This window comes from Vibrio amylolyticus (genome assembly GCF_023145695.1).
In the GTDB taxonomy this organism is placed as follows: Bacteria; Pseudomonadota; Gammaproteobacteria; order Enterobacterales; family Vibrionaceae; genus Vibrio; species Vibrio amylolyticus.
In genome coordinates this window covers 115,343-200,737 of sequence record NZ_JAJHVV010000011.1, presented here as the reverse complement: position 1 = coordinate 200,737, position 85,395 = coordinate 115,343, and the positions used below count along the sequence as shown (strand labels likewise).

The 85,395-nt window shown below is 41.1% G+C and carries 81 protein-coding genes and 2 pseudogenes (1 of these 83 running past the window's edge); 52 read left to right on the top strand and 31 right to left on the bottom strand.

From position 1 onward, the window contains the following. The 6 genes from KP803_RS17480 to KP803_RS17455 all read left to right on the top strand — a co-directional run. The coding region (locus KP803_RS17480) for a hypothetical protein (RefSeq protein ID WP_248010149.1) at positions 1-399 on the top strand (399 nt) is incomplete at its 5' end. 124 nt (positions 400-523) lie between these two features. Continuing rightward, on the top strand, positions 524-1,012 hold the full coding sequence (locus KP803_RS17475; RefSeq protein WP_248010148.1) for a tetratricopeptide repeat protein: 489 nt from the start codon (positions 524-526) through the stop codon (positions 1,010-1,012). 345 nt (positions 1,013-1,357) lie between these two features. Beyond that, complete coding sequence (locus KP803_RS17470; protein ID WP_248010147.1) at positions 1,358-1,822, top strand: ASCH domain-containing protein; 465 nt, start codon at positions 1,358-1,360, stop codon at positions 1,820-1,822. Between the two features lie 72 nt (positions 1,823-1,894). Further along, positions 1,895-2,620 (top strand): alpha/beta fold hydrolase, encoded by a 726-nt coding sequence (locus KP803_RS17465; protein ID WP_248010146.1) that lies wholly within the window; start codon positions 1,895-1,897, stop codon positions 2,618-2,620. A 137-nt stretch (positions 2,621-2,757) separates the two neighbouring features. After that, complete coding sequence (locus tag KP803_RS17460; RefSeq protein WP_248010145.1) at positions 2,758-3,183, top strand: bifunctional diaminohydroxyphosphoribosylaminopyrimidine deaminase/5-amino-6-(5-phosphoribosylamino)uracil reductase RibD; 426 nt, start codon at positions 2,758-2,760, stop codon at positions 3,181-3,183. Between the two features lie 97 nt (positions 3,184-3,280). Next, positions 3,281-3,658: a hypothetical protein gene (locus tag KP803_RS17455; protein WP_248010144.1), complete on the top strand. Its 378-nt coding sequence runs from the start codon at positions 3,281-3,283 to the stop codon at positions 3,656-3,658. A 165-nt stretch (positions 3,659-3,823) separates the two neighbouring features. Here the strand turns inward: KP803_RS17455 and KP803_RS17450 are convergent, their stop codons facing one another. The 3 genes from KP803_RS17450 to KP803_RS17440 all read right to left on the bottom strand — a co-directional run bounded on the left by KP803_RS17450 (position 3,824) and on the right by KP803_RS17440 (position 5,803). Continuing rightward, positions 3,824-4,576 (bottom strand): SDR family oxidoreductase, encoded by a 753-nt coding sequence (locus KP803_RS17450; protein ID WP_248010143.1) that lies wholly within the window; start codon positions 4,574-4,576, stop codon positions 3,824-3,826. A gap of 161 nt (positions 4,577-4,737) precedes the next feature. Further along, positions 4,738-5,352, bottom strand: a complete 615-nt coding sequence (locus KP803_RS17445) for a LysE family translocator (RefSeq protein WP_248010142.1) — start codon at positions 5,350-5,352, stop codon at positions 4,738-4,740. Positions 5,353-5,419: 67 nt separating this feature from the next. Continuing rightward, entirely contained in the window at positions 5,420-5,803 is a 384-nt protein-coding gene (locus KP803_RS17440) for a GFA family protein (protein WP_248010141.1), read from the bottom strand. Positions 5,804-6,252: 449 nt separating this feature from the next. Between KP803_RS17440 and lpdA the strand changes: the two genes are divergently transcribed. Continuing rightward, positions 6,253-7,659 carry a dihydrolipoyl dehydrogenase gene (gene lpdA, locus KP803_RS17435; RefSeq protein WP_248010140.1) on the top strand — a complete coding sequence of 469 codons (1,407 nt, stop codon included), beginning with the start codon at positions 6,253-6,255 and terminating at the stop codon, positions 7,657-7,659. 62 nt (positions 7,660-7,721) lie between these two features. Here lpdA and KP803_RS17430 read toward each other — a convergent pair whose 3' ends face one another. Together KP803_RS17430 and KP803_RS17425 are read right to left on the bottom strand one after the other, a co-directional pair. Beyond that, the gene (locus KP803_RS17430) at positions 7,722-8,498 is read right to left on the bottom strand and encodes a hypothetical protein (RefSeq protein ID WP_248010139.1); all 777 of its coding nucleotides are present in this window, start codon (positions 8,496-8,498) and stop codon (positions 7,722-7,724) included. A 315-nt stretch (positions 8,499-8,813) separates the two neighbouring features. After that, positions 8,814-9,524: pseudogene (locus tag KP803_RS17425) on the bottom strand (endonuclease); the annotation flags it as partial. Positions 9,525-9,767: 243 nt separating this feature from the next. Here KP803_RS17425 and KP803_RS17420 point away from each other — a divergent pair. From KP803_RS17420 to KP803_RS17405, 4 genes are all read left to right on the top strand, one after another. Continuing rightward, positions 9,768-11,060 carry an alpha/beta fold hydrolase gene (locus tag KP803_RS17420; protein ID WP_248010138.1) on the top strand — a complete coding sequence of 431 codons (1,293 nt, stop codon included), beginning with the start codon at positions 9,768-9,770 and terminating at the stop codon, positions 11,058-11,060. A 91-nt stretch (positions 11,061-11,151) separates the two neighbouring features. Beyond that, positions 11,152-11,409, top strand: a complete 258-nt coding sequence (locus tag KP803_RS17415) for an HP1242/YdcH family protein (protein ID WP_248010137.1) — start codon at positions 11,152-11,154, stop codon at positions 11,407-11,409. A 414-nt stretch (positions 11,410-11,823) separates the two neighbouring features. Beyond that, positions 11,824-12,129, top strand: a complete 306-nt coding sequence (locus KP803_RS17410; protein ID WP_248010136.1) for a c-type cytochrome — start codon at positions 11,824-11,826, stop codon at positions 12,127-12,129. A 44-nt stretch (positions 12,130-12,173) separates the two neighbouring features. Next, positions 12,174-12,629, top strand: a complete 456-nt coding sequence (locus KP803_RS17405; protein WP_248010135.1) for a GNAT family N-acetyltransferase — start codon at positions 12,174-12,176, stop codon at positions 12,627-12,629. 76 nt (positions 12,630-12,705) lie between these two features. Here KP803_RS17405 and KP803_RS17400 read toward each other — a convergent pair whose 3' ends face one another. Both KP803_RS17400 and KP803_RS17395 read right to left on the bottom strand, forming a co-directional pair. Beyond that, on the bottom strand, positions 12,706-13,479 hold the full coding sequence (locus tag KP803_RS17400; RefSeq protein WP_248010134.1) for a siderophore-interacting protein: 774 nt from the start codon (positions 13,477-13,479) through the stop codon (positions 12,706-12,708). 246 nt (positions 13,480-13,725) lie between these two features. After that, complete coding sequence (locus tag KP803_RS17395) at positions 13,726-15,129, bottom strand: methyl-accepting chemotaxis protein (RefSeq protein WP_248010133.1); 1,404 nt, start codon at positions 15,127-15,129, stop codon at positions 13,726-13,728. Between the two features lie 103 nt (positions 15,130-15,232). Here KP803_RS17395 and yccX point away from each other — a divergent pair, with 103 nt between their 5' ends. Further along, complete coding sequence (yccX, locus tag KP803_RS17390) at positions 15,233-15,505, top strand: acylphosphatase (RefSeq protein ID WP_248010132.1); 273 nt, start codon at positions 15,233-15,235, stop codon at positions 15,503-15,505. A 34-nt stretch (positions 15,506-15,539) separates the two neighbouring features. Here the strand turns inward: yccX and KP803_RS17385 are convergent, their stop codons facing one another. From KP803_RS17385 to KP803_RS17360, 6 genes are all read right to left on the bottom strand, one after another. After that, on the bottom strand, positions 15,540-15,869 hold the full coding sequence (locus KP803_RS17385) for a TusE/DsrC/DsvC family sulfur relay protein (RefSeq protein WP_248010131.1): 330 nt from the start codon (positions 15,867-15,869) through the stop codon (positions 15,540-15,542). 171 nt (positions 15,870-16,040) lie between these two features. Continuing rightward, positions 16,041-16,703, bottom strand: coding sequence for a Bax inhibitor-1/YccA family protein (locus KP803_RS17380; RefSeq protein WP_248010130.1), 663 nt, complete (start codon positions 16,701-16,703; stop codon positions 16,041-16,043). Between the two features lie 218 nt (positions 16,704-16,921). Next, positions 16,922-17,680: an amino acid ABC transporter ATP-binding protein gene (locus KP803_RS17375; protein ID WP_248010129.1), complete on the bottom strand. Its 759-nt coding sequence runs from the start codon at positions 17,678-17,680 to the stop codon at positions 16,922-16,924. A gap of 21 nt (positions 17,681-17,701) precedes the next feature. Further along, the gene (locus tag KP803_RS17370; RefSeq protein ID WP_248010128.1) at positions 17,702-18,799 is read right to left on the bottom strand and encodes an amino acid ABC transporter permease; all 1,098 of its coding nucleotides are present in this window, start codon (positions 18,797-18,799) and stop codon (positions 17,702-17,704) included. A gap of 1 nt (position 18,800) precedes the next feature. Then, a complete protein-coding gene (locus KP803_RS17365) occupies positions 18,801-19,997 on the bottom strand; it encodes an amino acid ABC transporter permease (protein WP_248010127.1) in 1,197 nt (398 codons plus the stop codon). A gap of 165 nt (positions 19,998-20,162) precedes the next feature. Next, complete coding sequence (locus tag KP803_RS17360; protein WP_248010126.1) at positions 20,163-21,191, bottom strand: amino acid ABC transporter substrate-binding protein; 1,029 nt, start codon at positions 21,189-21,191, stop codon at positions 20,163-20,165. Positions 21,192-21,645: 454 nt separating this feature from the next. Between KP803_RS17360 and KP803_RS17355 the strand changes: the two genes are divergently transcribed. After that, complete coding sequence (locus KP803_RS17355; RefSeq protein WP_248010125.1) at positions 21,646-22,584, top strand: precorrin-2 dehydrogenase/sirohydrochlorin ferrochelatase family protein; 939 nt, start codon at positions 21,646-21,648, stop codon at positions 22,582-22,584. A gap of 135 nt (positions 22,585-22,719) precedes the next feature. Here the strand turns inward: KP803_RS17355 and KP803_RS17350 are convergent, their stop codons facing one another. Both KP803_RS17350 and KP803_RS17345 read right to left on the bottom strand, forming a co-directional pair. Next, the gene (locus KP803_RS17350; protein ID WP_248010124.1) at positions 22,720-23,205 is read right to left on the bottom strand and encodes a YajQ family cyclic di-GMP-binding protein; all 486 of its coding nucleotides are present in this window, start codon (positions 23,203-23,205) and stop codon (positions 22,720-22,722) included. A gap of 23 nt (positions 23,206-23,228) precedes the next feature. Further along, a complete protein-coding gene (locus KP803_RS17345) occupies positions 23,229-24,278 on the bottom strand; it encodes a 3-deoxy-7-phosphoheptulonate synthase (RefSeq protein WP_248010123.1) in 1,050 nt (349 codons plus the stop codon). 297 nt (positions 24,279-24,575) lie between these two features. Between KP803_RS17345 and KP803_RS17340 the strand changes: the two genes are divergently transcribed. After that, entirely contained in the window at positions 24,576-25,463 is an 888-nt protein-coding gene (locus tag KP803_RS17340; RefSeq protein ID WP_248010122.1) for a putative PEP-binding protein, read from the top strand. A gap of 206 nt (positions 25,464-25,669) precedes the next feature. Continuing rightward, positions 25,670-26,179, top strand: a complete 510-nt coding sequence (locus KP803_RS17335) for a DUF4442 domain-containing protein (RefSeq protein WP_248010121.1) — start codon at positions 25,670-25,672, stop codon at positions 26,177-26,179. Here the strand turns inward: KP803_RS17335 and KP803_RS17330 are convergent. Beyond that, a complete protein-coding gene (locus tag KP803_RS17330; protein WP_248010120.1) occupies positions 26,176-27,561 on the bottom strand; it encodes a hypothetical protein in 1,386 nt (461 codons plus the stop codon). The two genes, KP803_RS17335 and KP803_RS17330, sit on opposite strands and share 4 nt — an antisense overlap. Positions 27,562-27,662: 101 nt before the next feature. On the opposite strand from KP803_RS17330, the gene KP803_RS17325 reads away from it, so the two are divergent. Continuing rightward, a complete protein-coding gene (locus tag KP803_RS17325; RefSeq protein WP_248010119.1) occupies positions 27,663-28,505 on the top strand; it encodes a CvfB family protein in 843 nt (280 codons plus the stop codon). Between the two features lie 274 nt (positions 28,506-28,779). Here KP803_RS17325 and rsmF read toward each other — a convergent pair whose 3' ends face one another. The 4 genes from rsmF to KP803_RS17305 form a co-directional block, all read right to left on the bottom strand. Continuing rightward, positions 28,780-30,204, bottom strand: a complete 1,425-nt coding sequence (gene rsmF / locus KP803_RS17320; protein ID WP_248010118.1) for a 16S rRNA (cytosine(1407)-C(5))-methyltransferase RsmF — start codon at positions 30,202-30,204, stop codon at positions 28,780-28,782. Between the two features lie 109 nt (positions 30,205-30,313). Beyond that, positions 30,314-32,944 carry a PqiB family protein gene (locus KP803_RS17315; RefSeq protein WP_248010117.1) on the bottom strand — a complete coding sequence of 877 codons (2,631 nt, stop codon included), beginning with the start codon at positions 32,942-32,944 and terminating at the stop codon, positions 30,314-30,316. After that, complete coding sequence (locus KP803_RS17310) at positions 32,937-34,184, bottom strand: paraquat-inducible protein A (RefSeq protein ID WP_248010116.1); 1,248 nt, start codon at positions 34,182-34,184, stop codon at positions 32,937-32,939. The genes KP803_RS17315 and KP803_RS17310 overlap by 8 nt, the downstream gene beginning before the upstream one ends. Positions 34,185-34,335: 151 nt before the next feature. Then, complete coding sequence (locus KP803_RS17305) at positions 34,336-36,135, bottom strand: ABC transporter ATP-binding protein (RefSeq protein WP_248010115.1); 1,800 nt, start codon at positions 36,133-36,135, stop codon at positions 34,336-34,338. An 83-nt stretch (positions 36,136-36,218) separates the two neighbouring features. Between KP803_RS17305 and KP803_RS17300 the strand changes: the two genes are divergently transcribed. The 14 genes from KP803_RS17300 to rmf all read left to right on the top strand — a co-directional run bounded on the left by KP803_RS17300 (position 36,219) and on the right by rmf (position 57,077). Next, positions 36,219-36,692: a GAF domain-containing protein gene (locus KP803_RS17300; protein WP_248010114.1), complete on the top strand. Its 474-nt coding sequence runs from the start codon at positions 36,219-36,221 to the stop codon at positions 36,690-36,692. A gap of 98 nt (positions 36,693-36,790) precedes the next feature. Continuing rightward, positions 36,791-37,423, top strand: a complete 633-nt coding sequence (proQ, locus tag KP803_RS17295) for an RNA chaperone ProQ (RefSeq protein WP_248010113.1) — start codon at positions 36,791-36,793, stop codon at positions 37,421-37,423. A gap of 17 nt (positions 37,424-37,440) precedes the next feature. Continuing rightward, positions 37,441-39,435, top strand: a complete 1,995-nt coding sequence (prc, locus tag KP803_RS17290; RefSeq protein ID WP_248010112.1) for a carboxy terminal-processing peptidase — start codon at positions 37,441-37,443, stop codon at positions 39,433-39,435. 143 nt (positions 39,436-39,578) lie between these two features. Further along, positions 39,579-40,241 carry a hypothetical protein gene (locus tag KP803_RS17285; RefSeq protein ID WP_248010156.1) on the top strand — a complete coding sequence of 221 codons (663 nt, stop codon included), beginning with the start codon at positions 39,579-39,581 and terminating at the stop codon, positions 40,239-40,241. Between the two features lie 213 nt (positions 40,242-40,454). Further along, positions 40,455-43,061 (top strand): aminopeptidase N, encoded by a 2,607-nt coding sequence (gene pepN / locus KP803_RS17280; RefSeq protein ID WP_248010111.1) that lies wholly within the window; start codon positions 40,455-40,457, stop codon positions 43,059-43,061. A gap of 151 nt (positions 43,062-43,212) precedes the next feature. Beyond that, positions 43,213-43,431 carry a DUF2835 domain-containing protein gene (locus KP803_RS17275; protein ID WP_248010155.1) on the top strand — a complete coding sequence of 73 codons (219 nt, stop codon included), beginning with the start codon at positions 43,213-43,215 and terminating at the stop codon, positions 43,429-43,431. A 189-nt stretch (positions 43,432-43,620) separates the two neighbouring features. Beyond that, positions 43,621-48,462: an NAD-glutamate dehydrogenase gene (locus KP803_RS17270; RefSeq protein ID WP_248010110.1), complete on the top strand. Its 4,842-nt coding sequence runs from the start codon at positions 43,621-43,623 to the stop codon at positions 48,460-48,462. 49 nt (positions 48,463-48,511) lie between these two features. Next, positions 48,512-49,522, top strand: a complete 1,011-nt coding sequence (gene pyrD, locus KP803_RS17265; RefSeq protein ID WP_248010109.1) for a quinone-dependent dihydroorotate dehydrogenase — start codon at positions 48,512-48,514, stop codon at positions 49,520-49,522. Positions 49,523-49,738: 216 nt separating this feature from the next. Continuing rightward, positions 49,739-50,281: a cell division protein ZapC gene (locus KP803_RS17260; RefSeq protein WP_248010108.1), complete on the top strand. Its 543-nt coding sequence runs from the start codon at positions 49,739-49,741 to the stop codon at positions 50,279-50,281. Between the two features lie 491 nt (positions 50,282-50,772). Beyond that, a complete protein-coding gene (gene rlmKL, locus KP803_RS17255; RefSeq protein ID WP_248010107.1) occupies positions 50,773-52,899 on the top strand; it encodes a bifunctional 23S rRNA (guanine(2069)-N(7))-methyltransferase RlmK/23S rRNA (guanine(2445)-N(2))-methyltransferase RlmL in 2,127 nt (708 codons plus the stop codon). A 12-nt stretch (positions 52,900-52,911) separates the two neighbouring features. After that, the gene (locus KP803_RS17250) at positions 52,912-53,151 is read left to right on the top strand and encodes a glutaredoxin family protein (RefSeq protein WP_248010106.1); all 240 of its coding nucleotides are present in this window, start codon (positions 52,912-52,914) and stop codon (positions 53,149-53,151) included. Further along, positions 53,132-55,048: an ABC transporter ATP-binding protein gene (locus KP803_RS17245; protein WP_248010105.1), complete on the top strand. Its 1,917-nt coding sequence runs from the start codon at positions 53,132-53,134 to the stop codon at positions 55,046-55,048. The genes KP803_RS17250 and KP803_RS17245 overlap by 20 nt, the downstream gene beginning before the upstream one ends. A gap of 2 nt (positions 55,049-55,050) precedes the next feature. Next, a complete protein-coding gene (locus tag KP803_RS17240) occupies positions 55,051-56,706 on the top strand; it encodes a DUF3466 family protein (protein WP_427916965.1) in 1,656 nt (551 codons plus the stop codon). 197 nt (positions 56,707-56,903) lie between these two features. After that, positions 56,904-57,077 carry a ribosome modulation factor gene (rmf, locus tag KP803_RS17235; protein ID WP_248010103.1) on the top strand — a complete coding sequence of 58 codons (174 nt, stop codon included), beginning with the start codon at positions 56,904-56,906 and terminating at the stop codon, positions 57,075-57,077. A 131-nt stretch (positions 57,078-57,208) separates the two neighbouring features. Here rmf and fabA read toward each other — a convergent pair whose 3' ends face one another. Further along, entirely contained in the window at positions 57,209-57,727 is a 519-nt protein-coding gene (gene fabA, locus KP803_RS17230; RefSeq protein WP_248010102.1) for a bifunctional 3-hydroxydecanoyl-ACP dehydratase/trans-2-decenoyl-ACP isomerase, read from the bottom strand. Between the two features lie 66 nt (positions 57,728-57,793). Continuing rightward, complete coding sequence (locus KP803_RS17225) at positions 57,794-59,446, bottom strand: AAA family ATPase (RefSeq protein WP_248010101.1); 1,653 nt, start codon at positions 59,444-59,446, stop codon at positions 57,794-57,796. Positions 59,447-59,605: 159 nt separating this feature from the next. On the opposite strand from KP803_RS17225, the gene matP reads away from it, so the two are divergent. From matP to KP803_RS17205, 4 genes are all read left to right on the top strand, one after another. Continuing rightward, a complete protein-coding gene (gene matP / locus KP803_RS17220) occupies positions 59,606-60,055 on the top strand; it encodes a macrodomain Ter protein MatP (RefSeq protein WP_248010100.1) in 450 nt (149 codons plus the stop codon). A gap of 22 nt (positions 60,056-60,077) precedes the next feature. Next, complete coding sequence (locus tag KP803_RS17215; RefSeq protein ID WP_248010099.1) at positions 60,078-60,389, top strand: DUF3634 family protein; 312 nt, start codon at positions 60,078-60,080, stop codon at positions 60,387-60,389. Positions 60,390-60,584: 195 nt separating this feature from the next. Beyond that, positions 60,585-60,917, top strand: coding sequence for a hypothetical protein (locus tag KP803_RS17210; RefSeq protein WP_248010098.1), 333 nt, complete (start codon positions 60,585-60,587; stop codon positions 60,915-60,917). A gap of 155 nt (positions 60,918-61,072) precedes the next feature. Then, on the top strand, positions 61,073-61,456 hold the full coding sequence (locus tag KP803_RS17205; RefSeq protein ID WP_248010097.1) for a hypothetical protein: 384 nt from the start codon (positions 61,073-61,075) through the stop codon (positions 61,454-61,456). A 35-nt stretch (positions 61,457-61,491) separates the two neighbouring features. Here KP803_RS17205 and KP803_RS17200 read toward each other — a convergent pair whose 3' ends face one another. Continuing rightward, a complete protein-coding gene (locus KP803_RS17200; RefSeq protein ID WP_248010096.1) occupies positions 61,492-61,962 on the bottom strand; it encodes an RES family NAD+ phosphorylase in 471 nt (156 codons plus the stop codon). After that, on the bottom strand, positions 61,962-62,405 hold the full coding sequence (parS, locus tag KP803_RS17195) for a type II RES/Xre toxin-antitoxin system antitoxin (protein ID WP_248010095.1): 444 nt from the start codon (positions 62,403-62,405) through the stop codon (positions 61,962-61,964). Before parS ends, KP803_RS17200 begins: the two co-directional genes overlap by 1 nt. Before the next feature lie 342 nt (positions 62,406-62,747). Between parS and KP803_RS17190 the strand changes: the two genes are divergently transcribed. From KP803_RS17190 to KP803_RS17180, 3 genes are read left to right on the top strand one after another with little or no spacing between them, the layout of a single operon-like run. Continuing rightward, positions 62,748-63,344 (top strand): outer membrane beta-barrel protein, encoded by a 597-nt coding sequence (locus KP803_RS17190; protein WP_282437319.1) that lies wholly within the window; start codon positions 62,748-62,750, stop codon positions 63,342-63,344. A 47-nt stretch (positions 63,345-63,391) separates the two neighbouring features. Next, positions 63,392-63,577, top strand: coding sequence for a hypothetical protein (locus KP803_RS17185; protein ID WP_248010093.1), 186 nt, complete (start codon positions 63,392-63,394; stop codon positions 63,575-63,577). A gap of 54 nt (positions 63,578-63,631) precedes the next feature. Continuing rightward, complete coding sequence (locus tag KP803_RS17180) at positions 63,632-64,114, top strand: hypothetical protein (protein WP_248010092.1); 483 nt, start codon at positions 63,632-63,634, stop codon at positions 64,112-64,114. A gap of 489 nt (positions 64,115-64,603) precedes the next feature. Here the strand turns inward: KP803_RS17180 and KP803_RS17175 are convergent, their stop codons facing one another. The 3 genes from KP803_RS17175 to KP803_RS17165 all read right to left on the bottom strand — a co-directional run bounded on the left by KP803_RS17175 (position 64,604) and on the right by KP803_RS17165 (position 67,992). After that, entirely contained in the window at positions 64,604-66,325 is a 1,722-nt protein-coding gene (locus KP803_RS17175) for a response regulator (protein ID WP_248010091.1), read from the bottom strand. Positions 66,326-66,350: 25 nt separating this feature from the next. After that, the gene (locus KP803_RS17170) at positions 66,351-67,538 is read right to left on the bottom strand and encodes an FIST signal transduction protein (protein WP_248010090.1); all 1,188 of its coding nucleotides are present in this window, start codon (positions 67,536-67,538) and stop codon (positions 66,351-66,353) included. Positions 67,539-67,620: 82 nt separating this feature from the next. Then, positions 67,621-67,992 (bottom strand): hypothetical protein, encoded by a 372-nt coding sequence (locus KP803_RS17165; protein ID WP_248010089.1) that lies wholly within the window; start codon positions 67,990-67,992, stop codon positions 67,621-67,623. 274 nt (positions 67,993-68,266) lie between these two features. On the opposite strand from KP803_RS17165, the gene ccoN reads away from it, so the two are divergent. The 10 genes and pseudogenes from ccoN to uspE all read left to right on the top strand — a co-directional run bounded on the left by ccoN (position 68,267) and on the right by uspE (position 77,365). Beyond that, the gene (gene ccoN / locus KP803_RS17160; RefSeq protein WP_248010088.1) at positions 68,267-69,694 is read left to right on the top strand and encodes a cytochrome-c oxidase, cbb3-type subunit I; all 1,428 of its coding nucleotides are present in this window, start codon (positions 68,267-68,269) and stop codon (positions 69,692-69,694) included. 12 nt (positions 69,695-69,706) lie between these two features. Next, a complete protein-coding gene (gene ccoO, locus KP803_RS17155; protein ID WP_248010087.1) occupies positions 69,707-70,327 on the top strand; it encodes a cytochrome-c oxidase, cbb3-type subunit II in 621 nt (206 codons plus the stop codon). 9 nt (positions 70,328-70,336) lie between these two features. Next, on the top strand, positions 70,337-70,510 hold the full coding sequence (locus tag KP803_RS17150) for a cbb3-type cytochrome oxidase subunit 3 (RefSeq protein ID WP_248010086.1): 174 nt from the start codon (positions 70,337-70,339) through the stop codon (positions 70,508-70,510). Further along, the gene (ccoP, locus tag KP803_RS17145; protein ID WP_248010085.1) at positions 70,510-71,490 is read left to right on the top strand and encodes a cytochrome-c oxidase, cbb3-type subunit III; all 981 of its coding nucleotides are present in this window, start codon (positions 70,510-70,512) and stop codon (positions 71,488-71,490) included. Before KP803_RS17150 ends, ccoP begins: the two co-directional genes overlap by 1 nt. Positions 71,491-71,603: 113 nt before the next feature. Beyond that, on the top strand, positions 71,604-72,083 hold the full coding sequence (locus tag KP803_RS17140) for a FixH family protein (protein ID WP_248010084.1): 480 nt from the start codon (positions 71,604-71,606) through the stop codon (positions 72,081-72,083). A gap of 5 nt (positions 72,084-72,088) precedes the next feature. After that, a pseudogene (locus KP803_RS17135) lies at positions 72,089-74,452 on the top strand (heavy metal translocating P-type ATPase); the annotation flags it as partial. Positions 74,453-74,550: 98 nt separating this feature from the next. Beyond that, positions 74,551-74,775: a cbb3-type cytochrome oxidase assembly protein CcoS gene (gene ccoS, locus KP803_RS17130; protein WP_248010083.1), complete on the top strand. Its 225-nt coding sequence runs from the start codon at positions 74,551-74,553 to the stop codon at positions 74,773-74,775. Continuing rightward, positions 74,775-75,449, top strand: a complete 675-nt coding sequence (locus tag KP803_RS17125; RefSeq protein ID WP_248010082.1) for a sulfite exporter TauE/SafE family protein — start codon at positions 74,775-74,777, stop codon at positions 75,447-75,449. The genes ccoS and KP803_RS17125 overlap by 1 nt, the downstream gene beginning before the upstream one ends. A gap of 88 nt (positions 75,450-75,537) precedes the next feature. Then, positions 75,538-76,287, top strand: a complete 750-nt coding sequence (gene fnr / locus KP803_RS17120) for a fumarate/nitrate reduction transcriptional regulator Fnr (RefSeq protein ID WP_248010081.1) — start codon at positions 75,538-75,540, stop codon at positions 76,285-76,287. Positions 76,288-76,417: 130 nt separating this feature from the next. Continuing rightward, positions 76,418-77,365 (top strand): universal stress protein UspE, encoded by a 948-nt coding sequence (gene uspE, locus KP803_RS17115; RefSeq protein WP_248010080.1) that lies wholly within the window; start codon positions 76,418-76,420, stop codon positions 77,363-77,365. Positions 77,366-77,457: 92 nt separating this feature from the next. On the opposite strand, the gene ttcA is transcribed toward uspE, so the two are convergent. The 4 genes from ttcA to KP803_RS17095 all read right to left on the bottom strand — a co-directional run bounded on the left by ttcA (position 77,458) and on the right by KP803_RS17095 (position 80,885). After that, on the bottom strand, positions 77,458-78,351 hold the full coding sequence (gene ttcA / locus KP803_RS17110; RefSeq protein WP_248010079.1) for a tRNA 2-thiocytidine(32) synthetase TtcA: 894 nt from the start codon (positions 78,349-78,351) through the stop codon (positions 77,458-77,460). A gap of 224 nt (positions 78,352-78,575) precedes the next feature. Further along, complete coding sequence (locus KP803_RS17105; RefSeq protein ID WP_248010078.1) at positions 78,576-79,232, bottom strand: DUF2987 domain-containing protein; 657 nt, start codon at positions 79,230-79,232, stop codon at positions 78,576-78,578. An 11-nt stretch (positions 79,233-79,243) separates the two neighbouring features. Then, positions 79,244-80,059: a glucosaminidase domain-containing protein gene (locus KP803_RS17100; protein WP_248010077.1), complete on the bottom strand. Its 816-nt coding sequence runs from the start codon at positions 80,057-80,059 to the stop codon at positions 79,244-79,246. Continuing rightward, positions 80,052-80,885, bottom strand: coding sequence for a DUF2189 domain-containing protein (locus KP803_RS17095; RefSeq protein WP_248010076.1), 834 nt, complete (start codon positions 80,883-80,885; stop codon positions 80,052-80,054). The genes KP803_RS17100 and KP803_RS17095 overlap by 8 nt, the downstream gene beginning before the upstream one ends. A 318-nt stretch (positions 80,886-81,203) precedes the next feature. Between KP803_RS17095 and potA the strand changes: the two genes are divergently transcribed. From potA to KP803_RS17070, 5 genes are all read left to right on the top strand, one after another. After that, positions 81,204-82,319, top strand: coding sequence for a spermidine/putrescine ABC transporter ATP-binding protein PotA (potA, locus tag KP803_RS17090; RefSeq protein WP_248010075.1), 1,116 nt, complete (start codon positions 81,204-81,206; stop codon positions 82,317-82,319). Beyond that, complete coding sequence (gene potB / locus KP803_RS17085) at positions 82,303-83,160, top strand: spermidine/putrescine ABC transporter permease PotB (RefSeq protein WP_248010074.1); 858 nt, start codon at positions 82,303-82,305, stop codon at positions 83,158-83,160. Before potA ends, potB begins: the two co-directional genes overlap by 17 nt. After that, a complete protein-coding gene (potC, locus tag KP803_RS17080) occupies positions 83,160-83,945 on the top strand; it encodes a spermidine/putrescine ABC transporter permease PotC (protein ID WP_248010073.1) in 786 nt (261 codons plus the stop codon). The genes potB and potC overlap by 1 nt, the downstream gene beginning before the upstream one ends. A 125-nt stretch (positions 83,946-84,070) precedes the next feature. Then, positions 84,071-85,108: an extracellular solute-binding protein gene (locus KP803_RS17075; RefSeq protein WP_248010072.1), complete on the top strand. Its 1,038-nt coding sequence runs from the start codon at positions 84,071-84,073 to the stop codon at positions 85,106-85,108. Positions 85,109-85,231: 123 nt separating this feature from the next. Beyond that, a protein-coding gene (locus tag KP803_RS17070; protein ID WP_248010071.1) for a GGDEF domain-containing protein crosses the window boundary here: on the top strand, positions 85,232-85,395 show its 5' end (the start). It continues 586 nt past the right edge of the window; only the first 164 of its 750 coding nucleotides appear in the window; it begins with the start codon at positions 85,232-85,234; its stop codon lies beyond the right edge, outside the window.

Genomic DNA, 85,395 nt, shown 5'->3' with positions numbered 1-85,395 from the left:
CGTTATGTACAAGGAGGTAACATGATAAAGCAACCACCATATGACGTAACTATGGGTGAGGTGGGAGAAGTTGCTCCTCCTTATGTTAGATATATATCTATATCCTCGTTAAAATTAGGCGGAAATTTAGAACAGTTAAAGGCTTTAGGATATAAGAGTGAAATACCTATCTCAGCTAATTCTCCAGAAGAGGAAAAAGAACTGGTTTTAAAGCTAATGTTGAAGCTAAATAAACAAGGCTTTGCGTTTTCGTATGATTTCAAAGTTGCTGTTTCTCCAAGTTCATTCATGATGGAGCTGTTGGAAAATGATGTTCTGACTACATCATTTAACGAAATTAGTTGGTCAGGAAAGGATCGTTGGAAATTAACGAAATTTGAGTATCAGCCAAGTACATAACAAGGCGCTTAAGCGGACACTACACGCTTGGCATTTTTGCTTCGCAAAAGTATATGCCAAGGTTCGTGCAGCTTAGCTAAGCGTTATGCCAACTAATTCGGACTTGGTCGAGGTTGAATGAAAAATGAAGAAATATGCTTATATCGTATTGTTTTACTTTTGTAGTTTGTCTTTGGCTGAAGCTAAACCTTCTACAGAACAGTTGTATCAGCAAGCAATCGAAATAATAATGTCAGATGAAGAGCAAGCATTAGCATTGTTTCATCAGGCTGCCGAGGAAGGTAATGCCTTATCTCAATTTCAAATTGGCAGAATCAATGATTGGAATAAAGAGAACTATGTTACAGCTCATAAATACTATGAGTTATCTGCTCATCAGGGTGTAGCTATAGCTCAGTTACATTTGGGAGCGCTTTATAAAGATGGTAAGGGTGTTCCTCAAAATTTTTCTAAAGCATATTTTTGGGGGTACATGTCCAAACTAAATGATGGTCCTTCTGTAGGAGCACGGATGTTGTCAGTGTTAAGTACTAAATTAACCTCCCAAGAAATGCTAAACCTTCAAAAAGACGCTCGTAAATGTCTGCGTTCCAAATACAAGACATGTTCGTAGGCATAACAAGCAATTCAAGCAGATTCTGTAGTTGACCCGATCTAGTGGACACCTTAAATTGACATTGGAGGTGGTTATGCCAGCTTATATATCAGGTAAAAAGACGCAACAATATACAACTGAATTTAAGGTCACAGCATGATGTCCATTTTATCGGGTGAAGATCATCATCAACGCCAATGGTTTGAATAGTGGACATAGTAACCTCCAGTTTCTAAGCGTATTCATAGTTAACTATGGCACGCTACAGTTTGGGTAGAGGGAGTCCATATCATTCGTTAAGTTTTGTGGGAGCGTCGCTCACACACCTTAATCCCGCATTGCGAAAATAGTTAAGAGGGTTTCATGGAAGAACAGTCTCAAATCTACTTGAATAGGTATCTCAGTTCACTGTCTGAAACTGAGCGTAAAAAGTATCAATCCTTTAGTTCAGACTATTTCTGTGCTGATGAGAAAAACGCTAATTTATGTGCAGAATTAATCCGAATTGGTCAAAAGACAGCAACTTGTAGTTTAAATATTTGGTATGAATCTGGTGAAGAACCCATGCCAACTGTTGGCCATTTACAAGTGGTTGTTGATTGGAATGGAAAACCAATTTGTATCATTGAAATAGAATCAGTTGAAACGTGTAAATATAACGAAGTTACGGCTGAGTTCGCTCATGCAGAAGGCGAGGGTGACTGTTCATTAAAATGGTGGCGTGAAGCTCATTGGCGTTTCTTTGCTGCTGAATGTGAAGAGTTAAACATTAAGCCCAGCGAGGACATGGTTCTTGTATTGGAACGATTTCATGTCGTTTATCAATAGGCTGTTTAATAATCGCATTAACACAATTCTTTACACACGGCGTTGTAAATTTGTCTTTAGGAGGTTTCGGCTATGGCCGCTGAAATAATACTATTAAGGGGATTATTTCGAGGAAGCTACCACTGGGCAGACTTCCCTGAGCGTTTGCAACGTTTTTTTTCTGACTCCGTGGTTCGTTGCATTGATATCCCTGGCAATGGTTATTTGTCTTCTGAAGTATCTCCCAAGACCATTTCAGGGATGGTTGAGAGCGTTAGGCTACAGCGTAAGAGCAAAGGTAAAACACATATTTTGGCTGTTTCCATGGGGGGGATGATAGGCCTCAAATGGGCTGAGCTTTACCCAGAAGAGATTGAGTCTGTCATTTGCGTAAATACGAGCGCTAAGGGTTTTAGTCCTTTTTACGAAAGATTATTACCGCGAAATTATTTTAGGATCGTAAGGGCTCTTTTTTCATCGCCGTTTAATCGAGAGACCATCATTTATCAAATGGTATCTAACCAGGCCTTTAACAGGGGGACTGTCAATGAGTGGGCAAACTACAGTCAGAATTATCCAATGAGTCATTCAAACTTTTGGCGGCAGTTAATCGCAGCGAGTAGGTTTGTCATCTCACGTCCCAAATGCGATTTACACTTTGTGACTTCTTTAAATGACAGGCTAGTTAATTTTGAAGCAACTAAAGCTATGGCTAATTCGTGGGGTATTCCAGTCGTCGTAAATGAAATAGACGGTCATGATATCGCGCTAGACAACCCAGAATGGCTTTTAAAGATAGTGGGTTCCATTTGGCTTTAGTGTTTTAAGGTGCAATAGTTAAGTTAAGTTAAGTTAAGTTAAGTTAAGTTAAGTTAAGTTAAGTTAAGTTAAGTTAGGTCGTTGCGTTGCTCACTATTTAACGAGGCGTTGGTATATCAAAGAAAGGGAGTGACATATTGTCAGATAAATACATGCTACGAGCATTAGAACTCTCTAAAAAGGCTTTGCCCAATTGCACTCCTAACCCACCTGTTGGCTGTGTACTGGTAAAGAATGGCGTTATTGTCTCTGAAGGCTTCACTCAAGCAATAGGTGGGAATCACGCTGAGGTTCAAGCTATAAACGCATATTCAGGGCTAATGAAAGGTGTTACCGCTTATGTCACTTTGGAGCCATGCTCTTTCGCTGGAAGAACACCAGCCTGTACTACTAAACTAATTCAGTCTGGTATTAAGCGCGTGGTTGTTTCAATTTTAGATCCTGACCCTAGAAATAATGGCAAAGGTATCAAAGCCTTAGAACAAGCAGGCATAGAAGTCAGTATTGGTTTATGCTGCGATAATGTAAGTCCATTTTTGGTCCCATATTTAGGCCATGCATAACGGTATATGACAAATTGTTCATCTGATTGCAAACGCTCGCACTTTTTATTGGTTTGCTATTTTGGTTAAGGTGGTTAAATTAAGTTAGGAGTAGGCAATGGCTCAAGGAAATAATAGGAAAGCACTGAATAAGAGAGCTCGCAAAGGGAACAAAGGCTTTCCTGTTGCAACGATTGCTTTCTACGGGGCTGATAATAAAACGGCTACAAAACTTGTTTGCGCGATAATTCCTTATGAGGATGTAAGCCCTGAACCGATGAGAAAATGGTTTAGTGCAACTGACATACGTAAATCTGAACTCATTTTAAAAGAGGTGTTGGTATTTATGAATGAAAATGATGCACAAACGGTGAGCATGGTAGATGACATTATCGGCTGCCCTCACGAGGAAGGGATCGACTACCCAGAAGGTGAGCACTGTCCGCATTGTTTGTATTGGAAGGGAAGAGAACGTTTTACCGATAGTTTGTTGTAAAGAATCCAACGCGCTAGTCACTTTCGTTCATAACTAAGCAACTTGTGGAAGGGTGAACGGCTAAGGCATAACTATGGTGTCTTCCACTCTTAAGAGTGAACTTTTTGGTTTTTCGCTCTATGTAAGTCGTTTATTAATGCCTTACTGTTGAGCCGATAATAAATATCAAAGCCCCCCAGCTAAATCCAAGTAGTTTCCTGTAGAAAATGATGCTTTTTCAGAAGATAACCAATAGATAGCTTCAGCGACTTCTTGGGGTTCGCCACCTCTTTTAAGAGGAATAATGCTCTTGAGTCGTTCAACTCTATTCGCCTCACCACCATCAGCGTGCATCTCTGTATAAATGAGCCCAGGGCGTACGCAATTCACTCTTATTCCTTCTGCAGCAACCTCAAGAGATAACCCTTTAGTGAGCGTATCGACTGCGCCTTTTGATGCAGCATAATCAATGTATTCGTTTGGAGAGCCTGATCGAGCAGCCCCAGAGGATACGTTAACGATGGCACCACCTTTTCCCCCAAGGCGAGTAGACATACGTTTAATGGCTTCACGACAGCATAGAAAATAACTGGTCACGTTGTTGGTAAGAATCGTATTGATTCTGTCGGCGGACATATCCACGAGTCGAGATTGAGGGCGAAGGATGCCCGCATTGTTAACAAGTACAGACAAACGGCCTAGTTCTTTGTCGATGGTTGCAAAAAGGCGAGCGACGTCTTCTTCTCGAGATACATCTGCTTGAACGGTGATGCATTTCCCACCCGCCGATTGTATTTGTCTTGCGACACTCTCTGCTGCTAAGGAATTCGACTTGTAATTAATACATACGGTATAACCTTTTGAAGCATAGAGTAAAGCGGTGGCTGCACCGATTCCGCGCCCCCCTCCGGTGACTAGAACAACTTTAGATTCGTGCATGTATCATCCTTATGATTGTTAGTTTTCAGGTAGGTATAGCAGCTTACTAGACTCGAAAGGTTACCGCCATAAAGTTGCGCCGTATAAGGTAACTCATTGCGGCTATTCGCTTTATCTGTGATTAAAAAACTGCCCAGTAACATGGTAGCATCACAAATACGCTAGTTTTTTGCGATTAATACAGCACCGCAGGTAACTAGAAAACCACTTGAGAGCTTATTTAATCGCTTTCTAGCTTTCGCTCCTTTAAATACGAGGCTAGCCCGAGAGGCTGCGCACGCATAAAAGACCAAAACCGTGCCGACCGAGAGGGTTGAAATCGTAATAATGCTGACAACGCCCATTATTGTTAATGAAGTTAAGTCAACAAAGGCAGGGAAGAACCCCATGTAAAACAAGATGGCTTTAGGGTTTGAAAGGGTCATTAATGCGCCAATAGCAATACTTGAAGAGGCCTTATTTGACTTAGGTTGATTTGCCAATGAGCTGGATACGTCAGAAGTCCAAGTCATGTAAGCAAGCCAAAAAAGGTAAATAATGCCGATATACTTGATGATGGTGGCGAACTCTCCCATAACACTCGCCACGGCCGTTAACCCCGAAATGGCAAGGAATATGAATAGATAGTCCGCAGCTAAAACCCCGATAACGACTAATAGCCCTTGAGCACAGCCGAGCGACATTGAGCGAGAAACCACGGCAAGAACGCTGGGCCCTGGAATGGCTGCAGACAAAGCCATAGCGATAAATAATGCAATCCCTGATGTAACCGTCATAGTCTCTCCTTAGACTTACGTTTAGCTAAATGGGTCAATAATCAAAATGGAAAGAATTCAAACGTTACTATAAGTTGATTGTATCGGATGGGTGATGAATGCCATCGTAGATTTTTACGGGCTCTAAGTCATAAGGGTTTATTCCTTCTAAGCAAGCGACATTGATGGCAAATTGATGTGGATTTGAACGACGTTGGTGATGTGTATAGATACCGCAAGTTTTACAAAAGTAGTGTTTAGCGGTCATGGTATTAAATTGATACAGAGTTAGATTCTCTTCACCTTCAATGATTTTTAGGTTTTCAAGTAATATTGAAGCGGCGATTGCTCCGCGTTTTCGGCACATGGAGCACGAACACCGTCTCGGATCTTCAAGTCCGTTTGGCATTGTTAACTCTAAGACTACCGTACCGCAATGGCATTTAGCCTTATGTACAGTTTTGATGTCCATATTAAACTCCATCCTTCTGTTTTAAGTTGCACTACCTTGTATGAAATACGTTACCCATTCAAGTTATTGAGAAAACCTAGCCAGTAATCCACTCGATACGAGCAATGGAATGCCGAAAATACGAATTATCACAGCAACGTTAACCTTTACTGTAGGTGTGTTACTGAATGAAGAAGCATGCCAAATGCGGCTGCAATTTGTCTAGACTGGCATATTAATTAACGCGACAAGCTTCAAATTTGGTTCGTGGTGATTTTCTCTTTTTAAGTTTCTTGTGTTCTGTGGCCCAAATAGCTGAACAGCACAATTCAAATAGTGAGCCACCATCGAATATTCCAACGCCAAGGTTTATTAAAGGCACCTTGTAGGGTAGATATGTACTTAGTTGGCTAATAATGCTGATAATGGCTTTATTGGTGGGTTATAATGAATGGCGAAAGGGGTTTGTAATGAGTTGTATCAATGTCGATGTTGTTGTTCTTGGCGGTGGTCCTGGCGGTTATACAGCGGCGTTTCGAGCTGCCGATCTTGGCTTCTCAGTCTGCTTGGTAGAAAAGCGCGAAACCTTGGGCGGCGTTTGCGTCAATGTAGGTTGCATACCGTCTAAAACCTTACTTCATGCGGCGTTGCTAATTGAGCATAGTAAACATGGTGCTAGCATGGGGATTTCATTTACTGAGCCCACTATTGATATTGATGCACTACGTTCTCATAAAGAGTCAACGATTTCAGAACTTACGAAAGGCATTTCGAACCTATGTTCCGCAAGGAAGGTAATACGAGTGCAAGGTGAGGGTAAGTTCATCGGTGAAAACACCCTGTCAGTGGTTGGTGATGAAGAGCAACGCATTGAGTTTCAACATGCTATCGTCGCTACAGGTTCGCACTCAGTGACGTTGCCAATAGCTCCTGAAGACCCTCGTGTTTGGGATTCAACAGATGCCCTATCCTTACCGAATATCCCAGGGAATTTACTCATTGTTGGTGGTGGAATTATTGGCCTAGAAATGGCTCAGGTATATTCATCGTTAGGTTCGAAGATTACAATTGTTGAAGCCTTAGAGCAGGTGATTCCTGCTGCCGACAAAGATGTCGTTCAGCCTCTGGTGAAAGCCACTAAGAAAACGTATCAGTTGTTAACTAAAACTAAAGTGACGGATATGGAAGCACAACCAGATGGCATTGTGGTTTCGTTTGAAGGAAAAAAATCACCAGATAGTGCAACCTATGATGCGGTGTTAGTCGCAGTGGGTCGACGCCCAAATACATCCGGTATTGGTTTGGAAAACATTGGCGTTGCAATTAATGAGCAGGGTCTTATTGAAGTCAATGAAGCGATGCAGACGTCATTGCCACACATCTATGCAATCGGCGATGTCGTAAAAGGGCCAATGCTCGCTCATAAAGCAACCCATGAAGGCAAAGTTGCATCTGAAGTGATTGCGGGAATGGATTCGACGTTCCATCCTGCGGCCATTCCATCTGTCGCGTATACCAGTCCTGAAGTGGCGTGGGTTGGCTTGACCGAGAAAGAAGCGAAAGCTCAAGGTGTTGATTATGAAGTGGGGAAAGTTCCTTGGATTGTTAGTGGGCGCGCTCAAAGTGTTGGCGCGACGAATGGTGTCACTAAAGCGTTATTCGATAAAGAGTCGGGTACGTTACTCGGCGCGGGCATTTGTGGAGAAAATGCAGGTGAATTGATACATGAGGCTTCTGCGATTCTAGAACTGGGTGGTAGAGCAAAAGACATTGCTCATACTGTTCATGCGCATCCAACCTTAGCTGAGACCTTTGCGTTTGCTGCAGAGTTAGTTGAAGGCTCGATGACTGATATGCTACCTAGCAGGCGTCGCTAGGTCGAACCTAATTGTGTATTGGGTGAACCGTTATAGTCGGTCGAGATGAAACTTGACCGACTCTATGGACGACTCTCTATTTTTTTGCTGTCGATTATTTTTTCAACCGAACTTCGAAATGCTTCACTAGCCGCTGATGTGATTGGTTCACCATGTGAGGGAATCAAAGTCTCGAACCCCCAATCAAAAAAATCGAATAACTCTGAAACATCGGGCTTAACGGCGTTAACCCAGCCAGGGCCAATGCCCGTAGGCCGAATGAAGCCCATTTTCTTCATCATAAATCTTGCGGTCAGGTTAAAATTTTCATCGGCTTGATGCCAGTTTTGTAAGCTATCACCAGAAATCGCGATACCGTTTTCACGTTCCAAATAAAATAGCCCTTCATTGAGAGATCCGGAACCTATCTCGAAATATTTAAGGTCAGGGATGGGAGGTAATGACTTTGACGAGAGTAATTTATCTGGTGCGAAATAGTGTGCTTCAGGCGGGTTAGGGTCGACACCAGAGAAATAGGGCGCATTGACTGACCATATTGTGACGTCGTAACGGTTTTTGTAAAAGGGATCATCCATGCCGTGAAAGGCCGCTAGTCTTACAACGTGTTTAACTTTGCCTAAGCTATCCAATTGCTCTAACGTTTCTTCATCAAGGCGTACAGAGTTGACAAGAATAAGTTCGTCACCCTGTTTGATGATGGTCATATTACGACTGAATTGCAGTGTTAATGGACCAAACTTAGGGTGAGGAGCTTTTAACTTAACGCTTCCTCGAACCCAATAGATATTCTCTGTAATGGGTTCGATTTTTCCATGTTTAAGGACGCGTGGAAATGTCATCGTATGCCTGTATATGTAGGAATCCTTATATACAGCATAGAGTGAGGTTCTAAGCTTTCAAGTTTAACGTAAGCTTAAGTTGTATTATCGGCAGTTTCCGGCTTTGCGATAACCTTGAGAGAGCGCTTCGTTCTCGGAAGAAAAGAGAATCTTGTTTTTGTCACTCATGCTGTTATAACTAGGGCATCCGCTTGGTAGGTGATAAACCTTACTTCGTTTGTTGCCGTGAATGATCATCAGGTCATGACTGTCCTTGATGGTGCTGGTGTTTGTGTCGCTCGGACTAAAACCTAATGACCAATGCTTTGCTCCAGTAACAAATGGGTTGTTATGCCCCATAATGACAGCGATGCGTTTGTTTCTTTCTCGCTCCCAAGCGGTAACAGGGAATTGGTTGTCCCAAGCCATAAACAGACGCTCTTGCTGGTTTGATATAGGGAACTGGTAGCGGTCATGCATATAGAAATAAGTTCGAGCAATAAAGCCTTTTACCTCATCTCTCGGCTCGACACTGCGACGCTTGAAATCGACGGCAATATCACATTGGCCATGCTGCCTCTTTTCTTGCACCATCCCAAAGTTATAGTTTGAACGATCGCCATTTACCTCACCAACAGATGGCGTTAGGTTAAATAGGTCGGCTTCCATGGCTGAAAAAACAGGGTCGTTACGTGTGCAGTTTTGCCTTCCTCCATCTTGCCAACATTGCCTAGCGCGACCAAAGTTTGAAGCTGGAACGATATGTTCCCACTCTAGTCTTTGTGCTCTTGTTTCATTTTTTCTTACCTGATAACCGCAGGAATCGAGATCGATAGTTCCGCCACTTCTTCCCGTAAAGGTAAAAGCGCAACCGCAATAAAAAGTGCCTTGTTCTGTTCTATCGAAATAGATACTTTGTTTTGCCATTACTTTCGCTTGAGAAAAACTGCTTGGCGAAGCGAAAGCATGAGTTGATAAAAGAAGCAGAGCAAAAATAGTGTGAGTGAAAATCAAATTAATGCGAGATAACATAAAGATATTAGCCATCGTAGTGATAGAAACATTATTAAAAGAGTATATTGCGTTAGGAATTGAATAGCACGAACAGATGTAAGTCAGGAACGCAAATGCCTAGAATCAATAGTAATAACGACCCTTTTAAAGTGAAATTAAAATTTGAACTAAGACAATATGACAGCATCTATCACTGATTGATGTTAATCTTTTTGAATAATGGAGGGCTGAATTGGCTACCTTCGATCAGAACTAACGTTAAAAAAGGAACCGTCTGTGCACAAACACTTTATTGATGGAACAACGCTCTATCGTCAACACTATTTTGATGTACCACTTAACTATAACGATCAGAAGGGCACTCAAATACAAGTGTTTGCACGGGAGCTTGTCGATCTAAACAAAGACAAACAAGACTTACCTTGGCTTGTGTACTTTCAAGGAGGCCCTGGTTTTCCTTCTCCTAGAGCAAGCGGAGAATCGGGTTGGTTAAAGCGTGCACTTGAAGAGTATCGAGTGTTACTGTTGGATCAGCGAGGAACCGGAAATAGCTCTGTGATTAATATGGAGTCTTTGGCCCATCAAAGCCCCAAGCAGCAAGCTGAATATCTCTCTCATTTCAGAGCCGATAATATTGTGCGAGACGCTGAAGCTATTCGTGAGCAATTTGGCATTCAGCAGTGGGCGACGTTAGGTCAAAGCTTCGGTGGTTTTTGTACCCTATCTTATCTATCGCTATTTCCCCAAAGTTTGCTGCGTTGTTATGTCACTGGCGGCATACCGTCGATTTCGCGTCATTCTGATGATGTATACGAAGCCACCTACAAGCGAGTGATGGATAAGAATGCGGCATTTTTTGCACAGTTTCCTCAAGCGCAAGAATTATGCTGTGACATTGCCTGCTACCTTCTCGGAAATGAAGTGACATTGCCGAATGGTCAGCGATTTACGGTTGAACAGTTTCAGCTGATAGGCATTAACCTTGGACGCGGAGGGGCAAACTTGCCTCTCTATTATCTGTTAGAAAGTGCGTTTATTGAAGTGAATGGCAGCAAGCAATTAAGCTATGGCTTCTTAAACCAAATGCAGCAAGAACAAGGGTATTTAACAAACCCAATTTACGCCATTCTTCATGAGTCCATCTATTGCCAAGGCTTTGCATCAAGTTGGTCAGCTCATCGAGTAAGAGAGCAATATCCACAATTTAATTATAAGGCAGGGGAGGCTTTTTGTTTTACTGGTGAAATGGTCTATCCATGGATGTTTGAGCAATTAGAGACATTAAAGCCCCTACGAGAAGCGGCCAATCTATTAGCAAATAAACAAGATTGGGGCGACTTATACTGTGCCGAGACCTTGAGTAAAAACAGTGTACCTCTTGTTTGTGCAGTTTATGCCGATGATATGTATGTAGAGCTTGATTATACACGGGAAACCTTGACGAATATTCCAATGTCAAAGGCGTGGATAACTAACGAATACGAGCATAATGGCATTGGAGTCGATGGTGAGCGAATACTGGATCGTTTAGTCACTATGGCGAACACACTGGATAATCTGCCTAAGTAATGTGGTGAATTTATCCCTTTGTGTTTTATAACGCATTTCTTATCGTGAATTGTTCTTATACTGGGAGCAATTCACAAAAAAGGAGATACTGATGCTAAATGAGAACCATGCTTTTATTTTAGATTTCCCGGAGCTTAAGTTAGACATTGTTCAATTAAATCATGATGATTTAACCTTTAAAGCGAAACTTCAGAAGTATCACGAACTTGATTACGATATTCGACAACTAGAAATATCGGGCAGCCCGATAGACGATGAAAGCATGCATAACTTGAAGGTTCAGCGAATGGAGTTAAAAGATACGCTACATTCTCAGCTAACCAAGCATCATGCACAATCTGTTAAATAGCGCTGAATAAATGGAAGCTTTTCGATAAACGTTAGACAGCGAATTAGTTGAAATCTCTCATTAAACGAGTGCTTCAATGAGAGGTTTATTCTAAACGAACGAGTCGATATCCTTACGCAAGGCGGCCTTCATCCTCAGTCTTCGGCATCAATACCGTTAAAATTCACTCGATTCTAGCTCCGATAAGTTACGTTGTAGCATTTCGCTGAGGTCGCCTTATCTGTTATTAGTCCCATAGTTTTATCGCTCTCGAAATACGTTAAACATGTTAAAAATGTGTTACTTATCTAGGTGTTGCTCGAGTTATTTCGATAAGATATTACTGTATAAATCATTTATTGTGTGCTGAACAAATGCAGCTTGCTGTTTAGCGGCCTCATTGATTTGGCTTGGTAGCTTGTAAGGTGGTACGAATTGCGACGGATTGCTTTGGTTATGTTTACGGCTCTTATCTCCGGTTGTGATAGAGATATTCATGATCATCCTCATTTAGTAACCGGGCAACAATTGTTTGAGCATCATTGTTCAAGTTGTCATCAATCGACAGGGCAAGGCCGCTTCTTGAAGGGTATCCCTGCGAATAGATCAACGGGTCTAACCAAAGAGCAAATCATAGATAAAATGGTTTCTCCAAAAGAAGCCGGTGATAAAATGCCAAACTTCCCGAATATGGATAACGAAGAAAGTGGCAAAATTGCCGACTATGTAAAATCACTTTGATTCGAACTTTGAAGGATTGACGACACAAGGAAAGTGCAAACTTTATGGATATAAAAATAGACAACCTAGAAGATGGTGGTGTGTTACGTCTTCTTGAAGAGCATTTAGCGGATATGTATGCGACATCGCCCCCAGAGAGTGTTCATGCTCTCGATGTTGAGGCGCTTAAGTCTTCTGAGATCACTTTCTTTAGCGCATGGAATGGTGAACGTTTAATGGGATGTGTCGCGATAAAACAACTCGACTCCAAACATGTTGAGTTAAAGTCTATGCGCACAGCTAACGAGGCTAGGCAGTTAGGTGTTGCATCTCAGTTGCTACAGCATGTTATTGATGTGTCAGTGCAGGAAGGCTATCAAAGGATGAGCCTAGAAACAGGATCGGATGACTACTTTTTAGCTGCACGTAACCTCTATGAAAAATTTGGGTTTCGATCCTGTGGTCCATTTTCTGTTTATGAACTGGATCCGCATAGCCAGTTCATGAATAAGAATTTATGATAAAGTCGAATCGAACGTCGGTGCTTATCACTGTAGTAAGCACCGAAACATAGATAAAATTGGAAATTACTCCATTTTAGGCGGGGTGTTTATCTGCATCTTCTCTCTTGAAGATTTTGTGTCCATCTTCGGAAACCCCTTTTTTCCAATAACTACTGATATAAATGTTTTCTCGTTTTACCTCTTTTTCGTTACGGAAGTAGTCACGTAATACACGCATTGAGTCAAACTCGCAGGCTGTCCAAACTGAAGGGGTGCCTTCTAGCCAAGGAAGTGACGTTACGTTAGAAACTAGTGATTCGTCTCCAGTAAGCCAAATAACTTGAAAATTATCAGGCACCTTCAAGGGCTGGATATCGCCTTTCTCAATTATTTTGATGACAGCATAACCACGAGCACCTATTGGTAGCTTTTTGATTTTTGCTGAAAGTGCTGGTAACGCGCTCATATCAGCAACCATAAAGAACCAATCAACTTCAGTGCTGATGTCTTGAATAGTACCTGGCCCAACAACACTAATGGTATCGCCAGCCTTCGTATTCATCGCCCAACGAGCAGCGAAGCCACATTGAAGGTCTTGGGTAATGTGATTGACGAAATCCACTTCAATTGTTCTAAGCTCAGGAGAGTAGCGTCTAATCGTATAAGTGCGCATAACAGGCCTTTCATCTTCGGACATGGTTGAAAGGTCGGTACCCCCCCTGGAGTTAAACAACAGCTTTATATAGTTACCTTCGCAATTTTCGGGAAGGTGGGCGAGAGCATTGTCGTGAAGGGTGATGCGTCTCATATTGGGAGATATTTGCTCTGATTGGACAACGGTTAACGCAGTAGGTGAAGGTTTCTTCATGGAATTGTCTCGCTAAATATTCTCATTTGCATTTAGCTTAACAAGACTCGTTGTTAATGAATAGTCTCTTTAATTAAAATTACAATTGTTACAAACAGAATGCATTCGTTAACCAAGTTAAGGGTAGAGTTGGTATTAGGTAGAATGCGGCGAATGAATTTTGCGTTGGCGTTGAATCAAAAAGACGAGCCAAAAAAATAGCTCGTCTACTTAATGGATTCAAGGAGTTAGTGATGATGGAGCAAGTTATGCTTTGATCCCTGTTAGTAATCCTTCCATATTGTTACTCTGTTGTCGCAGCTGCTCAATGTTTCCATCTGTAGCACTGATCAATTGGCATACGCTATCTGCTTGAGTACGGATTTCTTCAACACTTGAAGCGATACTATCTGCTACTACACCTTGTTGTTCTGCCGCTGTGGCTATCTGTATGCTTGCATCGGATATCGATTGATTTTTGTTTGCTAACTCACCGATTTCAAGATTTACTTCCGACATCAGGCTTTGGCCTTCATCCGCATTTTTAACGGTCACGTCCATCAACTTAGTCAGTGATTGGCTATTACGTTGTAGTGCTTCGATCATAGATTGAATTTCAACTGTCGCTTGCTGAGTTCTTCCTGCTAAAGCGCGGACTTCATCAGCAACCACAGCAAACCCTCTACCTTGTTCACCGGCGCGTGCCGCTTCAATAGCTGCATTTAAAGCGAGTAGGTTAGTTTGTTCTGAAATGCCGTTAATCGTCGTGACCACATCATCGATCTGGGCGGCATTTGAATCGAGCTCTTCTACTGCTTCAGAAGCTGAGCGTATCTCGCTAGACAGGTTAGAAATAGACCCTAGCGTGTTTGATACCTTTCCTTGGCCTTGTTGGGCGACACTTCTCGCATTTTCTGTTTGAGTACTAGAGTCATGCGCTAATCCAGCCACTTCTCGTATTGTCGACGCCATCTCTTCTGTCGCACTGGCTAAAGAGTTTAAATGCTCTTGTTGAATGTTCGATAGGGATGAGCTTTGCTGAGTTGATTGATTTAAATCTGAACTGATTTGCTGCATCAAAGCGATAGATTCTTGAATCGAAATAACCATCTGCTGTTCTCGCTCGGCAACTTTATCGATGGTAATGGCGATAGTGCTAAACTCATCTCGTACTGGAAAAAAATTCATACGTTGAGTGAGGTCACCATCGGCTAAGGTAGACAGCGCTTTATTCATGGTAAACATAGCACCACCAATAAAGGTCATAATATAATAAACACCTAGTGTGATGATTAAGAGCGTTACTCCTATGACCGCAATCTGCAACGCACTTAAAGAATGCCAGATATCGATATCATGGTTAGCAGTGATTGAGTAGGCACCGTTTAAAACCGAAATAGAGCCTTCACCAGAGCCAAATGCAATGCTGTCTGATTGGGCAAGAATACCACTGACTTGTTCTTTTGATAGATCACCGGCCTCAATAAGGTTCTTCATTAGCGCCAATTCATCTTGGTATAGATGATCGAGCATCGTGTCGGAAGCGTTATCTAAGACAATGGTCAGCACGCCTAAAGCAAAAAGTGGTAGAAGTAAAAGTAAGTAGAATTTCTCTTGAATTTTTAAGTGAATCAGATATTTATCGATCCATCGAAAAGCTGTTTCTTTCATAATGTTTATATCCAAATAAAACTAACCAAACTGCCACTATTGATAGATGGCATAAATAGACGAAGCTAAATATATCACTTATAAAATCGCGAGGTTACAGAAAATGTATCAAAAATGCTATAAGTTCACAGTATCTGGTACGGTTCAGGGAGTGGGTTTTAGGTATTTCACAACAATGAAAGCTAATGAGTTGGGCTTACTTGGGTATGTGAAAAACTTAAGTAATGGAGACGTTGAAGTTTTGGCAAGTGGTGATAAACGGGAAATGGAAGCGTTTGAGTGTTGGCTAGAGAAAGGGCCAAGGCTGGCTAATGTAAGCAAATTAAAAAAGGAAGAGGCGGATTCCTTTTCCTTTACTGACTTTCAGATTACTTAGTGTTTAAAGGTCTACTTTAAACACTCGTAGTATCCTATAAACATTTAGCAGGCTTTGGTAACCCTGCAAGTTTAGTCGCTTGCTTAGCTGGGCCTTTTTTAAAGAGCTTAAATAGGTATTTACTATTACCTTTCTCTGGGCCGTGTGCTTTTTCCATCGCTTTGACTAACATGCGAACAGCGGGTGAGGTATTGAATTCTAGGTAGAATTCTCGAACAAAATGAACGACTTCAAGGTGGGCATCCGTAAGTTCAATCGCCTCGTCTTTAGCGAGGATTTCAATCATGCCTTCTTCCCAATCTTGGTGGTTAAGTAGGTAGCCTTGTGCATCGGTTTGAATTTCAGTGTCGTTATATATAAACATCTTGTGTACTTAATCTGGTGAGCTTCATGAAAACGAGCGTAGAGTACATTAGCTAGTACATTCAACTCAAGCCTTCTGTAGCAAAAATAAATAGGCAATAAAAAACCCAAGAACAATGTCTTGGGTTTGATTTGAAATCATCATGATTTGCCTATAGGGCAGTAGATGATTTTAGTCGTTATTAGTGATGCCAAGAATGCTTAGCAGGCTAATAAAGATATTGTAAATAGAAACGTATAGGCTAACAGTAGCCGAGATGTAGTTTGTCTCACCGCCACGAATGATGTTTTGTGTTGTTAACAAAATCACACCAGTCGAGAACAGGATAAACATAGAGCTCATCGCTAGCTGAAGCATTGGCATTTGAAGGAAGATGTTTGCCACCATTCCAACTAATAGAACCACGAAGCCGGCCATCAACATACCGTTTAGGAATGATAGGTCGCGTTTTGTAGTTAGTGCGTAAGCAGATGCGCCTAGGAACGCTAGTGCAGTACCGCCAAGAGCCGTCACAATAATGTCACCCATGCCAGCACCGAGGTACATATTAAGGATTGGGCCCGTTGTGTAGCCTAAGAAACCAGTAAATAGGAATGTGAAAACAAGACCCATGCTGTTGTCGCGATTCTTTTCAGTTAAGAAAAGTAAACCGTAGAAGCCAACCAACATGATAATAAGGCCTGGGCGAGGTAGATTCATCGCCATAGATACGCCTGCTACAATAGCAGACCATAGTAAAGTCATAGAAAGCAGAGCGTAAGTATTACGCAGTACTTTATTGGTTTGTAGAGCACTCTCTTGTGTTGAAGTGCGAGTAAACATAGGGCTGTTCATAATCTTCCTCGTGAAGAGTTTATCTTTATAAGTATATTTATGGGGTTATTCTTAGAAAAAATCAACCCATTACGTAACTAACGTTATTTAAAATAATAATGGAAATGGCGTGTTATGTACCTACAAAGATGTAACACGATATAACCAATAAAAAAGAGGCGACCATTATCGCCTCTTTTCACTATTGTTTGCAAATCTTCAAAGAGCTCAGGTTATCGTTAGTGGTGTAGAATTTGAGCTAAGAAGTTTTGTGTTCTGTCTGATTGTGGATTCTCAAAGAAATCAACAGGGTTGTTTTCTTCAATAATTTCACCCGCATCCATGAATATCACGCGGTCAGCGACCTCTTTAGCAAAGCCCATTTCGTGCGTAACACAAATCATCGTCATACCTTCTTCAGCAAGTTCGACCATTACATCAAGTACCTCGCGAACCATTTCTGGATCGAGGGCAGACGTAGGTTCATCAAACAGCATCACTTGAGGATTCATACATAATGAACGAGCAATCGCTACACGTTGTTGTTGACCCCCTGAAAGCTGACCTGGGAACTTGTCAGCTTGGTCTGGGATTTTAACACGCTCTAAGTATTTCATGGCAATCGCTTCCGCTTCTTCTTTAGGCATTTTCTTTACCCAAATCGGCGCTAGCGTACAGTTTTCAAGCACGGTTAGGTGAGGGAAGAGGTTAAAGTGCTGGAAACACATTCCCACTTCTTTACGAACGGCTTCGATATTTTTAAGATCTTCCGTTAGCTCGTTACCTGAAACAAATATATCGCCTTTTTGGTGTTCTTCTAGGCGGTTAATACAGCGAATCATCGTTGACTTACCTGAGCCAGAAGGGCCACAAACAACGATCTTTTCGCCTTTCTTTACAGTAAGGTTAATGTTCTTTAATACGTGAAATTCGCCATACCATTTGTTCATATCGTTAATCTGAATCATTGGTTGGTTCGTGTCTTGTTGTTGCGTCATAATACGTCCTTGAACTTTTAATTATCGTTTGTGACCAGTGTTTAATCTGCTTTCTAGCCATATCGAATATCTCGACATGCTGAAACAGAACACCCAGAACACTAACGCGACAAATACATAACTTTCTGTTGAGAAACCTAACCACTCAGGGTCAGTGTTTGCAGCTTGCCCGATACCTAGTACGTCAAACATACCAATGATCAGAACGAGACTGGTATCTTTAAATAGACCGATGAAGGTATTTACAATTGATGGAATCGTGATTTTCAAAGCTTGAGGTAAAATGATAAGCCCAGTTTTTTTCCAGTAACTTAATCCCAGTGCATCTGCAGCTTCATATTGACCTTTAGGTATTGCTTGTAAACCACCACGTACCACTTCCGCCATATAGGCAGCACTAAACATGACTACGCCTATTAACGCCCTAATTAATTTATCTGTCTCAGAACCTTCAGATAAAAACAGAGGCAGCATGACCGAAGCCATAAAGAGAACGGTAATGAGTGGAACACCACGCCAAATCTCGATGTATACAGTACAGATACTTCGGATAATTGGCATTTCAGAGCGACGACCTAAGGCTAAAGCTACACCAATAGGAAGTGAAACAACGATACCCACAAGCGCAATAATTAGCGTAACTAATAGACCGCCCCATTTATGAGTAGAAACCACTTCTAAGCCAAATACGCCACCGTATAGCAATCCAGCAATAATAAATGGGTAGATATTGACGAAAAATAGCCAAATCCACATGCGTTTTGGCGTTTTTTCATAAGCCAATAGCGCAGTGAAAATTGCCAGTGTTATATAAAATAGACGTGGTCGCCACAGTTCAGCTTCAGGGTAGAAGCCATACATAAACTGTTCCCAACGCACGCTAATAAATACCCAACATGCCCCTTCACGACTACAATCGTCACGAGTGGTTCCAATCCAATCTGCATTGATAAATGCCCAATCTAAGACGCCTACAATAAGAGAAAAGACTAGATAGCCGAGAATTACTGTTACAACAGAGTTTACAGGGCTATTAAAAAGGTTCTTTCTAAACCAACCTACGACACCTACGGTATTACCTGGTGGCGGCAGATCTGGTTGAAACTGATGTATGCTCATATTATCTCTCCACCAACGCCACTTTACGGTTATAGATGTTCATCAATGCTGATGTTAATAGGCTTAATGTTAAGTAAACCGCCATAGTCATTGCAATGATTTCAATCGCTTGCCCAGTCTGATTGAGGGTTGTACCGGCAAATACAGAGACAAGATCTGGATAACCAATTGCCATAGCCAAAGATGAGTTTTTTGTTAAGTTCAAATATTGGCTAGTCAGAGGTGGGATGATAATACGTAATGCTTGTGGAATAACGACCAACTTTAGCGTACGAGAGCGAGGTAGACCAAGACTCATGGCTGCTTCTGTTTGGCCATGACTCACAGCGTTGATTCCCGATCTTACGATCTCGGCAATAAAGGCCGCAGTATATATCGAAAGAGCAAGCAATAGAGCAGCTAACTCAGGAATAATACTGATACCACCTTTAAAGTTAAAGCCTTTCAATTCAGGGTATTGAGCGCTAATTGGTGAACCCATTAAGAAATAAACAACAACAGGCAATACAACACAAAGTAATAGAACAATTCGGCCCATTGGGGTCTGTTGTCCTGTTAGTTTTTGCTTATTTGAGGCCCAGATACTGATTAAAATTGTTGCGATAATGCCAATAACAAAAGAGGCAATGACAATGCCGCTGCCGGCTTCCATAACAGGGGCAGGGAAATACAGACCACGTACGTTAAGGAATATAGCTTCACCGAGACTCATACTCTGTCTTGGCGAGGGTAACGCTTGTAAAACAGCAAAATACCAGAAGAAAATTTGTAAAAGCAAAGGGATGTTACGGAAGATTTCTATGTATACTGCAGCTAAACGGCTCACAAGCCAGTTAGAGGATAAACGGGCGATACCCATTGAAAACCCAACTACAGTGGCAAGTATAATACCGAGGAAAGAAACCAATGCGGTATTGAGTAAGCCAATAAAAAAGGTGCGACCATAAGAATATGTTTCATCATATTCAATAAGGGTTAATCCAATACCAAATCCAGCTTCTTGATCGAGAAAGCCAAAGCCGGTGGCGATGCCTCGAGCGTCAAGGTTGGTAAGTGCATTGTTGACTATGGAGTAAAAGAAAAAGATTAAAGCCAAAACGGCGATTATCTGGAAGACGACAGACCTAAAAGTAGGATTGTATAGCAGGCTAGCACTCTTTCCCGTAGGAGCTGGTGCTGAACTTTTATTGGGTTTCATACAACAATAACCTCAAAATCCATTTTTATTATAAATAACTACTTATTTTAAAAATCGTGTGTGCTTTTTGAAACCTCACTTCTTGAAAGAAGTAGAGACTTAAAAACATTTACATAGAAAAAATAGAGAAATGGGCGGTATAGACCGCCCATTTCATTAACGTAATTATCGGATTGGTGGAGCGTACATAAAGCCGCCAGCATTCCAAAGTGCGTTAACACCACGTGAGATTTGAAGTGGAGAGCCCGTACCTACTGTACGTTCAAAGCTTTCACCGTAGTTACCAACTTGCTTGATTACTTGATAACCCCAATCGTCACGGATTCCTAAACCTTTACCTTTAGGACCATCAACACCTAGAATACGCTTGATATTTGGATCGTTAGATTTCAGCATTTCATCAGCATTTTTCGAAGAAATACCGTATTCTTCAGCGTTAATCATTGCATTAAGAGTCCACTTAGCAACGTTGAACCATTTGTCATCATCTTGACGAACAACTGGACCTAGAGGCTCTTTAGAAATGATTTCTGGAAGTACAACCGCTGCACTAGGATCTTTTAGGTTAAGACGCAGTGCGTATAGACCAGATTGGTCAGTTGTTAGAACATCACAACGGCCTGCATCGAAGCCTTTAGATGTTTGAGCTGCTGTATCAAATACAACTGGCTTGTATGCCATTCCTTGGTTACGGAAATAGTCGGCAAGGTTAAGTTCTGTTGTCGTACCTGATTGAACACAAACAGAAGCGCCATCAAGTTCTTTAGCACTTGTTATGCCAAGATCTTTCATAACCATGAAGCCTTGACCATCGTAGTAGTTTACGCCAACAAAGTTCAGACCTAGCGCGGTATCACGGTGTAGAGTCCAAGTTGTGTTGCGCGATAGAACGTCGATTTCACCAGATTGTAAGGCGGTGAAACGCTCTTTAGCAGTTAGTGGTACATACTTGACTTTAGTTTTATCGCCTAGAACTGCAGCAGCAAGCCCTTGACAATATTCAACATCGATTCCTTCCCACTCGCCTTTTGAATTTGGGTTAGAAAACCCTGGTAGGCCAGTACTGACACCACAAGTTAAAAAACCTTGTTTAGTAACTTTATCAAGAGTGCTATCTGCAGCTAAAACATTGGTCGACATTAGGGCAGTCGATGCCGCTACTACAGAAGCAAGAAGTGTTAGTTTATTTGTCATTTGTATCCTTCCTGTATGATCCATGTTAAACCAGGTGACACCTGATACAACGTGCTAAAAATGTTGTTATTGTTTTTAGGTTGAAAAAATGAAACTTTCGTTCTACCCATTTCAACCCTTTTTAAGCGTAGGTAAGGTTTTGTATTTTCTCAAATAATTAAGATAGAAATATATTTGACAAAAATCACATTACCGAACAGTTGTTAGAATGACGAAATGTTATTAACTTGTAAATAGTGCAACAGTGCACCTGAAAAATGCAATGGAATGAATGGGCTTTATAAGCATGTAAATGTAGTGTAACAAAATGCTACGCTGTTTTTATCCGGGATAAATGACTATTTGTTTTATAAAAAAGGGTAGAAAATAAATGATGCGCCTGTTGGTGGTGAAATCATTGCACAACATCTGTTAGGATGTGACTAACAGATATCTAACTAGTTCAAGGATTGAAATGCAGTATTTTCCACTTTTTATGGACTTGGACAACAAACCTGTATTGGTTGTTGGTGGTGGTGAAGTTGCGTGTCGAAAAGTTGATGCGTTACTTAGAGCAGGGGCATTAGTAACGATAGTTTCACCTAAAATAGATGACTACCTGCAAGCTCTCGTAGCGGATAAAAAGTGCCACTGGATACAGCATTTTTATTCATCTGACTGTATTTTAAAAGAGTATGTACAAGTATGGGCAACGACGGATAACCCTGATCTAAATCACCAAGTTTATAAAGATGCAAAGCGTCATGGCATTCTCGTTAATGTCGTAGATGATCTCCCTTATTGTGATTTTATTACGCCTTCGATGGTCAATCGTGGTCGAATACAGATAGCAATCTCGAGTGGCGGAGCCTCACCGGTGTTAGTCAGGAACATAAGAGAGACACTAGAGACGGTATTACCCCAAAATCTTTCACTCATTGCAGACTTCGCTGCATCGAAACGAAACTCTATAAAAGAGAGTCTTCCTACGGTGAACCAAAGGCGAAAGTTTTGGGAACAATATTTAAGCTCATCAGATGTCAATGAAGCGAAAAGTCGAGAACAATTAGAAGAATTCTATGTCAAACAGCTTGATACGGGGGTTGATGAGCAGGGTTTTTGCTTCTGGATATGCTACGGCGATGACATTGAACTGTTAACTATGAAAGCGTTACGCTATATGCAGCAAGCTGAGCTAATTTTATATCATGTTGATTGCCCATTTGAGTTTATTGACTTATCGCGCCGTGATGCTGAGCGAGTGAGCTTCGATACACCAATGGATTTATCTGATAAGTTGCAAGCCGCGAGAAGCCGTGACGAACGAGTCTGTGTATTCGTATCAGAGCACAGTCATGACTATGCACTACTCATGAAAAATGATGAGTTTCTTCTTCCTGGGAGTGTCTCCTAGTCTTCCAGATTAGCCCAGAAATTGAAATCAAAAAAGCCGCTGAACGTAACGTTTAGCGGCTTTTTAATAGGCTATTAAGGACCACAGCCATGAGCGGTAACGCTTAGCTTAGTGAACCTATATTAATAGCTAATCTTAATCTCTGAAGTTCTCGAATTGAAAAGGTTGACCTAGTTCGCCATTCTTTACAAGTGCCATCACCGCTTGTAGATCGTCGCGCTTTTTACCATTCACTCGTACTTTTTCGCCTTGAATTGAAACTTGTACTTTGATCTTGGAGTCTTTTACGGCTTTAACAATTTTTTTGGCAACTGGCGTGTCGATGCCTTGCTTAAAGGAGACGTTCTGGTGCCAGCTTTTACCCGTTTGCTCAGCAGTAAGCGATTCCATCGCACTAGGATCAATTCCGCGTTTAGTTAACTGGCCACGTAGAATGTCGCGCATCTGCTTTAGTTGAAAATCACTCTCAGTAGAAAGCTTTACGTTTTCATCTTTAAGAAGCTCGAAGCTTGCAGTCACATTACGAAAATCAAAACGAGTCGTTAGTTCTCTAGATGCGTTATCAACGGCATTCTTAAGCTCAACCGTATCGATTTCAGAAATAATATCAAAAGAAGGCATTGTTCTGTCCTTGTGTTAATTTTTTATCGTGCTTTAACCGCGCTAGCAAGCATATCAAGCATAGTCTCGGTATCTTCCCAGCTTAAACATGGGTCGGTAATCGATTGACCATAAGTAAGATTGTTGAGGTCACACATTGATTGGTTACCTTCAACAATAAAACTTTCTGCCATTATGCCGGCAATGCGATTCTTTCCAGATTTAATCTGCTGGCAAATGTCTTTTGCCACATCGAGTTGTTGACGATGTTTTTTCTGACAATTTGCGTGGCTGAAATCAACCACTAAACGGGTTGGTAATCCGACTTCATCCAACTTTTCGCAAGCGCTCTCAACCGACTCAGAATCAAAGTTAGGGCCAGTATCACCACCACGCAAGATGACGTGACCGTAAGGGTTACCGCTTGTGCGATAGACCGTCATACGTCCATTCTTATCTGGAGAATAGAAGTAATGAGACGCACTCGATGCACGAATGGCATCAATCGCAATTTTTACATTACCGTTGGTGCCATTTTTAAAGCCGACAGGGCACGATAACGCAGAAGCCATCTCTCTATGAATTTGAGATTCTGTTGTACGAGCGCCAATAGCGCCCCAAGAGATCAAATCCGCAATATATTGCCCCGTGATCATATCGAGGAATTCGGTTGCGGTGGCCAAACCTAGCTTATTAATATCAAGCAGGAGTTTTCGAGCTTTATTTAATCCAGTTTCCAGAGCATATGAACCATCAAGATTAGGGTCAGTAATCAGGCCTTTCCAACCTACGACTGTTCTTGGTTTCTCGAAGTAGGTACGCATGACAATGAATAATTCTTCACTGTACTGCTTTTGTATTTCGGCCAACTTTGCTGCGTAATCTAATGCTGCTTCAGTATCGTGTACTGAACACGGACCGACAATGACCAAAAGGCGATCATCTTGTCCTGTTAAAATGTTTTCAATCTGGCGACGAGAATGTGCAATCTTACTTGCCACGTCTTCAGTAATAGGATGAGCGCTTCCAAGCTCTGCCGGAGTCGGCATAGGACCCAAAGGTTGGGTTCTTAATTCATCTGTTTTTAATGGCATGTGATTGCCTGTACCTTTTATTTCGAAGCGGTAAAGATAACGGAATTGAGCTTAGGAATAAACCGTTTAGGAAGATTCTTTTTCCGGTCAATTCGAGAGAGTGTAAACCTTAGTATTTGTTTATGTGTTTTATTCGTTATTTTGATTCCCTAGTCTAAGTTCTGAATGGACATTTTCTAAAGTATCGATTGAGTACGCTATTACTAATCAATTGATAATCAGAAACGTTTTTTCTTGTATTACTGCCACTCAATCGGTATTTTCGATAAAAACGTTATTAATAGACACGGAGTAGTAATGAGTCTTCCAAATACAAACAGTTTGGTTTCCGATTTTGAGCTGGGGGATGCATTTCCATCATCTTCTGATGATTACACTGGAACGCACTTATACGTTTCAATTGCTGACTTGATTATGGATAAAGTGTTTTATCATCCATCCTTAGTGAAAGGAAGTGAGACACTCTCAGATCTTGAGAAAGCGTCATTAGATTCAATACTGTCTGATGAGAGCGTTCAGACGCATTTTGTTTCAACCATGAGCTCTCAGATTGAAGCAGCAATACAACCAGAGCACACAGTGGTTCGAGTTTGCTTAAGCAATAGTGACAGCAGTGGCTTTCGTTCGTTAATCGCAGGAAGTATAGAAGAGTCTGAAGAAAACCCAGCTTTAGGTTTACGTGGCGTTATCCGTTTTGCATCTAGTGATTATTCAGCGGCTTTTGCGCTTGAATGTGAGGTGATAAAAACACTTCGCGAAAAGGGCATTGATGTTGAGATCGTGGTTCCGTTCGTCCGCACTTTGTCTGATGCAGCAACCATTATCGACAAATTAGCAGAGCAGGGTTTACCTAGAGGCTTAAATGGCTTGAAAGTTATGTTCAGCGTTGATGTGCCTTCGTCAGCACTGCTGGCTGAACGTCTATTGCACTATTTTGATGGTGCAGTTGTTAATCTAGATAATTTGACTCAATTCACTCTAGGTATCGATAGAACGGCAGAAAAATTGGAGCATAGCTTCGATTCAGAGAATGAAGCGGTTATTCAGTTGATAGACCTTATAGTTAAAGCATCCAGTGCATCTAAGAAACCATTGGTTCTCGTTGCTCATGCGATACAAGAACACAAAAGGCTTCACTCATATTTAGTAGAGCAAAGCCAAGTTGGCGTAATTATTACCGCATAGCTAATACTTGCATAGCGGCACTACGAATCACTTCGTTACGGTGTAACTAAGCCCGGTGTTCTTCATCGGGTTTTTTACTGAAAATCAAAAATGATGACTTATGCGCTAAATAAACAAGCGGCTTATCTCGTTGTAGTGCTAGAAGAGTTGACAGTTACACTTAATTTGGTTGATCTGGTCAGATGACTTTGTGAAAGGACATCACTATGCTCACTGGAACCTCCAAAAGCGCGAAACTTCAATTATTAACACCCCTCCAAAAAGCAAATATTTACTTATCTCTTTTCGGGTTATTTAAAGTTCCCTTTATTTGGCTTTCTCGGCCTAAGATACTTCATCTAGATCAATCACGTGTGGAAGTTAAGCTCCCTTTAAAGCGTCGGAGCAAGAATCATCTTAATAGTATGTATTTTGGTGCGTTATGTGTGGGCGCTGATGTAGCTGGTGGCTTCATGGCAATGAGTAAAGCTCAAAGCCGCGGAGAGAAAATTTCATTGGCGTTTAAATCCGTAAAAGGGGACTTTTTGAAGAGGCCTGAGACAGATGTCCATTTTCATTGCGATGATGGTGATTTGATCGATGAAATGTTAGATCAAACGATAGAAAGTGGAGAGCGAGTCAATCAAGAAGTGAAAATTACAGCAATGTGCCCATCACTGCATGGTGATGAGCCGATGGCTGTGTTTTATCTGACTTTGTCTCTAAAAAAAGTTTAGTTTTTATTAGAGGAAGAGCTTTCTTTGTCGCTCTCTAAATCAATCGACTCTATAGCGACAATTTTGCTTCGATTGAGAATGATTTTCCAACGATAATAGCGAACTTCATCATTATGATTGTTTTCTCTTACGATCAAGTTGAGTAAATGCCTTTTTTCAACCGACTCTTTAGTCACTTGGCCATTATTGAGTTGGTAAAGTTTATTAGACCCTTTATCCATTAAGCGGGTTAACGCTCGCATGCTAATTTGCAATGTTTCTCTAGTCTCTTCATAGCCGCTCATGAAGCGAGAGGTCGACATCTCAGTCTCAGATCGATAATGAAGAATTTGCTCTTCGCGCTGCACAACGCGTTTTTTTCTAATAAGCGATATGCGGTCGGGCAATTTGCTCATCGATGTATAATCAAGCCACTCATTTTTTTGGCCTACTGCTTTATTGGTGGTTGGGTCGATATACTTTCTACGCCACTTGGCTTTACCCTTGCGGATAATTCGCCATAGAACGTCTCTTAGGTCGTCTTTAAATATTTCACGTAAAGCGTATATGAAAGACATGGCGATGATAAAAGAAGCCGTGATCTCTCCCCAGTAATCACGAGCAACAAGCGCTGTAATCGTAACGAATACCATCACGAGCCCGGTAGCTACGCCTTTTACTGCGCGCTTCATGTTTTTACCAAGAGAAGTAACTTTCTCTTTCAAAACGATCGGATGTTCAATAAGGCGACGTAACAAGCGCATCTTATTACTCATGCGTGTTGCGTCTTCTCTAACATTTTTAGAATTGTAGTTATTGAGTTTTCGATGCGCGGTCTCTTTTTCAACGATGGTGATAAGGCGCTCTTTTATCGTCTTATAATCACCTTCACGAGGCATATGCGCAACCAAAGACATGAACTTTTGGCCGGTATACCAAGATAGGTAGTTATCGATATTGGCATAGTAGCGCTTTAAGCTTTCTTCGAAAGGGATAGCGCGTCGTAAGCGTTTTAAAATGTCGAGTGCTAGCTCTATCACTTCATCAACATCATCGGCGTTAACACTATCGGTATTATGCTTGTTTAACTCACCAACGGCCTTATCGAGTGCAATAACATATTGATAGGCGAACAAACTCAAACTGACACGATACTGCGTCGTGGAAAGGCGGCCTCGTTTAGCCAGTCGACTGTGTACTAATGGTAGTAATGTTTTGTCACTGAAATACGCTCTTTTTTGGTTTATAGAGCTATAGTAAAAGGCACTTTCACTAAGAACTTCAGGGGATAAACCGAGTTCGCCGGGTACAAAGAGGTAGATATCTAGATCTGATTGCTTGGTCGATGCCATAGCATGAGAGATTTTGAGGGTGATAGCGTCATGTTTATCGACTGTGACCAAATAGTGCTCCGGAAATTTATCTATAAATTAATGAATAGAACTAGGGAAAGGATAACAGAGTTTAGTTATAATCTCCGTAAATTTAAAAAGAGACAGTTAAAATGATTAATGTTGGTCAAGTGAACAACTTAGAAGTAGTAAGGAAGGCGGATTTCGGCGTATTTTTAGACGCTGGTGATTTCGGCTCGACTTTATTACCGAAGAAACATATGCCTGATGGCGTAGAAATTGGCCAGTTCATCGATGTGTTTTTGTATTTTGATTCAGAAAATCAGTTAGCAGCGACCACTGAAACGCCAATTGCTCAAGTGGGTGAGTGGGGCTTGATGGATGTTGTTGGTGTGAACAGCACAGGGGCATTTGTTAATTGGGGCGTCGTAGCAAAGGATCTATTAGTTCCTTATAGCGAACAGCGCGGCACTTTACGTGAAGGTTCTAAAATACTTGTCTATGTATATTCTGACAAAGCATCTGGTCGTATTGTTGGAACTACCAAGTTTAATAAATTACTTGATAAAACGCCGGCGAATTACACGGTCAACGAGCAAGTGAATTTAGTGATCGCAGAGCGTAGTGATTTAGGTTACAAGGCGATTGTTAATGGTGAGCATTGGGGGATGATCTTCCCTTCTGATGTATTCGGTAAGCTATTTATTGGTAAACAGCTTAAAGGCTACATTAAGTCAGTACGCGACGATGGTAAGGTGAACTTATCGTTACAGAAGATTGGTGTCGCTAAAATGGACGAGCTGAGCACGAAAGTTATCGACCTATTAGAGAAAAAAGGCGGCTTCTTACCTCTTAATGATAAATCATCTCCAGATGCTATCTTTACAACATTCAGAACAAGTAAAGGCACATTCAAGAAAACGATTGGTGGTCTTTATAAGCAAGGTAAGATCACAATTGAGGCTGACGGTATTCATTTAGTTGAAGGTGAATAACGCAAGCTTATCTATTGAACATATTGAACATATTGAACATATTGAACATGTTGAACTTATGTAAATAAGTTCCTTAGATGACTCTATAAAAAAAGAGGCCCAAAACTTCCTGTTCTGGGCCTAGGGGACGCGCTTTAAAGAGCCTACGCTAATGACTTGCTTTTTGAATATCAAGTTATCTTGAATACCAAATAGGTTGAATACAGCTTAAATTATAGTACAGAATAGCTGCGATATAGTATGGCGCTAGAATTTCATACTATCGTTTACTCAGTTAGAATAGATTTTTATCTCGAACTAATTCTCTTGGAAGGCCATTTTTAACGCGGTTACCAACCCATTTTCCTAATCCAATCACATCGTTACCCAATTTGACGATGACTTCACCTTTACCGGGTGTGGTATCGGGTCTAACATCTCGGCCCATAAACCAATCTCTTGCTTCTTCAATAGAAAGAACTACACATTTTGGTTCATTGCCTAATGTCAGCGTTGTAGCCACTTGGTGTTGCCAGCGATAACCTTTCTTATGAGCCTCTGCTATTTTTATTCCCATTCGAGAAAACCTAAGCTCTCCAATCATAGGTTCTAGCGCATTGGGGAACAACCAAACGTCTTTATCTCTTAACCACACAGAGCTATCGCTTGGAAGATCGATATCCAATGATTCTTTAAGCTGCTTAGCAATCTCTATTTGAGTTTTACTCGGAGCTTTTTCAAAAGGGAATTTACCCATGCGCTTTTTGACGTCAGGCGGGGTGGTCTTTCCTGTTTTTCGAATACGAGCGACAAAGAAGCCTTCACAGTCATAGACTTGTGGGAAGATATGTAGAAAACCTTCCTCGGTTGTTGCTAGTTGGGCATCTGGAAATAGGTCACTTAAATCATCAAACTCGACCAACTCACCAAACATCTCCTTAAGGTGATGACAAACCTGTTGGTTCTCATAGGTACTTAATGTACAAGTTGAATAGACCAGTGTGCCATTTGGTTTCAATGCATGAAATGCGCTCTCAATCAGTTCTTTTTGTGTATCAGCAATAGACTTAACCGAATCAAGGCTCCAGTTTTTCATTGCATCCGCATCTTTACGAATGGTGCCTTCACCAGAGCAAGGGGCATCTATTAATACGGCATCGAATTGTTCCGGTAACCATCCGCCAAAAACTTTGCCATCAAAATTACTCATTGCGGTGTTTTTGATACCACAACGCTCTATGTTCGCATGCAGCACCTTCACACGGCTGGCTGAGTATTCATTTGCTACCAAAATACCGGCGTTATTCATTAGCGCTGCTATTTGAGTGGTTTTAGAACCAGGCGCAGCCGCCATATCAAGTACCGATTGATAGCTGTCATTACTGCTCTCAAAAAGCGCCGACACTGGCATCATTGAACTAGCTTCTTGAATGTAAAAAAGACCAGACATGTGTTCAGCAGTGTTACCTAGGGGAACTACTGATTCATCGGCAGTTATCCAAAAACCTTCAGTACACCAAGGCACAGGCTCTAGTTCCCAGCCTTTTGTCTTAGCCCTTTGAGTAAATTCAGACACTGAAATTTTCAGAGTATTAACCCGAATACTTTTGCGTAAGGGGCGCTTACACGCATCAATAAAATCTTGCATGTTAAGAGTTGAAGGAAGGATCGCTTCAATTTCGCTTAAAAACTCTTCAGGTAGTTGAATATTGGAATGCACGGTAATAGCTCGGATCAAAAAAATTAGCCGAATTATAACTAAATTCTATGCTTAAGAATAAAAAAAAGCAGCGGTAATGCTGCTTTTTATGGAGATAGGTCTGACCTTCCTAAGGCTTAGGGATAGGTGTTCGCCATTTCAGCCACTTTTCTTCTGGGCTCGGATACAAGAAGAAAGTTTGTTTCTCAGCGGCGGCAGGTTCTAACTGCTTACCTTCAGGTGTCGCGAACGTAATACCGCCATTTAGAATGCTATCCAAAGTGCCAGATTTGATGTTTGCGCCAGTAATACCTATCGAAACATCAAGTCCAGAAGTGTTCCAAAATAGGCTGTTTGTACGAACAAGATAAGCATACTCGCTATCGATTCGGAGTGTAGAAATGATACGGTCTGCAAATTCTCCAAGTTTAATATCAATCACCTGACCAACTTGCATATCACGATATAGAACCGGTGTTCCTACGGAAACCGAGCCGCGATTTTCACTTTGTAGAGTGAAAATAACACCAGGTTGATTCTTTGGTGTTTGTTGAAGCGTAAATTGGGTAGTTGCGTCACCTTTGCCCGGCTGAACAAGGATTGTAGGGCTCAAAAGACTTTCAATATTTTCGATGCCAGATAGGCCAATTTTAGCTTGAGAAACCCAAAAATAGCTACCAGCGCGAGCAATATGTTGTGAATACTCTGGTAGCACGCGAGCCTTGAGTTCCACTTGTTGATTATTAAAGTTAGGTGTCACTAAAGTGACTTCACCAACTTTGACTCCATTGTATTTAATTGTGGTTCCTTTGGTGACGACGTTCTTACTCGTTGTTATTAAAGTGATGACGTGACCAAATTTACGCGCTTGGTTAAAGTCTTCATATAGTTTCCAACTCTCGTTTATTTTATTCTCAACGCCCGCCAGGTTATCGAAAGCAATTCCGCCTTGAATTAATGTTTTTAGTGGGGCCGCTTTGATGCTGACGCCCGCTAATGAAGCATCAACCTCGACACCGGAACGGTTCCAAAATACTGTTTGATTCGTCATGAGGTGTTTGTATTGGTTTTCGATGGTGGCTTTAATTTTCACCCCACCATCGACAAGCTCGAATCCTGAAATATTGCCGACTTGTAAGTTGCGGTAGAGTAGAGGGCTTCCTTGAGAAATTGGTGGAAGTTCGTTAGCAAAAAGTGAAATGCTTTTAGAACCGGACTGATTATATTTAGCGAGTTCCGCGAGTGATTGACTCGCATATAATTGATAGTCGCTACTTGCCTTATTACTGCCTTCACTCACAAAGCTGATAGAGCCGGTTAATAATTGTTTGGCGGGCGGAACTGAGATGCTTAACCCTGATTCAGTGAGCTCTGCAGAGGCACTACCAGTCACATAAAATCGATTATTAGAGCGGATAAGGTGCGCATAGTCGTTATCGATTAACGTGCTAAGGTGAACATCATCACCCACAAGTTGTACGTTGGTAATTGAACCAACATTAATCCCTTTGTAAAGGATACCCGCACCAACATCGAGCCCGAATGAGTTGTCGGCAATAAGGTTGATTGCTACAGAGCGTGACTGATGCTTATTGAACTCAGTTTTTCGGATGGCGGTAAAGTGTCTTGATCGTTCACCTTCTACAGGAACAATCGATAAAAAGTTACCTTTCACTAAGTTACCAATGTTCTCAACACCCGTTAATGATACCTTCGCTTCTTCAAGTAAGAACGAGCTTTGCGTTGTTAACATGTCACTAAACGCGGGCTGAATAGCGGCAGAGGCAATGATCTGTTCACGCCCCTCACTAAGTTGGAGACTAGTGATTTGACCAACTTCTAAACCCCGATACATGATCGGAGCGCCTGTAGCGCTGATGTTGCTATCGTCAGGAAGTACAATCTGAATTGGAATACCTCTACCTGCGGTTTTTAAATCTTTATAGAGTTTGTATTCTGTGGTCTCAGTTATTGCTTCGCCCCCTCCAGGGGAGTCTACCGCAATGGAGCCAGAAAGAAGGGCACTAAAGCTTTCTAGACGAACATCAACCCCCTCAAAGCCAATGTTTGCCCCGATGCCACTCACATTCCAAAACCGACTTTCATTAGTGATGATATGACGATATTCATCTTGAACAGACGCTTTGATAATGACGCTTTTTAAATCAGAATCGAGCTGGTAATCGTAAACTTCACCAATAGGGATCTTCTTATAAACAATTTGAGACCCAATGGATATGCCGCCTAAGTCTCGTGCTTTTAATCGAATGTTCAAACCTTTGCTCGTGAGAACGTCAGAAGGGGGGCGTTCAAGAGCCGTAAATTCAGTTTCTGGCTCAGTAGATTTGTCACTTGGGTATATAGAGATATAGTTTCCTGAGACGAGTGCATCAAGCCCTGACACTCCCGTTAAGCTAGCGGTAGGTTTGACAAGCCAAAATCGCGTCTCTTTTGAAAGTAACTTTGTTGCCTCTGGGTAGATGTCAGCATCTACATAAATACTTTCGAGATCTTCAGAAAGGTTGATATCTCTTACCATGCCTACTTCAAGACCTTGATATCGAATCGTTGTACGGCCAGCAATAAGACCCTGTGCATCAGAGAAGTAGATTTCAATTCGCTGTCCAGCATCATGAATAGACTTAACAACCAGCCAACCCGCCAAGACAAAGGTAAGAATTGGCAGTAGCCAAAGTGGTGAGATGCCTCTATTACGTTTAACGCTCGGCGAAAACGATGGTTGTGTGACTCCATTACTCATTATTTGACTCTTTTTTCTCTGATTCAGGGAGATTATCCCATATCAATCTAGGATCTAAGCTTTCTGCCGCTAGCATAGTCAATACGACAACTAAGCCAAAAGCAACGGCCCCGAATCCCGGGGTGAAATTTAGAATTTGTCCTCTATCCACTAAGGTTAACATGATGGATATAACGAACAAATCAAGAACTGACCACTTTCCGATCCACTTGACGGCGTAGTAGATCTTCATTCTCTGACGATTTAAAACACTTCGTTTTAGTTGAATTGCGATCAATAGATAGGTGAGGCCAACTATCTTAGCAATAGGAACAACAATACTGGCGATAAAAAGGATGGCGGCAATGCCATACATATCGCTATTAACCAGTTCGATAACGCCTGACATGATGGTGTCTTCTTGACGCTGCCCATTGGTATACAAAATTGAAATTGGAATTAAATTAGCAGGGAACACAGCAACCGTTGCTGCGATTAATAGTGCCCAGGTCTTTTGAATTGAATAGGGGGTGCGATGATGCAGGGGCTGATGACAACGGATGCAGAGCTCAGCCTCCTCTTGCGACAAATGGCAGTGATGACAATGAATACTTTTTTCTTTAAATCGATAGTGCGCTTCTTTGTGCCATGACTCCCAGTATCGCCTAACACTGATCCGGCTAATAAGAAGAACGGTAAATAGTTGCAATAAAACCAGTCCATATAGCCCTGCACCGATGTAAATATCGGAATAATCTTGCAGCTTAAAACAAGAGACAGCGATGCTAACGAGGAAAACATCGATCATCACCCAATGCTTTAACCCTTGAATAATAGTGAGTGAGTATCGAAGCAAGGTAAAGGATCGAATTTTCATGGCGACATGCGCAGTAACCACAGAGGTGCATACCGTTAAGGGGGCTAAAGAGCTGCAGAAAAGAACCAAAAGCCCTAAAGCGATATAACCCTCGTCAATAAGCATAAGGGTGCCTGCAGGCAATGTGGCTGGAATCAATTCACCAACAAGACGGATGCTGATAAAATCGAAAAAGTGCGATGGAATAAAGAGCAATAGGCAAGTCAGTGCAATTGCTAAGTTTCCGGAGAGCGAGGGAGTACCTCCACGATAAAGTTGGGTACCGCATCTAGGACAATACGCTGAGCTTCCTTGTTTCACCGTCACGACATCGACGGGCAACTCACATCCCTGACAAAGTCTGATGCTTGTCGGTTCGGAAGAATGTTCAGCCAGCGTTTTCAATATGACTCCCCATAAAATAAAATTAAGTCCTGTTTTACTCTTGTCGTTAGGTATAGTCAGTGCCGCTTAAAGCGTTATGGATTGAGCACTAAAATTGTGTCTAACGTATGGCATTACAAAACCTTTTAAACTGTTTAAGGTAGTTACGGCGTCACATTGCTTGTGATTGAACCGTACCATAGAGTGTTTGGTACAAACCCTGTTGTTGAACCAGTTCTCCGTGCGTACCTGTTTGACTAACCTGACCATCTTCGAGGACATAGATAAGGTCGGCTTGCTTAACGGCTGATAATCTATGTGCGACAATTAGTGTCGTTCGACCTTTCAAAAACTGATTAAGAGCCGTATGAAGAGCCGCTTCTGTTGCGGTATCAAGAGCTGAGGTCGCTTCATCCAAAATGACAAATTTTGGATTGCTCAGTATCATTCGGGCAATAGCCAATCTCTGCCTTTGCCCTCCAGAAAGGCGGATACCACTTCGCCCAATTTGGCTATCCAGCCCTTTATCTAATGAAGCTATCACGTCATGCATCTGCGCTACTTCAAGTGATTGCCACAGTAAATGGTCGTCTATATTACTGCCAAGCGTCAGATTATGCCTCAACGTGTCATTAAAAAGTATAGGTTGTTGTAAAACAACAGCAATTTGTTCTCGAATTATCTCATAGCCAATATCTAACGCGGGCTCACCGTTAAAATATATTGAACCTGATGTTGGTTGGTAGGCTCCGATAAGTAATTGAATTAATGTAGACTTACCACCGCCACTCGCACCTACAAGCGCGACTTTTTTTCCTTCTGGAATCGTTAATGATAGGTCGTTCAATACTTGATTTTCATCATTGTACGAGAAATTAATGTTACTGATTGTAACGTCAACCTCTTTTTCTTGAGTGAAAGGGTTTACCTTACTTTCGGGTCTAAACTCTTCTTCTAGTGACAATAAAACATTAATACGAGCAAGTGCGGCTTTCGCGCTATACCAAGAAAACTGAATACTGAGTAGTTCTTGCACTGGGCCTAGCATGAACCAAAGGTAGGCGAACACAGCAAATATTTGCCCAATAGTGAGATCACTAAAAAGAACCATTAGCATCGCCATTGCACGAAAAAGCTCAAAACCTAGTAAGAATAGTAGAAATGAGAAGCGCCCCGCCGCCTCTGATTGCCAAGCGTATTTGTCCGCGTCTACGCGGATTTGATTCGCATCTCTTTTAAGATGTTCAAGAAACAGCTTTTCTTTGTTTGCTGCCCTTAGTTGATAGATGCCATCTAGGGTTTCGATCAGTCGGTTTTGAAATCGTTCAAAGGATTGGTTTTCATACTTTTTTAAATGTTTAACTTTATTGCCGAGTTTTCGAGAGAAGTAAATGACGATGGGGTTAACACAAAGAATAAACAGCCCTAGTCGCCATTCAAGCCACAATAGAACCATTGCCGTGCCCAATACCGTTAAAAGGCTCACGATAAACTTACTGAGAGTCCCACCAATAAACTTATCAATGGTTTCGATATCGGTAACTAAATGAGAGTTAATGCCGCCACTGCCTTTTGTTTCAAATTGCTTGATGCTAATTCGCCCAAGCTTGTCGATCATTTGAGTACGAATGTTGTAAGTAATTGTTTTTGAGACGAGTGTAAATTGTCGACTTTGAAGGATATTAAGAGCCTGACTTAGAGTGCGCATCAGAATAACAGCGAGTAACGTTAAAATGATATAGCCTGTTGGGGTTTGCAATTGAAGGGGCAACAACGTGTTCATTGCAGCAAGCCCAGAGCCAGGCTGATCTAATAACACTTCATCTACCATTAAAGGCATAAGTAGAGGGATAGGAACGCTAATCAATGCCGCAAGAATTGCGACTGAATTTGCAAACAGGAGCAAGGACTTATGCTTTTTTACTTGAATTAATAACCAAGAGCGGCTAATAGTATCTTTTGATGTTGTCATAGAGTCAAAATATCCCTATTTCAGTATTGAAAACCTTATTCTTTTTGTCGAGCTAGGGCTCAGATTTTCAACTGGAACCATTAATGAAAATAGAACATTACCACCGACTAACCAAACAAGCTGTAGCACTTTTAGAGTCAGAATCTGATCTCGTCGCCAATTTAGCGAATTTAAGTGCATTGTTAAACATGGAACTAGCTGATTTAAATTGGGTTGGATTCTACCTGATGAAACAGAATGAACTGGTATTAGGTCCTTTTCAAGGTAACCCTGCGTGCGTGAGAATACCAGTTGGTCGTGGCGTTTGTGGGACAGCAGTAGCGACAAATACCGTTCAGCGTATTTATGATGTACATGAGTTTGAAGGTCATATATCTTGCGACGCGGCAAGTAACTCTGAGTTAGTTATTCCTTTTTCAGTAGGGGGTAAAATAATCGGAGTGTTAGATATAGATAGTCCAACTATTGGTCGTTTTAGTGAAATTGATGAGGAAGGGTTAACATTTTTGATGCGAGAAGTAGAAAAGCTGCTCAATTCGCACGCTAACAAAGCATAAATTAACTTTCTGGTGTGGTTTTTCATTTCTAGGTCTCTATAATACCACCCATATTTACTTTATCGCTTGCGGATAGGCCGCAATAACCAGGAATCCAAATGGAAAATACTGAAAAGTTAAAAAACAGCAAAGAAGTTATCGCATATATTGCTGAATGTTTCCCTAAGTGCTTTACTTTAGAAGGTGAAGCAAAACCTTTGAAAATTGGTATTTTTCAAGATCTTGCTGAACGCTTAAATGAAGATGAAAAAGTAAGTAAAACTCAACTTCGTGCAGCATTGAGACAGTACACATCTTCTTGGCGCTACCTACACGGTGCAAAAACAGGCGCTATTCGTGTTGACCTTGATGGCAATGCATGTGGTGAACTTGAAGAAGAGCATGTTGAACATGCAAAAACTGCGTTAGCAGAGAGTAAAGCTCGAGTTCAGACTCGTCGTAAAGAACAAGCGCAGAAAGCGCGTGAAGAAGGTAAAGCAAAAACTGGCGCTAAGCCAAAAGCGAAGAAGCCACAAGCTCGCCGCGCTGCACCTAAAGCACAAAAAACAGAAAAGCCAGTAGAAACGCGCGCTTTGAATGCTGATGAAATGAAAGTTGGCAACGATGTAAACGTTAATATGGGTAAAGGAAACATGGCTGCGACCATTGTTGAAATTAATAAGGAAGATGTGCGAGTTCAACTAGCAAACGGCCTGCAAATGGTTGTGAAAGCGGAGCACTTGCGCGCATAAAGGAGATACTCCTACGCATGAAATGCCGTTCAAAATTGACTCTGATCGCTGCTGGCCTATGGCTAGCAGTGTCATCAGCTCAGGCTCTTGAAGCCAAATTAAGCAAAGAGGACTTACCCGTTCTCGCTCCTGAAGTTCAGCATGAAACCGCTAGCAAGCGCGTTACATCTCGCTTTACTCGTTCTCATTACAATCACTTCACTTTAGACGATCAGTTTTCTCAAGCTATATTTGCTCGTTATATTGAAATGCTCGATTATAATCGAAATATTTTCACGCAAGCAGATATCGATTCTTTCAATCAATGGTCTGTCGGTCTCGATGAGCAGCTTAAAGCTGGTAAAAATCAAATAGCGTTTGATGTTTATAACATCTCAATGAAAAAGCGTTATGAGTTATTTGAATACGCATTATCGCTTCTTGATACAGAAATGAAATTTGACGTTGATGAGTCTATCGAATTAGATCGCTCAGAAGCGGCTTGGCCAGCTGATATGGCTGAAGTCAAAGAGCTTTGGCGTAAGCGTGTTAAGTATGATGCGCTAAACCTAAAAATGACGGATAAAGAGTGGCCTGAAATTAAAGAAGTTTTAGGTAAGCGTTACAACAACGCGATTAAACGCTTAAGTCAGACGAACAATGAAGATGCATTTCAGCTTTATATGAATGCGTTTGCTAGAGAAGTTGATCCACACACAAGTTACCTTTCGCCACGTAACGCTGAACAATTCCAATCTGAGATGAATCTTTCATTAGAAGGCATTGGTGCCGTGTTACAAATGACGGATGATTATACCGTTATTCGTTCATTGGTTGCGGGTGGTCCTGCATCGAGCAGTAAGCAGCTTGGTGAAGGTGATCGAATTGTTGGTGTAGGTCAAGATGGTAAAGAGATCGTTGATGTTATCGGCTGGCGATTGGATGATGTCGTTCAATTAATCAAAGGACCGAAAGGGACTAAGGTTAATCTTCAGATCCTTCCTGATGGTAATGATGCTAAAAGTCATGTTGTAACAATTGTTCGAGATAAGATTCGCTTAGAAGATAGAGCGGTAAAGTCTGAGATAATTGAACGTGATGGAAAGAAAATTGGTGTTCTAGAAGTACCAAGTTTCTATGTTGGTTTATCAAAAGATACCGATAAATTAATTGGTGAACTTGTCGCGGATGGTGTCGATGGCATTATTGTTGACCTCCGTAACAACGGTGGTGGCGCATTAACGGAAGCGACGTCATTATCTGGATTATTTATTGAAAGTGGTCCAGTTGTTCAGGTTCGAGACAGCTACGGTCGTGTCAATGTAAATAGTGACACCGATGGCAAGATTAGTTACGAAGGGCCTTTAACCGTATTGGTCAATCGTTACAGTGCATCAGCATCTGAAATTTTTGCAGCGGCACTACAAGATTACGGTCGTGCCATTATTTTAGGTGAGAACTCTTTTGGTAAAGGTACCGTGCAGCAACACCGTTCTTTGAATCATATTTATGATTTGTTTGAAAAAGAGCTCGGTTATGTTCAGTACACCATCCAAAAGTTCTATCGAATTAATGGTGGTAGTACTCAGAATAAAGGTGTCGTTCCAGATATTCCTTATCCAACACCGATTGATCCTGCTGAAACAGGTGAAAGTGTTGAGGATAATGCACTTCCGTGGGATCAAATTGACCGAGTTAAGTACGATACTCTAAAAGACAATGAAGCTAAAATTGCTAAATTAACTGCGCTGCATGATGTGCGCATTGCAAAAGACATGGAGTTTCAGTTCATTGCCCAAGATATCGAAAAATACTTGGCAGACAAAGACAACAATACGATTTCATTGAGTGAACGAGTTAGACAGGAAGAGAGTGATAAAAATGACGACCTTCGTTTAGCTCGCGTTAATCAGCGTCAAAAAGCGCAAGGTGAAGAACCTTTCGAATCGTTAGACGACATCCCTAAAGATTATGAAGCCCCCGATGCTTATCTTGATGAGTCAGTGGCAATTATGGTCGACATGTTACGTTAGCTAACCTATATGTAACTGGTCAATTAAGTCAAAAGCGAGCATTAACTGCTCGCTTTTTTGATCGCCCTAAATGTGATTTAGATCAAAAATATGGCGTTATTTGTGATGCGTGCCTAAGCTTTAAGAAAAGCGAGGGGCATATGATGAAATGGATAACGATACTTTTAGCGTGTGTTAGTTTCTCAACTTTTAGTGAGAATGTTAAAAAAGACAGTGACATAACTCAGTTTGATTTACCATTTTTATTGGGGGACTGGTACTTGGCCAATCCAGACCCTGAAAATTCAAGTGATAACTTTATGGCAATTAAATTGTCATTAAACTCAGATTATACTTTTAAGATTGATATTCAGAAAAAAGATTACAGTGTTGACCACTGGGAAGGGATTTACGCCGCTAATGAAGACACCATTATACTTGGACTTAATACTTCAGAGCCTCAAGTTTATAAATATTCAGGTAATCATAATCTGTTAAATATGAATGGTGTGATGTTCACCAAAGGATTACCCAATGCCTTAGCAGGTATGTGGTCTAGCGAACAGCTTGCGGGTGATGACCTTTTAGCAAGTAACGTCAGTCAAATGGATCTAATTCTACAACCTGATTTTGTATTTTTGTTCAGAGTGAGCAACAAAGAAGGCATGGAGACGGTTCATAAAGGTGTCTATTACACTGAAGGCGATCACTTAGTACTGCTTTATGAAAAAGGCGAGCACGATACTCGTTATACACTTAATCATGACAGACTTACTCTCGAAGCAGAGGAAGGTGGGATGTACGCAGTACTGAATCGAATACGTTAGCAAGCTAATTGTGAGTATTGGTATTATCATCATTTAGTTGAGTATATTATCCATCTATCATTACCTAGCGTTATCCAATCAATATGATGTTTTATTCAGCACTTATACGAGGTATTTGAACAAAATACCTCGTTTTTTTTATTTTGGGGTTGTAACTATTGCTTACTCATCGTAGAAATAGGTTAGACGTTTTCAGTCATAAGGATAAAGACAATGGCGCATACACCCCAAGCCAAATACCGCAAAGATTATCAAGCACCTTCTTTTACTATCAGCGATTTAGAACTTACGTTTAACTTGTTTGATAAGGAAACAACAGTGACGGCAGTTTCGACCGTCAAGCAATTATCAGACAGCACAAGTTTAGTTCTCGATGGCGAAAGCATGTCGCTAAAAGAGGTTCAGATTAATGGTGAAGTTTGGAGTGATTATCAGCTTACCGATACGGGCCTAACAATTAACGCCATGCCTGGCGACTGTGAACTTACCATCGTTACCCAAGTTAACCCGGAAGAAAACTCTGCATTAGAAGGGTTATATAAATCAGGCGGTGCTTTTTGTACTCAGTGTGAAGCAGAAGGTTTTAGGCGCATTACCTATTACCTAGACAGGCCTGATGTTCTAGCGAAATTTACTACAACAGTTATTGCAGATAAAAATGAATATCCTTACTTACTCAGTAATGGTAATCGTGTTGAAGAAGGCGAAGCCGAATCTGGTCGCCATTGGGTAAAATGGCAAGACCCACATCCGAAACCTGCGTATTTATTTGCGCTTGTTGCCGGTGATTTTGATGTACTTCGCGATGATTATGTAACGAAGTCAGGGCGTAAGGTTGATCTGGAAATCTTTGTTGATAAAGGAAACCTAGATCGAGCCAATCATGCCATGGTGTCTTTGATTAATTCTATGAAATGGGACGAAGAGCGTTTCAATCTAGAGTATGATTTAGATATCTATATGATCGTTGCCGTTGATTTCTTCAACATGGGTGCAATGGAGAACAAAGGGCTGAATGTCTTTAACTCTAAATACGTACTAGCAAATGATCAAACGGCCACTGATACAGATTACCTGGGTATTGAAGCGGTAATTGGTCACGAATATTTTCACAACTGGACGGGTAACCGAGTTACTTGTCGAGATTGGTTCCAGTTGAGTCTAAAAGAGGGCTTAACGGTATTTAGAGATCAGGAGTTTTCTTCAGATCTTGGTTCTAGAGCAGTAAACCGAATTAATAATGTTCGTATTATTCGTGGTCCTCAATTTGCTGAAGATGCTAGCCCAATGTCTCACCCAATCCGCCCGGATAAAGTGATTGAAATGAATAACTTCTACACATTAACTGTGTATGAAAAGGGCAGCGAAGTCATTCGCATGATGCACACGTTACTTGGAGAAAAGGCATTCCAACAGGGCATGACGCTTTACTTTGAACGACACGATGGAACGGCCGCAACGTGTGAAGACTTTGTATCAGCGATGGAAGATGCATCGGGTGTTGATCTGAAACAGTTCCGTTTATGGTATAGCCAATCAGGTACGCCGAAAGTAACGGTGAGCAGTGAATATAACCAAGATGAAAAAACGTATTCACTAACGATAATGCAGCTAACATCTCCTACGCTAGATCAAAAAGAAAAGCAGCCGCTGCACATTCCATTTGATATAGAGCTTTATGACCAGTTAGGTCATGTGATTCCGCTACAGTGTAACGGTTTAAAAGTAGGGAATGTATTGAACGTTACACAAGAGCAAGAAACGTTTGTTTTTGAAAATGTTACGTCTAAGCCTGTGCCTTCTTTGTTACGCGAGTTTTCAGCGCCAGTCATTTTAGAGTATGACTATTCTGATGACGAACTTATTTTCTTAATGAGTCATGCGCAAAATGAATTTGCTCGTTGGGATGCAGGGCAGATGCTGTTAGCTAAATACATTAAGAGTAACGTAGCTAATGTTCAAAATGGTGGTGCGGTCAATATTGAAGCGACAGTAGTGGATGCGTTCCGAGGTGTCTTGTTAAGTGATAAGCTAGAGCCAGCATTTATTGCGGAGGTGTTATCGTTACCAAGTCACAACGAAGTGTCTGGCTGGTATGAAGCTGTAGATGTTGATGCAATTGCTGACGTACTGAAACAGATCAAAGTGACTTTAGCTAAAGAACTGTCTGATGAGCTAAGTGCAATCTATTACTCATTAAATCAGTCTGAATATACGATTGAGCATAGTGCGATAGGTCAACGTGCATTACGTAATGTATGTCTTTCTTATTTAGCACATACTGACGGAGGAGAAACTTTAGTGTCCGCTCAGTATGAAAATTCGAACAATATGACAGACACGATCGCCGCAATGAACTGTGCCAACATGGCAAAACTTAAATGTCGTGAAAGCCTAATGGAAGACTACAGTAATAAGTGGAGCCATGATGGGCTTGTGATGGATAAGTGGTTTACGTTACAAGGAACCAACCCATCATCGGATGCACTGAATATCATTAAGAAAACTATGGATCATAGCGCCTTTAGTATTAAGAACCCTAATCGAACGCGCAGTTTGATTGGTGCGTTTTTAAATGGCAACCCGGTCCAGTTTCATGACAAATCTGGTGAAGGGTACCGCTTTGCTGGCGAAATCATTCGAGAACTAAACAGTAGTAACCCACAGGTTGCTTCTCGACTTATCGATCCGCTACTAAAATACAGAAAATACGATGCTGAAAGGCAGGCCTTGATTAAGGAGCAGCTTGAATCTTTAAAGTCTTTGGATAACCTAGCCAAAGATCTTTATGAAAAGGTCAATAAAGCACTAGAATCATAATCAAGGCATAGCACGTATATTGATAGTAGTTTTATAGATAGAAGATAAATAGTTAAAGGTGGCATTGTTGCTACCTTTAACTCTTCAACCACTACTTGTCACATCTAGCTGTATGTCACGATCTAACTATATCGATGAGAGTCGACAGATAATGAAACAGTACCATTTTTCTCTCAATATCACTTACCAAGCGTTTTTAGACCATTATTCTGGGGCGGCGAGTGTCGTTCAAGTTATGACAGACAGCGGTCTAAGACTTCAATTACCTGCAACAAAGTTTAGAGTATTCTTAAGTCAAATTGGTGTTAAAGGTCGCTTTAGACTAACAACTGACCATAACAACAAGTTTATTAAGTTAGAAATGCTATGAGTGACTGATTTAGTAGACGTTTAAATAGAACACCTATCACATTATCAAACATTCATCCTGTCGCACGTGAAAATACCATTAACTATTTGCTAATAAAACTTTTACAATAAAATCATGCATTACCTGCTTTAAGCACTATGCTTACAGCATTCCCTACAAAAAATACAATTCTAATTGTGGAGCGTGAATATGACCGTGCGTGAAACTTTAATGCCGGTTCTTCTTGAAAAGGTATATAAGCTAATTCAAGACAAACTAGAACTTTCTGATCAACCTTTAGTGACACAGCTTGCTCAACATCTTTTTAGCAATATTGCGCAAGAAGATTTGATAGAGAGGAACGAATCTGATTTATATGGCGCCGTTGTTAGCCTTTGGCACCATATCAATGAAAAGAAGCCGGAAGATGTATCCGTCCGAGTATTTAATCCAACAGTAAGTCGCCAAGGTTGGCAATCAACGCATACTATCGTTGAAATGATCGTTCCAGACAGCCCTTTCCTTGTGGACTCGGTTAAAATGGCACTGAGTCGTTTAGATCTTTCATCCCACTTAATGCTTCATGGCCCAACTCAAATTGAGCGCAACAAAAAAGGGCAAACGGTTGGCATCAACAGTGGTGATGGGGCGTACCAATCTCTATTCCACATTGAAGTAGACAGACTTAGCGCTAAAGAAACAATGGCTTCTCTCAAAACTGAGTTACTAAGCATCGTTACCGATACAGGTCTAGTTGTGAAAGATTGGCTTCTTATGGTTGAGAAACTAGAAGAAGTAACTAATACAGTCGTAGCTCAACAAAAGATCATTGAATCGAAAGATGATCGTTATGACGATACGGTTAAGTTCCTTCGTTGGTTAGGGGATCATAATTTCACTTTCATGGGATACAAAGAATATGATCTAGTGAATATTGATGGGGATACCGTTCTTTCCCCAACCGAAGACGTTGGTTTAGGACTTTTTGCAGACTCTAGTCGTGTAAGAGCAACGAAACTTTCCGACTTTACTGATTCGGCACGATTAGAAGCAATGAAAGAATTTTTGCTTATTGTCACGAAAGGTAATACTCAATGCCGAATTCATCGTCCAGCGTATACCGATTACATTGGTATCAAGAAATTCGATAAGAAAGGCAAAGTGATCGGTGAGCACCGATTTACTGGTTTGTATACATCAGCAGTTTATAACCAGAGCGTAGAAAGCATTCCATTAATTCGTGAAAAAGTGGAACGAATTCTTGATCTAAGTGGTTACCGCGATGGTTCATATTCTTACAAAGCACTCCATAATATTTTGGAAAACTACCCGCGTGATGAACTGCTTCAAGCAAAAGAAAATGAATTGCTTGAAGTTGGCATGGGTGTCGTACAGATGCAAGACCGAGATATGTTGCGTCTGTTTGTACGTAAAGACCCATTTGGTCGATTCTTCAGTTGTATGGTTTATGTAACCAAAGATCGTTATAACACCGAGTTAAGACGCCAAACCCAAAGAATTCTACAACAGTATTTTGGTTGCGAACAAGAAGTAGAATTTACTACTTATTTCTCAGAGAGCCCATTAGCTCGAACTCATTACATAGTACGTGTAGACAATAACAATATGGATGTAGACGTTAAGAAAATTGAACATAACCTGATGGAAGCATCTTCAACTTGGGATGACCGTTTATCGCAAGCGATCGTTGCGAACTTTGGTGAAAGTAGTGGCTTGTCTTTATCTAAAGAGTACATGCGAGCATTCCCTCGCTCTTATAAAGAAGACATGATGCCAGGATCTGCGGTAGCAGATATCGAAAGACTTGAAGCGCTCAACGATGACAACAAATTGGGCATGTTATTTTATCGCCCACAAGAAGAAGCGGCAGATTCAAAAGCGGTGAAGCTAAAACTTTATCACCGTGATGAACCAATTCACTTATCTGATGTTATGCCAATGCTTGAAAACTTAGGCTTACGTGTTATCGGTGAATCTCCGTATGAAGTAAGAAAAGTGAATGGCCAAACATACTGGATCCTTGACTTCTCAATGCTTCATAAAAGTGATCGCTCTGTCGATTTACGTGAAGCAAGAGATCGTTTCCAGCAGGCATTTGCTGCAATTTGGGAGGGCGATCTAGAGAGTGACGGATTCAACCGACTGGTTCTCGGAGCGTCATTATCAGGCCGTGAAATCTCTATTCTAAGAGCGTACGCAAGATACATGCGTCAGGTTGGCTTCCCATTCAGTCAACAATATATTGAAGAAACACTGAGCCACTATCCACACATTGCGAAAGGGTTAGTTGATCTATTTGTTAAGCGTTTTGACCCGAAATCGAAAGGAAGTCAAAAAGGCCAAAATGATCTTGTTACTAAACTAACAGAGCAGTTAGACCATGTAGAAAGTTTGGATGATGATCGTATCATTCGTCGTTATATGGAAATGATCACTGCAACGCTAAGAACGAATTACTACCAGCTTGGTGAAAATAAGCAGCCTAAACCTTGGTTATCATTGAAGATGAAACCAAGCGACATTCCTGAAATACCACAACCTGTACCTGCGTTTGAGATCTTCGTATACGCACCAGACATTGAAGGTGTTCATCTGCGAGGAGGTAAAGTCGCGCGTGGTGGTTTACGTTGGTCTGACCGTCAAGAAGATTTCCGTACCGAAATCTTAGGCTTGGTGAAAGCACAACAAGTTAAAAACACCGTTATTGTACCTGTTGGTGCGAAAGGTGGCTTTGTATGTAAACGTCAGCACAACTTTACGGGCCGTGATGAAATCTTTGCTGAAGGTCAACGTTGTTATAAACGATTTATCAGAGCACTGCTAGATGTCTCTGATAATGTTATCGATGGTGAAATCTCGCCACCGAAAAATGTGGTTCGTCATGATGAAGATGATCCATATTTGGTTGTTGCTGCAGACAAAGGAACGGCAACCTTCTCTGACTTAGCCAACTCTGTCTCCGAAGAGTACAACTTCTGGTTAGGTGATGCGTTCGCTTCAGGTGGTTCTAATGGTTATGACCACAAAGCGATGGGTATTACTGCAAAAGGTGGTTGGGAATCGGTAAAACGTCATTTCCGTGAAATGGGCATTAATTGCCAAACAACTGACTTTACGGTGATTGGTGTTGGTGACATGGCAGGGGATGTATTTGGTAACGGTATGCTGTTATCTAAGCATATTCGACTTCAAGCCGCATTTAACCATTTACATATCTTTATTGATCCAAACCCAGACTCAGCGAAATCTTGGAAAGAACGTGATCGCCTATTTAATCTTTCCCGTTCAGGATGGGATGATTACAACGAAAAGTTAATCTCTAAAGGTGGTGGCGTATTCTCTCGCAGAGCGAAATCAATCACTCTTACGCCAGAAATACAGAAAATGATTGGCACTAAGAAAGGATCAATGACTCCAAATGAGCTGATTAAAAAGATCCTATCTATGGAGGTCGATCTTCTTTGGAACGGCGGGATCGGAACGTATGTTAAAGCCTCAAGTGAAACGCATACTGATGTTGGTGATCGTGCGAATGATTCATTACGTGTTGATGGGCAAGAAGTAAAAGCGAAAGTCATTGGTGAAGGCGGTAACCTTGGAATGACTCAGTTAGGCCGTATTGAGTTTGCGTTGTCTGGTGGCCGAGTAAATACCGATTTCGTTGATAATGTAGGCGGTGTTGACTGTTCAGATAACGAAGTGAACATTAAGATCTTCCTTAATGGCCTTGTGACACACGGCGACCTTACTGTAAAACAGCGCAACAAGATTTTAGAGTCGATGGAAGAGGAAGTCGGGGTTATCGTTCTTGATGATGCTTACTGCCAGGCGGAGTCTATTTCCGTAACAGAAAAGCAAGGCGTTTCACTGGTTAAAGAGCAGATTCGATTCATCCATACCATGGAGAAATCGGGTCACTTAGATCGAGCGCTTGAGTATATTCCTGATGATGAAACCTTGCTTGAAAGAGAAAAACAAGGTAAAGCGTTGACTCGTCCTGAGCTATCAGTTTTGATCGCCTATGGGAAAATGACCTTAAAAGAAGATCTTGTTCATGATGATATCGCTAATGACGAGTTTCATGCGAAGAATCTAGTCAACTACTTCCCAGAGGAGTTACGCCGTAACTACTCGCAGTACATGGATAATCATCCACTAAGAGCTGAAATCATTGCGACAGTGCTTGCCAATCAAATGGTTAATGAGATGGGTTGTAATTTCGTTACCCGTTTGCAAGAAGAAACCGGCTCTAGCATTGTTGATATAGCGAATGCGTATGTAGCAGCGAGAGAGATATACGGGTTAGGGGATGTACTGGTAAAAACAAGAGCGCTAGATAATAAAGCGGACTCTGATGCGCAATATGATGTGCTGTTCTATGTTCGTCGTACGTTAAGAAGGCTTGCGCGTTGGATCTTAAGAAATCGCCCAGGTAAGCAATCGGTTAAAGAGCTAATCAACTTGTACCAATCTGATGTTGACGCTATTACTAACCAACTTGATTCAATGTTAGTGAAAGAAGAAGTTGAAGAGCATGCTGAAATGGCCAAACGTTGGGTTGAAAAAGGAATCTCAGCGGATTTAGCAAAATACGTGTCTAGATTATCTAGTTTATACTCAGTACTGGATATATCCACAGTGGCTCGTGAAAAAGGCAAAACTATCGAACAAACGGCCAAGTTGTACTACAACTTAGGTGATAGATTGTCACTTCATTGGTTCCTAAAACAGATAAATGGTCAAGCGGTCGATAACAACTGGCAAGCACTCGCACGAGCAGCCTTTAGAGAAGATTTAGACTGGCAGCAAAGGCAGTTAACTGGGCAGGTTATGAGTTGCAGTTGTGATCCTGATAAATTTGATGTTATTAAAGCATTGGATGATTGGATTGTTAGCAATGAAGTGTCTTTACATCGATGGGAAAACATATTAAATGAGTTTAAAGTCGGTTCTGTACATGAATTTGCAAAATTTTCAGTCGCACTCAGGGAATTAATGCTATTAAATTTGAATTGTGCAGCAAATGAGTAAATAATAATGCCCCGTCGATACGGGGCTTTTTATTTCTTTCGGAGGCACAATGCTTTACCGTCTAGCCAGAACTGGCTTTTTCCAACTTGATGCCGAAAAGGCACATGATCTAGCAATTCAAAATTTTAAACGTTTAACGGGTACACCTTTAGATCTTTTCTATCGTCAACACCTTCCTGCTCGCACTGTCGAGTGTATGGGGCTGACTTTTAGAAACCCTGTGGGACTAGCTGCAGGTCTTGATAAAAATGGTGAGTGTATCGAAGCATTCGATGCAATGGGTTTTGGATTTGTAGAAGTAGGTACAGTTACACCTCGTCCACAATCAGGTAATGATAAGCCAAGACTATTTCGTCTAGTTGAAGCGGAAGGTATTATTAACCGTATGGGTTTCAATAACCTTGGCGTTGATAATCTTGTCGAAAATGTTAAGAAAGCAAAATACGACTGTGTATTAGGCATTAACATTGGCAAAAATAAAGATACACCAATTGAAAAGGGTGCTGAAGATTACCTTATCTGTATGGAAAAGGTTTATCAGTACGCGGGTTACATAGCAGTAAATATTTCTTCGCCAAATACCCCAGGGTTACGCAGCCTTCAATACGGTGAAGCACTCGATGAACTGTTATCGGAATTAAAAACGAAACAGGCAGAACTTGCTGAAAAGCATGGCAAGTATGTCCCGATTGCATTAAAGATCGCACCGGATCTAAGTGATGATGAAATCAGTCAGATTGGCGAATCGTTGATCAAAAATAAGATCGACGGAGTGATCGCGACGAACACAACACTTGATCGTTCTATTGTTGAAGGCATGAAGCACGCGAATGAAGCTGGGGGCTTAAGTGGTCGTCCAGTTCAAGCTCGTAGTACAGAGGTCGTTCGTCGCCTACATGAAGCGTTAGGCGACAAGTTACCAATTATTGGTGTTGGTGGTGTAGATTCTTATGTTTCTGCTAAAGAGAAGTTAATGGCGGGGGCAGAGCTAGTGCAAGTCTATTCTGGCTTCATCTACAATGGGCCAAAGCTTGTAAAGAATATCGTGACGAATCTTTAAGCCACATAGATCGTCTTAACCTATAGAGATCACTAATAATTAATGACGTTGTAACGTTTGATTATATGCTCTTATAGGCACTTTATAGAGAGGAAATGATAATTCATTTCCTCTTTTTTTTTACGGTTTCACTCGTAAAATTATCTTATTCATAGCGATAGGTAATAGAGCATTTTACCGAATGGATTGATAATTCGTTAATTAGAGAGTGATACGATGCTTAAACCCAGCGACAAATGGACTTGGTACTACGATGACAAGGAGAGCATACTGATGCTGGACCTTGGTGATGACATTGTATTTAAAACCAACCTTCCTAAAAAGCTATTGGTTGAGTGTGCGATGGGTATCAATGAATTCTCTGTTGATGATGCATCTGCATTTCAAACGTTCAAAGAGCAAATCTCTCTACTTCCTTTATCTGAGCCTCGCCAAGCGGAATTGGCACTATATTGTGTGGCCGCTAAGCGCTTCCACAAGCCTGTACAGCCAAAAAGCTGGTTCTTTGATGCTCAATATGATGACTTCTCTCCATCTGAAGGGGACCTCATCAAACTCACCAATCAACTGAGTGACAGTTGTTTCATTATCCTTGAGGTAGGAGAGTCGGCGAGTTTAGTTGCGTCTATCGATTTAGAATCGTTCTCCCTCTCTTCAACAAAACAGCTGGTATTCGGGCAAGCTATAAAAGTGATGCATGATCGCATGGTGCTTGCCAATGATATGTTCCAAAGCGAGCCAATTGCGTTAGTCGGCTAGCTATAATATCTTTCCTTTACGTTTTTAATCGGCCACTGGCCGATTTTTTTTGTCCTAAATTTCGTGATTATCCAATCAATCGTCATCTGTTTTGCCTCAAATATCGTGAGGTGTGTCCTTTATAGCAAAATAGTTTTCCTCTGAACTTCCCCAAAAAGAAAGATTTCGACGTAGTCGAGAACGAATAATTCCCGTTTTAAGCCTAATTGTAACTAAATTACAGTCGGAAATGCAGGTTGGTATAGTCCAAATTCAGGGTGAATAAGTATTCACTACGCCTCTAGGCTAAGAAAATAGGTAAATAAAAGAAAATGAAGACCTGTTAGGTAAGAAAGAAATGCACCAAGTTAACTTTGATGATTTATTAAACAGTTAACGGGGCTTTGCCAAGAAAATTAGGTGAATGGACTAACTTTATATTTGGATAGGTAGGTATATAAATTGATAGTCAGGTATAATGCGGGGTCATTTTTTAATACTAAAAGAGCACTATGCAACAATATCTAGCAGTTACCTCAAACGGCCTTGAAAACTTATTGGTTGAAGAACTGATTAAATTAGGCATTCAGAACCCAAAACCTGTGCAAGCAGGGGTGAAGTTTAAGGCATCGACTGAGCAAATTTATCGTTGCTGTTTATGGAGCCGATTAGCTTCTAGATTTGTCCGTGTTCTTTCAGAATTCACCTGTAACGACGATATGGACTTGTACTTATCTGCAACGGCGGTGAACTGGGTGAATCATTTCCACAGTTCTAAGAAATTTGTCGTTGATTTTAATGGTACAAACCGAGAAATTCGAAATAGCCAATACGGCGCAATGAAGGTTAAAGACGCCATCGTTGATTGTTTCACTAAGAAAAGCCTTCCAAGACCGTCGATCAGTAAAGATCATGCCGATCTTCGTGTTCACGTGCGTCTTCACCGTGATAAAGCGATTCTCGGTATCGATATGGTGGGTGGTGGTTTGCATCAACGCGGTTACCGTCCTGAATCTGGACGAGCACCATTACGTGAGACTCTTGCTGCTGCGATTATTCTTAGAAGTGGTTGGGATGCGTCAACACCATTCCTAGACCCTATGTGTGGTTCAGGTACGCTTGTAATTGAAGCCGCAATGATGGCAGCGAACGTAGCACCTGGTATTAAGCGTCAGAAGTGGGGGTTTGAGGCACTAGAAGACTTTGAACCAGAGCTTTGGGCTGAAGTTAAATCAGAGGCGGCTGTACAAGGTCGTCGTGGTGTCAATAAAGTTGACTGTAAGTTCTTTGGTGTTGATAACGACCCTAGAGTATTACAAACAGCACGTGATAATGCTCGTCGTGCGGGTGTTGATAGCTTAATTGAATTTGAGCTAGGTGATGCTGCTGAATTGAAACGTCCAAAAGGTTTCGAAACCGGAGTTATCGTATCTAACCCTCCATATGGTGAGCGTTTAGGTACACACCCAGGCCTAATCGCTCTATACACAGCGTTTGGTGCACAACTTAAGTTAGAATTTCCTGGTAGTACCGCCTCTATCTTCTCTGCGTCAGATGAGCTATTGAGCTGCATTCGTATGCGAGCAGAGAAAACATTCAAGTTGAATAATGGTGCGTTACCGTGTAACCAAAAGAACTACTCGATATCAGCAAAGCGTGCCGACTTCGTCGATAACAATAAAGAGCCGACTCTTATTGCACCAGATTTCTCGAATCGTCTTAAGAAGAACATTGGAAAAATTGGTAAATGGGCACGTAAAGAAAAGCTAGAGTGTTACCGCATCTATGATGCAGATTTACCAGAGTACAATGTTGCGATTGATATTTACTTGGATCAATTAGTGATTCAAGAATACGCAGCACCTAAAGATGTACCTGAAGAGACAGCAAAACGCCGATTAACCGATGTTATCCGTGCCGCTATCGATGTAACGGGTACAGAAGCGAATAAAGTCGTTTTAAAAGTTCGTGAGAAACAGAAAGGCCGCTCGCAATACCAGAAGCTAGGTCAACAGTCTGAGCGATTAGAAGTTCATGAGTACGGTGTTAAGCTGATTGTTAATCTTCATGACTACCTAGATACTGGTTTATTCCTCGATCATAAGATCACTCGCCGCAAGCTTGGTGAAATGGCTGCGGGTAAAGATTTCCTAAACCTATTTGCTTATACAGGCTCTGCAACGGTTCATGCCGCTTGTGGTGGCGCTAAATCTACGACGACCGTTGATATGTCAAATACCTACTTAGAGTGGGCGAAAGACAATATGACGCTTAATGGTAAAGTAGGCAGCCAGCATAAGTTTGAGCAAGCAGATTGCTTAAAATGGTTAAGCATGTCTGATAAGCAATACGATCTTATCTTTATTGATCCGCCGACATTCTCTAACTCTAAGCGTATGGCTCAATCTTTTGATATCCAAAGAGACCATATTCAGTTAATGACTGACCTCAAGCGTTTACTACGTGAAGAGGGTACGATTGTGTTCTCAAACAATAAACGTCATTTCAAAATGGATCTTGAAGCGTTGAAAGAACTTGGATTGAAAGCGACAAATATTTCATCGAAAACACTGCCATTAGATTTCTCAAGAAACAAACATATTCATAACTGCTGGCTATTAACACACGATAGCGAGTAATAGGTTACTGATTTGATCACTCTATACAGTACAGAAGGATGCCATCTATGTGAGATGGCCCTTGAACTGCTTCAAGCATGTACGTTATCTCAAGAGTTGAATATCGTTGATATTGCTTTTGATGAAACACTATTTTCACGTTACGGGGTCACGATTCCAGTGGTTAGATTCGAAGAATCGGAGCTGAATTGGCCTTTTAACTCACAAGAATTACAAAGTTGGTTAGATAAAAATGGCATTACTCACCATTAATAATGGTTCGCTAGCATTTGGCGATCACCCGTTACTGGATCACTCTGATTTCGCTCTTCAAGAAAACGAGAGAGTCTGTCTTGTCGGCCGTAACGGTGCAGGCAAGTCAACATTAATGAAAGTTCTATCTAGAAACATTCTTATGGATGATGGAAAGCTCACCATCACGCAAGATGTTGTTGTTTCTAGGCTTGAGCAAGATCCACCTCGAAATGAAGCGGGTACGGTTTTTGATTATGTGTCTGGTGGTTTAGCCGAAGTTGGCGAACAGCTGAAGATCTACCACGATCTTCTTGATCTTATTGCGATAGATCCTAGTGAATCAAATATTAATAAGTTATCTCGTGTACAAGACAAGCTTGATCACTCTAATGCGTGGCGTTTTGAAGAACGAATTACTAACGTATTGGCGTCTCTTAAGCTGGATGCGAGCACAAAATTAACTGACCTTTCTGGTGGGTGGCAACGTAAAGCCGCGCTTGCTAGGGCACTTGTGAGTGATCCTCAAGTACTGTTGCTTGATGAGCCAACTAACCACCTAGACGTTGCAACGATTGAATGGCTAGAGAGCTACCTAAAAGATTTCCGTGGTTCAATCATCTTTATTTCCCACGACCGTGCGTTTATTAAATCAATGGCGACACGTATTGTTGACCTTGATCGCGGTAAATTGAACTCTTTCCCTGGTGACTACGAAAACTACCTAGTAGAAAAAGAAGAGCAACTGCGTGTCGAAGAGATGCAGAACGCTGAGTTTGATAAAAAGCTTGCTCAAGAAGAAGTTTGGATTAGACAAGGCATTAAAGCTCGTCGAACGCGTAATGAAGGGCGTGTACGTGCACTTAAGAAGCTTCGTGAAGAGCGCAGTAACCGTCGTGAAGTGCAGGGCAAAGTTAACCTCAATATCGATAGCGCGGCACGTTCAGGTAAGATCGTATTTGAAGCTGAAAACCTTAATTATGAAATTGAAGGCAAGAAAATTGTTTCGAACTTCAGCTTTAACATCATGCGAGGCGATCGTATCGCGTTAATTGGTCCTAATGGTTGTGGTAAGAGTACGTTACTCAAGTTGCTATTAAACAAGTTACAACCAGATTCTGGTCGCCTACATTGTGGTACTAAGCTAGAAGTCGCTTATTTTGACCAATATCGTGAGATTCTTGACCCTGAGAAGTCTGTTATTGATAACCTGGCTGATGGTAAACAAGAGGTAACGGTTGGTGGACGCGAGCGTCATGCATTAAGTTATTTGCAGGACTTTTTGTTTGCCCCTAAACGAGCACGTACTCCAGTTAAAGCCTTGTCAGGTGGAGAGAAAAACCGCTTACTGCTAGCTCGTATTTTCCTTAAACAGAACAATTTATTGATTCTTGATGAACCAACCAACGATTTAGATATCGAAACTTTGGAACTTTTAGAGGATTTACTTGCCAACTATCAGGGTACGCTACTTCTTGTAAGCCACGATCGTCAGTTTGTAGATAATACTGTAATGACGAGTTGGATCTTTGAAGGTAATGGAGTAATTGAAGAGTTCGTTGGTGGTTACCATGATGCACAGCAACAAAGAGCGCAGGTAAATAACGCGCGATTGGCGCAAAAACCGCCAGAACCAAAGAAAGTAGTTGAGGAAACTCCCAAAACGGTAACTTCTAAGGCTAAACCTAAGAAGTTATCTTATAAGCTGCAACGAGAGTTAGAGGCATTGCCGCTACGTTTAGAAGAATTAGAGCAAGAAATCGAAGCATTACAGACGACAGTAAATGATCCTAACTTCTTTGCTAAGTCAATCGATGAGACTCAAACAACATTAGATAAGCTTTCTGCTACTGAGCAGGAGCTGGAATCTGCTTTCGAGCGATGGGAAGAGCTCGAAGCTATGCAACAGGAAAGTTAATTTTGACAAGTAGTAACGTATTTAAATTATCAACTATTGCGGCCACTATTTTGGCTGCGACCACGGCTAATGCAGCTCTCTATACGATTGTAGAAGTTGATCCGATTGGGATCAGTGATGGTGAGTACCAAGAAGTCCATGGTGTGGCTATTCAGCCTGGCGATGTTGGAACTAACGACTTAGGTTGTTTTGGTAATAGTTGTTCAAGCACTGATTATGTTTTAGCAGGCGAAACTAGAAATACAGTGGATGGTGTGAGTTATCGTGAAGAGGCACCATTTGCAATGGATAGAAGCTTCAGCTATATCCAAGATTACGATGATTTCAAATACTACTGTTACCGTGAACTGCTTTACTCAACGTGCGAAACTTGGGCTGATGAGCATTGGGCTGCTTGGAATACGGAACGTCAAGGAAGTACTACTTCTAACGCGCTCGCGTTTGTTGAAAACGACGCAGCTGCGTACATTAATAAATTTAACAACGTTATTAATAGTTTAGATTCTGATGGCAACCCTGTCGGTAACCAAAGCACGGACAAAGATAACCGAAATGATATTGTCTCTCCATTTCCAGTTGCGACTAGTGATTGGAAACAGGGGCGCTCTTGGGCTGTAACAAGCGTTGGTTCTGATAATTACGGTGTAGGCAGTATTGCTCGTAGCAGGACTAATGACCAAGGCGAACATCACACATCTAAACCTGCTATATGGAAAAACAATGAAGCACCAGTTGAGTTGAGTTGGGGAAGTGGTGGCCAAATTCAAGATGGTGAATTATTAGCTCAAGGTAGTATGCGTGACATCGTTATTGACGACACAGGTAATATTTACTCTGTAGGTTTCAATACTTTCGGTGATGATAATTATTACAATGCTTCAGTTTTTGTTTCTACCACGGGAACTTATTCAACGGCTGGCGGTTGGTCTACAAGACAAATTTCTGGTGCACAACAGCGTATCGACGGTGATACTATTCACAGTAACTCAGTAGCGTCCGGCATTAACGAAAACTTACTGGTAATTGGTACCGCAAAACGCAGTGGTTATTACCCACAAAACGGTGCGGCAGGTAATCGCTTGTTTGTAAGTAACGCTGCTAGCTCTTCGCCGTCTGCTTCTTTCCTTTCTGGTGGAATATTCTTTGATGGTGCTGGTGGTAAAGCAGGCGCTGTAAACAAATATAATGAGATTGTTGGCCAGATTGACGCGGAAGATACGCGTGAGAACAATGGTAAGCCTCGTCGTCTTCGTGGTTTTATCTATCCGCATGATTTTGAAGGTAGTGTAGATGAGCGTAGGGCTATCTTCGAAAATAGATCTCAGTATTTGGATAACTTGACGAATGATGATAATGCGACTGGTAACGCGAACCAATACCGCATCATTGACGCAACGGACATCAACGATGCTGGTGTAATTTCAGCTACGGCAATTAAATGTGACGGTGGTTACGACAATACAACACATAACTCTTACTGTGGTGGCGGTACTCAAACTGAATCGACTGTCGCGGTTAAGTTAATTCCTATTCAAGATAGAAATAGTAGTCACATTCAACCACGTGGAGTTGAAGAACCAACGGTTGAACGTCAAGGCGGAAGCATAGGTTGGGCCATGTTTGCTCTTATTGGCCTGTTAGGGTTCCGTAGAAAATAGGTTAAATTGTAATCTAGAGCAGCGCGTCACATTTTTGATGCGCTGCTTTTTTTTTACTTGAGAAAAGTGCATTTTTGATCGAATCTTAAAGTTGGAGCTGTAAAACTCCACCTAAATTTAGTAGTAGTACGTTAAAGACTTAGTAGGTTAAAAACCTAGTTTGTTAGATAACCATGTTCATGTATGAGGACGACACTATGAAGAGACAAAAGCGTGACCGCCTAGAAAGAGCACAATCTCAAGGCTATAAAGCAGGATTAAACGGACGATCTTCCGAAAACTGCCCGTATCAACAAATGGATGCGAAGTCTTACTGGTTAGGTGGGTGGCGTGATGCCAGAGATGACAAACAATCTGGACTTTATAAATAACCTCCATACACAGTTAAGCTAAGGAACATTAGCCCCGCAAGGGGCTATATAAAGATACCCTAACGCACTATAACTAAATATCAAGCTGCAAAAAAACGACTCAAGAGAGTCGTTTTTAAAATAACGTTAACTTAAAAAGTTGAAGTATCTTGGAAAAGGCCAACTTTTAGGTCTTTCGCTACATAAATCTCTTTACCATCAACTAGAACACGGCCGTCAGCTACGCCCATAACTAAGCGGCGGTTAACAACGCGCTTCATGTTGATTTCATACGTTACTTTCTTCGCTGTCGGTAGAACTTGACCAGTAAATTTAACTTCACCTACACCAAGAGCACGGCCTTTGCCTTTACCGCCAACCCAACCAAGATAGAAACCAACAAGTTGCCACATTGCATCAAGACCAAGACAGCCTGGCATTACAGGGTCACCTGGGAAGTGACAATCAAAGAACCAAAGGTCTGGAGTAATATCAAGCTCAGCAATTACTAAGCCTTTACCATATTCGCCTTCAGTTTCAGACATCTTGCTTACGCGGTCCATCATTAGCATGTTTGGCGCTGGTAATTGAGGGTAACCTGGGCCAAATAACTCGCCTCGGCTAGAAGCTAGTAGGTCGTCGCGGTCGTAAGAATCTTTTTTGTTTTGCATTATATCTATCACTCCAATTTCTGATATGTGCATGTTAGTGAACAGGTGTACGCTAAACAACTCCGATCAGTACGATGAGAGCCAGTTTTTGAACCGCTCTACAATTCCTGGTGGATGTTCAAGTCTTTCAAAGTTTTCAATACGTTCAGCGATTTTACTAACGACACTATTGTCGTCATCACCTCTAAAAGGTTGGTTCATTAATATTGGGACGGCTTCATCCACATTAGATACTGGCCAGATATGAAACTCACCTGATTTGATGCTTTCAATTACTGATTTATCCAATGCCAAGTGCTTCAAATTTGAACGAGGCAAAATCACCCCTTGATTTCCAGTAAAGCCTTGGTGTTTACAGACATGGTAAAAGCCTTCAATTTTTTCATTCAGGCCACCGACGGCTTGTACTCGACCAAACTGATCGACGGCACCGGTGACTGAGATTTCTTGGCTTATTGGGTATTCAGATAAAGCACTTACAAAGCAGCACAATTCTGCTAAAGAGGCGCTATCGCCATCAACTTCACAGTAAGACTGCTCGAAAACGAGAGAAGCAGAATAGGGTAACGGCTCATCAAGTTGAAGGGCACTACTGACAAAAGCTTGCATGATCATCATACCTTTAGCATGAAGATTACCCGCAAGATCAACTTTACGCTCTACATCAGAGACATCACCGTCACCAAAGTGTATGACACAAGAAATACGAGCGGGTTCGCCATAGGATAATGGGTGTCCTGCCACATCAATCACGGTGAGTGCATTCACCTGGCCAACCTGTTCTCCTTTGGTTTCAATAATAACCTGACCATCTAAAATATCAGACAGTGCTCGTTCTGGCAGATATGACTCTCGGTACTTCTTATTGTCAATTGCAGTATCGATGTGATCAAACGTTATTGTTTCGCCATTTGAAACAAGGGCGGCTTCTTGTAGTAGCGCTAGGTGCCACATCAAACAAATAGGGATGTAACCTTGGTCTTCTGTGTAACGTGCCCCGGCGATCAACAAACGTTCAATGGATGTTGAATCAAGCGAAGGGAGTGAGTAACTAGAACAAATCCAATTAAGGTACCCAAGGTACGTATGAATGTTGTCTGTCGTGACGGGAAGCTCAAGCTCTAGCTCACTGAATAAACATAGCCCCGTGTGAATATCAGCATCAAGATAATCAATTTCAGCTAGCTGCTCTCGATCTCCCACAATCACTATCTTAATATTGTAATGATTGTGTATGGCTTCCAATAGCTCATGCTTAGGGTCGAGATTGAGTGGCGAAGCACTTTGGCCCAAAACAACAGACTTTAACTTTAGCCAACTGATTGGGTTTGCAAGTAAGAAAGAGGCGGTGAGAATCAGATAGCCGTTGTTTGCTTGGTCAAGTAAGCCTGGGAAATGTTGCTTCAACACACCATCTTCCGCTTTATATTGACCAAATACCGAAGCAGAATCTAAAGTCTCGCTATATACCACAGGAGTAGAAAGGTCTACGCAACGGCGGATCTGCTCTGAGATAAGGTTTCGATACAGTGCATTGTCAGGTGCGTTGATCATCATGACACGTGAAACACCAGAGAGACCGACAAACTGATTAATAGATCCGGAAAGGCGGTTTTGCGTATCCATAAACGCTTTTGGTGGGATAGAAGATATCCCTTCAATGATGTCTTTAAAAGCGTCGTATTGTGGCGTGACCGCGCGCCAGATTTCTTGATTCATTCACTATCGTCATATGACAAATTAAGGGCTGAAAATTGTAACGTAAAAGGGGATTTCGGCATAGATAAAATGATCTTTCTCTAGAATTTTAACTAAGTTAATTGTTATATAATTCATCTAGAGTTACGCTGTCACCCTAAATAGTAGAAGGGCAGAGTGATGAAGTATCAACAACTTGAAAATCTAGAATGTGGATGGAAATGGCAGTACCTAATCAAAAAATGGAAAGATGGGGATTCTATTACTTGCCACGTTGATACAAGTGAAGCCGATGCTGCTGTTAAACTGTTACAAGAGTTAGAACACGAGCCAACTCGAGTCTTAGATTGGATAGACGAACATATGTCACCAGAACTCGATAATAAAATGAAACAAGCCATTCGTGCCAAGCGAAAGCGTCATTTCAATGCAGAGCAGATTCACACCAAGAAGAAATCCATCGATCTTGATTACAGAGTATGGGAAAAGCTTTCTTATCGTGCAAACGAATTAGGCTGTACGTTATCAGACGCGATCGAATACTTGCTAACCGAAGCTTCTCGAAGTGAAAAAGCGAGCCAAACGGTGAGCGATCTCAAACAGGATTTAAATAAGCTACTATCTAATTGATAACTCTTGACGAGGTTACGCTATGTTATATGTCATTTTGGTTGCTGCAATAATTATATTTTGGTTGGTTGCAGTCGATCGTCCGGTTCTTAAAGTGAGCTTCCTACATGGAAAAATCTCAAAGGTAAAAGGGCACTTTCCTGCAAAATTTCGACACAATGTAGAAGAAATAGCGAGTATCGTACCATTTGATGGAAGCTTTAAGGTTTATCAACAACGTACAGGGACTAAACTCGTGTTTACTGACGCTGTGCCTAAAAAGGTTCAACAACGTATCCGCAACGTTTTTCCTCATCAAGGGTTTAGAAACCGTTCTAGCAACAAGAGAGCATGAGCATAGACTTGAGTTTTATCGAACTACGCAATTAAAAATTGGTTGATTTAACGTGTTGTGTTTATAGGGTATAAGCTTTAAGCACTTACTGTTAAACAGCATAATTACCACACACTTATCTATCACTCGCTTTCAGCGATCTTTTGTCAAATTCATTTCTAGTGTAATGCTACAGTGCCTCTAAAGGAGGCGCTTATGCTCATTCGAACTATTGTACTATCACTTTTATTATTAGTAGCTTATTCAATAGCGGGTCAAGATGATGCCGACTACAACAAAACAGCTAAAACTATCAAGAAAGATTTGGTTAAAAAACTAAGAAAGTTAGACTTTGAAGCGACAGAATATTGCGATTTAATGCTTGAGTTGAAAGTAAATGGCAATACAGCAACAATTCGTCGTGCACATGGCTCAGGAAGCACATCAATGTGTCGAGAGAGCAAGAAAATACTGAGGAAAAACAAAAAATACCATATGGATGAGCCAGAGAAGTATCTACGCATTCATGTGGAATCAAAAGGTTTATAATTCCTCACTTTAAAGATAAACAGAAATTTTCCGCTATTCATCGATCATTTATCCATCACTCTTTGATATGTGTCGAAGTTTATAACGATTAAGCCTAGACAACTCCTTCACGTAGAGAAAAATACACTTATATACGGCACATGTATAACAAGAAAATGAAAAGAAAGATTCAATTTAACACGAAGAAACAACGATTGATGGGTATCTACTTAAGTATTGGCGGGGCATTATTTGGCCTGTTCCTCTATCAAGTTGCCTTCACCACTGAACTTAACTACATGTCGTTCGTTTATCCTTTTCTTGCTGGTATCAGCCATTTTTTTGCGGACAAGAATGGGGCAGACAAGCGGCTCACTATAGACAATGGAGAGTTCTATCTACACGGATTGATTGCCGCCTTAAGGTACAGGCGACCACTTCTATGGCGTCCGCATGTAAGGGTGACATCGTTAACGAAATCTGGTTATTACCGAATAAGAGTATATAAAGGCGACGTCTCTGAAGAAGACTGGAGGTTATTAGTCAGCGAATGTACTTAAAGGTATTTAGTTAGAGATTAAGGTTTATTGGACAATTATTTGAAAATTCTTGGGTCAAACTCGAATTCCAGTTTTTCATGTTGCTCAAAAATCGCTACTAAAGCAGAGTGGTTAGGGTTCACCACATAGTTGTGATCTCTTGGTGAAATGGTGGAGGGCACTTGTAACGCTGCAAAGTGTGGTTCCACTTCAGTTAAGAATTGATCGCCGATTTCTTGAGTCGGCTCACTGACCGGAATATCACGCCAGCTCGGCGGTAAATCTTCATTATCCAGTTTTACAATCAACTCATCTGGGATGTTAATTCGGTAGAGATCATATTGCGTAATGATGTTTGGGTCATTGTTGACGTGGACAAATACTTCCAATGCACATAGGGATTCAGACTCTGCAAAGTACAAAGCTTCCGTGCCTTTTGAGTTCCAACGACCACCAAATAATTTGGCTCCAATTGGGCTGAAGGGTGAATCTGCAAATTTCTTCTGAGTCAGTCGATACAGCTCCATTATGAAAAGACACCATGTTCAACACGACCAATTAAATCTTTGACTATCTCAAAGTCTACCGTTGTTGACACCATATCTAGGGGACGCTTGTTACCAAGGCCATACACACTTTCTCTCATCCACTCCAAAGCACGTTGCTCATCATTGAATAGCTCGGTAGCCAGCTTAATAAGCATTGCTAATCGGTAGATCGCATCGCTTTCTTGTGTATTAAAGCGCTCATCGTTTTTTAGGCGACGCTTTATAGTGCTGACAGGAATATGCGTGACATGATGAAATTCACTTTGAGACAGCTTAGTGCGTTCAATAATGTTTCGGTAGACCTTAGGTTCAAACCCTTGATGTACCGCTGCAGTATTAGCGTCCTTAATTCCAAGACCAGACCAAAAACTGGGTTTGTGGCCGCGCTGAGGCTTAAAGCGTTTAAGTTCATTCATTGCCATCATTATTTCCTTTATTGGTCCATATGACCTCTTGATACTAGTTCAAATGAGCTAATGAATCAAGAGGGAGCTATCCATACCAATATAATAGGGGTATAAGTCACTTTCACTAGTGTAATAGTAAAAGTTATTTTTATCAGGGTGTTATGATATTTTAAAAGTTGATAGATAGGATATTATGCTCTTGGAAGTGGTTGATTAGAGCGATCAACAGGAAATCAATGGAATGCCATTCCGTTTACGAACAAAAAAATGCATACTATGTGTATTGACACATAACCCATGGCGCTTAAGCCTAATCTTGGTTGTTATATTTTCCCTATATTATGGATAATTAATTTAATGAAAACTCACTATTGGTTGGCTCCAACATTAACTCTTTTAAGTATTAGTTCTGTTTCAAGTGTTCATGCGAATACTATGGAAGAAAATAAACGAGGCTTCTATATCGGTGCAGACTTATCTGTATACAACAATACGAAACTTGAAGTAAGTGATGTATCTATACAAGAATCTAGTGACTTTGGAGATTTCGGTTATAACTTTTTGGCAGGCTATGAATTTGATACACATGAAGTCGTTAAGCTTGGCTTAGAAGCTGAATATCGTCATTTTGGAAAAGCAAATTATGACGATGAATTTAAGATTAAAGGGAATGGGGTATTTGTTAATATTAAACCCAAATTCATTGTTCAGTATGATCAGGCAGATGTCTACGTGTCGTTGCTAGCTGGTATTGGTAGTATGGACATGGAAGCTCAAGTTAGTAATGTTTCCGCTTCAAAATCAGAGCTTGGCTATCAATTTGGTGCAGAACTTGGGTTTATTGTTAATCGAGATATCGATATTCATCTTGGTTATCGTGCAGCTTTCACTGAAATTGAAACTATCGAAGTATCTACTGGTAGTGCATACACTGGCATTCGATACTTCTTTTAATTAGCTACCATCAGAAGTGGTTTAATTTGTACCGCTTCATAAATCACATGGATAAAGCAATTGAAATAGGCGAGCTAGAAGCGTTGATAACTTGGCTGCACGAAGACGTCTACGAAACCTTGAAAGACACCAATGATAAAGTGGCAACGGCTCAATATGAAAAAGTGTTTAACAGCACGAGCTTACTCAAAGAGATCTTAATCATGAGTGAGTCGAACAAGAACTATATTTAAAAGCGGCTCTAGAAAGCCATGGTGAAGAGCGTAAATTTTGGGAGTGCGTATACAATGCGTTGTAAGTCGATTTTTTTCTTAACATCTTTATTATTTACTTCGAGTGCGGTTAGCCAAACTTGGACAAACTATTTAGAGCAAGAAATGGTTGAAAACTACGAAGTGTTGAATTCTAAGGTGCGTGAATGCAAACAGCTTCGAAAAGAATTTGATTACAGCATAGAAGTTAAGAATGAATGGTTTTTGTCACTTACAGTAGCTCAAAAACAAAATGTAGTTATGTTTGCATTTTCACATGCTTCTAATAAATGTATTCAGCATGAAAGAGCTAGCTATACAGATGCCATGCTTAATTACGTGGCTGAAACGGGTGACACCTCTTCATATGATCAATGGTTGTTACTGGCCAAAGAGGATAAAGATATAGTAAAAGTTGTTGAAGAACTCGGCGTGGAGAAAGTAATAAAACTCGTCAATGAGTACTTTGAGTCACCATTCGATGCTTTGAAAGTGATTAGAGCGCTTAATTTATACTGAATAATTTTATAGCAGACTTATATGTATATTGTTTTCGATTTTGTATTTGCTTGTATATTAGTCGGTTTCTATTGTTTTAGTCAGTCAGAATCCTTAGTTAAAAAATGCTTAGGATGGGCAGGCGTTATATTTGGGGCTTCTATATTGTTTTACTTTAGAGCCATTGCATAGTGTCCAATCAAACTTTAACTTTTTAACATGAGAAGCGGTCTAATCTGTACCGCTTCAAAACTTCTCAAGTAATACACATACTATTGATGATTGCATCATCAGTGCGCATTATGTATATTATGTTAAATTGAATGTAATTGTGTGTTGATTATATCTGAATGTTCGCCCTGTGATCACTTTCATTGAACATAAATGTATTTACCATAAAATACCTAATAATCATTTCTTTAGAGCTAAAGAAATGATTATTAGTATCAAGAGCATCTATTCTTTGCTTATCTAGTTAGAGATCTCTACTAGATCTTAGATTCAGTTTGTTTAGATGACTGATTCTAATGCTCGTATTATCTCTTGGCTTCTTATTGGTTTGGTGACAAATGCATTCATTCCAGCTTTAAAACAATCTTCTTTATCTTGTTTCATTGCGTGCGCAGTGAGCGCGATGATTGGAATGTCTTGGTTAAACTTTCGGATTAAAGTCGTTGCGGTTAACCCGTCCATTATTGGCATGGATACATCCATTATTACAGCATCTTGGCTTTGATTATGTAACTTTAAGTACTCCACTGCGTCCTTTCCATTAGTTAATGTAGTTACGTTGTAACCCTTCTTTTCTAACAGCAGCTTGATAACCATCTGATTTGTTTCTGTATCCTCAACTACAAGTACTCGCTGAGCCTTATAAGGCTTTTCCCCACACTCTAGATTATTCGTTTCATTATTTTGCGAATTTACAGAGGCCTTCCACGTCACTGGAATTTCTACTGAAAATGTAGCACCGTGACCAAGCGTGCTATCTACATTTATTTCGCCGTTCATTAACTCTACAAGGTGCTTCGTTATTGTTAGGCCTAAACCAGTCCCACCAAACTGTCGGGTTATAGAATTATCAGCTTGTATAAATGGAGTAAACAGCGTGTAGAGTCGAGACTCTTCAATGCCAATCCCAGTGTCTGAAACAGTGATCGTTAAGGTGTCATTATCAATGTTTGCTTTTACATGTACGCTCCCCGTCAAAGTAAACTTAATGGCATTACCTATAAGGTTAAAGACAATTTGAGACAAGCGAATGGGATCGATATGGTAGTAATGATTAGCGATAGAATTAAAATCACAAAGCAGCTCCAGTTCTTTTTGCTTTGCCTGTGTATAGTAGTGTTCTACTGTTTGATTGAGCAATGAGTTTAATTCAACCCATTGATAATTAATGGAGTACTGTCCTGCTTCAATGCGAGTCAAGTCTAATATGTCATTGATTAACACAAGCAGAAGTTCAGCAGAAGCGCTCATTTTTCTCAACGAATCAAGCTGTTTGGCATCCAATAATTCAAGCTCTAAGACTTCAATTAGGCCTAGTACGGTATTGAGCGGTGTTCTTAGCTCATGGCTCATCATTGCGAGGAATTGAGTTTTTGCTTTGCTTGCTTCCTCGGCTTTTTCTTGTGCTAATTTAAGTTCGGCAGTACGAATAGAGACGAGTTGTTGTAGGCGCTCTTTTTGTTCAATATCTATTAGAGCCCTCTCTAACAGAGGACGGAAACGTGACAACGTATCGCGAGTTGAGATTGGAAAACGCCCTTTACTATTTCCTAACAGCAAGATCACTGATTGAGACGTCGCTGTATTTATCCCTGTCAGCAATGCAGAATTGATTTGGTTTTTAATAAAAGGGTTTAAGTGTGAAAATTCACTTAAAGAAGTAGGCTCAAAGAGAATGATGCATTCTCCGCTTAAGACACGAATGAACTTCTCTTCTTGTGGCCACTTTAGATTAACGAAAGCTGAGTTGGAGGTGAGGAAGGTTTCAAATACGGCATCACTTGATGTTTTACTCAAAACAACAAAATCATCAAAATCAATGTGTAGTGCTAATGTGTGTTTAAGCTCATGGAATATTTGGTGTTTGTTCTGTGCTCCAGTGATCGCTGATATCGCATCCAGAATGGCTCTATTTTCTAATGCAAGGTTAGTCTCTCTTTGCTGGCTTCTTTTTAGTTCCAGTAGCAACTCATTCAACTCTTCTTTTGTCTTTATTTCCATTTCTTTCTTTATTATTTCCATATTGTTACAAAGTAGAATGAAAGAGCGCTGATGAGACCATTAGGTTTCCGTGGGCATTCTCACCATCAATGAAACGACCTTGCTCTCCGTATGTAAATGGGCAAATAAATGGTCGGCCGTTTAGCTCGTTTGAAATCTCTTTATATACTTCGTGAATATCTTCTTTTAAATACAACATTGGCCCGGCACAAATAATACAGATTGCGCCTACGATTTGGTTATCAGACCGTATACGTCGCTTTGTTTCTTTTAGGATACGCCCTGCTCTCCCAATTAGTTTTTGGCGATCACCTGACATTAATGTCACTTCTTGGCCAATAGCAATATCAGTAAACAGTAAGAGACCACCGTTACTGCTTATGCTTATAGGGTGAGAAAGCTTGTAGTATGGGTTTGTGTATATTTCGCCGACGGTTCTACCCAATGGGAACTCAGTGACTAGTTCAAAAACAAAATGTTTTGGCACATCGACGCCGGCGTGATCACTGATCCACTCTAAATAAACATCCTGCGCGAGTTGATGGTCGATCTCGAGTAGCTCACGATTATCACACTTGGTCACTTTTCCTTTGAATTCTGTCGGTGAATACCCTGCACTTAATCCAGCGGATACGTTTTGTGATGGGTAGAAAACTTGCAATGCGAGGCCAGAACCTGTTGAGTCTGATTCTGTAAAAATAGACCAATGACCGTCTATATGATTGTCAGCAGCACTCCCACCTATTATTGGAACTTGAGTATGAAATGTTTTATCGATAGCATCGATGATTCGCTCTTCTGTTCCAGGTGTCGAGTGAAGGACTATAAATCCTGGTAGTTCACCTTTTCTATCTGATTTGGTTAATGCGATCTCCAGTGCTTGTGCGGTGGCTTCTTCTACGTTGTTATCTTCGGTTACATGCACTAATCCCGAGCCATATGCATTTGACGCGTTATCGCAAATAGCAAGTACACCAATAACCGTTCCAAAATGCACACCTTTATCTGTCATTACCCCTTTGCATGTTGAGCATCCAATGAGGGAAACTCCAGGTAATGACAGTGAGAACTCTTTTTGAAGATCCTCTGGCCTATGCTCTTGCGTGTAATAACAGATAACGCTAGATAGATTTTCTTTTTGCAGTGCTTTTGAAAGCTCCTGCACAGCTAAACGTGTATTTTTATTGTGAGTTACATGAGTAATAAACTTCATAACATCAACACCGAGTTCTAAGGGCTCGTTAAGTTATACAACAAAATAACGTTGTGACATACATTTTCGGTATCCTATTCGTTTATTGCTGATAATTATTGATACTTACTTGATATACATCGTTATTTTCTAATGTAAATTGCATTTTTATCCCACTATCGTGATCAGCATCAGGTAAAGCCCATTCCTTTTGATTTTTAGTAGGTTTAACGACGATCAGTGGGGTAGAAATATCGATAATAGACTGGTCAACGTTAAGTTTTATTAGCTCTCGCGTGAAAACCGCTTCTACAATGCTATTTTTCACATTAAATACACAAGTCTCTTGGTATTTGCAGTCTACAAATAGGGCTTGTGAATGGTTTATCGTGCGCCATGTAAAAGCTCCGATCAATACAATCAACATGATGATTATTTGAACAAAACGCCCTTTTGTTAAAGGCTGTGCTGCCATTGTAAATGTCTCTCCATGTAATTAAGTTCAAATTTTTTAAAAAAACCCACAAAACCTGACCAATCGCAAGGTTACTGAGCTGTCATTAAATTGTTAATTCAAGTATAGTTTCGACCTGAAAGTGCCACTTTTTAAAGTTGATAATGGAATGATAACACCGATTTTGGTATGAAATTTCCAAAGGATTTGGGTGGCATTACGACACTTGTTTTGTTGAAAGTAAAGTGTCGTGTTGGAAGTAAAGTGTAGTTAATAAAAATATGGAAGCATGCAAATGAGCCAAGAAAAGCAGCTTGAACAAAACTACAACTATACGGTCGTTCGTCAATTCACCTTAGTTACTATTCTTTGGGGTATTGTCGGTATGGCTGTTGGTGTTTTGATTGCCGCTCAACTAGTTTGGCCCCAGCTGAACTTTGATACTCCGTGGCTGACTTATAGTCGCTTACGTCCTCTGCATACCAATGCAGTAATTTTTGCGTTTGGTACAAGTGCCCTCTTCGCAGCATCTTATTATGTTGTACAGCGTACTTGCCAAACTCGCCTATTTGGTGGCCCTCTTGTCCCATTCACCTTTTGGGGATGGCAAGCAATAATCCTGTCCGCTGCAATCACGTTGCCTTTGGGTTTAACCTCAGGTAAAGAGTACGCAGAACTAGAATGGCCAATCGATATCGCTATCACACTTGTTTGGGTTGCGTATGCAGTCGTGTTCTTTGGAACATTGATTAAACGTAATACCTCGCATATTTATGTAGCAAACTGGTTCTTCGGTGCCTTTATAATCACTGTTGCTGTATTACATATTGTAAACAGCATGGCAATTCCGGTTTCAATGGGTAAGTCCTACTCAATGTACTCGGGTGCTATCGATGCAATGATACAGTGGTGGTACGGTCACAACGCCGTTGGATTCCTTCTAACCGCTGGTTTCTTAGGCATGATGTATTACTTCGTTCCTAAGCAAGCAGAACGTCCAGTATATTCTTACCGTTTATCGATTGTTCACTTTTGGGCACTGGTTTCTCTTTACATCTGGGCTGGCCCTCACCACTTACACTACACAGCGCTACCAGACTGGACTCAGTCTTTAGGTATGGTGATGTCATTGGTTCTATTTGCTCCATCTTGGGGTGGTATGATCAATGGTATTATGACGCTATCTGGTGCATGGCATAAACTTCGTTACGATCCGATTCTACGTTTCTTAGTTGTCTCTCTATCTTTCTATGGTATGTCTACCTTTGAAGGTCCGATGATGGCAATCAAGACGGTTAACGCACTTTCTCACTATACAGACTGGACCGTTGGTCACGTTCACTCTGGTGCGTTAGGTTGGGTTGCAATGGTTACTATCGGCACGCTTTATCACTTGATTCCCCGCTTATTTGGTCAAGAGCGTATGTATTCAGTGTCTCTAATCAACGTCCACTTCTGGTTAGCAACTATCGGTACGGTTTTCTACATTGTAGCAATGTGGATCTCTGGTGTTATGCAAGGTCTAATGTGGCGTGCAGTTAATGCAGATGGTACGTTGACTTACAGCTTTGTTGAGTCTGTAGAAGCATCTTACCCATTCTACTTTGTACGTTTTGTAGGAGGCCTCATCTTCCTATCAGGTATGTTCTTATTGGCATACAACGCGTACAAAACAATCACCGCGCCTAAAGATAGCCTTAAAGCTATCCCGCAACCGGCTTAAGGAGATTTAAGAATGAGCAAAAATTCAAAAAACTTCCATGAACTGATTGAGAAAAACGTAGGATTGTTAGCAATTCTTATCGTTATCGCTATCAGCTTTGGTGCGTTAGTTGAAATCGCGCCTCTGATGTTTCAAAAGCAGACGAACGAGCCAGTAGAAAACCTGCGACCTTACACTGCTTTGGAGATGGAAGGCCGTGATATTTACATCCGCGAAGGTTGTAACGTTTGTCATAGCCAAATGATTCGTCCTTTCCGTTCTGAAACTGAGCGTTACGGTCACTACTCTGTTGCTGGTGAGCACGTATGGGAACATCCTTTCCTATGGGGTTCTAAACGTACTGGTCCAGATCTAGCTCGTGTAGGTGGACGTTATTCTGATGAATGGCACCGAGTGCATTTGATTGACCCGCGCGAACTTGTTCCAGAGTCAAACATGCCTGGCTTCCCTTGGTTAGAAACCAATATTCTGGATGGTAAACACACTCAGAAGAAGCTAGAAATCTTCCGCAATCAATTCGGTGTACCTTACACAGATGAACAGATTGCTAACGCACAGCAAGACGTGAAAGGTAAGTCTGAGATGGATGCCATCATCGCTTATCTTCAATCTCTTGGCCACGCAATGAAATAAGGCATAATTATGGATATTATTACTTTTCAAAGTGTTTGGACTGTTACCGTTTTTTCTTGTTTCATGGGGATTGTATGGTGGGCTTTTGGGAAAGACCGTAAGTCTCGCTTCGATGAAGACGCAAATTTGGTATTCGATGATGAATTTCCAGCGAATAAAACGGACGAAGGAGTGACGAAATAATGAGTACATTCTGGAGTGTTTTTGTAACTGTAATTACCATCGGTACGTTGATCGGTTGTGCTGCATTACTACGTTGGTGTAGCAATGACAAAACAGGTGTTGAAGCTGGTGAAGATATGGGACACGAGTACGATGGTATTCGTGAGCTTAATAACCCACTACCGAAATGGTGGAGTTATCTCTTCGTTAGTACCCTAGTTTTCGCTGTTGTTTACTTTATCCTTTACCCAGGCTTAGGTAACTTCAAAGGTGTATTAGGTTGGACAAGTTCAGATCAAACGGTTCGCTCTATTGAAGAATCGCGTGCATCTATTGCTAACGCTCAGCAAAATAAGCAACTTAACCAATATGCAAAAGAGTTAGACGATGCTGATACTTACTTTGGCGAGGCATTTAAACGCTTAGCATACAACGAAGACGGTACAACGCTAAAAGCTATCCCTGACATCGCGGAAGATTCTGAAGCGGTTAAAGTTGGTCAGCGCTTGTTCCTACAAAACTGTTCTCAGTGTCACGGTTCTGATGCTCGTGGTCAAAAAGGCTTCCCTAACCTAACAGATAACGCTTGGCTATATGGTGGTGAACCTGAAGCTATTCTGACATCTGTTATGCACGGTCGTGTTGGTCAAATGCCTGGTTGGAAAGACGCATTGGGTGAAGAAGGTGTCGCTGAAGTTGTTACCTATACATTGAGTCTTTCTGGTCGTTCTGTTAACGCTAAAGAAGCCGCCGCTGGTAAAGCGAGATTCGTGGTTTGTGCAGCGTGTCATGGTACAGACGGTAAGGGTAACCCTCTTGTAGGTGCCCCCGACCTAACAGACCAAAACTGGTTGTTTGGTGGTTCACGTGCAGACGTAACGGAAACGGTTATGTATGGCCGCTCTGGTGTCATGCCAGCTTGGAAAGACATACTAGGTGAGGATAAGGTTCAACTTGTCTCAGCCTACGTATGGGGGCTAACCAACACAGAGCAAAAATAATAAGTAACATTTCAATAACAGCCCCTTTATTAGGGGCTGTTTTTCTTTTAAAGTAAATGTGTTAAGTGTTTGTTATTAATTAATTTTATTTCATTATTTATTGAGAGTCATATATGGAACAGCCTTGGTATAAGCAGTTTTGGCCCTGGTTTTTACTTTCCCTAACCGTTGGTGTTTCTATGCTGACATTAGTTCGAGTCGCCATTCTTACCAATCATTCGGTTCACCTAGTCACTGAAGACTATTACAAAAAAGGGAAAGGTATAAACGTCGATATCTCTCGGGTTAACGTAGCAGAAGAGTTAGGCCTTAAAGCGACAGTTCGCTCAGAAGATAACGCTGTGGTGATTCAACTAGAGAAAGGTGAACTTGCTCACTACCCTGCAGTCACTGCGATGTTCGCTCATCGTACACTCCCAGATCGTGATTTCACTAAACTTGTTACCTCGGATGCATTTGGCCAATATAGAATTACTCTTGATAATGGGCTTCAAGGCCCATGGTTTGTTGAATTGAGCCCACATGACGAGCATTGGCTAATCCAAGGCCGTGTTGAATTCCCTACCGAACAATCCATTAAACTGTCGAACTAATTATTATGTGTAAATCGTGTTATCACTGCGGTGAAGAAGTACCAGTCAACACGGACTTTAAAGTAGAGATACTGGATGAGATAAGAGATATGTGCTGCCCTGGATGTGAGACAGTGGCACAAACGATCGTCGATAGCGGTCTTATCTCTTATTATCAATTTAGAACAGAGCCTGCTGAAAAAGTCGACTTAGTCCCTGAAGAGCTATTAAAACTCATCCACTATGATAATGATGAAGTTCAATCTGAGTTTGTTCGGCACACCGAAAATAGCTCAGAAGTGACCTTGTCTGTTGATGGTGTTTCATGTGCGGCTTGTGCATGGTTAATTGAAAAGCACGTCAGCGGGATCAGTGGTGTTCAATCTATTCGGGTTAACACCACAACCAATCGTGCTTTATTAGTTTGGGATAACTCAAAAGTAAAACTGAGTGAGCTTCTCGCTAAAATTCATAACTTGGGCTATAAAGCCGCGCCTTTTGAAGCTGATAAGCATGAAGCGTCTTACCATCACTCAATGAAACAGTACCTTTATCGTTTGGGTATAGCTGGTATAGCGACAATGCAGGTGATGATGCTTGCGGTTGCGCTGTATTTAGAGGTCTTCGGCGATTTAGAACCTGAATTTAAAAACTACTTTCGTTGGGTCAGTTTAATTTTTGCAACACCAGTACTGGTCTATTCAGCCCTTCCGTTTTACATGAACGCATGGAGAAGCATTCGCGGCAGAACTCTAGGTATGGATGTCCCCGTCTCTATCGCATTGATCTTTGCTTACGTTGCAAGTGTTGTCGCAACGGTTAATGAAAAAGGAGAAGTGTTCTTCGAATCTATTTCAATGTTCACCTTCTTCTTGCTTATCGGTCGCTTTCTTGAGATGCGAGCAAGGCGAAAGGCAGCAGCGGCGAGTGGAAACCTTCTTAAATTGATACCAGCCGTGGCTACCACGCTAGATGGAAATCAAATACCTGTTAAATCATTAAAAGTCGGAGACAAACTTCGCGTATTACCTGGTGAACATGTTCCTGCTGATGGGATTATCGCTTTCGGAAGAGTCCATATCGACGAATCTATGCTTACGGGTGAATCACTACCGGTAGTGAGAGTTCAAGGAGACACTGTATTCGCTGGTACTATTAATGGCGATGATTCTTTTGAGCTAGAAGTAACAGCCTCTAAAGCAAACTCAGTCATTTCTAATATCGTACGCCTGCAAGACGAAGCTGAGCTGTCTAAACCAGCGATTGCTAAACTGGCTGATGTTGTAGCACGCTACTTTGTCGCCGTCTCTTTAGTCATAGCCGCAAGTACTTGGTATTATTGGCAAGGTACTCGACCTGATGATGCTTTTTGGATCATGCTTTCAGTGTTGGTTGCTACCTGCCCTTGTGCGCTTTCATTAGCTACCCCGACAGCGTTGACTTGTGCAACCTCTAGGATGGGTAACTTTGGCATCTTACTGAGAAAAAACCACGTATTCGAAACCTTATGTAAGGTGAATCATCTTATCGTTGATAAAACGGGGACCCTAACTTGCGGTAATATCGAAATAAGTAACATTGAGATTACGTCGACTATTGATCAAAGCACCTGTATCGCATTAGCTACCACACTTGAATCACATGCCAACCACCCTATTGCGCGAGCGTTCAATCAGTTTGAATCACAAACTGAAGTTGATGTGACTAACATTGAGAACATTATTGGCTCAGGTATTTTAGGTTCATATCAAGGAAAGCAGGTAAAAATCGGTAGTGCTAATTTTGTTCTTGGTAACGCTTCACTTGCGGAAGTGAATAGTATTTACCTTTCTCTCGATGATGTTCATTTAGCTACCTTTACCTACAATGATCCTATTCGTAAAGAGAGCGAAAATTTCATTAAGCGCTTTAAAGAAGCAGGTATTAAGGTCACGCTTCTCACTGGTGATACGCAAAACAACGCCGACCTCGTAGCGAGTAAAATAGGGATAGAGAAGGTTGTTGCGTCTGCAAAACCACAGGATAAGCTCGATTATCTTAATCAACTCGATGACGATGTGACTATGATGGTTGGTGATGGAATAAACGACGCCCCTACTCTTGCCGGTGCTCATATCTCTGTCGCAATGGGCGGTGGTACTGATGTTGCTAAAGCGTCTTCAGACATGGTTCTACTTGGAGATAGGTTAGACCGTCTATTAGAAGCACGTGAAATGGCGCTGAAAACGCGTAAAATCATTAGAGAGAATTTGGCGTGGTCATTAGGCTATAACTTACTTATCCTTCCATTGGCGATGGCTGGTTTAGTCGCCCCTTATATTGCGGCTTTCGGTATGTCAGCAAGCTCAATCATTGTTGTTACGAACTCATTACGATTGCTCAAAGAGAAAAAGTCGTCAAGAAGTTCTACGCCAATGAATGAGCAATCCATATCGAAACAGAAAGCTACGCCTAAACAACAAGTAGCAGCTAAAGAGCACCTTAACTAATGGAAAGTCTATATATATTAATTCCTATTGCCATTCTTCTCGTTTGTGTGGCTATTGGCATCTTCTTGTGGGCTGTAAAAAGTGACCAGTTTGAGGATTTAGAGCGTCAGGGGCACAACATCTTGTTTGAAGATGACAAGGTTCACAATGAAACAAAACCTCAGCAGCCAGTAGCCAGTAAGTCTATCGATAAACAAACAGGTGAAGATAAGGTTGATGACTAATGTCTATTGACTGGATGGGCGCCTTTTTAATCGGATTCATTGGTGCGGGCCACTGTATGGGTATGTGTGGTGGTCTCGCTTCGGCGTTGAGTATTGGTCATCAACAAAACTCGCGTATGATACCGATTTATTACAACACAGGCCGATTGCTTAGTTACGCAACCATTGGCGCTATTATTGGCAGTACAGTATCTACCCTTATAGAGTTCACCCAACTTAATCAAGCCCTTGCATGGTTACGCTTAGTTGCTGCAATTTTTATGATTATCCTTGCGCTATACGTAGGTCGATGGTGGTTTGGTTTGCTCGCATTTGAAAAGATTGGGCAGCGCTTTTGGAAATACCTATCTCCTATAGGGCAATCATTGCTACCACTTAAAAAACCGTTGTATGCACTACCGTTTGGCTTCGTTTGGGGTTGGTTACCATGTGGTTTGGTCTACTCTATTTTGACCTGGGCAGCAATATCAGGAAGTGCCGTAAACGGAGCTCTCATTATGCTTTGTTTTGGGCTAGGAACACTTCCTGCCATGCTGTTAATTGGGTATAGTGCCACGCACTTAAAAAAGATACAGCAATCCTCACTATTTCGAACTATCGGCGCTAGCTGTATTCTGCTCTATGGTGTTTATACCGCATATGCCGCGTTAATACTTTTATCATTTAGTTTATAAATGCGTGATTTAGTTTGATTTTTAAAACTACCCTTTAGTGTTAAGCGGTGGTAAAATATTGATGTATATCAAATTGTGAAAGGTTGTTATGATTTCTGAAAAGCCAGGTACAAGTCGCATTTCATCCGGCGGTTGCGCGATCCACTGTCAAGATTGCAGTATTAGCCAGCTGTGTATCCCATTTACATTAAGCGAATCTGAGCTAGATCAGCTCGACCATATCATTGAAAGAAAAAAACCAATCCAGAAAAGCCAAGAGCTATTTAAAGCGGGTGATGAACTGAAATCACTCTATGCTATCCGCTCTGGTACTATCAAAAGTTATACCATTACTGAGCAAGGTGATGAACAAATTACCGCTTTCCATTTAGCGGGTGATTTGGTTGGTTTTGATGCTATCACTGATGATTGTCATCCAAGTTTTGCTCAAGCTCTCGAAACATCTATGGTTTGTGAAATTCCCTATGAAATCTTAGACGATTTATCCGGTAAAATGCCTAAGCTTCGTCAGCAGATCATGCGCTTAATGAGTAATGAGATTAAGGGCGACCAAGAAATGATACTACTGCTTTCTAAAAAGAATGCAGAAGAGCGTTTGGCGGCATTTTTGTACAATCTGTCTACCCGCTTCTCTCAGCGTGGATTTAGCCCTCGCGAGTTTCGTTTGACGATGACGCGTGGTGACATAGGTAATTACCTTGGTTTAACCGTTGAAACGATCAGCCGTTTGTTGGGTCGTTTTCAGAAATCAGAAATCTTATGTGTTAAAGGTAAATACATCACAATTGTTGACCACGATGCGTTAATGAAACTAGCTGGTGTATCATCAGAATCATAAGTAACTTCAATGATGTAGCTCATTAATGAGCTGCATCATACTTCCACAAACTTTCCTCTCTTTTTTCTCATACTAATTCCTCTATCTGCGCTACATTAGGTATATAGCCCTAAACATTTAAGGTAAGCGCATGAGTATATATAACAAGATATTAGTGGTTGCTGATATCAATAATGATCAACAGCCTGCCCTAGCCCGAGCAATGAAGTTGGCATCCAAAAGTAAGTCAACTAGCCATGTAATGTTCTTTCTATCCATTTATGATTTTTCATACGATATGACCTCAATGCTCTCAATGGATGAGCGTGATGCAATGAGAAGAGGTGTTATTCATCAGCGCGAGCAGTGGATGAAAAAAGTCGCTGAGCCTTACCTAAGTAGTGACGTTGAATTTGAAATTAAAGTGGTGTGGCATAACCGCCCTTATGAAGCGATCATTGCAGAAGTTTTCTCTGGTTCACATGACATCCTGATTAAAGGCACTCGAACTCACGATGTTCTTGAATCTGTGATATTCACTCCAACTGATTGGCATTTACTAAGAAAGTCGCCTTGCCCTGTATTACTCGTTAAAAGTGAATATTGGCCAGAAGATGCAAATATCATTGCTTCTGTACATGTTGGATCTGAGAATGAGACACACAGTGACCTTAACGATCGCATGGTAAAACAGCTGACTAACTTATCTGAGCGCCTTGATGCTAATTCATATCTAGTTAATGCTTACCCAGTAACCCCTGCTAATATCACGATAGAGCTACCAGAATTTGATCCAACAACTTACACTGACGCTGTTCGCGGACACCATTTAACCTCTATGAAAGCGTTACGCCAAAAGCACTCATTTGATGAAGAGCAGACGATTGTCGAGCAAGGTTTGCCAGAGGATGTGATTCCGGAGGTCGCGAGTAGGCTTAATGCTGCGATGGTGATTCTTGGAACAACGGGGCGTACTGGTCTGTCTGCCGTATTTATAGGTAATACGGCAGAGCACGTTATCGATAAGATAAATTGTGATGTTTTAGCTCTTAAACCCCATGGTTATGTCAGCCCACTGGATCCACAAACCGCGGTATAGTCAAAAGCCACTGACGCATGCGCAATAAGTACATAATAGTGACTTTTATCAATTAGTATTAGAGGAAGTTAGTAACCTTCCTCTGCTTTTACCTAGATATGCGTAACATCGATATAAAGTGACTCATCGATATTGGTAGAAGAGACGGTCGCTTCATTGAACTCATATTCTTCTCTCGTCCCTTCCCTATCTAATGGGAGGTTAACAAAGTCGAACAGCTCTCTATCCGCCAACTGGCTAGGGCTAACATTCTGAATAGACTTAAATGTTTTCTCAATTCGACCAGGGGTCTTCTTATCCCAATCGACCAACATCGCTTTGATTGATTGTCTTTCTAGCTTCTCTTGAGAGCCACATAAATTACACGGAATAATTGGGAACTCTTTATGTTCAGCGTAAGTAATGAGGTCTTTTTCACGACAATAAGTTAATGGTCGTATAACCACATTACGTCCATCATCAGAACGTAGTTTTGGTGGCATCGCTTTTAAACGTGCGCCATGGAACATGTTTAAAAACATAGTCTCGACGATGTCATCCATATGATGACCGAGTGCAATTTTTGTCGCGCCAATTTTTTCAGCAAAAGAGTACAATGTTCCGCGGCGTAAACGAGAGCACAACCCACATGTTGTTTTTCCTTCAGGGATCTTTTCTTTGACGACAGAGTAAGTATCTTTATCAACGATATAATACGGGGTATCAAGAGTTTCAAAATACTCTGGCAGGATATGCTCTGGAAAACCTGGCTGCTTTTGGTCTAAGTTAACAGCAATGACCTCAAACTTGATCGGGGCAGCTTTTTGAAGTTGAAGTAAAATATCGAGCATTGCAAAAGAGTCTTTACCTCCACTTATACAGGCCATCACAACATCACCTTCTTCGATCATGTTGTAGTCAATAATGGCATTTCCAACATTTCTCCTTAGGCGTTTTTGAAGTTTATTTAGCTCTAGTGTCTCTTTTCTTGTTTCTGTTTGGCTCATTGCTTGCTCACACATAACTTATCGTAACAACAAAATGTTTTCACATGATGATTAAGGGCGTGGATTATACGGACTTTTATGGCGGGATTAAATCCCTACGAGAGAACTTTGACTTAAAGACATGTAGGAAGGGTATCGCGAATAAAAAAGAGCAACCCAAAAGGCTGCTCTTATATTACATTTACGAAAGGCTATTTTTAAAAATAGGAATACTAATTAACCGACTATTGGGCACTTGGGATGTAAGGCAAAACCCTAGTTGTCTCTTGGGGCAGTGTCATCGACTCGCCCTCGCCAATCTCGGCTAGTAATACTGTTGCTAAGCCATTTTTAATCGGAATTAATCCACCTTGAGATAACTCAATATTGCCGTTCAAACTATTAGCAAATTCTAGAGTTACGCCTTCTACATCAGGAGAGAACCAACTTGAGAACATACCGCCTAGATCATCGAGCATCGCTTTCATTTGAGGCAGGTATTGGCTGATTTTCTCGTAATGTACTTCACCCTTCAATGGTTCTTTCGTCAGGACGACCATAGAGAAGTCACACTGTAATGATTTTGGAGTGTGTACATAAACAAGGGGATTAGCGTTGCGTAAATGGCTGTCTAGTGGAACGATTAGTTCATTATTAGAGGCGACTTGAAGCTCTTCATAATGTTCTTCTTTTTCCATCCATGCTTTTTCGATGTTACACAGCTCTCGAGTCTGTGCGTTAACAAAGAAGAACCCTACCTTAACGTCATCGTGACCTTCATTCAGGTTATTCTTCATTTGTGTGTATAGCTTTGAATACGTAAATCGATACTCTTGTGCAGTAGAAGGTAGCGAAGTGAGAAGAACGGTTGTCGCAATTAACAACGAAGATAATTTTTTCATACAGTTTCTTATTATTTAGTCCAGAAGGGCTGATTAAAACGAATCATACTTTGAATCTCATCAACATAAGGTTGGCCACGCTCCGAATAACGAATCAATCCATTTGCTAACTCGATAGCACTGTCGGTATCGAGTAGATCGAGGTTATTAGAGTGAAGATCGAAGCGTATGTTTCTTAAATCTTGATAGGCTCTATTGCGATTGACGTTCATAAAGTAACGATGGATAGACTCTTGAACAGAGCTAAATGACGCGACTTCATGAGTCATGCCCTCTTTTCTCTGCTCAGGTACGACACCACAGCCAGAACTATAGCACCACTGACCAAAGTAATTGTTGGCTTGCGTTGCAAAACGAGATGTTCCCCAACCAGACTCCTTTGCTGCTTGGGTTAACACCAAGGCTTCTGGTAATACGTCGACGCGATGTAGCATCATATCAATCCATTTTGCATTGATGCCTTCTGACGGAACTTCGACTTGGTAAAGTTGCCCTAATCGTTCTGCATAAGAGCCATCTTCAGAGGTTAGCTCGTTATTATTAAAGTGTGCTTGAATTTGTTCTAAACGAGCGCGTTCCTTAAGGATCCGCTTGTTCTCTAACGCAATACCTGGTTTTAAGTAATCAAAAAATGCGGTTTTCTTCTGCTGTATATCATTAATAGACGCAAAGTCAGGTGCAGTATCAATACTATGTGCTTGAACCAGTACTTCTCGTTGTTCATCTTGAATCACAACAGGTTCTATTTCTGATTGTTCACTCTGCCAGAAAGCAATGGCGGTGACGATTCCAGCTGAAACTACTGTTAATACTAATTTATTACGCATTGAAAACGTCCGAGTCCTTGTTGTGATCATCTTTCGTCGTTGGGGTATCGTCATTTGGCGTGTCATCATCTGATCTATCTGTAGCAACAATCTTTAATTTAATACCAAACATATTACGGTAGATAATCCCCTTAACATGGAAGAAGAATGGCAACACAAAGATAAGGCCGATGCCATAAAACATTGCGGCTGCGACAAATAGCATTGTAACAACGAAATAGATGGCAGCGATGGTGAAAATTTTCTTATTTACAGCGCGAAGTGATAGCCACAATGATTGAAGGGGCGAAACACGTTTTTCACAAACAAGTAGGATTGAATTACTAAAGGCCAATGAAAGATATAACGATACAAATGGTAATACCGCCCCAGCAATGCCTTGAAGAACAAGAGCAAAAAGCGTCGCTAGAATAACAGGTACAGTGAATTGTAACCCCTTTCCAATGTGACGTGATTTAGTGTTCAAGCCCGCTGCATGACTCATGGCCATTAGGCTGATTCCCGCAAAAATCGGGGCGCTGACGACTTCGTAACTGAAGTTAGCCACAAAAATCGCTTGAACCATTGATTGGTTGAAGCCATCAGGATTGTCAAGAATCGTAAGGATAATCGATGGATCACCAAGTTGAAGCTTGAGGGCGATATAGAATATTGCCAATTGCACAATCAGCAGAATCATTACTGAAGGTGTGAATGAAAGGAAGTGCTTAACAGTAATACTCCCCGCTTCTTTTAACACGTCACCGACTTTTAATTCGTAGTCGCCGGATAGGGCTTTTTCTACACTACCGCCGAGGTTGAAGTCTTTCTTAATGTCGTTGTTCATTCTAATGCCCGTAGCAATCTTTATTGCTCTAATTACTGATTTGATAAAATTAGCCGCATTATACTTAAATAGCATTTATACGAAAATCTGAACTGATATTTATCCTAAAATTCTTACATATTTGTATGATAATTCTTCGTTTTTATCATTTTTATCGAGATAATAAGACTACTCTAAGGTAATGCGTTAAAAAAGTTCACTGATCAATATGAAAACGCTTTTAATTCACTAAATTGATGATTATCATCCGCCCAATATTCTATCTTGTATTACACTCGAATATAAGCACCCACACCCCCGTAAGGAGAACAGAAAGCCTTGAATACATTAACAGGTAACTCATTGCCTATTATTCAATTATCTGCAATTAGTAAGAGTTTTGATGGGCAAAGAGTCATTAACGAACTCTCAATCGATGTTAATCACGGTGAGTTTCTAACCATTCTAGGGCCTTCTGGCTGTGGCAAAACAACCGTGTTGAGGTTGATCGCTGGATTTGAATTAGCCGACGTCGGGCGTATTGTTCTTGATGATGTCGACATTACTCATGTTCCCGCAGAACAACGTCATGTAAATACTGTATTTCAAAGTTATGCGTTGTTTCCACATATGTCTATTTTTGAAAACGTTGCTTTTGGACTTCGTATGCAAAAAGTACCGACTGAGCAGATTAAGCAGCGGGTATTGGAAGCTTTAGTCATGGTGAAACTGCAGGATCACGTGAGCCGCATGCCCCACCAGTTATCGGGTGGCCAACAACAACGAGTTGCCATTGCTCGTGCGGTTGTGAATAAGCCTAAGGTTCTTCTCCTAGATGAGTCCCTTTCAGCTTTAGATTATAAATTGCGTAAACAGATGCAGTCGGAACTCAAGCAGCTCCAACGTAAACTCGGCATCACTTTTATTTTTGTAACCCATGATCAAGAAGAAGCTCTTTCGATGTCAGATCGAATCATCGTGATGAAAGACGGTGTCATTGAGCAAGACGGTACGCCTAGAGAGATCTATGAAGAGCCTAAAAATTTGTTTGTCGCTGAGTTTATCGGTGAGATAAACAACTTTTCAGCGACAGTCGTATCACGAGTCGATGACAAGAGAGTTCTGGTTAATATCGAAGGCGCAGAAGTCATCGTTCATCATGATCGAATGGTTGATTCCGAGGATTCATTACACGTTTTACTGCGCCCTGAAGATTTGAAGGTGACTGAAATCAAAGAGTCTGATGAGCAGGGAATTGTCGGTCACGTTATCGATAGAACTTACAAAGGAATGACGCTTGATTCTGTTATTGAGCTCCCTTCAGGAATGCGAGTTATGACCAGTGAGTTCTTTAACGAAGATGATCCCGACGTTGATCATTCTCTAGGACAAAAAGTCTCGATCAGTTGGATTGAAACTTGGGAAGTGGTGTTGACCGATGCTCAAATTGTTTAACTTCAGAAATACCATTCTCGCCATCATAATTGGCTGGTTAACGCTCTTCGTTTTCGTGCCTAATCTCATGATTATCGCGACGAGCTTTTTGACTCGTGATGAAGCTAATCTTATCGATTTCACGTTTACACTTAACAATTATGTGAGATTGGCGGACCCTCTATACATAAAGGTTGTTTGGCATTCGTTTTATATGGCAACGATAGCAACGCTTTTATGCTTAGTGGTTGGCTATCCGTTCGCTTATATTATTACTAAAATGCCTAAGAACACTCGTCCATTTATGTTGTTTTTGGTCATCATTCCATTTTGGACTAACTCGTTAATTCGCACCTATGGCCTTAAGATTGTACTCGGCACACAAGGAGTTCTTAACAAGAGTTTGTTGGCTTTAGATATTATCGAAAAGCCAATTCGATTGATGTACACAGAAACCGCCGTAATGATTGGGCTGGTCTACGTATTATTACCATTTATGATATTGCCGCTGTACTCTGCTATTGAAAAACTGAATGGCTCCTACATTGAAGCAGCCAAAGATCTCGGAGCAACCAAGTTTCAAACCTTCACCAAAATTATCTTGCCACTGACTATGCCAGGTATCATTGGAGGATGCCTACTCGTCTTATTGCCTGCACTAGGTATGTTCTATGTGGCTGATTTACTTGGTGGTGCTAAAAACTTGCTGATAGGTAATGTGATAAAAAGTCAGGTACTCAATGCGCGCGATTGGCCATTTGGTGCAGCCACAAGTATTGCACTCACCGCTGCTATGGCACTATTACTTTTTGCTTATTATAAAGCCGGTAAGCTATTTGACCGTAATTCGGAGCTAAGCTAATGGGACGCTTTTCTAAATACAGCTTCATGAGCGTAGTCTACCTTTTTTTGTACTTACCGATTATCGTGCTCATTGTTAACTCATTTAATGACAACAAATTTGGCATGAAATGGGGGGGATTCACCACCAAGTGGTATCAAGCACTCGTGAACAACGACAGCTTAATGCAAGCGGCTTGGCACTCGATTAACATTGCTGTTTTTTCAGCAACGGCTGCAGCGATTATTGGTAGTTTAACCGCCGTTGCCCTCTTTCGATATCAATTTAAGGGAAAGTCTGCGGTTAACAGTTTGCTCTTCGTTGTCATGATGTCGCCTGACATCGTTATGGCAATATCGTTCTTAGCGCTGTTTCTAGTGATTGGTGTTCAACTCGGGTTCTTGACGCTGTTGATCGCTCATATCACGTTTTGTCTACCGTTTGTCGTTGTTACCGTATACAGCCGCCTCAAAGGTTTTGATGTGAAGATGTTAGAGGCTGCGAAAGACCTCGGCGCGAGCGAATGGACGATATTGACTAAGATAATCATGCCAATCGCTAAACCAGCGATTGCAGGCGGTTGGTTACTGAGTTTTACACTCTCTCTTGATGACGTGATTATTAGCTCGTTTGTGACTGGTCCGGCTTATGAAATATTACCGTTAAAAATCTATTCGATGGTTAAAGTTGGGATCTCTCCAGAAGTGAATGCGTTAGCCACGGTCATGCTCATCGTTTCGTTATTTCTAGTGGGGCTATCTCAATTTATTAGTCGAGATGGGCTCGAAAGAAATGAAGATCGCTAAATGAAGGAAGAATTCTATAAAAAGGCACTGTAAAAAGTTGAAATATTCGTTTTTTTTCCTATGCTTATGCCAAGTTTACAGCTTATTAATTTAAGCATTTATCTATAAATTGATATGGAAGTACCATGAATAAAAAATTCTGTGTTGCTGCGATATTTGCCGCGACTCTTGTATCCCAACCAACGCTTGCTAATGACAAAGAACTCTACTTTTACAATTGGTCAGAATACATCCCGAATGAAGTGCTAGAAAACTTCACCAAAGAGACGGGTATCAAAGTCATTTACTCAACGTACGAATCGAATGAGAGCATGTATGCCAAGCTAAAAACACAAGGTTCAGGGTATGACTTGGTAGTACCATCAACATATTTCGTCTCTAAAATGCACAAAGAAGATATGCTACAAGAGATAGATAAAAACAAACTCTCTCACTTTTCTGATCTAGATCCAAACTACCTAGACAAGCCATTTGATCCTAATAACACCTACTCTATTCCCTACATTTGGGGGGCGACGGGGATTGGTGTTAACTCAGACATGCTTGATGGTTCTTCATTAAGTAATTGGGGAGATTTCTGGGACAGTAAATGGGAAGGTCAGCTTATGCTGATGGATGACTCTCGCGAAGTCTTCCATATCGCGCTAAGCAAACTCGGTTATTCACCAAATACAACTGACCCTAAAGAGATCGAAGAAGGTTATCAAGAACTTAGAAAGCTAATGCCAAACGTTTTAGTGTTTAACTCTGACTTCCCTGCTAACCCATATCTTGCTGGAGAAGTGTCGTTAGGAATGCTTTGGAATGGATCCGCTTACATGGCTCGCCAAGAAGGTGCTTCAATCGATATTATTTGGCCAGAGAAAGGGGCTATTTTCTGGATGGACAGCTTGGCTATCCCTTCAGGAGCTAAAAACATCGATGCAGCACACCAGATGATAGATTTCCTTCTTCGCCCAGAGAATGCTGCCAAGATAGCTCTAGAAATCGGTTACCCTACTCCAGTTAAAACGGCCTACCCTTTACTGCCTGAAGAGTTTGCCAATGATACTAATATATTTCCTCCTCAAGAGGTGATGGATTCCGGTGTATGGCAAGATGAAGTTGGTGAAGCAAGCGTATTGTATGAAGACTACTTCCAGCGTTTAAAAGTCGGAAACTAAATGAGCGGCCATGAGGGTTATATTTTCCTCATGGCTACTTCTTACTGCGTCAATCAAAGTGTCTGAGGTGAGCGAATTAAGTACAATGTAAAGTACAGTAGTGTACTGGCTTTAATCACATTAATGCTGTTTGTTTCAATTTCTATGATGGCTTTAAGCTATTTTATCGAAATTGATTCTTACTATGACCTACTCTTTGAAAGCAATTCTCTCTTCCTTACTATCTATATCTATTTCATCTCTAGAAAAGTTATAAAGAACAATCGAATCCTCATGCTGGGGTTGTT

Excerpts from the sequence above, each read along its gene's own strand:
- KP803_RS17475 (WP_248010148.1), top strand. The coding sequence starts at position 524 with ATGAAGAAATATGCTTATATCGTATTGTTTTACTTTTGTAGTTTGTCT.
- KP803_RS17470 (WP_248010147.1), top strand. The coding sequence starts at position 1,358 with ATGGAAGAACAGTCTCAAATCTACTTGAATAGGTATCTCAGTTCACTG.
- KP803_RS17465 (WP_248010146.1), top strand. The coding sequence starts at position 1,895 with ATGGCCGCTGAAATAATACTATTAAGGGGATTATTTCGAGGAAGCTAC.
- KP803_RS17455 (WP_248010144.1), top strand. The coding sequence starts at position 3,281 with ATGGCTCAAGGAAATAATAGGAAAGCACTGAATAAGAGAGCTCGCAAA.
- KP803_RS17450 (WP_248010143.1), bottom strand. The coding sequence starts at position 4,576 with ATGCACGAATCTAAAGTTGTTCTAGTCACCGGAGGGGGGCGCGGAATC.
- KP803_RS17445 (WP_248010142.1), bottom strand. The coding sequence starts at position 5,352 with ATGACGGTTACATCAGGGATTGCATTATTTATCGCTATGGCTTTGTCT.
- KP803_RS17440 (WP_248010141.1), bottom strand. The coding sequence starts at position 5,803 with ATGGACATCAAAACTGTACATAAGGCTAAATGCCATTGCGGTACGGTA.
- lpdA (WP_248010140.1), top strand. The coding sequence starts at position 6,253 with ATGAGTTGTATCAATGTCGATGTTGTTGTTCTTGGCGGTGGTCCTGGC.
- KP803_RS17430 (WP_248010139.1), bottom strand. The coding sequence starts at position 8,498 with ATGACATTTCCACGCGTCCTTAAACATGGAAAAATCGAACCCATTACA.
- KP803_RS17415 (WP_248010137.1), top strand. The coding sequence starts at position 11,152 with ATGCTAAATGAGAACCATGCTTTTATTTTAGATTTCCCGGAGCTTAAG.
- KP803_RS17405 (WP_248010135.1), top strand. The coding sequence starts at position 12,174 with ATGGATATAAAAATAGACAACCTAGAAGATGGTGGTGTGTTACGTCTT.
- KP803_RS17400 (WP_248010134.1), bottom strand. The coding sequence starts at position 13,479 with ATGAAGAAACCTTCACCTACTGCGTTAACCGTTGTCCAATCAGAGCAA.
- KP803_RS17395 (WP_248010133.1), bottom strand. The coding sequence starts at position 15,129 with ATGAAAGAAACAGCTTTTCGATGGATCGATAAATATCTGATTCACTTA.
- yccX (WP_248010132.1), top strand. The coding sequence starts at position 15,233 with ATGTATCAAAAATGCTATAAGTTCACAGTATCTGGTACGGTTCAGGGA.
- KP803_RS17385 (WP_248010131.1), bottom strand. The coding sequence starts at position 15,869 with ATGTTTATATATAACGACACTGAAATTCAAACCGATGCACAAGGCTAC.
- KP803_RS17380 (WP_248010130.1), bottom strand. The coding sequence starts at position 16,703 with ATGAACAGCCCTATGTTTACTCGCACTTCAACACAAGAGAGTGCTCTA.
- KP803_RS17375 (WP_248010129.1), bottom strand. The coding sequence starts at position 17,680 with ATGACGCAACAACAAGACACGAACCAACCAATGATTCAGATTAACGAT.
- KP803_RS17370 (WP_248010128.1), bottom strand. The coding sequence starts at position 18,799 with ATGAGCATACATCAGTTTCAACCAGATCTGCCGCCACCAGGTAATACC.
- KP803_RS17365 (WP_248010127.1), bottom strand. The coding sequence starts at position 19,997 with ATGAAACCCAATAAAAGTTCAGCACCAGCTCCTACGGGAAAGAGTGCT.
- KP803_RS17360 (WP_248010126.1), bottom strand. The coding sequence starts at position 21,191 with ATGACAAATAAACTAACACTTCTTGCTTCTGTAGTAGCGGCATCGACT.
- KP803_RS17355 (WP_248010125.1), top strand. The coding sequence starts at position 21,646 with ATGCAGTATTTTCCACTTTTTATGGACTTGGACAACAAACCTGTATTG.
- KP803_RS17350 (WP_248010124.1), bottom strand. The coding sequence starts at position 23,205 with ATGCCTTCTTTTGATATTATTTCTGAAATCGATACGGTTGAGCTTAAG.
- KP803_RS17345 (WP_248010123.1), bottom strand. The coding sequence starts at position 24,278 with ATGCCATTAAAAACAGATGAATTAAGAACCCAACCTTTGGGTCCTATG.
- KP803_RS17340 (WP_248010122.1), top strand. The coding sequence starts at position 24,576 with ATGAGTCTTCCAAATACAAACAGTTTGGTTTCCGATTTTGAGCTGGGG.
- KP803_RS17335 (WP_248010121.1), top strand. The coding sequence starts at position 25,670 with ATGCTCACTGGAACCTCCAAAAGCGCGAAACTTCAATTATTAACACCC.
- KP803_RS17325 (WP_248010119.1), top strand. The coding sequence starts at position 27,663 with ATGATTAATGTTGGTCAAGTGAACAACTTAGAAGTAGTAAGGAAGGCG.
- KP803_RS17315 (WP_248010117.1), bottom strand. The coding sequence starts at position 32,944 with ATGAGTAATGGAGTCACACAACCATCGTTTTCGCCGAGCGTTAAACGT.
- KP803_RS17305 (WP_248010115.1), bottom strand. The coding sequence starts at position 36,135 with ATGACAACATCAAAAGATACTATTAGCCGCTCTTGGTTATTAATTCAA.
- KP803_RS17300 (WP_248010114.1), top strand. The coding sequence starts at position 36,219 with ATGAAAATAGAACATTACCACCGACTAACCAAACAAGCTGTAGCACTT.
- proQ (WP_248010113.1), top strand. The coding sequence starts at position 36,791 with ATGGAAAATACTGAAAAGTTAAAAAACAGCAAAGAAGTTATCGCATAT.
- prc (WP_248010112.1), top strand. The coding sequence starts at position 37,441 with ATGAAATGCCGTTCAAAATTGACTCTGATCGCTGCTGGCCTATGGCTA.
- KP803_RS17285 (WP_248010156.1), top strand. The coding sequence starts at position 39,579 with ATGAAATGGATAACGATACTTTTAGCGTGTGTTAGTTTCTCAACTTTT.
- pepN (WP_248010111.1), top strand. The coding sequence starts at position 40,455 with ATGGCGCATACACCCCAAGCCAAATACCGCAAAGATTATCAAGCACCT.
- KP803_RS17275 (WP_248010155.1), top strand. The coding sequence starts at position 43,213 with ATGAAACAGTACCATTTTTCTCTCAATATCACTTACCAAGCGTTTTTA.
- KP803_RS17270 (WP_248010110.1), top strand. The coding sequence starts at position 43,621 with ATGACCGTGCGTGAAACTTTAATGCCGGTTCTTCTTGAAAAGGTATAT.
- pyrD (WP_248010109.1), top strand. The coding sequence starts at position 48,512 with ATGCTTTACCGTCTAGCCAGAACTGGCTTTTTCCAACTTGATGCCGAA.
- KP803_RS17260 (WP_248010108.1), top strand. The coding sequence starts at position 49,739 with ATGCTTAAACCCAGCGACAAATGGACTTGGTACTACGATGACAAGGAG.
- rlmKL (WP_248010107.1), top strand. The coding sequence starts at position 50,773 with ATGCAACAATATCTAGCAGTTACCTCAAACGGCCTTGAAAACTTATTG.
- KP803_RS17245 (WP_248010105.1), top strand. The coding sequence starts at position 53,132 with ATGGCATTACTCACCATTAATAATGGTTCGCTAGCATTTGGCGATCAC.
- rmf (WP_248010103.1), top strand. The coding sequence starts at position 56,904 with ATGAAGAGACAAAAGCGTGACCGCCTAGAAAGAGCACAATCTCAAGGC.
- fabA (WP_248010102.1), bottom strand. The coding sequence starts at position 57,727 with ATGCAAAACAAAAAAGATTCTTACGACCGCGACGACCTACTAGCTTCT.
- KP803_RS17225 (WP_248010101.1), bottom strand. The coding sequence starts at position 59,446 with ATGAATCAAGAAATCTGGCGCGCGGTCACGCCACAATACGACGCTTTT.
- matP (WP_248010100.1), top strand. The coding sequence starts at position 59,606 with ATGAAGTATCAACAACTTGAAAATCTAGAATGTGGATGGAAATGGCAG.
- KP803_RS17215 (WP_248010099.1), top strand. The coding sequence starts at position 60,078 with ATGTTATATGTCATTTTGGTTGCTGCAATAATTATATTTTGGTTGGTT.
- KP803_RS17210 (WP_248010098.1), top strand. The coding sequence starts at position 60,585 with ATGCTCATTCGAACTATTGTACTATCACTTTTATTATTAGTAGCTTAT.
- KP803_RS17205 (WP_248010097.1), top strand. The coding sequence starts at position 61,073 with ATGAAAAGAAAGATTCAATTTAACACGAAGAAACAACGATTGATGGGT.
- KP803_RS17200 (WP_248010096.1), bottom strand. The coding sequence starts at position 61,962 with ATGGAGCTGTATCGACTGACTCAGAAGAAATTTGCAGATTCACCCTTC.
- parS (WP_248010095.1), bottom strand. The coding sequence starts at position 62,405 with ATGGCAATGAATGAACTTAAACGCTTTAAGCCTCAGCGCGGCCACAAA.
- KP803_RS17190 (WP_282437319.1), top strand. The coding sequence starts at position 62,748 with ATGAAAACTCACTATTGGTTGGCTCCAACATTAACTCTTTTAAGTATT.
- KP803_RS17185 (WP_248010093.1), top strand. The coding sequence starts at position 63,392 with ATGGATAAAGCAATTGAAATAGGCGAGCTAGAAGCGTTGATAACTTGG.
- KP803_RS17180 (WP_248010092.1), top strand. The coding sequence starts at position 63,632 with ATGCGTTGTAAGTCGATTTTTTTCTTAACATCTTTATTATTTACTTCG.
- KP803_RS17175 (WP_248010091.1), bottom strand. The coding sequence starts at position 66,325 with ATGGAAATAAAGACAAAAGAAGAGTTGAATGAGTTGCTACTGGAACTA.
- KP803_RS17170 (WP_248010090.1), bottom strand. The coding sequence starts at position 67,538 with ATGAAGTTTATTACTCATGTAACTCACAATAAAAATACACGTTTAGCT.
- KP803_RS17165 (WP_248010089.1), bottom strand. The coding sequence starts at position 67,992 with ATGGCAGCACAGCCTTTAACAAAAGGGCGTTTTGTTCAAATAATCATC.
- ccoN (WP_248010088.1), top strand. The coding sequence starts at position 68,267 with ATGAGCCAAGAAAAGCAGCTTGAACAAAACTACAACTATACGGTCGTT.
- ccoO (WP_248010087.1), top strand. The coding sequence starts at position 69,707 with ATGAGCAAAAATTCAAAAAACTTCCATGAACTGATTGAGAAAAACGTA.
- KP803_RS17150 (WP_248010086.1), top strand. The coding sequence starts at position 70,337 with ATGGATATTATTACTTTTCAAAGTGTTTGGACTGTTACCGTTTTTTCT.
- ccoP (WP_248010085.1), top strand. The coding sequence starts at position 70,510 with ATGAGTACATTCTGGAGTGTTTTTGTAACTGTAATTACCATCGGTACG.
- KP803_RS17140 (WP_248010084.1), top strand. The coding sequence starts at position 71,604 with ATGGAACAGCCTTGGTATAAGCAGTTTTGGCCCTGGTTTTTACTTTCC.
- ccoS (WP_248010083.1), top strand. The coding sequence starts at position 74,551 with ATGGAAAGTCTATATATATTAATTCCTATTGCCATTCTTCTCGTTTGT.
- KP803_RS17125 (WP_248010082.1), top strand. The coding sequence starts at position 74,775 with ATGTCTATTGACTGGATGGGCGCCTTTTTAATCGGATTCATTGGTGCG.
- fnr (WP_248010081.1), top strand. The coding sequence starts at position 75,538 with ATGATTTCTGAAAAGCCAGGTACAAGTCGCATTTCATCCGGCGGTTGC.
- uspE (WP_248010080.1), top strand. The coding sequence starts at position 76,418 with ATGAGTATATATAACAAGATATTAGTGGTTGCTGATATCAATAATGAT.
- ttcA (WP_248010079.1), bottom strand. The coding sequence starts at position 78,351 with ATGAGCCAAACAGAAACAAGAAAAGAGACACTAGAGCTAAATAAACTT.
- KP803_RS17105 (WP_248010078.1), bottom strand. The coding sequence starts at position 79,232 with ATGAAAAAATTATCTTCGTTGTTAATTGCGACAACCGTTCTTCTCACT.
- KP803_RS17100 (WP_248010077.1), bottom strand. The coding sequence starts at position 80,059 with ATGCGTAATAAATTAGTATTAACAGTAGTTTCAGCTGGAATCGTCACC.
- KP803_RS17095 (WP_248010076.1), bottom strand. The coding sequence starts at position 80,885 with ATGAACAACGACATTAAGAAAGACTTCAACCTCGGCGGTAGTGTAGAA.
- potB (WP_248010074.1), top strand. The coding sequence starts at position 82,303 with ATGCTCAAATTGTTTAACTTCAGAAATACCATTCTCGCCATCATAATT.
- potC (WP_248010073.1), top strand. The coding sequence starts at position 83,160 with ATGGGACGCTTTTCTAAATACAGCTTCATGAGCGTAGTCTACCTTTTT.
- KP803_RS17075 (WP_248010072.1), top strand. The coding sequence starts at position 84,071 with ATGAATAAAAAATTCTGTGTTGCTGCGATATTTGCCGCGACTCTTGTA.